At 42.6% G+C, this 90,633-nt stretch carries 71 protein-coding genes and 1 pseudogene; 31 read left to right on the top strand and 41 right to left on the bottom strand.

Annotated elements, in window-relative coordinates; all coding sequences use genetic code 11:
• The 8 genes from NBH15_RS13325 to NBH15_RS13360 all read left to right on the top strand — a co-directional run.
• A partial coding sequence (locus NBH15_RS13325; RefSeq protein WP_250822819.1) for a hypothetical protein occupies positions 1-226 on the top strand: 226 nt, incomplete at its 5' end.
• A 3-nt stretch (positions 227-229) separates the two neighbouring features.
• Complete coding sequence (locus NBH15_RS13330) at positions 230-643, top strand: hypothetical protein (protein WP_250822820.1); 414 nt, start codon at positions 230-232, stop codon at positions 641-643.
• 249 nt (positions 644-892) lie between these two features.
• Positions 893-1,291 carry a hypothetical protein gene (locus NBH15_RS13335; RefSeq protein WP_250822821.1) on the top strand — a complete coding sequence of 133 codons (399 nt, stop codon included), beginning with the start codon at positions 893-895 and terminating at the stop codon, positions 1,289-1,291.
• Between the two features lie 56 nt (positions 1,292-1,347).
• Complete coding sequence (locus NBH15_RS13340) at positions 1,348-3,147, top strand: DEAD/DEAH box helicase family protein (protein WP_250822822.1); 1,800 nt, start codon at positions 1,348-1,350, stop codon at positions 3,145-3,147.
• A 903-nt stretch (positions 3,148-4,050) separates the two neighbouring features.
• Positions 4,051-4,509, top strand: coding sequence for a JAB domain-containing protein (locus tag NBH15_RS13345; RefSeq protein WP_250822823.1), 459 nt, complete (start codon positions 4,051-4,053; stop codon positions 4,507-4,509).
• Positions 4,510-4,776: 267 nt separating this feature from the next.
• Positions 4,777-5,346, top strand: coding sequence for a tyrosine-type recombinase/integrase (locus NBH15_RS13350; protein WP_250822824.1), 570 nt, complete (start codon positions 4,777-4,779; stop codon positions 5,344-5,346).
• A 251-nt stretch (positions 5,347-5,597) separates the two neighbouring features.
• On the top strand, positions 5,598-6,335 hold the full coding sequence (locus NBH15_RS13355; RefSeq protein WP_250822825.1) for a hypothetical protein: 738 nt from the start codon (positions 5,598-5,600) through the stop codon (positions 6,333-6,335).
• A 21-nt stretch (positions 6,336-6,356) separates the two neighbouring features.
• The gene (locus NBH15_RS13360; RefSeq protein ID WP_250822826.1) at positions 6,357-7,160 is read left to right on the top strand and encodes a DUF4595 domain-containing protein; all 804 of its coding nucleotides are present in this window, start codon (positions 6,357-6,359) and stop codon (positions 7,158-7,160) included.
• A gap of 365 nt (positions 7,161-7,525) precedes the next feature.
• Here NBH15_RS13360 and NBH15_RS13365 read toward each other — a convergent pair whose 3' ends face one another.
• From NBH15_RS13365 to NBH15_RS13380, 4 genes are all read right to left on the bottom strand, one after another.
• Positions 7,526-8,176, bottom strand: coding sequence for a nucleotidyl transferase AbiEii/AbiGii toxin family protein (locus NBH15_RS13365; protein WP_128134656.1), 651 nt, complete (start codon positions 8,174-8,176; stop codon positions 7,526-7,528).
• Positions 8,166-8,681 (bottom strand): helix-turn-helix transcriptional regulator, encoded by a 516-nt coding sequence (locus NBH15_RS13370; RefSeq protein ID WP_121719534.1) that lies wholly within the window; start codon positions 8,679-8,681, stop codon positions 8,166-8,168. Before NBH15_RS13370 ends, NBH15_RS13365 begins: the two co-directional genes overlap by 11 nt.
• Positions 8,682-8,748: 67 nt before the next feature.
• The gene (locus NBH15_RS13375) at positions 8,749-9,324 is read right to left on the bottom strand and encodes a GNAT family N-acetyltransferase (RefSeq protein WP_128134657.1); all 576 of its coding nucleotides are present in this window, start codon (positions 9,322-9,324) and stop codon (positions 8,749-8,751) included.
• An 895-nt stretch (positions 9,325-10,219) separates the two neighbouring features.
• Positions 10,220-10,621 carry a hypothetical protein gene (locus tag NBH15_RS13380; protein ID WP_250822827.1) on the bottom strand — a complete coding sequence of 134 codons (402 nt, stop codon included), beginning with the start codon at positions 10,619-10,621 and terminating at the stop codon, positions 10,220-10,222.
• A gap of 223 nt (positions 10,622-10,844) precedes the next feature.
• Here NBH15_RS13380 and NBH15_RS13385 point away from each other — a divergent pair, with 223 nt between their 5' ends.
• The 5 genes from NBH15_RS13385 to NBH15_RS13405 all read left to right on the top strand — a co-directional run bounded on the left by NBH15_RS13385 (position 10,845) and on the right by NBH15_RS13405 (position 15,575).
• Positions 10,845-11,738 (top strand): HEPN domain-containing protein, encoded by an 894-nt coding sequence (locus NBH15_RS13385; RefSeq protein WP_250822828.1) that lies wholly within the window; start codon positions 10,845-10,847, stop codon positions 11,736-11,738.
• A 109-nt stretch (positions 11,739-11,847) separates the two neighbouring features.
• On the top strand, positions 11,848-12,183 hold the full coding sequence (locus tag NBH15_RS13390) for a helix-turn-helix domain-containing protein (protein WP_250822829.1): 336 nt from the start codon (positions 11,848-11,850) through the stop codon (positions 12,181-12,183).
• Positions 12,161-13,327: a type II toxin-antitoxin system HipA family toxin gene (locus NBH15_RS13395; RefSeq protein ID WP_250822830.1), complete on the top strand. Its 1,167-nt coding sequence runs from the start codon at positions 12,161-12,163 to the stop codon at positions 13,325-13,327. Before NBH15_RS13390 ends, NBH15_RS13395 begins: the two co-directional genes overlap by 23 nt.
• Positions 13,328-13,384: 57 nt before the next feature.
• Positions 13,385-14,272 carry a HEPN domain-containing protein gene (locus NBH15_RS13400; RefSeq protein ID WP_250822831.1) on the top strand — a complete coding sequence of 296 codons (888 nt, stop codon included), beginning with the start codon at positions 13,385-13,387 and terminating at the stop codon, positions 14,270-14,272.
• Positions 14,273-14,483: 211 nt separating this feature from the next.
• Positions 14,484-15,575 (top strand): tyrosine-protein phosphatase, encoded by a 1,092-nt coding sequence (locus tag NBH15_RS13405; RefSeq protein WP_186959556.1) that lies wholly within the window; start codon positions 14,484-14,486, stop codon positions 15,573-15,575.
• Here the strand turns inward: NBH15_RS13405 and NBH15_RS13410 are convergent, their stop codons facing one another.
• From NBH15_RS13410 to NBH15_RS13430, 5 genes are all read right to left on the bottom strand, one after another.
• Complete coding sequence (locus tag NBH15_RS13410) at positions 15,576-18,164, bottom strand: hypothetical protein (protein WP_250822832.1); 2,589 nt, start codon at positions 18,162-18,164, stop codon at positions 15,576-15,578. It abuts the gene before it with no gap.
• A 137-nt stretch (positions 18,165-18,301) separates the two neighbouring features.
• A complete protein-coding gene (locus tag NBH15_RS13415) occupies positions 18,302-19,183 on the bottom strand; it encodes a BT_3987 domain-containing protein (RefSeq protein WP_250822833.1) in 882 nt (293 codons plus the stop codon).
• 38 nt (positions 19,184-19,221) lie between these two features.
• Positions 19,222-21,243, bottom strand: a complete 2,022-nt coding sequence (locus tag NBH15_RS13420; protein WP_250822834.1) for a RagB/SusD family nutrient uptake outer membrane protein — start codon at positions 21,241-21,243, stop codon at positions 19,222-19,224.
• 11 nt (positions 21,244-21,254) lie between these two features.
• Entirely contained in the window at positions 21,255-24,338 is a 3,084-nt protein-coding gene (locus NBH15_RS13425; protein ID WP_128135405.1) for a SusC/RagA family TonB-linked outer membrane protein, read from the bottom strand.
• Between the two features lie 23 nt (positions 24,339-24,361).
• Positions 24,362-25,735 (bottom strand): IPT/TIG domain-containing protein, encoded by a 1,374-nt coding sequence (locus tag NBH15_RS13430; RefSeq protein ID WP_128135406.1) that lies wholly within the window; start codon positions 25,733-25,735, stop codon positions 24,362-24,364.
• 996 nt (positions 25,736-26,731) lie between these two features.
• Between NBH15_RS13430 and NBH15_RS13435 the strand changes: the two genes are divergently transcribed.
• Complete coding sequence (locus NBH15_RS13435; protein ID WP_128134675.1) at positions 26,732-27,316, top strand: hypothetical protein; 585 nt, start codon at positions 26,732-26,734, stop codon at positions 27,314-27,316.
• A gap of 103 nt (positions 27,317-27,419) precedes the next feature.
• Complete coding sequence (locus NBH15_RS13440; protein ID WP_244050543.1) at positions 27,420-27,968, top strand: hypothetical protein; 549 nt, start codon at positions 27,420-27,422, stop codon at positions 27,966-27,968.
• A 501-nt stretch (positions 27,969-28,469) separates the two neighbouring features.
• Here NBH15_RS13440 and NBH15_RS13445 read toward each other — a convergent pair.
• The gene (locus NBH15_RS13445) at positions 28,470-29,108 is read right to left on the bottom strand and encodes an HAD family hydrolase (protein ID WP_128134676.1); all 639 of its coding nucleotides are present in this window, start codon (positions 29,106-29,108) and stop codon (positions 28,470-28,472) included.
• A gap of 146 nt (positions 29,109-29,254) precedes the next feature.
• On the opposite strand from NBH15_RS13445, the gene NBH15_RS13450 reads away from it, so the two are divergent.
• From NBH15_RS13450 to NBH15_RS13460, 3 genes are all read left to right on the top strand, one after another.
• The gene (locus tag NBH15_RS13450) at positions 29,255-30,031 is read left to right on the top strand and encodes a nitrilase-related carbon-nitrogen hydrolase (protein ID WP_128134677.1); all 777 of its coding nucleotides are present in this window, start codon (positions 29,255-29,257) and stop codon (positions 30,029-30,031) included.
• A 117-nt stretch (positions 30,032-30,148) separates the two neighbouring features.
• Complete coding sequence (locus NBH15_RS13455; RefSeq protein WP_244050544.1) at positions 30,149-30,514, top strand: type II toxin-antitoxin system RelE/ParE family toxin; 366 nt, start codon at positions 30,149-30,151, stop codon at positions 30,512-30,514.
• A complete protein-coding gene (locus NBH15_RS13460) occupies positions 30,511-30,822 on the top strand; it encodes a helix-turn-helix domain-containing protein (RefSeq protein ID WP_009860187.1) in 312 nt (103 codons plus the stop codon). The genes NBH15_RS13455 and NBH15_RS13460 overlap by 4 nt, the downstream gene beginning before the upstream one ends.
• 19 nt (positions 30,823-30,841) lie before the next feature.
• Here NBH15_RS13460 and NBH15_RS13465 read toward each other — a convergent pair whose 3' ends face one another.
• The 5 genes from NBH15_RS13465 to NBH15_RS13485 form a co-directional block, all read right to left on the bottom strand.
• Positions 30,842-31,657, bottom strand: coding sequence for a permease (locus NBH15_RS13465; protein ID WP_250822835.1), 816 nt, complete (start codon positions 31,655-31,657; stop codon positions 30,842-30,844).
• Positions 31,658-31,909: 252 nt separating this feature from the next.
• Positions 31,910-33,499 (bottom strand): S41 family peptidase, encoded by a 1,590-nt coding sequence (locus tag NBH15_RS13470; RefSeq protein WP_046145977.1) that lies wholly within the window; start codon positions 33,497-33,499, stop codon positions 31,910-31,912.
• Positions 33,500-33,522: 23 nt separating this feature from the next.
• Positions 33,523-33,984 carry a pantetheine-phosphate adenylyltransferase gene (gene coaD / locus NBH15_RS13475; protein WP_010801013.1) on the bottom strand — a complete coding sequence of 154 codons (462 nt, stop codon included), beginning with the start codon at positions 33,982-33,984 and terminating at the stop codon, positions 33,523-33,525.
• 23 nt (positions 33,985-34,007) lie between these two features.
• The gene (locus tag NBH15_RS13480; protein ID WP_010801012.1) at positions 34,008-35,873 is read right to left on the bottom strand and encodes a DNA topoisomerase IV subunit B; all 1,866 of its coding nucleotides are present in this window, start codon (positions 35,871-35,873) and stop codon (positions 34,008-34,010) included.
• Between the two features lie 9 nt (positions 35,874-35,882).
• On the bottom strand, positions 35,883-37,013 hold the full coding sequence (locus NBH15_RS13485) for a hypothetical protein (protein WP_250822836.1): 1,131 nt from the start codon (positions 37,011-37,013) through the stop codon (positions 35,883-35,885).
• A gap of 329 nt (positions 37,014-37,342) precedes the next feature.
• Between NBH15_RS13485 and NBH15_RS13490 the strand changes: the two genes are divergently transcribed.
• Positions 37,343-38,278, top strand: coding sequence for an SMP-30/gluconolactonase/LRE family protein (locus NBH15_RS13490; protein WP_128134695.1), 936 nt, complete (start codon positions 37,343-37,345; stop codon positions 38,276-38,278).
• Positions 38,279-38,373: 95 nt separating this feature from the next.
• Positions 38,374-40,554: a ribonuclease R gene (rnr, locus tag NBH15_RS13495; RefSeq protein ID WP_128134683.1), complete on the top strand. Its 2,181-nt coding sequence runs from the start codon at positions 38,374-38,376 to the stop codon at positions 40,552-40,554.
• 92 nt (positions 40,555-40,646) lie between these two features.
• Here rnr and NBH15_RS13500 read toward each other — a convergent pair whose 3' ends face one another.
• The 4 genes from NBH15_RS13500 to porX form a co-directional block, all read right to left on the bottom strand.
• Entirely contained in the window at positions 40,647-41,525 is an 879-nt protein-coding gene (locus NBH15_RS13500) for a hypothetical protein (protein WP_195437387.1), read from the bottom strand.
• 120 nt (positions 41,526-41,645) lie between these two features.
• Positions 41,646-41,858, bottom strand: a complete 213-nt coding sequence (locus NBH15_RS13505; RefSeq protein ID WP_009860178.1) for an immunity 17 family protein — start codon at positions 41,856-41,858, stop codon at positions 41,646-41,648.
• 3 nt (positions 41,859-41,861) lie between these two features.
• The gene (gene tsaE / locus NBH15_RS13510; protein ID WP_046145980.1) at positions 41,862-42,281 is read right to left on the bottom strand and encodes a tRNA (adenosine(37)-N6)-threonylcarbamoyltransferase complex ATPase subunit type 1 TsaE; all 420 of its coding nucleotides are present in this window, start codon (positions 42,279-42,281) and stop codon (positions 41,862-41,864) included.
• Positions 42,282-42,360: 79 nt separating this feature from the next.
• Positions 42,361-43,911, bottom strand: a complete 1,551-nt coding sequence (gene porX / locus NBH15_RS13515; RefSeq protein ID WP_009860176.1) for a T9SS response regulator signal transducer PorX — start codon at positions 43,909-43,911, stop codon at positions 42,361-42,363.
• A gap of 218 nt (positions 43,912-44,129) precedes the next feature.
• Here porX and NBH15_RS13520 point away from each other — a divergent pair, with 218 nt between their 5' ends.
• Positions 44,130-45,347, top strand: coding sequence for a TlpA family protein disulfide reductase (locus NBH15_RS13520; protein ID WP_009860175.1), 1,218 nt, complete (start codon positions 44,130-44,132; stop codon positions 45,345-45,347).
• A gap of 180 nt (positions 45,348-45,527) precedes the next feature.
• Here the strand turns inward: NBH15_RS13520 and NBH15_RS13525 are convergent, their stop codons facing one another.
• The gene (locus NBH15_RS13525; RefSeq protein ID WP_009860174.1) at positions 45,528-47,045 is read right to left on the bottom strand and encodes a potassium/proton antiporter; all 1,518 of its coding nucleotides are present in this window, start codon (positions 47,043-47,045) and stop codon (positions 45,528-45,530) included.
• A 141-nt stretch (positions 47,046-47,186) separates the two neighbouring features.
• Here NBH15_RS13525 and NBH15_RS13530 point away from each other — a divergent pair, with 141 nt between their 5' ends.
• The 4 genes from NBH15_RS13530 (at position 47,187) to NBH15_RS13545 (ending at position 55,135) form a co-directional block, all read left to right on the top strand.
• A complete protein-coding gene (locus tag NBH15_RS13530; RefSeq protein WP_250822837.1) occupies positions 47,187-49,847 on the top strand; it encodes a transglutaminase-like domain-containing protein in 2,661 nt (886 codons plus the stop codon).
• Between the two features lie 69 nt (positions 49,848-49,916).
• On the top strand, positions 49,917-50,126 hold the full coding sequence (locus NBH15_RS13535; protein ID WP_128134688.1) for a hypothetical protein: 210 nt from the start codon (positions 49,917-49,919) through the stop codon (positions 50,124-50,126).
• Positions 50,127-50,621: 495 nt separating this feature from the next.
• On the top strand, positions 50,622-54,524 hold the full coding sequence (locus tag NBH15_RS13540; protein ID WP_250822838.1) for a DUF6383 domain-containing protein: 3,903 nt from the start codon (positions 50,622-50,624) through the stop codon (positions 54,522-54,524).
• A 179-nt stretch (positions 54,525-54,703) separates the two neighbouring features.
• Positions 54,704-55,135 (top strand): hypothetical protein, encoded by a 432-nt coding sequence (locus NBH15_RS13545; protein WP_250822839.1) that lies wholly within the window; start codon positions 54,704-54,706, stop codon positions 55,133-55,135.
• On the opposite strand, the gene NBH15_RS13550 is transcribed toward NBH15_RS13545, so the two are convergent.
• Positions 55,127-56,179, bottom strand: a complete 1,053-nt coding sequence (locus NBH15_RS13550; protein WP_250822840.1) for a hypothetical protein — start codon at positions 56,177-56,179, stop codon at positions 55,127-55,129. The genes NBH15_RS13545 and NBH15_RS13550 overlap by 9 nt on opposite strands.
• A gap of 545 nt (positions 56,180-56,724) precedes the next feature.
• Between NBH15_RS13550 and NBH15_RS13555 the strand changes: the two genes are divergently transcribed.
• The 4 genes from NBH15_RS13555 to NBH15_RS13570 all read left to right on the top strand — a co-directional run bounded on the left by NBH15_RS13555 (position 56,725) and on the right by NBH15_RS13570 (position 64,326).
• The gene (locus NBH15_RS13555; RefSeq protein ID WP_250822841.1) at positions 56,725-60,453 is read left to right on the top strand and encodes a DUF6383 domain-containing protein; all 3,729 of its coding nucleotides are present in this window, start codon (positions 56,725-56,727) and stop codon (positions 60,451-60,453) included.
• 322 nt (positions 60,454-60,775) lie between these two features.
• Complete coding sequence (locus NBH15_RS13560; RefSeq protein ID WP_250822842.1) at positions 60,776-61,084, top strand: hypothetical protein; 309 nt, start codon at positions 60,776-60,778, stop codon at positions 61,082-61,084.
• A gap of 234 nt (positions 61,085-61,318) precedes the next feature.
• Positions 61,319-63,526 carry a DUF3987 domain-containing protein gene (locus NBH15_RS13565; RefSeq protein WP_250822843.1) on the top strand — a complete coding sequence of 736 codons (2,208 nt, stop codon included), beginning with the start codon at positions 61,319-61,321 and terminating at the stop codon, positions 63,524-63,526.
• A gap of 344 nt (positions 63,527-63,870) precedes the next feature.
• A complete protein-coding gene (locus NBH15_RS13570; protein ID WP_128134693.1) occupies positions 63,871-64,326 on the top strand; it encodes an HU family DNA-binding protein in 456 nt (151 codons plus the stop codon).
• A gap of 14 nt (positions 64,327-64,340) precedes the next feature.
• On the opposite strand, the gene NBH15_RS13575 is transcribed toward NBH15_RS13570, so the two are convergent.
• The gene (locus NBH15_RS13575) at positions 64,341-64,595 is read right to left on the bottom strand and encodes a DUF4248 domain-containing protein (protein WP_233567353.1); all 255 of its coding nucleotides are present in this window, start codon (positions 64,593-64,595) and stop codon (positions 64,341-64,343) included.
• A 58-nt stretch (positions 64,596-64,653) separates the two neighbouring features.
• Between NBH15_RS13575 and NBH15_RS13580 the strand changes: the two genes are divergently transcribed.
• Together NBH15_RS13580 and NBH15_RS13585 are read left to right on the top strand one after the other, a co-directional pair.
• A complete protein-coding gene (locus NBH15_RS13580; RefSeq protein ID WP_250822844.1) occupies positions 64,654-65,139 on the top strand; it encodes a glucosaminidase domain-containing protein in 486 nt (161 codons plus the stop codon).
• A gap of 282 nt (positions 65,140-65,421) precedes the next feature.
• Positions 65,422-65,772 carry a hypothetical protein gene (locus tag NBH15_RS13585; RefSeq protein WP_250822845.1) on the top strand — a complete coding sequence of 117 codons (351 nt, stop codon included), beginning with the start codon at positions 65,422-65,424 and terminating at the stop codon, positions 65,770-65,772.
• Positions 65,773-66,100: 328 nt separating this feature from the next.
• On the opposite strand, the gene porN is transcribed toward NBH15_RS13585, so the two are convergent.
• The 19 genes and pseudogenes from porN to NBH15_RS13680 form a co-directional block, all read right to left on the bottom strand.
• A complete protein-coding gene (gene porN, locus NBH15_RS13590) occupies positions 66,101-67,195 on the bottom strand; it encodes a type IX secretion system ring subunit PorN/GldN (RefSeq protein WP_250822846.1) in 1,095 nt (364 codons plus the stop codon).
• A 41-nt stretch (positions 67,196-67,236) separates the two neighbouring features.
• Positions 67,237-68,805, bottom strand: coding sequence for a type IX secretion system motor protein PorM/GldM (gene porM / locus NBH15_RS13595; RefSeq protein ID WP_244050549.1), 1,569 nt, complete (start codon positions 68,803-68,805; stop codon positions 67,237-67,239).
• 23 nt (positions 68,806-68,828) lie between these two features.
• Positions 68,829-69,935 (bottom strand): type IX secretion system motor protein PorL/GldL, encoded by a 1,107-nt coding sequence (gene porL / locus NBH15_RS13600; protein ID WP_233566638.1) that lies wholly within the window; start codon positions 69,933-69,935, stop codon positions 68,829-68,831.
• Positions 69,936-69,955: 20 nt separating this feature from the next.
• Positions 69,956-71,383: a T9SS ring complex lipoprotein PorK/GldK gene (porK, locus tag NBH15_RS13605; RefSeq protein ID WP_128132853.1), complete on the bottom strand. Its 1,428-nt coding sequence runs from the start codon at positions 71,381-71,383 to the stop codon at positions 69,956-69,958.
• A 3-nt stretch (positions 71,384-71,386) separates the two neighbouring features.
• Positions 71,387-72,340 (bottom strand): PorP/SprF family type IX secretion system membrane protein, encoded by a 954-nt coding sequence (locus NBH15_RS13610; protein ID WP_128132852.1) that lies wholly within the window; start codon positions 72,338-72,340, stop codon positions 71,387-71,389.
• A gap of 154 nt (positions 72,341-72,494) precedes the next feature.
• Positions 72,495-72,716 carry a DUF2795 domain-containing protein gene (locus NBH15_RS13615; RefSeq protein ID WP_005633363.1) on the bottom strand — a complete coding sequence of 74 codons (222 nt, stop codon included), beginning with the start codon at positions 72,714-72,716 and terminating at the stop codon, positions 72,495-72,497.
• 73 nt (positions 72,717-72,789) lie between these two features.
• Positions 72,790-73,353: a cob(I)yrinic acid a,c-diamide adenosyltransferase gene (locus tag NBH15_RS13620; protein ID WP_250822847.1), complete on the bottom strand. Its 564-nt coding sequence runs from the start codon at positions 73,351-73,353 to the stop codon at positions 72,790-72,792.
• A gap of 80 nt (positions 73,354-73,433) precedes the next feature.
• On the bottom strand, positions 73,434-74,225 hold the full coding sequence (locus tag NBH15_RS13625) for an O-methyltransferase (RefSeq protein ID WP_046145991.1): 792 nt from the start codon (positions 74,223-74,225) through the stop codon (positions 73,434-73,436).
• Positions 74,226-74,606: 381 nt separating this feature from the next.
• Positions 74,607-75,974 carry a Gfo/Idh/MocA family protein gene (locus NBH15_RS13630; protein ID WP_129698041.1) on the bottom strand — a complete coding sequence of 456 codons (1,368 nt, stop codon included), beginning with the start codon at positions 75,972-75,974 and terminating at the stop codon, positions 74,607-74,609.
• 10 nt (positions 75,975-75,984) lie between these two features.
• A complete protein-coding gene (locus tag NBH15_RS13635; RefSeq protein ID WP_229102424.1) occupies positions 75,985-77,565 on the bottom strand; it encodes a family 20 glycosylhydrolase in 1,581 nt (526 codons plus the stop codon).
• 27 nt (positions 77,566-77,592) lie between these two features.
• On the bottom strand, positions 77,593-79,443 hold the full coding sequence (locus tag NBH15_RS13640) for a RagB/SusD family nutrient uptake outer membrane protein (protein WP_250822848.1): 1,851 nt from the start codon (positions 79,441-79,443) through the stop codon (positions 77,593-77,595).
• A gap of 27 nt (positions 79,444-79,470) precedes the next feature.
• Positions 79,471-82,641: a SusC/RagA family TonB-linked outer membrane protein gene (locus tag NBH15_RS13645; RefSeq protein WP_250822849.1), complete on the bottom strand. Its 3,171-nt coding sequence runs from the start codon at positions 82,639-82,641 to the stop codon at positions 79,471-79,473.
• 29 nt (positions 82,642-82,670) lie between these two features.
• Positions 82,671-83,666, bottom strand: coding sequence for a Gfo/Idh/MocA family protein (locus NBH15_RS13650; RefSeq protein ID WP_046145994.1), 996 nt, complete (start codon positions 83,664-83,666; stop codon positions 82,671-82,673).
• 11 nt (positions 83,667-83,677) lie between these two features.
• Positions 83,678-84,469 (bottom strand): 6-phosphogluconolactonase, encoded by a 792-nt coding sequence (locus tag NBH15_RS13655; RefSeq protein WP_250822850.1) that lies wholly within the window; start codon positions 84,467-84,469, stop codon positions 83,678-83,680.
• Between the two features lie 17 nt (positions 84,470-84,486).
• The gene (locus tag NBH15_RS13660; protein WP_250822851.1) at positions 84,487-85,803 is read right to left on the bottom strand and encodes a sugar MFS transporter; all 1,317 of its coding nucleotides are present in this window, start codon (positions 85,801-85,803) and stop codon (positions 84,487-84,489) included.
• Positions 85,804-85,814: 11 nt separating this feature from the next.
• Positions 85,815-87,155, bottom strand: coding sequence for a Gfo/Idh/MocA family protein (locus tag NBH15_RS13665; protein WP_250822852.1), 1,341 nt, complete (start codon positions 87,153-87,155; stop codon positions 85,815-85,817).
• 93 nt (positions 87,156-87,248) lie between these two features.
• Positions 87,249-88,466, bottom strand: coding sequence for an N-acetylglucosamine-6-phosphate deacetylase (gene nagA / locus NBH15_RS13670; protein ID WP_046145998.1), 1,218 nt, complete (start codon positions 88,464-88,466; stop codon positions 87,249-87,251).
• A 122-nt stretch (positions 88,467-88,588) separates the two neighbouring features.
• Complete coding sequence (locus tag NBH15_RS13675; protein WP_046145999.1) at positions 88,589-89,752, bottom strand: AraC family transcriptional regulator; 1,164 nt, start codon at positions 89,750-89,752, stop codon at positions 88,589-88,591.
• Between the two features lie 12 nt (positions 89,753-89,764).
• Positions 89,765-90,514 (bottom strand): annotated as a pseudogene (locus tag NBH15_RS13680) (TolC family protein); the annotation flags it as partial.
• Between the last annotated feature and the right edge of the window lie 119 nt (positions 90,515-90,633).

A 90,633-nucleotide genomic window follows, 5' to 3' on the forward strand; every position in this document is an offset into this window, starting at 1 on the left:
TTCGCTAGGCATAACCTCCATCACATTAGCGGTTCAGGCAGGGTTTAAAGGCAGAATAGTGTTGGTTGGCGTTAAAGATGGGATATTATTAGATAATTCAGGTGTAATACTAAATGATTTTCCGGTATCCGGTTACAATTATGGTACCTTGGGGTTAACTCAGTGTAATATTGTAAAACTTGGTCAATTTAATGGTGGATGGATTATAACTTATTTATCAAGATAGAATATGAAAATAGCAGTAAGGAATAACGACGGTTATGTTCTAAATGGATTTATGATCTATTGCGAGATACCTCATACCGGAACTTATGAAGAGTACCTCCCTTTGTTTAAGGGAGAGGATTATTCAGAATATGAAATTTCTGAAATCCCCGAACTTGAAACAAGGGATTATATGTTAATAGATTTCTATTATCGAAATGGCATTTTATCAGTTCGATACACACCTAATGTAGTATGTATTAATAAAGAGATCAATCGTTTAAAGAAAGAACTAATCGCTAGTGACTACATTGTGATTAAATCCTACGAGGCAACGATGATCGGACAACCGGTTGAATACAACATGAACGAAATACATATATCCCGACAAAAACTGCGGGATAAGATAAATGAGTTAGAAGAATTGTTAAAAACATAGATTCTGATTCTAAAAAATGGAGTGTGTAAGAGGCTGTTTAAAATCTTTTACACACACTGAATCACAATTGAATGGCTCTTAATCGATAGTTTCAAAAAATTGTACTTTTTTGCCGATTATAGAAAAAGAGACGTTCGAATACTCTTTAAATGAAGTTCGAACGTCTCTTCTTGTACTTTTCGTTTGGGAAATTCGTACTTTTCGTTTTGCCGATTATACAACGGTGCACATGAAGCTGCAAAACTGATTATGAAGAAATATGAAAATCTAAGTGTTAAGTTCAAAACAGATAAAGACAACTATCCTTATGCTTGGCTGGAATCTAAAAGTATGGCAGGCTTTAAACTTCGTTTAAATCAAGCAGAACTAACCTGGATTATGAAATATTTGAAAGAAGGTGAAACAGAAGATTTTGGAACTAAGCCAGAAAACGTTGAAGCTTACAAAGAAGATGATGATAATGATTTTCAACTTCAAATATTCAAACAATTGATTGAAAGCGGCAAAGTACTCCAATTCGTTCCTACATTCCGTGAAACAAATGGTTATATCAGTGCTACTTCTTCTTATATGAAAGGAAAAATCTTTTTCAGACTTGAAAGAACAGATAGCTTGGTTGAATACTTACAGGAAAAAGAATTAATCTAATTATTAACCCATAAAGAGGAAGTGCAAAAGCTTCCTCTTTTAAAACTTATACTATAATGAACACAATAAATATTCAGATAAATAAAAATAAAGAAGGTAAAACTCAATATCTTACAGAAGTCCTTCCACAAATACCAACTAACGTAATCTTATACAAAACACTTACAGGTTTAGGAGCAACTTACGGAGAGTTGAAAGCGAATAGAAATTCTATCATTATCGAACCCAATGTTCCCGTTATCGTTGGTAAGTGTAAAGACGCGAAACATAAAGACGATAATCTGTTTGGTGTTTACGAAGGTGTTTATACAGAGGATATTGTAAAGTATCTGGATGCATCAACAGATAAGAGAATAAAGATACTTACCACTCCCGAAAGTTTCACAAAAGTAAAAGACGCTTTTGAATTAATGGACATGGATGTATATGGTACATGCTTTCTTTTGTTCGACGAATGCCATAAGATCGTTAAAGATGTGGATTATAGATCGGATATAATACTTCCGTTCGATGATTTCTTTCTGTTCAATGAAAAGGCTTTGGTCTCAGCAACTCCTATTTCTTTCAGTGATCCCCGTTTTGAAAGCCAAAAGTTCCAGATCATAAAGATCGAACCGGCCTTTGAGTATAAACACCCGATCAAGCTGATCCATACTAATAATGTATTGGAGCAGTTAAAAAGGGAACTTGGCAAATTGGACACGACAATATGTTTCTTTATCAATTCAACAGATATGATTTATTCATTTATCAAGCAACTGGATATTGAGAATGAATCTACCGTATTTTGCGCAAAGAAGAGTGTGGAGAAATTGAGGAACAATCATTTTAAACACGCATTCGAGCAATGGAGCGAATCCAGAATGAGGAAATACAATTTCTTTACCAGTCGTTTTTATAATGCGTTGGACATTGAATTGGATATAAAACCTACAGTCATTATGATAACCGAGGTTTATTTCTCTGAATATTCGATGATCGACCCTAATACAGACGCTATACAGGCAATAGGAAGATTTCGTAACGGGATTGAACAGGTCTGTCACATTTTTAATACGAACACAAATTTCCCGGTTCGCACAATGGAAGAGATAGACGGATATATAGCAGGTTGCGAGGATGTCTACAAAAAATTGAAAACATTATATGATTGCGCTGCAACGGAAGGTGCAAGGGATTCATTCAGAGCTGCATTGGAAATAGTCCCCTACAATAAAATGCTGGACAAGGAAGGAAGAAAAAATTACTTTGCGATAGACAATTATAAAGATGAAGCCCTGTTAAAATCCTATTACAATAACAGGTTTGGAGTGTTCAAGTGTTACCAAAACAACAAACTTTTTGATGTGTTCCATGTACATTCCCCTTTTCCACTTGGAGATTATGAGCGTTTGAGAAGAGAGAATAAATCAGTCTCACTCAAAGAAAAGCGCAAAGAGATTGTCCGCCAGTTGGAATTATTGAAAGGTGATGATGAAACAGAAATGATTCGGGAATATAAAAATGATTTGAGAGAGGCTGATCCATTTATTTACGAAGCATACGAAGTAATTGGCAGAGAAATGATAGAATCCTTTAGTTATTCTGTAAAACGCATCAATGAGGCTATGATCTTGAAAAGGTTTCGAGAAAAAACAGAAGGTACGGAGTTTATCCAATTAGTTAAAAATTCGTTTCGGGTTGGACAAAGATATACTCTTAAATATATAAAGGAAGAATTAACCCGGATTTATCAACTTATAGACCTTCGACCTCAAAAAGCAGTCACAGGGCAGTCTATTCGGAATTTTTTTGAAGTGAAAGAGTGTAAAATTGGAAAAACAAAAGCATTATTGTTAGTTGAAGTGTTGATATAGGTGATAGTACTTTTTTTCTAAGATAATGGTTTTATATACCCTGTTCAAAAAAAGTACTCTCATTGAACCTGCATTCATAAAATATACCTAAACTCATATTTTAGCGTATCCGGATAAGCCAGTCTGGATACGTTTTTTATGTATATCTGATAAATAAAAAACGGGTACTCCCATCTTTGGGGATACCCGTTTTTGCAAGTATATATTATTATCATGACGAATGAAATCTTTAAATATGGTGTTTTCTTTTCTTAATCAGTTTTTTTCTTTTGTTTTTTTCTGTGGAAAAGAAATTAGCCGGAATACGCCAATGTTCAACAATCTCTATGAGTTCTTTGCGTATCCTTGTATAATCAATCGTTTCTAGGTTATATTGTGACATATTATATTCAGGTTTAGGTGATTATTAAAAAATCGAAGAAGAAGATTTTATCTTTGAAGTATATACAAAGTTACTGATAAACAGGATGATAAAAAAGTGAATAGTCACTAATCTGAAATAATGACTTTACGCATATATACATTTAAAATATACCATCTTAATTTATCCCCCCTCCCTATAAGAGAAGGAAGTCTTTCTCTTCTTAGATGTTATTGGCTGAAAACAAGGCTTACCATATAATATATGTATGCTGTGCATACATGACTCCACTATTCCGAAAGTCCCCATACGGTAGTTAGAGAGAAAGTGAATATTTTGCAAGCTATCGTACTGGATAGGTCAAGCGGGATTTATAATTTATTGGGGTACACTATGAAATCCTTTGTAATAGAGTATATTTAGCAGGTTGAATTTATGGTCATTCTGTGAAATATATTAATCTAATCCTTTACTTGGAAACATTCCTTTCAATCTCATAAATCTGTAATTAACAATCAATCAAATTATTAAACAACTACGTTATGGAAAATGTATTGAAAGTATGTGACGTTAAATTAACGTACAAAACGAAGGTGAAAAGTTCTGAAAGACCTGTTATTCATAATTCAGAGGACATATATAGGCTTTTAGTCGATCATGTGTATAATGAGGGTACGATCCAGTATAAAGAATATTTGAAACTTATATTGCTAAATAACTCCAGTAAGGTTTTAGGGGTAAGTAATATTTCAGAAGGTGGAATAACTGAAACATCTGCTGATATACGAATCATTATGCAAGCTGCAATATTAGGAAATGCAACCAGAATTATTCTAGCACATAATCACCCTAGTGGAAGTTTAAAACCTAGTACGGTTGACAATCTGTTAACTGAAAGGGTGAAGAATGCAGCCAAACTGTTTAATATTACTTTACTGGATCATATAATAGTGACAGATAGCGGATATTACTCTTATTTGGATGAAGGGAGGATATTATGAAAGCAATTCTATTAATTACCTTCTTGATCTTTATGTTTATCTATCCTGAATTATTTTTAGGGCTGATTATTCTTTATATGGCATTATTCCTAATCGTACTTTTTTTCTTTGAAGTGAAAAATAGATTAGGGAAATAACCTGAATCAGAAATATTCACTTCTACTATTAGTGAATGTTCCTCTCATTATCAGCAAGTTACATTTCAGCTATTTTTTCTAATGGCTGAAAACAATCACTTTTATAGACAAACATTTAAAACTGAATATTATGAGTTTAAAGTATAGTACTACTACAGCAGATTATATGAAATGGGATGAAATGACTAACCTGGTAAGGCGATTGGCAAAAGATGGAAATTATAAAATGTCTTTACTTATTGCTATAGCTTGTTTTTGGGGATTGAGGATTAGTGATATTCTAGCTTTACATTGGGATACAATCCTTTATGTGGATGAGTTTACCATAAAGGAAAAGAAAACAGGAAAAATGAGGACTATTCACATTAACCCTCAACTAAAGAGGCATATCTCTGACTGTTACGATAAAATTAAACCTGTTAGCGTTAAATCTCCTATCCTTGTAAGCCAGAAAGGTACAACATTCTCTATACAGCGTATAAATATGCTGTTGAAAGAGATAAAAGTTAAATACAAGTTGAAAGTAAAGAACTTTAGTACTCATTCCTTTAGAAAGACATTTGGCAGACAGGTGTATAATCAAAATTCAGAGAATGCAGAATTGGCATTAGTGAAACTCATGGAGTTGTTTAATCATTCCAGTATTGGGATAACTAAACGATATTTAGGATTGAGACAGGAAGAACTGTTGCAGAATTGATATTATCTTCTGTTATCAAATTCTCGCAAAATTTGTATTAGAGTGAAGATGATAGCAATAGCACCCACCTCAATTGTTATAGACTTACCTGTATGGGTAAACTATATCCTAATGGGTGTGGGTTGCTGTTGCTTTATCCACTCTAATGGCAATGCGAGAAGCCAGATAACAGGATAAAGTAGATACAGTTCCCACACCTTTTTTTATTATTTCACTTTCCGTAGGGAACAGGAAAAGTAAAGAAGTAACAGATGAAAAAGTTATTGTTTCTTTTGTGTGCTTGTTTTATTTGCTTGACAAGCATAAAGGCACAAAGTTTAACAGAGGTTCTCCATTTAAAGAATGGAAGTGTAATCAGAGGCACTATCATTGAGCAAGTTCCAAATGAATCCATTAAAATCCAAACTTTAGATGGAAGTATTTTTGCTTATTCAATGGCGGATGTGTTAAAGATAACCAAAGAACAAGCCATTAATAATTATTCTAACAACAGTGTAACAGGTTTTAAATTTCAGAGAACAGGATTTAGAAATAATTTTGCAGCCCAAAGAGGTTACAAAGGTTTTGTGGAATTTGGTGGAGGATTTGGTGTTGGTGATTGGGCAGGTAACTTTGTAGGATTGACCACATCACATGGTTATCAGTTCAATCCACATATATTTGTTGGTGCTGGTGCTGGATTCAATTACGATTTTGGAAATGAATTGATTTTTATTCCAGTTTTTGCTGATTTCAGATACAATATACTGAATAGAAATATCACTCCTGTATTTGGTACCAAAATAGGTTATTCTGTTTATGACGGTCAAGGTGTATTCTTTAATCCAAGTATCGGTTGTCGTTTTGGACTATCCGAATCCTTTGCATTGAACCTTACTTTCAATTATGGTCTGCAAACAGAAGAAGCAGAATATTATTGGAGTGGATATTACGAATCAGAAACCGTACTTCTACATACAATCGGATTCAAATTAGGTATTGAGTTTTAACAATTAATCAATTAAATAATAATGAAAACAAACAGATTTTTTACAGCCATTCTTTCAATGGCTTTGTGCGTGAACTTCGTTTCTTGTGGTGATGATGACGATAATAATATCATTAATCCAGAGAATGCAGTTAAAAGATTGACCTCTATCAGTTATAGGGATCAATCGGGAACAGGTTTATTCAATATTGAATATTCAGGCGAACAAGTTTCTAAAATAACAGAAACATACAAATGTCCAGGTTATAACCATACATGGGTGTCGAATTATACTTATACAACAAATGGTGTTACAGAAAAAGTTGATATTCAAAACTCTTATGGCGAAGATTTTACCGATATAACCAACTATACATTAAATGATAAAGGATACGTTGAAAAAGGAGAAGTTGATGATGGCGGTATCTGGAGCTATACTTATTCTGGAGATTATATGACTTCTGCCATTTTGATGTTAGACGGACGGAAGTATGTTGATGATAAATATAATTTTAATGATAAAGGATTGATGGTTAGTAACGATTCTTTCGATACAGGAATCGAATACACTGATATACCTAATCTGGGAGGATTGTTCTTGGCTTATACAGATGATGCTTTAGGACTTGATTATTGCAATTTGCAATATGCTTCATTGTTGGGTAAAGCTCCTAAATATTTGCCAAAAGAGTGTATTGAATATGGTACTTCTGATGATGATAACAAGGAGCTAACCTTTCATTACGAATTGGATGAAGATGGTTATGTGAAAAAAGTGGAAGTTAAAAATCTGGATGGATCTGAAACGTGGTGGACAGAGACATATACTTATGAAAGGGTAAAATGAAAGGTTTGTTTCTGAAGTATATACTTTCAGAATAGATTTTTTCTTATTTAAAGTCCTCTCCAGTAGTGAGGATATAAAGAAGATTACCCAAGCGAGCAAAAAGTATTCTTGTTTACTTGGGTGATTTTGTATGTATTTGAATTGAAAATGAGATGATTAACTAATTTAATTATACGGGAGCGTGTAATAAGATTTAATTTATTGGTGCCAAATCGGGGATTTTTCGATTTTGAGAGTATAAGAAAATAGCGTAAGTGACTGATAGATAGCTATACCGGCCGTGGGGGTTCGAGTCCCTTCAGCCGCACAAAATGCAAAATCCTTCTAAGATGTTCTTAGAGGGATTTTTTGTTTTATGCAGGTTGTTAGGTTTGTTTTAGCCAATCAATGAAATCTAATTTTATCAGTTGCCAGTTCTTCTTTTTTAAGCATTTGGGATTGGGGTCGGAATCTGCAATATCAAAATTAGTGAAACCTTGAATAATTTCTTCTTTCGTATGATTGTAAGGAAAACGTTCTACATATAAGTTTAACATTTCAGTTATCGAATACGTATTATGTAATTCGTGAATATCCCAAAAGTCTTTTTTTCGTCCACCATGTCCGATGACATCTAGCTTCATGGCTATAATATCCTCAAAAGACGTTAGACGTATATTATCAATGACTTTTGCAGGACGAATAAAAGGATCTGTATAAAATAGATCGAGTTTGACAGAATCGTCAACAGAGTCACCTATTATATAGGAACATCCGAAACCAACAATTTCACCACAATCTCCGTTACAGTATGCAAACTGAGTTCTTAGCCAGTCTTGAATAACCCTAAAATCAATAGAATCATACTCGTAATCAGTAAATAAATCTATATCATCAGAGATACGGTGTCCTAACTGTAAACTCAATGATGTTCCACCTACAAGCTGGAAGGGGTGAAAAAGGTCATTAGACATTAATTGTGTCAATACCTTTTTTAGTAATGGCGTTACTGTTTGATATTTGAGTTTAGTTGGCATAATTCAGATATTTTTGAATGTTAGATTTTAGATTAACTGCATACTTATTATTTAAGTCCAGCAACGACAGGATTGTGTCTTTACCATAGAAACGAATTGTTTCAAGTATTTCTTTTTCATTTCCCCGTTCAAAAATACGATTAATGATATACCGTTTATTGGTGTTCCAATCTAATTTATCAAAGTCTGTATCCCAAAACAAGATCTTACGATATATAGAAAGATCAGGATGATATGATTGAGCTTCTTTCTTCTTTTCCAATTCAATATCATAATAAACTTGTAAAGTCATTAGTAATCCTTCGTCTAAATGGAGTGATCTCTCGATCTTTAGAGACAAAGGTATGTTCATATTTCTTCGTCCCTTAATGATGGCACTTAACGTTTGAGGATGAACTCCTATGGACTCTGCAAATGCACCACTTCTTAATTGACGATTTCGTAACTCCCTGCTTAAAAATAAGCCAGGGTGAACACCTTTCAATATTTCTAATTGATCTTTCATATCACTACAAAAATAAACAAATTTGTTTAGAAATACAATATGTGGATATTTATTTAGCTCCCCCTACTCAATTACCCCAATCCTTATTGAGCATGGCATAAATTATATCGTCTACCCATTCATCACGAAGGAAATAACTTTCTTTGAAATGAGCTTCTTTTCTGAATCCCAGTCGTTCGATAAGTCGGATAGAGGCGGTGTTTCTTGGATCAATAGATGCTACAATACGATGTTTCTTTAGGGTTGTGAAAAAATAGTTTACCATTGCCGTTAATGCTTCGGTGGCATATCCTTTGCCTTGAAAAGTTTTATTCAACGTACAACCGACCTCTACCTGCATTCTTTCGTGTCCTGTGAAGATTATTCCCAAATCTCCGATCAGACGGTTTTCATTCTTGGTAAGAATGGCAAATTGAAAGCATACGTCGGCTATATCTATAGTCGCCGGCATATTGGTTATATAATTACGAACTTCCTCCACAGATTCGGGGAACCAGCCCTGATATTGGTTTTCAACAGTATCAGAGCGGTAAGCGTATATTTTTTCCGCATCATCCGGGTTTGCTAACCGTATAATCAACCTGTCGGTCAGAATATTGCCGATAGTAGTACCGGCTTTATCGACGTTTTGGGATTCAATCATATGTATTTTCTTTTTATTTGATTTAAGAGTTCATTGTGGCAATTGTATTTCTAAGAATACAATTTTTACTCATCTCCAAAGATAGTAAATATTTGGAAAACATCTGTTTTATCCTTTAATGCAATGTGTTAAAGTGGAATATTGCGTGAAATGATAAGATGACAACACGAACTTTTGAAGTGAATTTATAGAATTTGACAAAATGAGGAAATATTGCTTTTCTTTTGAATAAAAAGATTTTATTATAGCCCTTTTGGTAACTTGTGTGTTCTGTCAAATTAGTGTTATAGAAGATCGTTGAATACAATATTTAACAAACCCCTTTAGGTATATGACTTTTGCAATTCGTTTAAAAGGAATTTACATCTCGTTTAAAACGAGTTTTTTTCGTTTTAAACGAGATGGGGATTTATTTAAAGGGAAATTCTTTGTTAATAAGTGTTGATTGTGGTCCCTTTCGAAGCTATTTTGTAGTATAAAAGCATGTTGAATAACACTTTTTGTGTTCTATAACAAGGTGGATGAGTGTTGTAGGTAGATTGACAATATGTGGTGTATACGATAAATATTTGGTCGATTGTTTTGTTTTATTTGATATGGGCGGCATAATGCTGTTTTGTTTGCTTTAGGCAAGATGATATGTTATTTCTTAAGTTGCTGACAGTGGTGTAAAAGATAGCAGGTGTTGATTCTCTCCCGTACAGCTTTCCCATAGGTGGGTTGAATTGACAGTTTGATATTCGTGAGTTCTTCATAATAATATAATTCAAGTACGGATTACACAGATTTCATTGTTCAGATTAATAAACAATTTGTCAAATCCGTATAATCCGTGCCTGTAAGAAAGTATAAAAAGGCTTTTGCTATAGTCTTCTTATGGTTTAGGAACTACCGGTTAATTATAAAACATCAGGCAAATATCATTGGATAGATGTTCTATTGCCTTCGCTTTTATGTAACAACCTGGTATCGCCCATCTATTCATTAAATAGTCGTAGTTTTGGGTTATCTCCAGATAAGAGATGAATCCCTTTACATACTCATTTTTATCAGGGAATAAATAAACAAACTCACATTTACCTTCGTTGCTGAAAAGACAAGTCAATGTAAACTCTTCCTGGTCAAATCGTATCTCGATCGATTTTTCTTCCACATCTTTTTCGAAATAGTCAATTAAGCAATATGGATAGTTTATATATTTCTGTCTGATTTCTGGTAATGACAGATTTAATAAAGAAGTAATTTGTTGTAGCAGATAGTAATAGCCTTTTATTCCAGCTATATTATTATTGTCCATATGAATACGTTCCTTTTTAAGCCTGATTCGGGGGAATCGAGCCTATATTAATACTATGATATTTTAATTACCTGTATTATATAGACTTATTCATTCTGTAATAACAAACAAAACAAATAAAAACAGGAACGTTGTGCAAATATATGATTTAGAATCAAAAAGCTAAAGGCAATTCTGCTTTTTTTGTACTTTTGTATTTTAACGTTGTACATAATCAAGCATAATGAAAGACTCGATCGCTTATCTGCCTAAAGACAAACAGGAAGAACTGAATTTTCTTGTAACGGAGATACTTCGTCGCTTACCTCAGACGGAGTTTATTATTCTGTATGGAAGTTATGCGAGGGGCAATTATGTTCGCCGTAGCATACGAATTGAAGACGGCGGTATTCCTACCGTTAAAATATCAGATTATGACATCTACGTGATAACGAGCGGAATAAACAGTAAAAAAGCGGAAACCATCCTGGATAACGTAGAAGATATCTTCTTTGCCGGAAAAGATTTTGACCGCGATACCCCTGTTGAGTTTATTAACGATGATATTGCACAGCTTAATAAGTTTATTGAAGAGGGCCGGTATTTCCATACACAAATAAAGCAGGAAGGAGTAATACTTTATAATAGTGGAAAATACAAATTGGCTCGTAGGAGAAAACTCAATTTTGATGAGATAAAGAAGCAGGCACAGGAATATTTTAATGAGAAGTTTGAAAAAGGAAATTTCTTTTTTGATGATGCCATAACAAATAAAGAAAGGGAAAGGTATCAAATGGCATCTTTTTATCTTCATCAATCCTGTGAAAATTATTATTATGCTATCCGTTTAACATTTGCGTTGAGAAATAACAAACAACATAATCTATCCAAATTATCTTCTACCACCAGGCGCTATTCCGATGATCTGAGTACTGTATTCCCTCAAAACACACTTGAAGAGAAACGACTTTTTAAACTATTAAAAGCCGCTTATGTGGATGCTCGGTATAATCCTCACTTCGTCGTGACTAAAGAGGATATTGATGCGTTTATCCCAAAGGTAGAATTGCTTAGGGATATAACAAAGCGGATTTGTGAGGCGAAGATTAAGGAGTACGGGGAGCAGAGTGGTATATAGATACATCGACACTTTCGATAGTTGTCTTTTCTTTGTATTTACTAGAAATAAATATTATCTTTGTAACTAATACAATAATATTGATTAAGCCGTTTATTGCTACTATAGTATGACCTTATTATATACATTCGACGAAGATAAGACAGAAGCCATAATGAAGGTTCTGGCACAAAACTGTCAGAAGAGACGTTTGGAAAAAGGCCTCTCACGGGATGCTTTGGCAGATTTAAGTAAGGTTCCTGCTGCTACAATCGCGAAATTTGAAACGAAACATGTCATCTCTTTGGCTTCTTTTGTTGCATTGGCAAAGGCGTTGGGATATACCAATGATTTGAAACAATTATTGTCAGAACCATTATATAACACAATGGCTGAACTGGATGAGATAAACAGGAATTTAAACAGGAAAAGAGGAAGCCGTAATGTCAGGAAAGAAAAAGAGTGAAACCAGGAAGATAAGATCTTTGGAGAAAATCAGACAGATAAATAAAGTGTCTGTATTCTATGGAGACAAAAAGGTGGGTGAACTTGCTATGACTCCTACTCAAAGGTGTGCTTTTGAATATGATAAAGAATGGCTAAAGTCCGATTTTTCTATTGCTCCAAGGCAATTAGACTTGAAAGAAGGTTTGTTTATTGCCCCCGTAGAACCTTTCTATGGCAATTTTGGAATTTTTGAAGACAGCCTGCCTGACGGGTACGGGCGTTATCTTTTAAACAGAATATTGCAAAAAGAGGGGATAGATGATACCAGCTTGACTCCTGTGCAACGTTTAAGTATTGTTGGCACTTCCGGAATGGGGGCCTTATCGTATGTGCCTGAATTATATATCGGTGAGCCAAAAGGTCTACCGGAATTAGATTATATGCAAAATTTAGCTCTCGAGGTGCTTGCCGAGAAAACGGATAAGGATGTCGATGTTCTTTATTTTAATAGTGGTAATTCAGGTGGCTGTCGCCCAAAATCACTTTATAAAGATGAGGAAGGAGATTGGATATTGAAATTCCGCCATATCAATGATCCAAAAGATATGGGTAAAATGGAATATCAATATAATAAAGCTGCTCGTGCATCAGGTATCAATGTGCCTGACTTTAAACTTATTGAAAATAAATATTTTGCTACAAAACGATTTGATATAGAAGATGGTCAACGTTTACACACCGCAACAGCCGGAGCTTTACTTAACCAATCTATCCATTATCCGGCATTGACTTATGAGAATTTATTGGCTTTAACCGGAGTCATCACGCAAGACCCTGTTCAGGTGGAAGAAATGTTCCGAAGAATGATATTTAATATACTGGCTGAAAACAAAGACGACCATGCTAAAAACTTCAGTTTTTATTATAGGAACGCCCAATGGGAATTGGCACCAGCCTACGATTTGACAAGATGTAGTGGCGGTTATAATGGTGAACATGCCACAACAGCCAATGGAAACGGAAATCCAACTATTGAAGACATGCTTGTTGTTGGTGAAGGTATTCGTATTTCCCGTAAAAAAGGACAAGAGATTATCGGTCAGCTTAAAGAAGTCTGCAAAGAAATTCTTGCCGACAGATTCAAAGAAAGATCCAATAAGTAGTAGTTGTTCACATAATAATGTACTTTTGTATTTTAACGTTGTACATAATCAAGCATAATGAAAGACTCGATCGCCTATCTGCCTAAAGACAAACAGGAAGAACTGAATTTTCTTGTAACGGAGATACTTCGTCGCTTACCTCAGACGGAGTTTATTATTCTGTATGGAAGTTATGCGAGGGGTAATTATGTTCGCCGTAGCATACGAATTGAAGACGGCGGTATTCCTACCGTTAAAATCTCAGATTATGACATCTACGTGATAACGAGCGGAATAAACAGCAAAAAGGCGGAAACCATCCTGGATAACGTAGAAGATATCTTCTTTTCCGGAAAAGATTTTGACCGCGACACTCCGGTCGAGTTTATCAATGATGATATTAAGCAGCTTAATAAGTTCATTGAAGAGGGACGGTATTTCTATACACAAATAAAGCAGGAAGGAATTATTCTTTATGATAGTGGGAGATATAAATTATCTCGTCGTCGGAAATTAAACTTTGAAGAGATCAGAGAGCAGGCACAAGAGTATTTTGATGAAAAGTGTGTGAGAGCAAATAACTTTTTAAAGTATGCAATAATGGCTGACAAAGAGACAGATTATAAAGAGGCATCTTTTTTTCTTCATCAATCCTGTGAAAATTATTACTATGCTATCCGTTTAACACATACACTACGAAACAGTAAACAACATAACCTTTCCAAATTAATATCTTCTGTAAGACGTTATTCCGATGATCTGAATAATGTATTTCCTCAAAACACCTCCGAAGAGAAACGATTTTTTAAACTATTAAAAGCTGCCTATGTGGATGCCCGCTATAATCCTCATTTTGTAGTCACAAAAGAAGATATTGATGCACTTATACCAAAGGTGGAAATGCTTCGAAATATTACAATGCGGATTTGTGAGGAGAAAATTAAGGAATATGGAAATACTGATTGACCAGAAATCAATTGTATTGCAATTTAATGAATGCTTTGAATTGATAAAATAAGATGACAAACGAGGTTACCTTTTTTTATATTCCAAAATAAATAAACGATATTCTAAATTTCATTTATAGGGCTAAAACCGGTTCTGTTTTTGTGTAATTGGTTTTAAACCTGTATCTTGCGCGCCTTTTAAAATATTTGTTAATGAGTAAAAGTGTGTTATGAAGAAGAATTTGTTTAGCTGTTTATTGCTACTATTTTGTGCCTCCGGAGTATTTGTTTCTTGTGGGGACGATGATGAGAAAACGACTGTTGGATATTCGGGTAAGGATATAAGCGGAGACGTGGAGCTTGTTCGTGATCAGGAAACGAAAAAGGCTGTGTTGAAAGTTTCTTCCGATAAAGCCTGGGAATTGTATTCCGGTTCTACGGCCGAAGATATCGATCAGAATACACCTGTGATGAGTGAAGATGGAAAAGGTTCTTTCGATATAAGTGTTGATGCCGGAAAAAGATCCGTATTCTTGTTTAAGACGGCTGAAGGTCAGGCTTTATTAGCAGAAAGATTGTTGCCGGTCACTGCGTATAACTTCAGAGATTTGGGGGGAATAAAAAATAAAGAGGGGAAATTTGTTCGTTGGGGAAAATTATTCCGTACGGACGAAATGAATAAGATGACTGATGCCGACCTGACTTATCTGGCAAGTACGGGACTGAAAACCGTTGTCGATTTTCGTACTGCAACAGAAAAAGAAGGTGGATTTGGTGGTATGATGCCGGCTGCTCCGGATAAATTGCCTTCTACTGTAAAGAATCCTTATAATTTAGAGATCAATGCCGGTAATATATTTTCTGATGAAATTATCGGAAGTATATCTAAGGGGCTTAGTGAGGAAGAAACTGCACAGATCATGATTGACGGGTATATCGAAATGATCAGTTATGATGATTATGTGGCCAAATACAAAGAGTTCTTTAAATATCTTCAGGATGAAAATTCTTTACCGTTAAGTTATCATTGTTCAGCTGGTAAAGATCGTACCGGGGTTGCGACCATGCTTATCCTGTCGGCTCTCGATGTTGATAAGGCGACGATTATGAAGGATTATTTGCTTAGTAAAGAATATATTAAGGGTAAATATGATTCGTATTTGAAATATTATCCTCAGATCGCCCCGTTAGTAACTGTCGATGAAAAATATCTGAATGCCGCCTATGATAAGATAGACGAAAAGTATGGCTCCATGACTAAGTTCCTGACAGAAACGTTAGGAGTCGATATCCAGAAGATGAAACAGTTATACTTGTATTGATTACTTGTAAACCCCGATTATTCCATCTGCTGTAATTGTTTCGGCACTTACCTTGAACTTTCGGCATCTGCTGTTATTGTAGAACCGGATACTGGCTTTGCCTTTTTCATCCGGAGTAACGGATGGATTCCAGTATAAAGTGCGACGGTAATCCGGTTCGGGAGGAAGCACTGAATAATCGGGACTATAAAATTCCTTGACCTGGCTGTAACCTTCCAGCCAGGTTTTTCGTACCCCTTTACCGGCATCTGTCGGAATTTTATCTTCCGGGTATGTTTCAACAAAAACGACACAACCATATATCTTATCTATTTCCAGCGGAGATATTCTTGGGTCTGCATATTTACACATAGTGGAGATATCCTCGTTGATGTAGATAGACTTGATGGCTTCGAGCCGGATCAGTTTGTATTTGTTGTAATCCATTTCAGTAGCCATCGTCGGTTCATAGTTGATTACAAAAAGAGGCATTCTGCCTTTATATTGCAGATATTCATCCTGTCTGGAGAAGGCTTTTCTGAAATTATTATTCATATTTATCATCAGTTCATGGATATCTTTTCCGATGTATTTGCCCTGGTCCGTTATATCATCCCATTCTGACTGAACGTCGTAATAGGCGATAGATTTCGATCGGTTGTTGTAGATATCCTTTTCACGTGATCTCTTTTTGGCGGTTACGGTTACTTCATCCAGGCGGAGGATTTTTTCTTTGTTTCCCGCTTTGGCCAATGAATCTTCGTAAGAAGTCAGCAGGGCGTTGATATCTTCTTCCGGTTCCTGAATATCGGGAACTTCTTCCGGTTCAGTTTTTTCTTCTTTATCTTCTTCCGCTCTATCGGCGATACTCACTTGCATCTCGGCATAGCGGTATCTTTTAGGTTCCGGAGTGAAAAGCCTGTCCAGTATGATCCGGTGGTCTTTCTTTTTCCCTTTTTCGCTTACAGCCAGTATCATATTCCATTTCCCGGTAATATCTGTACGGAAAGCGAAACGTCCCAAGCTGTCTGTAACAAATACATCGAACGCATTGCCGGGCTTTTCCTCTTCGCCCCTTTTGAGCAGGAAGGAAGAGACGGTGACATTCGGTTTGGGTATTTTTCTGACAAATGAAACAACCTGACCGTGCATTTCGATACCTTGTTCCGGTCTGTATTTCAAGTCGAATGGTTCTATACCGGCCATCTGCTTCCAGGAATAACGGTGCCAGCCTTGCACCATCATAAGAAGGTCGAGAGCTGAGCGATGGGTAGAGTCGTCTGCTTCGAAATAGTAAGACGGGTTACGGACGTACCCTTTGATTTCGGACATCAGCAGTAGATCGGTCAGGATAGTATGATTCCATTCAATTTCGTTCATGCCGTCTCTCACCGATAAGGAGAATGGCGTTTGTACGGGATTGGCTTCCCGGTCGGTTAGGGTAAATTCCATATCGACTGCTTCGTAAGGCTCGTATGTCTCTTTCGAGGTTTTTGACTGAATATTTAATTGGTTGTCTTTGTAGTTGAATAGGAGGCGGTCGCAAAGTATTTCTCCATCGGAATTGAATAATATGGCTTGTGCAACACCTGGCGGGAAATTTGTTTTATCTACTTTGAACCGGATTGTTTCATTATGGATGACATTAATAAGGCTGTAGCCATGTAGCTGTCCTCTGCTGATAAAAACCAGGCCCAGTTTCTCGGCGGGAGTATATTTATTTTTCTGTAAGGAGATTTCGATACTGTCTGGATAAGACAGGTTGTCGACATGGAAAGTGAATCCTTGTGGCAATGGTTTGGGCATATCAAACTGGTATTGTTTGCCGTTGTAGTCGACTATTGCTTTTCGTTTGTTTTCGTCAGGTGTATAGTCGAAGAAGCCTCGTCCGTCGTGTACTGTTGAAAAGGTGGAGATATCTTCTTTGTCTTCATTGATGATCTTTCCGGAGGCTTCCAGCGGGTTACCGAATGCATCGGTTATTTCGAATGCAATCCGTGAGGTGATACCGTGGATCAGGTTTCCTCCTTCCGGATAGAGTTTCAAGGTTACTTTCTTGTCCTTTTGAGGCTTTTCCCGTTTATTAGGGTATTTGCCGTATCCGTATTTCAGCATGTTTTTCTCTTCGAAGTTTCCTTCTTCTTTGGGTTTGTTAAATACGGGCAGTAACCGGGAGAAGATAACGTCTTCACCGAAGTTCAACATATATTTCGTATAGGCACGGACTTCATAGAATCCGGAATAGAAGGGAAGCTGGCCTAGCGTGAAATCGCCATGGCACCGGCCGTTTTCTATTTTCAAGACACGCTTGTCCACTATTTCTCCTCCGGGATTGAGTAGTTCGACATACAGGGTTTTGCTTAGTTCGGCTGCCTGGTGCAATTCGGAGGTTACGACGTAGCATGTAAACCAAATGTTATCGCCTTGATAGTAACTGGTGTTGTCAAAATGCAGGTAGACTTTTTCGTGGGGAATATATTGAGAAAACTGATCGGTCGCACGGATAAACTGGGCTAGTTTATTGAGCACACTGTCCGGTTCCTGCCCCGATGCTTTAAGGCAAAATAGTAAGAGATAAATATAACAGATAACTCTGCGATGTGTTTCCATGCGACTTCGTACTTCCCTTATGTGGAAGAATATACGAAGTTACAGATAAATAAAAATGTTGCAAAGGGATACATGCTTTTTTTAGAAAGGGTACATGCTTTTTCGGAATAGCATGTACCCTTTTTCCTAAATCTTCCTTATTCTTCCGCATCGATTACAGGAGCGTCGAGATTTGTTATTTTCTCTTCTATATCGAATGTTTTTCCGTCTGCATCTGTGTAACTGTATCTTAGGTAGAAACTTTGCCTTGTTTTGTCGTAAGTACTTTTACCCAGATCAGTTATTTGGGCATCCAGCCAGGGTTTTATGGTAACAGATGTGCTATCTGCGCCGATAGTGAGAAGCATAAAATTTGTTTTTATGTATCTGGCTTCTCCGGACAATGAATGGATAGGCATCCGTACAGAATTGGAAGACATGGCTTTCAGGGTTGGCTGTACCGAACGGATTGTTTTAGGTAACTCAATAGAACTACCCGCATAATTTCCAGAGAATCCGTTGACCATTTTAACTTCGTAAACCATTGTTTTCAATTCCTCGTTCACATCATAGCCTTCGCTGTTTGAGACGATCGTGAGAGGTAGGGCATACGAGATGTCGGGATCAAGCCCTTGTGGCTTTAGGGGTATATGAAGTACTCCGTATTGAGCGTTTGCCGGAATGGTTACCGATAAATCCGTCGATGTGTAATTTGCTTCCGGTAACAATTTTTTGTCGATATATAAAGGATTCCCCAATGCACTTTTTTTATTGAGCGAGTCGAGTGCATTCGGGTTGATTGCCAGTTGAACCGTCAGGTCGGACTTGATAGGTTCGGAGGAGGCACAATAAACTGAAAATGACATGGAGTTGTTTTCACTTCCGTAAGCATGTTCACCCACGTAGAGCATATCACGGCTGTTTACGATATAGAGTGTTTTTTTATATTGTTCACCAAAATCAGCCGGTTCGCTCGAACAACTCCAAAATATGAAGGCTGACAGGGAAAATAATATGAGCTTTAATTTATCTGGTTTCATAATAAACTGTATTAATGTATTTGTCTAAAAACATATTATTAAAATCCGGGCATCTGGTCGAGATTTGGATTTTTATCCACTTCACTTTTAGGTATGGGGAAGAAAGTCTGTCTGCGGGTAAAGACCTTGTAGATCCAGTCTCTTTCTTTAACCTGGATAATGTTGTAAAATTTATCCTTTTCTGCTTCTGTTGCGCTTACATCACATCCCATAATCGGTGCGTTCTCGTAGATAATTGCTTTTTTAGTACGTCGCAGGTCATGATATCTGCGTCCTTCCCAGGCAAATTCGATCTGACGTTCCCGTGCAATCAACTCCCTCATTCTTTCCACATTGGCAACATCGGCGTCGGTGATGCCCGGTAATCCGGCCCGGTAACGGATCAGGTTGAAACAACGTTTCATTTCGCTAGTGTTGCGTGTCACTGTAACGTCGTTGATGGTGTATGCCTGATCCAGTTCATTCATCGCCTCTACATAATTTAAATATACTTCGGCCATACGGTAGGCCGGACAATATTTGGTTTTCTGCCTTCCGCCGCTGATCCATGAATCTTCGTAATGAATGAATTTCCGGCAGAGATATCCGGTCATCGGATATTCTTCGGCTTCACCTTGGGGACGGTTTAGGGCATAGTCCCGTCCACTTTTTGAGTCGCTGAAATATTTGGCCACTTTGCCGTCCTGCTGGTCTACTTTGTCGGGAGGTGTTGAGGTGGAGGGGAAGTAGGAGTTATTGAAGGCAATCGTTGCATAAAAGCGCATTTCACGATTCGCGTACCATTTATGAGTTCCGCTCAGTAGCGTAAAACCATTACTGTTTTTCTCTCCGGAAAATACCAGATCCGTATTTGTGTAACCTTCCTCATAAGGATAGGCTTCACTTGCATTATTGATGGTACGTCCGTCGGCCATGTAGTAAGCATCGACCAGTGATTGCGGTACGAAGAATACATTCCAGGCATTCAGTACACCCGGGGCGGCATATTTATTCATCTCGTTGATTCCCGTACTTTGGCGGCTAAAGAGTATTTCCCGGTTAGATGATGCTAATACACATTCGCCATTGAACATATCTATATAAGAATGGTAAGGATCGATACCTCCTACGCCATCCGGGAAATTACCTTGTTCGGCTGCCGGTACAGGGAAAGTCGGAGTATTCTCCATTTTGGGAACAGTATAGAGATCGTTGGGTTTGATGTCAACCAATCGTTTAGCATTGGCAGCAGCGATAGCCCATTTTTTTATGTCTTTTACCGGATTGAGATAAGGTATCCCCTCGTTGTTTATAAAATCGCTGAATTCTGAATTTTCACCGTTATAGAGTGGGCTGGCCGTATAAAGCGTCAGGCGTGACAGTACTGCCAGTGCAGAATTCTTTACTGCCTGGCCGATTTCCGAATTATCCCTGACCTGCGTGGGTAATAGTTTGATTGCTTCTTCCAGCAAGGCTGATACATAATCGCTGCATTCATCCCATGTGTTGCGTTCGACCATCATCTGGTCGATAGGAGTGTCGAAGTCGACAGGCGTATCAGGAACAATGGGGACGGGACCATAGGCCAGCATCAGTTCAAAATAGATCATCGCTTTAACGAATGTCGCCTGTCCGATCCATTCCGATCGTTGTAAAGCGCTTACTTCCTGACATTCATTTACTCTTTGAATAAAAGTATTGGCTTTGCGGATCCCTTCATAAAAATAATTCCAATAGTCGAAGTGGTCCAGATCTTCCGCTTTCATTTCATTGTTACAGAAATAATTGTAGTTGTGCTTGTTTCTCTTGTAGCCTGCTACACCTTCATCGCTGATAAGTACCCAAGGTTGCGCATTGTCTGTCCATGCACTTGGCGAACCGTAGTCGATCAGATAACTATATACGTTATTCAGATATTTCTGTGTATATTCTTTTTTTGCAAACACAGTGTCAAGGGTGAACAGATCGGCTACATACGGATCTATATCCAAAAAGTTACACGATTGGAAGGTAATTCCTGCACTGTTGAGGATAACGAATAAGAAGGCAAATAGACTTGTTTTTATTTTTTTGCTTGTCATGATTCGATGAATTAAAATGAGACTTGTAAGACCATTGAATAAGAACGTGTAATAGGATAAACAGCACCATTGTCGCTTGCTTGTTCGGGATCCCATAATTTTACTTTATCCCAGACACATAAATTATCTCCGAGCACAGATATACGTAAATTGCTCATGTTTATTTTCGACAATATTTTTTTAGGGATCGTATATCCTATTTCAAGAGTTTTTAAACGGAGATACCCTGCATCGGCAAGCCAGAAAGAAGAGGGCCGATTGTTGTTTACATTTTCTCCGTAGGTAAGACGGGGAAAACGGGCGTTAGGGTTCTCCGTCGACGGGTCTCCTGAGTAAGAAGCCGGTGTCCAGCGATTTTTCTGATCGTTCACGATGGAAAGAACGTTGCCGGTCACACCTCCGGCAAACGGGTAATATCCGTTTCCTCCCATGAAATAATCAACCTGTGCTGCTCCTCTGAAAAATACACTGATGTCGAAACCTTTCCATTTGGCACTGGTCGCGAATCCGTACTGAACTTTTGGTATGTTGGAATTACCGATAGGAGCAATATCATAATCGTCGATCCGCCCATCTCCGTTTATGTCTTGATATTTTATGTCTCCTGGAAGAACTTTGCCGAATTGGGTAGGACTGTTTTTAACATCCTCTTCATCTTTGAAGAGTCCCAGAGCGATTAAACCACGGGTTACGCCATAACTGGTTCCTTTTTTAGCTAGATAAGGGTAGCGGGGAGGTACCTCGTCGTAATCGATGATCTTATCTCTTGTCAGTGTGAAGTTTCCGCGCAATTCAACGTCTACATTACCAAAACGATGGGTATAAGAGGCTGTACCGTCTGCTCCCCAGCTTTTCATCTTGCCCACGTTTCCCCAGGGTTTTGTTCCTACGCCGATGGTTCCAGGCAGTGTGGCACGTTCCATGAAGATATTATTTCGTTTGTCGATAAAAGCATCTACCGTGATGTCTAGCGCTTCCCAAAGGGTAAGGTCGATACCGAAATTCTGTTTGATCGCTTTTTCCCAAACAAGGCCGGTGGAACCCAATACGGCATCGGTCACTCCACCTCCCGAATTTTGGTACTGGTCGCCGAAGACATATCCGGGTGCACTCATATTTACGGTTGTAAGATAAGGAAAACGGACATCGTTACTGATCTGGTCGTTTCCTACCAAACCGTATGAATAGCGGAGTTTTAGGGTCGTGATGAACGGTAATTTCTTTTTCACCAGCGGATAGTTGGAAATAACATACCCTAAAGCGGCTGAGGGGAAAAATCCGAAGCGTTCTCCTTTCGGGAAATTTTCGGAACCATTATATCCGAAGTTACCTTCTACAAAGTAGATATCATTATAAGAATAAGTAAGGCGTCCGGCTATCCCTTGATTACGATGCGGGATAGATGCCAGTTCACCGTCTGCATCCGTGCGTTGGTAGTCCTTTTGATTGTAGAGGAACAGTCCTCCGATACGGTGCTTTTCGGCAAATAACCGGTTGTATTCTACTTTACCTTCGACATAAATCGTACGGATACCGTACGAAGTACTTTTGAAAGTCATTGGCTCGGCAACAACAGTTTTAAGCGTCATCAGTTCCCCGGTATTCCAGTTGCGGTCGGTAGCTCTATATAAGTCCGGCATTTTAGTACGACTGGTAAGATGATTGTTGTAGTTGTCGAACGATAGAGATGCTGTTGCTTTTAAGCCCTTCGTGATGAAATCGAGTGATTGCTCTATTTTTAGTAAAGATTCAATTGAATTATCGCGGTCGGTAAGGAAGCCTGTTTCGTTTAATAATACGGAAGGGGAGGTTTGATCTCCTTTCCCGTAAGCGGGAAGCTGTCCGTTTGAATAGCGTACCGGAACGGTTAATGGGGTCAAAGAGGCTTGTGCACCCCATATTTGTGAGGTTGTACCCATGCCCGGACGGTTCATATCAACCAATTTGGCGGATAAGAGTAAACTAATCAGTGTACTTTTGGTCAGATCGACATCGATGTTACTTCTGAAAGTATATTGATTACGTCTTACATTCGAGTGATAACGTTCCATGCCGGTTTGTTTGTAAATGGCATCGTTGGTCCGGTAAAAGGCACTCATGTAATAACGGGCCAGTTTGCTACCGCCGGAAATATTGATATTGCCCTGTACACCCAGTGTCCGTTTTTTCAATATCTCGTCCTGCCAGCTAACATCCGGATAGAGGTCCGGATCCATGTTGTATTTTATGATATCAAAAATCTCGGGAGAATAAACCGATTTATCGCCTCTCACTACTTTGGCTTCATTGGCCAGTCTGGCATAGTCGTAAGCTCTGAGATAGTTGGGAAGTCTGGGTAGTGTTTCTATCATCGTTTTAACACTGCCGTTGATCGAAACTTTTCCTTCAATACCGCGTTTGGTATTGATCAGTACCACACCATTCGCACCTTTGGCACCATATACGGCAGTCGCTGTTGCATCTTTCAGAACGGAAAAACTCTCGATATCTTCGGGAGCCAGTTCATTCAGGCTGGAACTTCCGCGGTCTATCCCGTCTATCAGTATTAAGGCACTGCTATTGGCTCCGAATGTACTGATACCCCGGATCCAAAATTCGGATACATCGCTGCCCGGTTCGCCGCTCTGCTGAACGCCGATCAGCCCCGCTACACGTCCGGCTAGCGCATTACTGACTGAAGTTACACCGCCCACATTCAATGTCGTCGGTTTAATACTTGTAATGGCTCCGACTACGCTGACTTTTCGTTGTGTGCTATATCCTACGATACTGACTTCTTCCAGTTGCTGTGCATCGGCATCCAGTACCACATTGATTGTTTGTTCCTTGGCCGTGCCGATTTTGATCTCTTGTGTTTTGAATCCGATATAAGAAAAAACGAGCGTTGTGCCAGGTTTTACCTGAATGGTATATTTGCCGTCTATATCTGTAACGGTTCCATGCGACTGGTCGTTTCGCGGATATATGTTTACACCGATTTGGGTCTCATTATTAGAGTCGGTGACTACTCCCTGAATATTAATTGTTTTTTGCGCTGAGGCAAAAGCCGGCAGCATCGTCAAAAACAAGACGATCAATGCTATATATTTTTTCATTTTTATGTACTTTATATCTATGGTTATTGAATAGCTATACAACGGATCAAATAATTGTAGGTGTCGGCCACATATAGGATACCGTCGGGGGTAGCTGCTACATCATAAGGTTTATTGAAAAGTGCTTCCTGGGGTTTACCGTCTTTATATCCGGATTCTCCCGGAACTCCGGCGAAGATGGTTGCATTGAACTCCTCATCTACTTTCCAGATTACATGGTTGGTGTAGTCTGCCAGATAGACGTTTCCTTCCTGGTCGGCGGCCATTCCTTCGATCTCTCCGAGTTGTGCGGCTTTTCCGTTTCCTTCTTTAGCTGCACCTTTACCTGTTCCAACGATATGTTCTATCTCGTTTTGTGTAATCCATGGAGTAGAATGTCCGGCAGGAGTGTGATAAGGATTCAGGCGATAGAGGCGTCCCCAGGCTTCGGAAGTGATATAGAGATATCCGTTTTTCTTATTATAGGCGATGTGTGCCCATGAATCCATATTCAGATTCTCTCCGATCAGTTCTACCTTTTTTGTTGCAATGTTTACACGGATCAGGCGTTTACCTGAAGAGGATAACAGGAAAACATAGTCATTGTCGGCAGCCAGCCCAAAATAGTCCATGGCTCCGGCGATGTAGTCACCTTTGTCGTTTTTTTGATCATAATAAGCTTCAGCTTCCTGCCAGTTGCTCGATTTATACAATCCGTAGAAAAGAAGCGGGCGCATGGATGTACGTCTTTCCAGTACATAATAATTTGTAAAGTCCAGATTGAATGAACATTGCCAGGGCTCATGCATCCCAGAAAGTACAGTGCTGAGTTTGTTGTCCTGGATGGAAAGCATCCTAACCATTTTGCCTCCATCGTCAGCAATCAATACAGTCCCTTCATCATCGACAGCCAGCATGACGGGACGTCCGAATGAACCTTCCAAAGCTGGGCCGTCTTTAGCCGTTTTCACGTCTAATTGTCCGGCTACAGTAGTAACCGTGGCTTTAATGTTGTATTTAAATAATTTATCTTTAAGCGTTTCTTCCCTGTATTTGGGTGATCCGTCTGAATTTACTCCATCTTCTACTGCTACTTTGATGGTAGAACGTTCTCCAGGTTGTTTGGGGACCATGGCATAGATAGCGTTGTTTTGTACTTTAAGGATCAAGGCTTCTTTTTGATTGAAAAACAATTTTACTTTGGATATATCGTTTCCGAAGTTGGAGCCACTCACCACTACACGAGTTCCTATTCCTCCTTTTTCGGGACCTATGCTTGATACAACCAACGGTTTATCAGGGGAATACGGATTATCTTCAGAAGAACTGTTGTCATCATTACAAGCTGTAAGTCCTCCTATGAAAAGAAATGCGGTAAATAGATAGAATAAGGTTACATTAATTTTTGAGGTTTTCATTGTCTAATGTACTATGTTTAATACTAGGTGCAAAGTATCGTTAGTACAATCAGTAATTATTCATTTGCAACTGAATAATGATGATTGTATGTAAGCAGGCTTTTGCATGGTATAGCAAAAGAGGATCATATTAGATCTAATTTAACAAATAAAGATTACACATTCTCTTGGAGTATGTAATTGAATAATGCGACTAAGGGTATTTCAGGTCATGTTATAATGTTATTTGTGAAAGACTGTAGTCTTTCTGGTTTGTAATTAGTATACGTTAACTTTAATGCTGTAGTCTTCGTAGAACTATGGCATTAGGCGAAGAATTGGGGGGCATAAATGGCAATTTATTTCATTTATTTATGATAAATCGAAATATTGTCCATCATTGTAGTTGTATTGTCCATTTTTATGCCTTTAAAAAGCTTGTTATTTTGTATTATTAATTAAATAATATAAGAAATAGTGCCATAGTTCTACGAAGACTATGGTGTTGTTATCAATAAGAATTATGCTGTATCAAATTAATTTGTCTCAGTTTTTACTTAATTTGAATTGGGTATGAAGAATGATCTGTTCCTTTAAATTTTATTTTGTTGTTTATATAATCCTTGTTATTTAATCGTTTATTCGTAAAATGTATGGTGTGTTGTTTGTATTGTCACTTTTAACTACATACTAAAAGAGAGCCTCAATGCTGTCGTTTCCTATATTTGCTTTCATTTTCTAAGCTATTTGGTTAAAATTAATTAATACACAAAGGCGTTTTACTTATTTGTCTGTAATCTTGTTACATTTGTGCGTGACATACCTTTAATCTATATATCTGCGAAATTTGAGAAGTGCAGAATGATAGGGCCGGCTCCTGTTATTTGTGATTGAAATCAATAATATTCACTAGTAAATTAAACTAAGCCTATAAAAAAACGATCATGTTTGATGGGGACTCATAGAAACCATATGAGGATTGTAATTTCGTATATTTCTCATTAATACTCTAACATCATGAAAACAACAATTTCATTTTTTACATTTTTGTGTATGGTTCTAGGAATGCTTTCTAGTTGCAATAATGAAAGTGATTTATCCGACTGTGAAAGTAATGGGACAGAGGTTGCCTTGTGGGGACAACAATTGGATTCAATCAAGAGTTCTTCTCCAAAGACTATAAGCAAAAGCCTTTTTATAAATGAAAGCAGGTTAACTTTAGTGGATTACAGAATACTTGGCGAAATATCTACAGAAGATGATCTTCTGCGATTGAGAGAGAATCTTTTAGTTGACGATAGCTATTTTCCATTCTATGATGTTACCAATAATAAGATCGAGATAAAAATGTTGAAAGAAATAACTTCTCAAAAAATAGAAGGGATAACTTATTCTCCGGAAGAATTGGAAGCATTTTTGGAAAAGATTCTTGTTTTAGGTATGATAAAAGTTGAATTGGAGTGGATGTGTGATTCACAAATATATAAAACAATTTGTGTTGTTTCTGACAAAAGCGGAATTGTTTATGATAACATTATCACAAATATCTTGTGCTTAGATGAGAAAGAGGATATGGATCTTCAACGGGAGCTACAGGGATGAGTGAATTATCTTCAGCTCATATACCCCGTCCTACCCCTGAAGAGGAAGATGACAGACCAAAGCCTGAACCTCACTAATATTAACAATTAATACTTCAAATATCATGAAAACAAAAGCGATTATTGTCAGTTTCTTTTTCTGCTTGTTCATGGGGGTATCCCTTTTGTGTGGAGCTACGACCCATCTCTCCGGTGACCAACCAGGCGATTCCGTTTTATGGAAACAACAACTGGATACGATAAAGAAAAATACGGCTGAACTTCATCTCGGATATGTCCTTACAGACTATAAATACATCGGCAAGATCTCTACGGAAGAGGATCTGGAGAGAGTAAAGCTTGCAATACTTGATGGTACAGGCTATCCTTTTGTAGAAAATGGAAAAACGATATTGATAAGCTTGAAAGAGTTCTCTTCTATCGACAAGGAAGAGGCAGAAAATATGAGGAAAAAAGTAAAGACGTATTTGGATCAGATGTTGCGGTTGCGCCTTGGACTGGAAGAAGTGGTATTGGAATGGACATGCGATGGCACTATTTATAAGACCGTCTGTGTAGCTTCCGACACACTTGGAATCCTCTACGAGAATGTTTTTATCAATGCCTTAGGGCCTGGTACAACAAAGACTACTGTGCGTTATTCAGAATTCTAATACAAATTAGAACAACTGTTTCCGGGATCAAAAACAATTGTATCTGAAACTAAATACTTAAGTATTTGAAATCAAATACAATTGTTTTTTAGAATTAATACTATATAGCTGAAATCAGTTTGTATGTCCGGGTTGCTCTCTATGTCATTTCAGACTACTGCTTTCAGCTTTCAGTTGTTCGGGATGGCCTGTTTTTTCAATGTTCCCGGCTGAAGGGGTAAAACTGTAAAAAAGTGTATACGGTAATTCAAGGTAAAATAACTTCCGATAAAACATATGACCTTTAACATTTCGAACCACCTATGTTTCACGAGCAGGATAACTACCTGCAGGCAAACGGATAACTATTGATTGGTAAACGGATAACTATCTGTCGGAATCTAAGTCCGGTTATATCACCTTTCAGTCAGACCCTTTATCTTTCAATAGGAGATTGCGACTGACGCCTGAAAGGTGAGCTTTGAAAATTGCATTGTTATAGACCGGATTTTCTGCATGCTATCAATGAGGTAGGATATCTTTCAGATTTCTGATTGCTTTAGACTTGTTCGATAACAGATCGTAGTTATTATGTCCTCCTGAATACAGAATACATTTTATTCCCAATGCCTTTGCCACTTCCGCATCGTGTAATGTGTCTCCTATAATGAGTGCTTTTTCCGGATACAGAGAGTTTTCTTTTATCAGTCTTTGGCCGATCCCGATTTTTCCGGTAGCGCAGATATTATCTGAACCGTATATTCCTTTGAATTTATCCGTCAGGTGGAAACGGTCAAGCATGCGCAATAGATCGTCTGTCCCGGCAGCAGATAGAATATATTGGCTGATGCCTTTTGCATTGATCGCATCCAGGATAAAAGGGACATCAGCATGCAGCTTTATATCTTTCTCGTAGTTTTTATAACGTTCCATATATTCTGCGGATATCTCTTCGATTGACTCTTTTTCGAAGTCGATACCTATCCGGATATGGAACTGTTTGACGGGGAAGCAAAATATCTCTTTATAGGTATTTATATCCAGCAGGGGTAAATTCCTTTTTGAAAGCATTTCGTTGATAACCTTGACGTTTACTTCTACATCGTCTAATAACGTTCCGTTCCAATCCCAGATTAAAGTTTCTGTTTCTGATAAAATCATTTTTTTAGTTTAAGTGTTTTTACTCGTCTTCTTTGGAGAAAGATAGTAGACAAAGATAGGCAGATTTCTTATATAATCTGGCTGTGTCGGTCGTGTTGTGGTACATTATTTTTATATTTGCGCCCGTCTCTTAATTCTGTGAATGTATGAAATATCTGTTGATTGTTCTTATTTTATTGGCTAATATGGCCGTTCAGGCCCAAACGAAAGAAACCTGTCGGGTTGCCTTGGTACAGGCACATCTTGCATGGGGAGATGTTGATGCAAACCTTGAAGCTTTTCAGAAGCGGGTAGAGAAATGCCAGGGATGTGATATGATTGTGTTCCCCGAGTTGTTTGTTTCCGGATGTGAAATGAAAAAGAAGGATAAAAAAATAGCTGTGCAGACGAAAGATGAAATAGCGGGTTATTATCCGGTTGTCATTGAGAAAATGAAGGAATGGGCGGCTAGTAGCGGAGCCTTGATAATCGGCTCTACAATATATAAAGAAGAAGGGAAATTTTATAATCGCTTACTTGCTGTCTTTCCTGATGGGCATTATGAATATTATGACAAACATAACTGTTTTAAGAAAGGAAGTTTTTCTCCCGGAGAAAAGCAGTTGGTTCTGAACTGGAAAGGACACCGTTTGGCTACTTATATCTGTTACGATCTCCGTTTCCCGGATTGGAGTCGGAATGAAGGTCGTTATGATACAGCTATTTATATAGCCAACTGGCCGGAGTCCCGGCGTGATGATTGGAATCGTCTTCTTCGTGAAAGGGCTATAGAGAATCAGGCCAATGTTATCGCAGTCAATTGTGCCGGGACTGATCTGGGAGGTATCATCTATGCAGGCGATTCTTACCTCTTGTCTCCCGAAGGGAAGATTGTCGGGGAATGTGAAGCCTACAAAGATGACATACTGGTTGTAGAGTTGTGATTCATTGTTGGTTGATATCGGATATCTCGTAAGTCTTAAGATAATAATCAGAGTTAAATATTTTCAAGAGTTTATATTATGCTTGTTTAGTTGTATCTAATTAGTTACATTTGCGAGATGAAAGCAACAGGTAAAAAAGATAACGATATACGTGAATTATATTTCTCGGATGAGTTTGTAGAGTTCTATGATATGTTGCAGGATAAAGTGAAGGCTAAGTTTGAGCATACGATGGATGTTATCAGAACTGAATATGTACTGAGTTCGAAGTTTGTAAAACACTTGGAAAATACAGATTTATACGAAATGAGAGTGTCTGTTAGTACTAATGAATATAGGACTATTCTTTTTGCTGTTGATGATGATAATATCATTCTTTCAAAGAAAATACTACTTTTGAATGGATTTCTGAAGAAATCTACGAAAGACTATAATAAGCAAATAAAAATTGCAGAACGGATATTAAAAGACTTTGAGTTATGAGAAAGTTAGATGAAAATAAGTTGAGTAAACTGCATACAGCAGGTGAATTATTGGATAATAAATATGGGGAACTTGGAACCGAATCCCGTACAGCTTTTCATGAGAAATCAATCGCATGGTATTATGGTGAGATACTGCGTGATCGTCGGAAACAGCTAAAGATCACCCAACAAGAGTTGGCGGAAAAGGTTGGTACAGCAAGAAGTTATATTGCCCGCGTAGAAAAAGGGGAAACTGATATTCAGATTTCGAGCTTCTTTCGTATTGCTCGTGCTCTTGGAATAGAGTTTACCCCTACGTTCTTATGATTAACTTCGTTATTTCCGGTCAATATCTTATATCCATTTTCTCTTCTCCATTGTCAACAGCTACCGGATATGCGTTCTTATTATAAGTATATTTGTAATAAGTCGTATGGGTGTTGCCGGTTTTTCCATCTGTCACGGTTTCTTCCGTAAGTGTGTTCCGATAATTGAGGTACTGGCGGGAAGATATTCCTGATGTAAGTGAATGATAACTGAAGAACCATAATGGTAATTCCACTTGGCTCATTGAACCGGGTTGGTCACTGTATTGAAAGCTAGAGGTCGTGATAAGTGTCGAATCTTCGAGGTTGAACTTTTCGAGTTTTAACAGGTTTTTCGTAGATGGCTCGAAAGTAAAGGCATAGTAATATTTTCCATCCCATACTTTCTTATACCCTTCGCTAGTCATTTGAAATGCCCCCAGATCTGTTATTTTTGTAGGAAAGCCGTTCCCGTCCAGTTCAATTTCCTGATTATAGGAAATATCCATGCTTGGTTCTCCACTTTGTTTTACAATGATTTTATTTCCTTCCTTTTCGAAACCTGTATAGCCGTGTCCGTCAGCAATATTGGGATCTGCAGGAGGAGCGTAGGAGATACCGCGAAGTTCATTGCCTTCGTAGTTGAAAGTAGTGGTGAAACCGTCTTGGTTCATCATTTGCAGCAACCGGTTACCGGAATACGATAGGTAGGTTGTTTGATTTTCTGTTTTGAATGCACTGGGGAGACCGTCTCTCCCTGTCGAACCGAAGCCTTCGGTATTCTCATCACAGGAAAACAGACAAAAACTTACAGCAATCAGAGCTGTCGAGACAAGGGTATGGATGAATAGTTTCATAATAATTAGTTGTTTATAGTTTTATAAATATGATGCGATAGTAATTGGGATAGTTGCATCTGTTGGGAAAAATATAAGTATTTACGTGGTGAAGTGGTGAGTGTCAGATAAAGGTCCTATGTTTTGAAATGTAAAGACCTGACTTTTTTGAGGTGTTTCCTGGCTTTTTTTCGGGCTGGTAAAAAATGGAAGAGGTGGTGCAAAGGCTTCAAGCCAATGTACCACCTCTTCTTATATATATTAATGTACGTGTTACCTACCCAATTCTTTATTATAGACTTCTTCATCATTAATAATGCGGAGTGCTTCTTTGAAGCTGGCATTATCATCATTGATTACCTGGAAATATTCTGCCATATCATACAGGTCACGGGCTATCAAAGCCTTTATCTGTAAGGCGATAAGCGGTTTTGAACGGTTGTATTCTTCTTCTTTATATTCGATCTTATCTTCTTTACCCAGATTAATTAACTCCTGAAGAGTTTCTTCGGGGACAACAAAGTCTTTCTTGTACTGGCTGAATTTCGGATATTTCTTGTTCATTGCCGCACGGTTACGGTCCAGGTAACTCATGGAAACACGGTTTACAAGACCGGATGCAACCAGGTTGCGGTGATAATCCGTATAACGGGTTGTGTCTACCGGAATGAAAACGTCCGGCATGATACCGCCACCGCCGTAAACGATACGTTTGGTTTCCAGTGTGTTATATTTCATAGAATCCGGGAAATGGATGCTGTCGGCACTCATTAGCTCGCCGCGATTATAACGGTCGATCAGGTCATGCTGGTAATCTTCCAGTTTACCGTTTTCGTAATGTTTCTGGATACTACGTCCGGTAGGCGTATAATAACGGGCTACTGTCAGACGGATCATAGAACCGTCCGGCATCGGGATCGGTTTCTGAACCAGACCTTTACCGAATGTACGGCGTCCTACTACGACACCACGATCCCAATCCTGTACGGCACCCGAAAGGATTTCGCTGGCAGAGGCAGATGATTCGTCTACCATAACGACCAGGCGTCCTTCCTCAAAATTGCCTTTGGCTGTCGATTTGGCTTCGTCGCGCGGCTGTTTGTTACCTTCGGTATACACGATCAGTTTGTCTTTATCGAGAAACTCGTCTGCCAGTTCGATGGCAATATTTAGATAACCGCCCCCATTACCTTGCAGGTCGAGGATCAGGTTTTTCATACCTTGTTTTTGCAACTTGGCAAGTGCGTCGCGGAACTCATCGGCTGATGAGGCGGCAAAACGGTTCAGTTTGATGTAGCCGGTCTGTTTGTCTGCCATATAAGCGGCGTCCAGGCTGGTTACGGGTATCTTTCCGCGGATGATCTTGAATTCGATCAGTTCCGGATTCTTATTTCGTAATACCTTGATGTTCACTTCAGTTCCTTTCGGACCACGCAGACGTTTCATGATGTCGGTCGTCTTCATTTTTACACCGGCTATCAGGGTGTCGTCGACCATGATGATACGGTCGCCAGCCATCAGGCCGACCTTTTCGGACGGACCGCCGGGAATTACCTGAATGACATATAAGGTATCGGTCAGCATATTGAACTGGATACCGATACCGTCGAAGTTGCCTTGCAAAGGTTCGGTCATCTCTTTTGTCTCTTCCGGATCCATATAGTTTGAATGTGGGTCCAGCTTTTCCAGCATACCGGTGATCGCATCTTCTACCAGCTTGGAATCATCCACCGGATCTACATATAGATTCGAGATGGCATATAAAGCCATGGATAATTTGCGGGCATCCTGATTCGGTTTCTGGGCCACAGCCGTTGTGATGGCAATCATCGCAACAAGCAGGGATACTACGATTCGTTTCATTTTAATTTTTGTTTCGTAAATAGTCAATATAAATTGGTCTCCTTCGGAACGAAGGGAGAAATATCTTTGCCATACCGCAACAATTCACGTACAATACTGGAACTGATGTGTGTATGTTCGGGTTCTGTAAAAAGAATGAATGTTTCAATACCGCTCAACTTCCGGTTGACATCGGCAATACTTTTTTCATACTCGAAATCGTTGACGGTACGGATACCGCGCATAATGAATTCGGCACCGACTTCTTCTGCAAAATCGACAGTCAGTGAGTTATACGACATCACTTTTACCCGTGGTTCGTCTTTATAAAGACACCGGATCGCTTCCAAGCGTTTTTCAAGTGTGAAGTAAGTCTGCTTCTTATCGTTAATACCGATAGAAATGATGATCTCGTCAACCAGGGCTAGCCCACGGCTTACCAACGATTGGTGTCCGATCGTAAAAGGATCGAACGTTCCGGGGAACAAAGCGATACGCTTTTTCATTTTCAATGTTCAATATTTAATTTTCAATTGACAACGTCTTCTTCTACAACCAGATTGTCAATAATAAAGTTCTGTCTTTCCATGGTGTTTTTACCCATATAGAATTCGAGCATATCTTTAACCAAGTCTTCTTTTTTCATCGTTACCGGGTCCAGACGCATGTCCTTGCCGATAAAGTTTCTGAACTCGTCCGGTGAAATTTCTCCCAGACCTTTGAATCGAGTGATCTCCGGATTCTTTCCTACTGCCTGGATTGCAGCCAGACGTTCTTCTTCGGTGTAGCAATAATACGTTTTTTGTTTGTTGCGTACACGGAAAAGCGGGGTTTGCAGGATATAGACATGATTCCGTTTGATTAGGTCGGGGAAGAACTGCAAGAAGAACGTGATCAGCAGTAACCGGATATGCATACCGTCGACGTCGGCATCGGTTGCGATGATAACTTTGTTATATCGTAGACCGTCCAGTCCGTCTTCAATATTGAGGGCGGCTTGCAACAGGTTGAATTCCTCGTTCTCATAAACGATCTTTTTAGTCAGGCCGTAGCTGTTAAGCGGTTTACCGCGTAGACTGAAAACAGCCTGAAAGTTCGGGTCACGGCTTTTGGTGATCGATCCGCTGGCCGAGTCACCCTCGGTGATGAAGATACAACTTTCTTCTGTCCGGTCGCCTTTGGCATCGTTGAGGTGGATGCGGCAGTCACGGAGTTTCTTGTTATGCAGGTTCGCCTTCTTAGCTCGTTCACGGGCCAGTTTCGTTACACCGGCAATCGCTTTACGTTCCTTTTCCGATTCAAGGATCTTGCGAAGCAGGGCTTCCGAAGTATCTGTGTTCTTATGCAGGTAGTTGTCGAGTTCTTTCTTGATAAAGTCGCCGACGAATTTTGCCACGGTAGGACCTTCGGGACCGACATCTTTCGAACCCAGCTTGGTTTTTGTCTGGCTCTCGAACACAGGCTCTTCCACCTTAATACTGATGGCGGCAACGATACCGGCACGGATGTCCGAATATTCGAAGTTTTTATTATAATATTCTTTGATGACACGTCCCAGCGTTTCGCGGAAAGCGGAAAGATGCGTTCCGCCCTGAGTCGTGTATTGTCCGTTTACGAACGAATAATATTCTTCACCGTATTGGTTACTGTGTGTGATAACCACTTCGATATCTTCTCCGTTCAGATGAATGATCGGATATAAGGGCTCGGTGGTCATATTTTCGTTCAACAGGTCGACCAGTCCATTGCGTGAATGGAATTTCTTGCCGTTGAACATAATGGTCAGACCCGAATTCAGAAAGACATAATTCTTCAAAAGGCTTTCTATGAATTCGTCTTTGTATTGATATTCTTTGAAGATTTCCTTGTCCGGAATGAAATAGATAAGTGTTCCGTTTGCTTCGTCAGTCGGTTGGATTCCAGACTCCTCTGTAATGATGGCTTTGCTGTATTCGACCCGTTTACACTCTCCTTCGCGGAAGCTGGTAATCAGGAAATAACTGCTCAGGGCATTCACAGCCTTGATACCGACACCGTTCAGTCCGACAGACTTTTTAAATGCCTTGCTGTCGTACTTGGCACCTGTGTTCATTTTACTGGATACGTCGACCACCTTTCCCAGCGGAACGCCACGACCATAGTCCCTGACGGAAACAGTTCCTTCTTCGACGGTCACTTCTATAGTTTTGCCATACCCCATCATGTATTCGTCGATGGAGTTATCGAGTACTTCTTTCAGCAATACATAGATCCCATCATCCGCATAGCTACCATCTCCCAGTTTACCAATATACATACCAGGGCGCCGGCGGATATGTTCCATCCAGTCCAGCGTCTTGATATCGTCGTCATTATACGCTGTCGGTTGTTGCATTGTTGAATTCAGTTCTTCCATAGAAAATCCTTATTTTAATTTTTTGATAAATGCTCTTCTTGTTTTGTGATGTTCACGTTTGAAATAGTCCCATTGGGCCTGTACGGCATTGTTGCTTGCCAATTCCGGATTACTTTCGGCATATTCGACTCCCAGACCGATATATACGGGAATAAGGTCGTTGAACAGCAGTGCGTTTACCCCTTTGTTCTGATATTCAGGTAATACTCCCGTCAGATACAAGTCGATTACTTTGGGCTTTGTTTTCAATGCTTTTAGCAGATGTATCCAGCCGAAAGGGAATAAATGTCCTTTTGCCTTTTGCATGGCATGTGAAAGGCTGGGTAATGAGATTCCGAAACCGACTACGGTGTCATCTTCTTCCCTGATAATAAGAGTCACCAGATCCAGACGGATCATCGGGATATACATTTTTACATAATAGTCGATCTGCTTCTGGGTCAGCGGAGCAAAACCGTATAATGGTGCATAAGCTTCGTTCAGTGTTTCAAAAATCTTTTGTGCATACGGCCATATCTCTTTCGTCTTTTTGAACTTCATCGTTTTAAGGCCATATTTCTTTTTTACTATTTCACCGATGCGCAGGTGTTTATCAGGTACACCTTCCGGGATATATATTTTAAATTCATGCCAATCCTGATCTTTTTCGTATCCCATACGTTCCAGATGCTGCGGGTAATAAGGGTAGTTATAGATGGCGGCCATGGTTCCGAGTTGGTCGAATCCTTCGATCAGCATACCTTCATGATCCATATCTGTAAATCCCATCGGCCCATGAATCTCTTTCATTCCTTGTTCTTTAGCCCATTTTTCAACAGCGTTGAACAAAGCGTCTACGACTTCTGCGTCATCGATGAAATCCAGAAAACCGAAGCGGGCGCGTTGTTGGTCCCACACTTCGTTACTACGGCGGTTAATCATTCCGGCAATACGGCCGGCTATTTTACCGTCTTTGTAGGCAAGAAAATAGACGGCATCGCAAACTTCGAATGCCGGATTCTTCTTCTTGTCCAGTGTAACCATCTCCTCCTCGATCAATCCCGGTATATGGTAGGGGTTGTCTTTATATAAATCAATATTGAACTTAACGAATTTCTTCAGTTCTTTTTTGCTGGTAACTTCTTTAATTACTACGCCCATTGGTTATTTTTATTAGAACGGCAAATTTACATAATTAATTCGTTACATCATTCGTTTACAGTTAAGATTAGGACTTTTAACATGAATAATACCGTCCTGATCCGTATAGTATGGGACGTTTTTTGTTTTCGACGTCCTCATAAATGTTTTCGACGTCCTCAAAAATAAAACAGTTCCTAATAAGAGTCGGTATTCATCGTGAAAAATCCGTTTTCTACTAATATTAATGGGATTCGATCATCCGGGTGTTCGTAAAATATGTTATATTTGCACTTAGTAATGAGCAGCGAAATTGATTATTTACCATGAAAAATTTAATAGTGACCCTTATGTTAACAGTCCCTTTTCTTTCAGGAGCATCATGTTCCTCAGCTCCTAAAATGATCCAGTCGGATCTGGCATTTAAAGCAGAAGCAACAACTGGTGAAGGTTCTATCTGGCATCCGGACAGAAATACTCTGTTCTGGGTTGATATCGAAGGAAAGACCTTGTATGAATATTATCCGGACAAGCAGGACTGTAAAACGTGGGAGTTCGACCGTATGGTTTCGACGGTGGTGCCGGAGACGGACAGCACAGTGGTTGTCTCTCTTCAGGATGAGATTGTACGGGTGAACTTGAATGACGGGAGTTTGTCTTCTGTGGCGCCTATTCCTGATTATGAAGGAAAAGTAAGATGTAATGACGGAAAATGTGATCCGGCAGGTCGTTTATGGATCGGAACGATGGGATTCGGGGCACCTAAAGGTGCCGGAACATTATATATGGTTGTGCCTGACGGAACGGTGGAGACCAAGTTGAAGAAAGTTACCATCTCCAACGGGATTGTCTGGTCGGCCAATAAGAAATACATGTATTACAATGATACTCCGACCGGTAGGGTGGCTCGTTACCGGTATGATGAAAAGACAGGCGAAATCTTGTTTGATGGCGTTGCTGTCACCTTGCCTCCCGGTTCAGGGGCTCCTGACGGGATGACGATCGATAGCAACGATAATTTATGGGTAGCTCAGTGGGGCGGTTTCGGTGTGTACTGCTACAATCCTTATACGGGTGAGTTACTGGGAAAAGTAGAAGTTCCGGCTCCCAATGTGGCCTCCTGTGCATTCGGCGGCAAGGATATGGATACACTCTACATTACAACGGCACGGGCCGGACTTTCGGAACAACAACTGGAAGAATATCCCCTTAGCGGTAGTCTTTTTGTTTGTAAACCCGGAGCAAGCGGGCCGGAGCCTTACAAATTTAAACAACCGGCAAAGTGAACAATATAATTTAACCTGTTTGTAAACAGTATATCAATTATATTTGTTTATTTTGTGAGAGAGATGATTAATCTCTCATTTAATTACAAAAATATATGACGAAAAACAAATCCGGGAAGAAGGATAATAGAGAAAACAAACCGAAGAAGAACAAGGCTAAACGTATGAAGAAAGAAGCCATGCTCCATTCCGTTATGTCCGTTTTTCAATCCTCTCCCAAGGAACCATTTAACTATAAACAGATTAGCAAACTGATTGGCGTAGAGAGCCAGGTGCAGAAGCTACAGGTTGTAGACCTGCTGTATGATCTCTCTGCCGAAAATTTTATTACAGAAATAGACCGCGGACGTTATCGGTATAACGGTCTGGGTACCACTGCGATCGGTACATTCGGACGCCGGAGCAACGGGAAAAATTCGTTTATTCCGGAAGATGGTGGTGCGCCGGTTTTCGTGGCGGAACGGAATTCCGGACATGCGATGGACGGTGATAAAGTGAAGGTGCAGTTGTTTGCCAAACGCAAGGGCGCTGAACCGGAAGCCGAAGTGATTGAAGTACTGGAAAGCCAGAAAAAGACATTTGTCGGTAAATTGCAGGTAACGAAAGGCTTTGCCTTCCTCATCACCGAGAACAAGACGCTGGCAAACGATATATTTATCCCGAAAGAAAAACTGAAAGGCGGTAAGAATGGCGATAAAGCCATTGTCCGTATCGTTGAATGGCCGGATGAAGCCAAGAACCCGCTGGGTGAAGTGGTCGACATTCTGGGTGTGGCCGGTCAGAATACAGCGGAAATGCATGCGATACTGGCCGAATTCGGTCTACCGTATACGTATCCGGAAAATGTGGAAAAGGCGGCAAATAAGATATCGGAGATTATTCCGGAAGAAGAAATTGCCAAGCGTGAGGATTTCCGTAAGGTCCTGACCTTTACCATCGACCCGAAAGATGCCAAGGACTTTGACGATGCCCTTTCGGTTCGCCAGCTGGATAATGGAAACTGGGAAGTGGGCGTACATATTGCCGACGTAACTCACTATGTAAAACCTGAAAGTCTGATCGACCGTGAAGCGGAAAGCCGTGCGACTTCCGTCTATTTAGTGGATCGTACGATTCCGATGTTGCCCGAACGGTTATGCAACCAGATATGTTCCTTGCGTCCGGACGAAGAGAAGTTATGCTTCTCCGTTATTTTTGAACTGGACGAAGAGGCCAACGTGAAGAAATCGCGTATCGGACGTACCGTGATCAAGAGCGACCGCCGCTTCACTTACGAAGAGGCGCAGTTGGTGATCGAAACAGGCGAAGGTGATTATAAAGACGAAATACTGATCCTGGACGCATTAGCAAAGAAGTTGCGTGAGAAACGTTTTAAGAACGGAGCCGTTAACTTCGACCGCTTTGAAGTAAGGTTTGAAATTGACGAAACCGGAAAACCGATCAGTACTTATATCAAGGAATCGAAAGATGCCAACAAACTGATTGAAGAATTTATGTTGCTGGCGAACCGTACAGTAGCTGAGTTTGTAGGTAAAGTGCCTAAAGGAAAGACAAAGAAAACGTTTGTCTACCGTATCCACGATCTGCCCGATCCTGATAAACTGGAGAATTTTGCCGCCTTTATCCGCCGCTTCGGTTATAAGATGAAAACGGAGGGTAGCAGTAAGATCGATATCTCCCGTAATCTGAACCGTTTGTTGGACGAAGTACATGATAAGCCGGAAGAGAATCTGATTGAAACATTGGCAATCCGCTCGATGCAGAAAGCACGTTATACGACAGAGAATATCGGCCATTATGGTCTGGCTTTTGAATATTACACTCATTTTACTTCTCCTATCCGTCGTTATCCGGATATGATGGTGCACCGTTTGTTGGAACGTTATCTTGAAGGCGGACGCAGCGTGGTAAAGGCAAAATATGAAGAAAAATGTGACCATTGTTCTACGATGGAGCAGGTTGCGGCAAATGCTGAACGTGCGTCTATCAAGTATAAACAGGTTGAGTTTATGCAGGATAAGTTAGGCATGGTGTTCGACGGTGTGATCTCCGGTGTTACCGAATGGGGATTGTATGTTGAGTTGAATGAAAACAAGTGCGAAGGCCTTGTTCCTATCCGTGACTTAGGAGATGATTTCTACGATATGGATGAAGAGACATACAGCCTGATCGGCCGTCGTAAGAAACGCCGCTTCCGTCTGGGTGATCCTGTAACGGTGAAGATCGCAAATGCCAATCTGGAACGTAAGCAGCTTGACTTTATGTTGATGGAATAAAGAAGATATTATTGGATAAAATAAAAGAGACAACCGGTCATTAATGCATCAGTTGTCTCTTTTTGTTTTATATAGAAAGTGATAAAGTCGTATTATTCTTCAACAGGCTGGAGGTTTTCGCCGATAGTGTATCCTAATTCGTCATCCCGTTTTTTATCCTGGAAAAGATATGAGTTTCCTTCTTCAGATTCGATATAGTAAAGGTTTGTATAGATAAAGTCCGGGTTGTCATGTTTTAATACTTTGGCAACATTGTCCGGGATAGGAGTATCCATGCTTAATTCGTACACTGTCCTTCTCCAGAAACCTCTGTCTGTTGCTATTTCCCCATGAAAGAAAACATGTTTAATTGTATCATTGTGAAGGATGAAGTATTCATGCTCTCCGTCATTCATGTATCCTCTTATCTCTGCCCCTTTATATTTTTCGTGTATAAAATTAAAATGGTCTTCGGGCAGATTTACAAACCAGCGTGTATCGTTTGGAGTACATCTAAGGGTTCTCAAGTAAAGTCCGTCGTCATTGATATAAATATAATGTTGCATGTTGTCGGATTTTTTCCAGGGATACGTGAAATGTAATGTGTAAAGGGGCCTTGTTATCCCTGCTCGTTCTGTTTTAAATATCTCAATGTCCTGTACGCCAATATATCCGGCTTGCAGGAAAGAAGTCTGAACTTCAATGGGGAGTTGTTGGATATCGCTGATCTCTGTATAGGTCATTTTCCAGCTATCATTGACATACGAGATCAATGCCTCATTTTGTTCCGGATCTTTAAATTTTATTTGGTCGATGCCATCCGAATAATTCATGAAAGAAGTGATCTCTGCAGATGGATATCTTTTGGAGAAGTCGCTTTTGATTGCTGCGGGAATCTCATCTTCTATTGTTGAGTTCTCTTTATCACAGGCAGTAATACACATAAGTAGCATACATGCTACGATGTAATGGATACAATTAATTCGCTTCATAAGTTTTTTATTTAGACAGGTAAATACAATAGCAATACTAGTTGGGTACAAAGGTAAGAAAAACAAGGAATAGAAATCCTAAGACAGACTTCTGTTCCTTGTTTATGATGCATTATTTTTTTACCAGTAAATCAAACCGAGTGTGCCGCAGCCAATTAGCGCTAATCCTAATAAAGCATAAAATATACGTGCTCCTTTTCTTCCGAATTTGTTTACGAAAGTTGTTGCTCCGCTGGTTTCGAAATACCAGTCGAAGTTAAAGATGGCAGCGACCAGGGAAAATGCTCCCAGGGCAATGAAGATGGCTAGTATGAAATAATCGGTAGGTTCCATCGGTTATTTCACTTCTACGGTTCGTGATCCGTCGGGATTTTCGCTGATCGTAACGTTTACCACGTCTCCCGGCAGCAACTCTTCGATCTTTTCCGGCCATTCGATAAAGCAGAGGGCACCGCTGTAAAAATAATCTTCGGTTCCTATCTGTTCTGCTTCACTGATCTTATTGATGCGGTAAAAGTCAAAGTGATAGATCAACTCGCCGGTCGTATCGCTGCGATATTCGTTGATAATGGCGAATGTCGGGCTGTTGATCACATCTTCTACGCCCAGCTCTTCGCAGATCGCTTTGATAAATGTTGTTTTTCCGGCTCCCATGTTTCCGTAGAAGGCAAAGACGGTACGGTCATCCATTCCGGCAATGAATTCTTTGGCTGCCTGGCGGATGGTATCTAAATTTTCAATCTTGATAATACTCATGATGTCTATTGATTATTGATCATTTGTAATCTACCCGCAAAGGTATATTAATTTTCAATTTTCAATTCTCAATTTTCAATTATTTTGGTATCATGGTAATAAACGGCACCATCATTTCCTCCATCGAGATACCTCCGTGCTGGAATGTATTCTTGTAATAAGAAACATAATAATTGTAGTTGTTCGGATAAGCGAAGAAGTCATCGTTCATCGCAAATATATATTTGCTGCTCAGGTTAGGAGAGGGCAGGCCTATCTTTTCCGGATCGCGTATCTCCAATACTTCTTTGGGGTTGTAATTCAAATTTTTACCAACTTTGTAACGGAGGTTGGTATTGGTATTCCTGTCTCCTATCACTTTGATCGGGTTATTGACGCGGATTGTTCCGTGGTCGGTCGTAACGATCACTTTATACCCTTTATCGGAGATGCGTCTGAACAACTCCAGGGTGGTCGAGTGTTGGAACCAGGAACGGGTCAGGCTGCGGTAGGCAGCTTCGCTTTGTGCCAGTTCACGGATCATCTTCATTTCTGTCCGGGCATGCGATAACATATCCACAAAGTTCAGGACAACGACATTCAGCTGGTTGTGCGTCAGTGAAGAGATCATATTCAACAGCTTTTCACCGTATTGTGAGTCGTGTACTTTGTTATAAGAGAAGGTGTACTTCTTGCGGAAACGGTCGATCTGTGTCCGGATCAAAGGCTCTTCGTTCAGGTTTTTTCCTTCTTCACTCTCTTCATCCACCCATAAGTCCGGAAACATCTTTTCTATCTGTAAAGGCATCAGGCCCGAAAAAATAGAGTTGCGGGCATACTGTGTGGCGGTAGGAAGAATACTGTAATATAATCCTTCATCGAAAGTGAAATATTCAGCCAGCAGGTCTTTTACCACGCGCCACTGGTCCAGGCGGAAGTTGTCGATCAGGATGAAAAAAACCTTTTCATTGTTATCCAGCAACGGGAATACTTTTTTCTTGAACAGATCCGGGCTCATCAGAGGGCGTTCCGCAGGGTTCTGTATCCAGTTTACGTAATTCTTCTTTACAAATTTACCGAAAGCGTTATTAGCCTCTTCTTTTTGCATCCGGAGCATATCGGTCATTTGTACCTGGCTGCTTTCCAGTTCCAGTTCCCAGTAAACCAGTTTCTTGTATAACTCCATCCAATCGTCGGTGGTCAGCGAATCGTTGATCTGCATGCCGATACGGTTGAATTCCTGCTGGTAGCCTACTGTTGTTGTTTCCGATATGATGACGTTTTTATGTACGTTCTTCTTAATGGAGAGGAGTAGCTGGTTCGGGTTGACCGGCTTGATCAGGTAGTCGGCAATCTTGTTCCCGATTGCCTGGTTCATAATGCTTTCCTCTTCGCTTTTAGTAACCATGACGACCGGTACGTTAGGGTTGATTTCCTTAATGTGGGCAAGCGTTTCCAGACCGGTCAGGCCCGGCATGTTCTCGTCCAGGAAAATAATATCGAACGATTGTTCCCTGCAACAGTCGATTGCATCCTGCCCGCTGATTACCGGAACCACTTCATACCCTTTATCCTGCAAAAACAAAATGTGAGGTTTCAACAAATCGATCTCATCATCTGCCCAAAGTACTCTGTCTTTCTTTACTGCCATATTTGTTACCTTATTATTCTTACAAATTTAATCGGAATAGTTATATAATAACGCTACTTGCTATGGTTTTGTATATAAATCCTTGCTTTTTTACGAACTTTTAAGCCTGGGTGTACTGTTTAATATAATTTAATTGTTTATTTATCATGTAAATACGATGTTGTCGTATATTTGCGTACATATCGTAGTAGAGAACATATAGTATTAATAATTATACCATGAGAACAAAATTGTTATTTATCGTTCTCTTTTTGTCAGCAGTAATGACGGGGAACGGAACGGAGGACAGGAGTGAATACTTAAGAAAAGTATTAGATAATTTGGAGAAGATAAAAACGGCTACTTACCGTTTGCAGAGTGAAGCTTGGGAACCGGGCGACACAATACCGGGCTATTCTGTCTATACATTTGTAGAAGAATATGATAATCCGGCAGACACTGCGGTAGGTGCCAGTTATACGGACTATTCGGATGCTGAGAAAAAGCAAATAAGTTCCTGTTATGATGGGTATGTACGTCTATCCTTTTACCATGACAAACACGGAGTTATGGTTGATGATTTTACTCGCAGAAACCTGCCTTTCAGACTGGTAGGCGTAGGAACTCCTTATTTCAACTATGCGAAGAATATTATTAAATATGTGCTGACAACCCAGGACAGTATCTCCGTGGACATGAAAGATTGCGGAGATGAATATCTGCTTAGTTTGGTTATTAACGAAGATGTACAAGTTGAATTTTTCGGACGACCTTACCATCTTCCCAAGCCACCGTTCTACCAAGACCCGACTTCCATATATGAGGTACACATCCGTAAATCGGATAATTTACCCTACAAGGTCAGAAGAGAAATGTCACATAACATAACTGAATATACTTATATAGAAGGCCAGTTTAATACACTGAGCGCTAAAGGAATTACTGCCTCCGACTACATCCCGGCAGATTACGAGGTCAGAGAATATGGCAAGAAATATGACACCAAGCCAGAGGTAAATATTACTGGTCAAAAAGCTCCCGATTGGACTTTGACGGATACCAAAGATCTGCAAGTCTCATTGTTTGACCTGAGTAGCAAAGTCATTGTAATGGAATTTACCGGAATCGGTTGCGGCCCTTGCGCAGCTTCTATCCCTTTCCTGAATAAATTGAAAGAGACATACAGCGCAGAACAACTGACGGTTCTTGCCGTTGAAATCTGGAATCGGAAAATGCCGTCACTTCAGAATTATGCAAATAGGCAACATATAAACTACTTGTTTCTTGCCGGTAACGATGAAATAGTGAATACTTATCTGAATGGCGACCGAGGCGTTCCTTTTTTCTTCATACTGGATGAGAACAGAGTTATAAAACGAATCATAAAAGGTTATAATCTGGAACATACCGGGAAAGAAATAACCCAAGCAATAGATGAGCTATTAAAATCGAACTAGTGTCATTGAAAAAGTACTCGAGAACGAGAAAACGTTTTCAGGAAGTTGTTCAATTCCTCTCCAGGTGTTTCACCTATTTTCTCCAGGTGAAACAAAAGTTTCTTTGGCGGGAAACAAAAGTTTCTCCCGCAAGAAACAAGGGTTTCCTCGGGAGAAACGAAGATTCAGATTATAGTAATATTAATTCTTTGTCAGCGTATAATCCGTAATCCCCAGTGCCTCATAAGCCTGGAGCAACGCTTCGTCGTTATCGGAGATCATCAGTAACTTATCGTTTTCCATAAGAACCGTATTCCCTTTAGGGATGAAATAACGTCCGTCGCGCATCACCATAACCGCCAGTGTATGGTCGGGCAGGGTAAGCTCCATCAGTTTATTCCCATGCGTAAGCACTTCCGGAGTGATGTCGATTTCACTCATCGCGCTCTTGATGCCTTCCGGCAGTTCGATACCGAATACATCTTTTCGTTCCGGTTCGTCGATCATATCCAGCCATTTGGCAGCCTGTGTTACGGTAGTGCCTTGTATCAGCAACGAAAGGATGGTGATAAAGAATACCACATTGAATATCAGTCCGGCGTGTTCTATTCCCGCAATCATCGGATAAGTGGCGAAGATGATCGGTACGGCACCGCGCAGCCCTACCCATGATATATACAACTTCCCTTTAAAGGAGAAGTTTTTATAAGGAATCAGGCAAAGGAACACGCTGATCGGACGGGCGAAGATAATCATGAAGATACCGATCGTTAACCCGATGGGGGCCACCGGCAGCAGTTCGTGCGGGTTGACAAGCAATCCGAGCGTAAGGAACATCACGATCTGCCATAACCAGGCAAAACCGTCGAAGAACGTACCGATACTCTTTTTATGTACAATCTTGGCATTTCCTACCACCAAGCCGGCTATATATACGGCCAGGTAGCCGTTTCCTTTACATAGTGTAGTGGCGGCAAAAGTAAAGAATGCAGTAGCCAACAGCAGGATCGGATACAACGATTCGTTGTCGATATCTATCTTGTTAATGATAAATACAGCTATCTTTCCTAACAGGAAACCGGCAATAGCACCCACCGACAACTGGATAACCAGCGATAAAGCAGCATCAGCCAGGTTCATCCCTGCCGTCTGTATATAAGCGATCAGTAACAAAGTCAGCATATACGCCATCGGGTCGTTACTACCACTTTCTAACTCCAATGTCGGACGAAGCCGTTCTTTCAGGTACACCCCTTTGCTTCGCAGGATAGAGAATACGGAAGCCGAATCGGTTGACGACATGACGGCCGCCATCAACAGCGACTCCGGAAGAGTCAGCGTCTCGTAGCCGGTGACCAGTTTGGACAAGTAATAGATGAAACCACCCGTTATAAAGGTGGTAGCCAATACCCCGATCGTCGCAAGGATAACCCCTTGTGGAGCAATCGGTTTTACTTCTGATATCTTCGTGTCCATACCACCTGAGAACAGGATGATACTCAAAGCCAGCATACCGATAAACTGTGCCGCATTGGGATTACTGAACTGGATACCAAGTCCGTCACTGCCGAACAACATACCGACTCCCAGGAATAATAACAAGGCGGGGAGTCCGAAACGATAACCTGCCTTACCGGCGAAAATACTGAAAAAAAGAATGACGGAAGCAATCAACAAGATTCCCTCCGCATTATGTAAAATGTCTAAGTCGTGGAACATAAGCGGAAACGGTTTACTCTAAATTATCTTTCAAAATAACGAAAAAAAACTGAAACTACAATGGTTTGAATGCCGAAAAAACAAGCTTATATACTGATTAATGAATATATTACGTATATTTGTCGGCGTAAAATAAACACTATGCATAAAACACATTTATTTGTATTATTGTTCGCTCTCCTGATAGGGACGGCGTGTAACAAAGAGAAGCACTTCATCTCTGACAATGCATTCAGAGCCGAAGTAGAGAAAGATTTCCAGGCCAAACAGGCAGCCCTGCCTGACGGAGATCTGTTTGCAGTTTTCAATCAACAAATGACGCCGGAAGAAAAAGAGGCGCTTACATTCCTGTATGCCTATATGCCGATCGGCGACATTACCGACTATGATGGAAAACTTTACCTGGATAATATCCGCAGTTCTTTCCAGGCAAAGCAGGAAATGCCGTGGGGCGACAGTATCCCTGAAGACATCTTCCGTCATTTTGTTCTTCCTATCCGTGTAAACAACGAGAACCTGGACGAAAGCCGTATGGTCTTCTTCGACGAACTGAAAGACCGTGTGAAAGGTATGTCCTTATACGATGCCGTGCTGGAAGTAAACCACTGGTGTCATGAAAAGGTGATTTATACGCCCTCCGATGCCCGTACCAGCTCTCCGCTGGCTTCTGTAAAGACAGCTTATGGCCGTTGCGGTGAGGAGTCTACCTTTACGGTGGCTGCGCTTCGTTCGGTAGGTATCCCTGCACGTCAGGTATATACCCCGCGTTGGGCACATACCGACGACAATCATGCCTGGGTAGAAGCCTGGGTGAACGGCAAATGGTATTTCCTGGGTGCCTGCGAACCGGAACCGGTTCTGAATCTGGGATGGTTTAACGGTCCGGCTTACCGGGGTATGCTGATGCATACGAAGGTATTCGGCAAATATAACGGTCCGGAAGAAGTGATGCTTGAAACAGACGGTTACACAGAAATCAATGTGATCGACAACTACGCACCGACAGGCAAAGCCATCGTGACCGTAGTCGATACCGACGGTAACCCTGTCCCCGATGCAAACGTGGAATTTAAAATCTACAACTATGCAGAGTTCTATACCGTAGCCAATAAGAAAACCGATGCTGAAGGAAAGACTTTCCTGACCGCCGGTAAAGGTGATATGTTCGTATGGGCAACCAAAGACGGTAAATTCGGTTTCGATAAAGTATCTTTTGGAAAAGGTGACGCGACGATCAAGCTGGATAAGAAACCGGGTGATGCATTAGGAGCAGTTACTCTTGACATTATTCCTCCGGTAGAAGGTTCTATCCCTGCCGAAGTAACTCCGGAACAGAAAGAGGCTAACGCTAAACGCCTGTTGGAAGAAGATGCTATCCGTAACAAATATGTAGCAACTTTCTATACCGAAGAAAAAGCCGAAGCCTTGGCTAAAGAACTCGGCATCGACCCGCTGAAGACTTCCGACTTTCTGATCGGCAGCCGCGGTAACTGGATGGAAATCGGAAAGTTCCTGCGTGAAACCCCGGCTGATAAACGTCCGGTTGCTATGGCGTTACTGGATGTGATTTCGGCTAAAGACCTTCGTGATACGCCGGCTTCCGTTCTGGCAGATCACCTGAATAATGCGGAAGAAGTGAAGAGTGAACAGTTCAATAATTATATATTGAACCCGCGCATAGCTAACGAGTTCCTTACTCCGTATCGCAGCTATTTCCAGGCAAATGTAGATGCTGCACTGGCGAAACAGGCAAAAGAGGACCCGCAGGCTTTGGTTGAGTGGGTGAAAAAGAATATCACAATCAATGATGATCTGAATCCGCAGCGTATCCCGGTTATGCCGATGGGTGTGTTCAAGGCCCGCATAGCCGATAAGGGTTCACGCAATATCTTCTTTGTGGCTGCTGCCCGTAGCCTGGGTATCCCGGCACGTATCGAACCGGTAGCCCGTAAGGTACAGTATATGAAGGATGGCAACTGGATGGACGTTGACTTCGAAGCAGCCGTTCAGACTACAGCCAAACAAGGTAAGGTGGTCGCTTCCTACAGCCCGATCAAGGCTTTGCAGGATCCGAAATATTACAGCCACTTCACGATTGCCAAGATTCTTCCGGATGCGAAGTTGCAGACATTGAACTTCGAACGTACCGGCAATGTAGATATGGGTGTTGGCGATACCTGGAGCAGCATGCTGAAGAAACCGTTGTCGATGGACGAAGGTAACTATATGATGGTAACCGGAACCCGTATGGCAAACGGCAGCGTCCTGGCCGAAGTATCTTTCTTCAATGTAGAACCGGACAAGACAACAGATACTAAACTGGAAATGCGTGAGAACACCGACGAAGTACAGGTGATCGGTAACTTCAATTCGGAAAACAAGTTCAAACGTGCCGATAACGGTGAAGAAACCAGCGTACTGGCAACAACGGGCCGCGGTTATTATGTGGTAGCTATCCTGGGAGCCCGTCAGGAACCGACCAACCACGCTATGCGCGATATCGCAGCCGTGAAGAAAGATCTGGAAGGATGGGGCCGTAGCATGGTGCTTCTGTTTCCGGATGAAAAAGGTTACAAAAACTTCGATCCGAAAGAGTTCGGCGACCTGCCGGGCACAATCACATACGGTATCGATGCCGACAACCATATCCGGAAAGAGATTGCATCGGCCATGAAGTTACAGAATGCCAGCCAGCTTCCGATTTTCATCATCGCCGATACCTTCAACCGTGTCGTATTCGTATCCCAGGGATACACCATCGGCCTGGGCGAACAGTTGATGAAGGTGATACATAAGTTGTAAAATACAATTCGCATAAATAATCAGCCCTGTATTCGGTAGTAAAGAAACTTCCGGATACAGGGTTTTTCTATGGAAGGACTAGCGTTCGATGGAGAGCGCAGTATTGTCGATCTAACTTTCCTGAATGTGGAATTGCCTTCTGAGACGATAGAAGGGCGTATCGGAGGACTTCGCTTTATGGCTGCAAATTTGAAAAGACAAGGGTGGATATTAAAGCTATTTCAATTGCTTCGGGTCTTTCCGAAGAAGAAATTAATAGCTTGTAAGTCCTTTTTATAGGATTGATGAGTCAGGGCTATCGTTTTTAACGATGGCCTTTTTTGTGCCTGAAATAATCCTTTTAACATTTGCATGTCAAATTTCCACAAAGAGGTATACTGTGTATCAGCATATTAATATATGTACGCGTGTTTAAATCCATACATATAATTATAATGTGAAATGATAGATAATATATTGTTTTGTAGTATAATTACGAATGAATAGTAATGACTAAAAGAAACGTTCCTTTTTTCTCGCCAGCAAAGTTACCACATTCTTTTAATCCTCCAACCATTTTCAAAATATTTTTTTCTTTCCTATATCCTTTCTTATCAACAGAATAGCGAAATAAGTACGAAAACCGCCCTTTTGAACACAAAGATAAAATGAGCAAGAAATAATGGCGAGAAAAAAGGAACGTTTTTTCTAGTCATTTGCTTTGGGGTGCGTTCCTGGATCTATGGTTAAAAGGCTTTTTAAGTAACACTATTATTAATATTAAATTAAAGATTTATGAACAAAAAGTTTTCTACGCTTATGGCGCTTGCGCTGATGACAGGTAGTGCTTCTGCTCAGTTTACGGAAACAAACTGGAAGTATACTAACCCTTCAGCTCCGCAGGCTGCCTATCGTACATTTGAGACGAATTCGGCGGGTTGGGATAACGCATTGGTTTCTGACGATGAAGGACAACTCTATTACAACAACGGTAAATTTACTAAAGACGTGAACGTTGTTGAAGATGGTTTGTGGTATCAGTTGGAAGTTTTCAATGGCGGGACTGATGTTGCCGATGTCCTGATTCAGGAACGTGATTACCTAACAGGTAAAATTTACCTGCGTACAGTGGCAAAAGCCGATGCTCCGTTGAATGCATCCCTTTGGAAACTTACGTATGGTAAAAAAGATGAAGCTACCGGTGGACATTGGACATTGGTTAACAAAGAAACCGGATTGGAATTGACTTTCGACCATTCTGTTATTAAGAATGACGAAGTTTCTGAAATGAGAGACGGTACGAAAGTTTGGGCTTGGTATGATTTCAATAGAGATGAAAAGAAAGATTATACTAAGATGTATGCTTCTTTGCATAACCAGAAATATGAAGAAGTAATGTATCTGGCTTATGAAGAGGATACTGATAATGGTGAAGCTTTGCGTAATAGGTTGGAGGTAGTTGGCTTTGAATTTGACGCAGATCAAGAGAATAGCAAATTGGTTAAAGCTAAAGTTGTCAAAATGTCAAGCAATGATATTAGCAGCGTTGATGATGCTTTGGCAATCAAACCTGTTGTGGCTTATCCGTTCCATATGACAGCTGAGCAGTTCAATACTCGTATGGATGCTGATGATAAAGGTAACGACCAGTCGTTCTTCTTCAATTTGTTCAAAGACATGCAAGGTGCAGAAAACTTCTTAGGTTATTTGAACGATGCTAAAGCTGGAAATGAATTGGAATTTACAGCGGAAACAGATGCTGCAGGTTTGGGAAGAGCTGATCTGAATAAAATAAAACGTGCAAGCGTTGATGGTAATAGTTTTGAAGATGGTGCATACGACGGAGGACATGTTGTTACCGATTCTTTGTTTAACTTGAACTTTAAAGTGGTCAACAGTAAAGTTGCAGATGATAAAGGTAAATATCTGTTGGCCGATACTGCCATTTATTACAAATCAAATCAGAGCTTGAGTTCACCGGCAGTTAAGTTTGCATTGAAAAATTGGAAGGAGGATGATGACGACTACATGAAAGCCCGTTATTATTTCCGTGCTACTTACTTCCCGACAAACGATAGCATCGTGTTGGAACCGCTGAACGCTGCTGTACAGGCTCCGTTTGAAGATGGCAAAAACTGGAAAGATTCTGAATGTACGAAGTCTTTTGCTACTATGCAGTATTCAAAGGCTAATACATTGGTTAATGACTTCTATAACCCGAATACAGGTTCAAGAACAGTTGCTTTGGCTATCGACGACGTTTCAGGTAAGGATGTATTGACAGTGGTTTATGACAATACAAACACACAATTTGTTAAACTGACTATCAACCGTCCGTTTGCATATCTGACTCGTACAACTGTTCCCGACGGATTGTATTATATCAATCTGGCCAATAAGGATGCTGATGAGAGAAACCGTAGCAAAGGTATGAGCATCGTACACAACATGGCCTCTAAGTTGATGTATGACACTGAAGCTAAGAACCAGGATTACTCTTTGATGCCGGCTACAATGTGGGTAGTTAAGCAGCTGGGTTGTCCGGAAGAAGGTTTGGCTAACTATGTACAGATCCAGAACCGTGAATATCCGGGTGTTGTGTTCGAAGGACAGCTTTACAAAGTAGAAGGACAGGATGCAAAAGGTAACAAGATCGAGGCTTACCGCTTCATTGATCGTACTACTAAATATAGTGCAGGATATGAATCAAATATCGGTTGGTTTAAAGAAGACTTATTGCGCGTAGTTGATATTATGGACATTCAGAAAGTGGAAGAAGAAATCGCTTATACTGAAACTCACGGTTACAAATGGTTTACTAAAGACGAATTGAACGACGGTGTTGAAAACAACTACCAGATCAACTGGAACAACGGTTATGTGGATGCTGTTTTGAAACATGTCAAAGGTAACAACATCGCAGTAGAAGAAGGTGATGCAACAATCTTCGAAATTGCCGAAGCTACTTTGGCTACTAACCAAGGTGCTAAAGAATATCAATTCGGAGCTGAATTGAAAGAAATCGTAGATTGCAAAGCTGGTAATGAAGTGGAAGAAAAGGCTGTTTTGAATCAACTGAAACGTAAAGCCTACCTGATCAAGGTGAAAGACAATAACCTGATCGACAACGACGAATTGTTCTTGGCTTCTGTTCGTGATAACGATGGACGTTACTATTACAAAGCTATGAAGCTTTCTGAAATGGATAACTACTACAAGAAGTTAGGTGTATTCTATCTGAAAGCCGATCAGATCAACTTGGAAGGTGGAAATCCGGTTGATACTTGCTATGTGATGGTTGACATCAATGCTCCTAAGACATTGAGTGCAGATAATATCTTAGACTTGACTGGTAATGTATATGACTTGAAGTCTGATAACGGTTGGATGAAAGCTGCTGTAGAAGCCGGTTCTGAAATGCGTGTATTGCGCGACAACAACCTGGAAGATCAGCCGAATGACGTATCTGATGCATTCTACTTCAGCGGTAATCCGGTTAACCAGTATATCAACATCGCAGCCGATTATAAGGTTGATCTGAACAGCAACATCAAGTTCTTCCAGCAGTTGGCAGAAAAGAACTATCTGTTTGAAGATGGCAACGATGCAAACAAGGTAAGTTTGATCCAGGATATCAATCCTGACTTCCATTATTTGGGTGTTGAAAGCAAAGGTCTGACAACTAAACCTGCATTGTATGTGGACGAAGTTGTTAAAGACAATCCTAACATGCAGCGTTATTTGTTCGGTGTACGTGTAGACTCAATTCGTGACGGATACATTTGCGACCATTCTTCTAGAATCCACGGTTACTGGGAATTGGAAAAAGATGCAGAAGATGATGGTGAAGTTCACTTCGAAGCATACAACGGTTATACAGCCGGTTGGTTCTTGGTAAATCTGGAAGACTCTATTTCTCAGAATAACAACATGATGCATGATGCTGACTTGTATAAGTTCAACAGCTACACTCGTCTGGGCTTCGTAGAAGGTATCCACCAGGTAGAAGGTGATAAAGAATACTTCTATGTTGTAAATCATGGTTATAAACTGAAAGACTTGATGACTGTGAAGGATAACGGTGTTGAACCTCAGGCAACTTATGTGGCTAAAGGCAAGGTGCTGGATCCTAAATATTTGGTAATCGAAAGCGGTAAGACTGCTAACAAATGGGTAACTCGTCACTCAATCGCCGGAGATGTAAATACAAACCATACATTCTCTTTGCGTAAGACAAAATCAGACAATGAAGGTACAGTTGAACTGAGCGAACCGTTCTTGTTGGAATCTTATCTGGAGGATGTTTCAAAGATTGGTTCTTTCGAAGGTGCATGGGTTAAGACTGAAAACGGTGTTCCTGTATTGGCTAAATTAGGAACAGATGCAGGTGACCATGAATGGGGTACTAGTAATATTGCTGAAAGAATTGGTCAGTCTGGTGTATTCTACTTCGAAACAACAGACGAAGATGCTACTGCCAACGACGACATTACAACATCTTCAATCAGCGTTATCGCTGGTAACGGTGTAGTAACTGTTAAGGGTGCAGCCGGTAAGAACGTAGTAATCACTAACGTACTTGGTCAGACTGTTGCCAACACAGTAGTTGCATCCGACGAAGCTCAGATCTCTACTCCTGCTGGTGTAGTAGTCGTAGCAGTCGAAGGTGAAGCTGCTGTTAAAGCAATCGTAAAATAAGAAATTATTTATAATCAATAGATTCTGACTGCGCGGTAGAGACGGATTGATACGTCTGTCTCTACTAATTAACCTGTGAGAGGTGAAAAAGTGGTCGATATTAATACTAAAGTAATGAAATAAAGTTCTTTCTGCCGTCTCTCTGCGAAGAACGGCGGCAGACAAAAAACAAAGCCCCGGTGGATTTATTTCTGCCGGGGCTTTCGTTATTTAATATCAGTAAACAGCATGAAAAAAAAGAAATCCCAACGGCATCGCTGACCCTGGATGCTCTTTGCGATGAGATTGATCGTCTGCGCAGCATGAACGAATCGTGCGGCACACTGTCGCGTAGTAATAAACGGCAACTGGCCAAGTATAAATCCATCCTGTCTGAACGCCTCGGAGCGACGGTCATCTATCCCGAAGACCGGCAGGTAATTCCCAAAGGCAGCCATGCCGATGTACTGAAAGAATTGAAACGTATCGACCGTTTCTTGAAAAAACATTCGGGAGCTGAACGCGACGGTTGTTTCTTCCACTTGATGTGCAGTTGTTTCGACTTCGGGGTTTCTCTAGGTACCGTCCAGCGTAACTACTATATCTCGGAAGAGGAACAGGAATTATTGTAGAATTTCTTCGATCTCTTTGATAGAAAGTGATAATCTGTTAGAGATTTCTTCTAGAGAAATGCCCGTTTGTGACAGTATTCGAACCAGTTCTCTCATAGTTCGTTTCTGTTGCTCAAGTTGTTGTTCCTTTTGTTCGATCACCTGCTCTTTCTGTTCGATCACCTGCTCTTTCTGTTCGATCACCTGCTCTTTCTGTTCGATCACCTGCTCTTTCTGTTCGATCACCTGCTCTTTCTGTTCGATGACTAGCTTTTTTTGTGTTATTTCTTGTTCTTTTTCTGCTATTACCTGTTCTTTGAGCATGATGGTGGTGTCTCGGGCTTCTATTTCGGAGAGGATTTCGTCTTCTACTTGCATGGCACGGCGAACGTCGGGAGTAGTACCGGCACGAAGCAGGCGGTTGACCAACAATTGTTCATCTTTCTCGTGGAACTGTGTTTCGTCAATCTCCAGATAATGGTCGTCGTCTTTGTGACGGCGATCCTGATCGAAAAGATTCAGTAGACGTTCCAGGCGGTTGCGCGTGCGGCCTTGTAGGTAAGGGATTTGGACGATGATGCTGTCGTGTGTCAGGCTTTCGATAAATTTGTCTTTCTGTTCGAGTACATTATCATCGTAGTCGAGGTAACGACGACGTACGTAAATGACAGGTTCTTTCAAATCACCCAAGATATGCCCTAGGATGTAGATCGAGATGATTGGTAGTCCGTAATTGCTGTCCTTATCGCTTTTTATGTTCTCTTTGTTGAGATACTGCGTACCAAGGTATTGGCGGAAACGAAGTGTTTCTGTGGCCAACCAGGTTTTTTGCAGTTCGATTAACACGAGGTGTTCTTCTCCATTATTGTCGCGTATTTTGGCGGCAAAGTCCATGCGGAACAGGGAGATGCGTGTTTGCTGCATGGCGGTGTATTCCTGTTTGCGCATTTCAAGTTCGAGGATCTCTTTTTTCAATAGTGCCGAGAGTAGGATCTTGGCTACGCGCTCGTCTTCCATTAAATATTTGAAGACCACGTCGTAAATGGGATTGGCTATAAGTGTCATATCATTTTATTTTTTATATTGACAAAAGTACGATTTCTTTTTATATGATTCCTTGGAGATTGGTATGTTAGTTGACACATTTTTATGCCTGAAATGATCTGAAATAACTCTTTTAACATTTGTATGCTAAATTCCTATAAATAGGTATGCTGTGTATCAATATATTAAGATGCACGCGCGTACTTTAATATATATCTGTAAATAGAGTGAAAAATACTATTGAATATATTGTAATATAATGTATTACGAATTATTAGTAATGACTAAAAGAAATGTTCCTTTTTTCTCGCCAGCAAAGTTACCACATTCTTTTAATCCTCCAACCATTTTCAAAATATTTTTTTCTTTCCTATATCCTTTCTTATCAACAGAATAGCAAAGTAAGTACGAAAATCGTCCTTTTGAACACAAAGATAAAATGAGCAAGAAATAATGACTAGAAAAAAGGAACGTTTTTTCTAGTCATTCGCTTTTGGATACGTTCCTGGATCTATGGTTAAAAGGCTTTTTAAGTAACACTATTATTAATATTAAATTAAAGATTTATGAACAAAAAGTTTTCTACGCTTGTAGCAACGTTACTGCTTAGTGGTGCGTTGTTTACTTTGAATGCTGCACCGACTTCTTTGGCTGAATTTGATGCTTTAGCAGGTGTTGAACTTGCAGCAGACGGAAACAGTTTGAAGTTGACGGATAACGTTGTCTTTACAGATCAGAAGAATTACTTACTGATTGATAAGAACGGCTTCATCTTGGATGGTAACGGCAAAGAGTTAACTGCTCATATTGTCATTACAGGTAAAAATGTGACTGTTAAGAATTTGACGATCAATTACAAGAATGTTTTTGCAGAAGGCGAAGACGGAACAATTGCGGTTAACAAAACTGCTATTACCGTGATTGCTGATGGAGTAACATTGGATGGTAATACTATTAATGGTTCTACAGACCATTTTTTGGTAAACGGTATCACTGTTTTCCCGACAGGAAACAAAGGAAAGATCGTTGTTAAGAACAACACAATTAAGAAAGCCAATGGTGTTGTAGGTGATACATTCTCTTCCGGTTTCCAAATTGCAGGAGATTACACTTTGTCTGGAACAGGTTGTTCATCTGTTACTGGTACAGATAAAACTGTGGCTGATTTGTCTACATTACAATTGACAGTTTCTGGTAATAAGTATGAAGAGTGTACGACTGATTTGAGTTACACAACGGGTTGGAGTGAGACTGAATTATCTAAACAAGGTGTAGTGATCGCTTCTCAGGTTACACCTATTGTTGATAAAAATACGAATAAAATTACAAATGCAAATGCTATTAAAGTTGCTGTAGAAAAAGCCGTAGAAGGTGCTTCTATCGTTTTCAACGGTACTGCTGAACAGTTGGCTGAAGCATTGAAAGACTTGGAAGAAGTTGAACCTGTTGCTATCGAAACCAAAGACGGCGCTGTTGTATCTGGTGCGAAACAATTGGACAAAACGGTTAACGGTTTCACTTTGGTAGAGAATCCTAAGAGTGACTATTATCTGTTCGTAGTGAAAGGGGATGATGGTAAATCTTACGCTATTTCAGCAGACGAGACAGGTAAACCGACTTGTTATACAGGAACAGAAGCTTGGTCTACATTAGCTGAGAAAGAAGACTATTTGTGGACAATGACTCAAACTAAGGATGCCGATGGTGAATATACATTTGTTTTCAAAAACAAAGCAGGTGTTACATTGAAGGTAAATGACCAATTGTTTGTTCAATCTGTAGCTAAAACTCCATACAATAAGAATGGTGTTGCATTCAATTTGAATGGAATTAACTTGGATGACAAGGACGCTACAGCTCACTACTTCGGTCTGTATCGCCTCTCTTCTCACAACGTTCCAGCAACAGATCTGAACAACCTGCAGAACGGTGCTTTCTATGTAAGCTTCTCGGGTGTTGAAGGAACAGATGCTTTTGCAGGCTTGTTGACAGCCGTTCCTAACAGCTCAACTATAGAGTTCAAATTGAAAAATGCGGACGGCAAGTATATCAAGGCTGATGCAAAGAATGTGCAAGGTCAGAATGTAAACCAGTATGTATATGCTTTCGAGCTGACTAGTGATGCAGATAAAGCAAACAACTTCAAGTTCTTCCATACTCCGTCTGCTGCTATCGAAGATCATTTGATGATCGATAAGATCGACAGCATCCAGGTTCAGGTTCCGACTGCAACAGCTAATGTAAAAGGTTGGGCTACTTTGGGTACTTATAAGTTGACAACTGAAGGAACAAAAACTCTGGGCGCTTCTATCGAAACGGAATTGGATGCGGTTTCAATCAGCTTGAACAACAATGTGGTTGAACCTACTAAGTTCTTGAAGAAAGGTTATGCAGTCATCAAACAGTTGAACAAAGAAGGTGCTGAAGACGATCTGCTCGTTGTAGCAACAGGTTGTGGCGACAATAAGATCACATTGGCTGAATCAGTTGCAAACGGTTTGGAAAAACAGTGGGCTATCTCTTACGACGTAGAAAAGAAAGCCTACAAGATGGTGAACCGTGAAAACACGGATGCTATGGTAGAAGATATCGCTTGGACGGAACTTCGTGAAAATCCGGAAGATGGCGAAGACTATGAGGAAGACAATATCTATGTATATGAAGGCGAGAAGTACGAAATCACATTCGTGCCTGTTGACGAAAGCAGTGACTATTATAAATATCTGAGCAGTACAGCAGATGAACTGAAAGACCTGACATTCGTGATGTCTTACTGGTCAACTGTATTTGACGGTTATGCAAACGTGTCTATTAACAAAGACGGCGTGGCTGTCATCGGTACAAATGCTGCACAGGCAGAGTTCAAAGCAGAAGCTGCCGACTCGGTAATGGCTAAGACAACTGTGTCTTACTTCGAGGGCGGTAAATGGAACCATCCTGAATATACATTGAAAGCTCCGATCTACAAATTCACGGCAATAAGTGATGATGATGACTCTTTCGGTTTGCAGGGAGGTAAGTATGGTATCAACGCAGAAGATGCTGATCCGATCGTTATCCGTATGGCTGACGAACACTTCAATCTGATCACTGTGGATGAAAAAGCATTGGAAGGTAAGATCTACGCTGGTAACAACGATTCTTACATGTATAAAGCAAACTGCATGTACGACGAAAACAAGAATACAATGTTCTTGGTTGATGAAAAAGGCCGTCCTGAATACCGTCGCTTCGGTAAGACTATCGAAGATGGTTTCAATGACATAGAAGGCGACTTGAACAAATTGAAGTTCTTCCGTACAAACGACGAAAATACATTCTTGTATGAAAATAGTGCAAACAAAAATGCTAACAACGGTAACGGTATTGCTAAGGATAGTCTGAACTTCTTGGGCGAAACCAATTTGGCTGACAAATCTGCTAGTGCTCAGCTGCCGTTCTTGGTAGATACTGCTTACATCCGCAACAACACTCGCAAACCGTTGTATATGCTGGCTGTACGTGCAGGTGAATGGGAAAAATCAATCAAAGTGGTTGCTCCTTGTGGTGATCCTGACGGACCTCACTATGATGCAGACAATAAGGAAACTAATGATCCTTGGAAGTGTCAGCACGCTACTAAGAAAGAAGTATGGTCTCGTACAGGTGAATATCTAGTAACTTTGGCTGACTCAGCTTATGTAAATGGAATTAGTGGTGAAATTTACAACTCACAGGCATTGTATCAGGGTAATGTTCGTCTGGCCTTCGTACCGGCAACTCACTTCGAAAACGATACATTGGTAATCGAAAGCTCTCGTTTCCGTGGAACAAAAGAAGCTGCTAATGATACATTGTGTTTCGTAGATAAAAATGGCAAACAGCAGATGAACGAAGCAACCTTCGCATTCCGCTTGGTTGATCCGACAACCGTAGACGACAACAAGGCTGAATTCTACATCGAAGCTATGCCAAACGACAAAGGTGAAGCACAGTACGTACGTATCCACAACTCTGTACCTGTATTGGTAACTGATTTGGATCAAGCAGCCGTATTCGATGTACAGGGTGCTGAAGAAGGCGAAGACGCTACAGCCAACGAAGGTATCGAAACAGCAAGTGTGAAAGTTATCGCAGGTAACGGTATAGTGACAGTGAAGGGTGCAGCCGGTAAGAATGTAGTAATCACTAACGTACTTGGCCAGACTGTTGCTAACACAGTTGTTGCATCCGACGAAGCTACAATCGCTGCTCCTGCAGGTGTAGTAATCGTAGCCGTTGAAGGCGAAGACGCTGTAAAAGCAATCGTGAAATAAGGAATAGTATAGTAAAACTATTTATAATCAATAAATTAATTGTTAATTGACCGCGTGTCGTCGGGGCGGTTCGCGAATCGCCCCGACACAAGTAGTCTGAGAAGATGAACAAGCAGTCAAGTATTAATACTAAAGTAATGAAATAAAGTTCTTCTGTCCCTACCCCAGTGAAGGGTGAAGGCAGGCCAAACAAAGCCCCGGTGGATTTATTTCTGCCGGGGCTTTCGTTATTTAATATCAGTAAACAGTATGAAAAAAAGAAATCCTAACGGCATCGCTGACCCTGGATGCTCTTTGCGATGAGATTGATCGCCTGCGCAGCATGAACGGATCGTGCGGCACACTGTCGCGTAGTAACAAACGGCAACTGACCAAGTATAAATCCATCCTGTCTGAACGCCTCGGAGCGACGGTCATCTATCCCGAAGACCGGCAGGTAATTCCCAAAGGCAGCCATGCCGATGTATTGAAAGAATTGAAACGCATCGACCGTTTCTTGAAAAAACATTCGGGAGCTGAACGCGACGGTTGTTTCTTCCACTTGATGTGCAGTTGTTTCGACTTCGGGGTTTCTCTAGGTACCGTCCAGCGTAACTACTATATCTCGGAAGAGGAACAGGAATTATTGTAGGGAAACCGGTAACGTTCTATGGGGTAAAAAAATAAATTTCTTCCCCTTTCCCCTATTAAACGACCGCTTTTTGCTGTTAAAAGGGTGATTTCTCTCTGATATTGCTATTAAATCATTGATAATCAAGATTGGTAAATAGAAGTAGCCGGTCGTTTTATAGGCTTGTTTTCTCAGGAAGAAGCCTGTATCTTTGGCTATTATTAATCGGCTTTGCGGCCTTAAAATCTAAAGCATATGAATGCAATACCTACTCTTTCCTTTTTCGAGAAATTGTATCTGCCGGGCTCTGTCCCCTGCACATTGGAAGAAATCATCATCCTGATCCGCACCCGTCGTTGGGAGGCTGTCATCACAGCCTATCGTGCCTCCCTGGCAGCGGGCGATAAGGAGGGAGCCCGTAAACAAAAAGGGCAACTCCCCGGTTTCACCCCTTCGGGTGTGTTCCGGGGTGGGCACCGTGCCAGCCGGTTGGAGCGGTATAGCGGCATCGTGGGGCTTGATTTCGATCATGTGGCCAACCCGAAAGGGTTGGCTGCCCAGTTCCGCCTGCAAGCTTGTACACTGGCCCTCTTCGTCAGTCCCGGTGGGGAGGGATTGAAGGTGTTTGTCCGTGTTGATACCCCCCGTGAAGCACATGCCGCCGCCTTTGCCGCGGTGGCAGCCCGCTACGAACAGTTGGCGGGGATCTTCTGCGACCGGGCTTGCAAAGATATCAGCCGCTGCTGCTACGTGAGCAACGATCCGGAAGCGTACTACAATCCGGAGGCAGAGGTGTTCACCCCCGCTTCTGTCTTGCCTGCGCAACTCTTCGTGCACGACTGGCTGCGTGCCCATCCGACGATGGAGGGCAACCGCAACCAGACCGTCTATCGCCTCGGCTGTGAGGCTAACCGCAGAGGGTTCGGTTGCGATGAAACAGCTGCTTTCTGCATCCCCCTGATGCACGCCCCCGACTTCTCCGACGAAGAGATTCGTCTGGCGTTATCTTCTGCCTATCAGGGCAATAAGGTGGAGTATGCCACCCGCCCGAAAGGGCAAAAGGACAAAACGGCCAATTTGGCCACCGACACAATTTCGGGCGAGGAGCTGCGCGAACGCACTCCGCTACTGCCTCCGGAGATCCTAACTGACCTGCCTCCGCTGTTTGAAAAAGCCATCTGTTTCTATACCGATCCGCGTGAGCGCGACATGGCTCTTTTGGCAGCTTGCACGGTGCTCAGCGCCTGCCTGCCGGGGGTATGGGGTGTTTACAACCGAAAGAAGGTATATCCGCACCTGTTCACTGTCGAAGTGGCACCGGCGGGCAACGGGAAAGGCTGCATCAACGACATGCGGCGGTTGGCAGACCGCTATGCCCTGTTGATTGAGGCTGAAACGAAACGCAAGGAAGAGGCATACCGCCAGGAGCTGGAAGAATGGGAAGTGAAGAAAGCGGCTGCCCGCCAGAAGAAACAGGCGGTTCGTGTGGCAGATGTCCCGGTGAAGGCATCGACCTGTTACTTCTTCATCCCCACGCAGATCACCAAGGCCAAGCTGCTGGTACACCTGGCAGACAATGGCGAGATAGGTGGGTTGATGGCCGATAGCGAGATCGACACGCTGATCAGCGCCGGACGGCAGGACTACGGGCAGTTCGACGATCTGTTGCGCAAGGCGTTCCACCATGAGCCGGTCGCTTCGTCGCGCAAGACTGACAACGAGATGATCCGTATCCCGCGTCCGCGCCTGGCGGTCTTACTGGCGGGTACGCCGGGGCAGTTCTCCCGTTTGATACCCGATGCCGAGAATGGGTTGGCGAGCCGTCTGTTGCTCTATACCTGCCGTAGCGCGGCGGTCTGGCAGGATGTATCGTCGTCAGGCGAGGCCGACCGTTACGAGCAATATCTCGATGCCTTGTCGGAGCAGGTGATGGAGATGGCGGTATTGTTGCGTAAACGGCCTTTGCGGGTACGGCTGACCGGTGAGCAGTGGCGTGAGTTGAACAGCCATTTCGGCCGGCTGTTACGTGAAACCTACCTGTTCGGTAGCGAGTCTTTTCTCGGTGCGGTGAAGCGCCACGGTCTGATGGCCTACCGCCTTTGCATGATCTTTACTGCCTTGGAGGCGGCCAAGCTCGATTACGGGGTGGACGAGCTTTTTTGCAGCGATGCCCACTTTCATGCCGCCCTCGCCATCATCGATGTCTGCTTGGCGCATAGCCGCCTGTTGATGACGCAGCTGGCTGCTTCTGCCGATATACCGGAGCTGACCTGTCCCGATTATTTCCGCCGCCTTTTCGAGCAGTTGCCGGAAGAGTTCACCCTGTCGGAGTTATACACGCAAGGCGAATCCGTCGGCATCAAAGAACGTAGTATCCGCCGTCATTTGAAACGGCTTGACCCGCACTATGTCACCCGTATCGCTCCCGGCGTTTACCGTAAGAACACCCCTCCGGCTGCTTGACCTACCTCCCTGCATGTCCAAATTGTGGCGGTGGCCAAATTGGCCGTTTTGTCCTTTTGAAAATATTCCCCTTTGAAAAACAACATTTTCCCCTATACCCTGTCGTGCAATGGGGTATAGGGAGAGGAGGGACGGGGTATAGGGGGTGGGGATGTACATTATAGGGTAGAGAAAATATAGTCGGTTATTAGGGTATGCTTATTTTAGGTGTTTTCTTTCCCCTTTCTTCCTTTTCTTTCCATTTTTTCCCCCTCCTTCCTCGGCTTTCCGTTCGTCCGGGTCGGGCGGTTGTATCTTTGTTATGTGATTATAAACAAGGTGTTTAATTAAAAACAAAGAAGATTATGCCAGCAAAGTACACATTGGTATTACGAAAGGACTTGCGTAAAGATGCAGTGGAAGGGAGTAAGTTGTATTATGCCAACGCAAAGGCGACGGGAACGTGCGACATGTATGAGTTGTGCGACCTGATTTCGCTCTCGTCTACCGCTTCGCCGGGGGATGTGCGGCTAATCCTCGATTCGTTGATCGAGGTGATGAAGCGCAGCTTGGGAAAAGGCGAGGTGGTACAGGTGGGCGAACTGGGGAATTTCCAGTTGCAGTTCGGCAGTAGCGGGACGGCTACGAAAAAGGAATTCAACCAGTCGCTGATCAAAAGTAAACGGATCGTTTTCCGTCCCGGCAAGGTGTTACGTGAAGCGGTGGCCAATTTCAGTTTCGAAAAGATTCCTGATCCGTCGGATAAGGAGGAAGGAAAAGGGGAGGAAGGCGGTGGTGGAGACCGCCCGGAGATTGAATAGCCTGCCGGCCGTTTTTACGGCTCACCCAGGTGTCGGACGATATAGTCCTTCTGTCTGGGCGTGAGGTATTTCTTGCCGGGATGCCAGCCTGATTTTTCCAGCTGGTCGACGAGCTCCCTGCTTACGCGGACCCATTTCAACAATTGCATCGTGGCACTTTTCTGTGAAATATTGGGAAAGTATTGCAGGGCAAGCTCGCCCCATCCCCATACTCTGTTTTGATTGAATGAATTTTCCATACGGTATGTATTTGAAGGTTTATATATCAATAAATATACGAATTATTATGCACATATTCAAATAAAGTACTAACTAATATCATATAAAATGGATAAACAGATACAGTATTTACAGACTTGTCTGCCGGCAGCCGAGAAGGCGGGTTGGACATATGACATGAACCCGGTGGTGATCCTGGCGCAGGGGGCACTTGAAAGCGGGTGGGGTACTTCGGATTTGGCCAGGGAACATCATAACTATTTCGGTATCATGGGGTACGGGGCATCCAACGGCTATTGGCATGGGGAGAGAGCGAAGATAGAAGGGGGCAGCGGGGTACATTATTTCCGTCATTATGCCGGTGTAGAGTTCTCATTCCTGGATTTTGCCCGTCTGATCCGTACCGGCTACCACCGTGCCTGGAGTTTCAGCCGCCAGCCCGAAGCCTATGCGAAAGAGATAGCCTACAGCCCCTATATCAGCGAGCAGAACGGCGATAACCGCGAACAGTACCGTCATAACCTGGTCGCTATAACCGAAAAGATCATCACATTGAAGGATATGTATGATTGGATGCGGGGCAGGGCGGCGTAAAGATAGAAAGAATTGAACTATCCAACTGTCAAAGTGACTCATCTGTTACAGGTTCATTTGCCGTCTGCTTTAGCTGACGGTTTATAAGCTGGTTCTTTTTTGGGCTTTAGCCACATTTCTCTCAGATAGAAAGCTTTAAGAAATGGGACTAAAGTCCAAAGAGATAGATTCTTTACTAGTCCGTCAGCTAAAGCAGACGGCAAATAGACCTGTAATAGTCAAGTGAGGTTGATGACAGGATAGTTCAATTCTGATAATAACTGAACATAAACATTTACGACAATGAATAAATTAAGACAAATCCTGCAATTTATCAGAGCCCTGCTGGGCTTTTTGTTGAACCTGAAAAAGAAGGAGAGAGATGAGAAGAAAGAGAAAGTGGTTACGCCGGGTAATCAGCCGGAAGTGGCTCGTGTGTTACCTGGTGATACTGGGGATGACGGCTTTGTGGGCGGACCGTACAGAAATCGTCCTGGCCTCGATCGGGGCCCTGTTGACACTCTCGGGGTACGAAAACGGCTCCAAGGAGAGCTGGCGCAACGATTCCGGAAAGAATCCGGATTGTCATTAACCGTTCTTGCCGGATATGCGTTGATGGTGTATGCGGCAGGGAGAATAATATGCCAATTATAGAAAAAATTGAACTATCTACGGTGTCTTTTAACGAGGCGAGCCTCGTGCCGCAGGCTCTCTTTTGCCGTTGGTTTCAACCAACGGTTCTAAATACAGGAGGCAAAGCCTCTTCCTCTGTGGGATTTATCCCCTTTCATTATACATATCAGGAAAAGGGGTTGAAACCCACAGAGGAATCCGGTAAAACCGGAAGGTTTATCTATCCGTCAGTTGAAACTGACGGCAAAAGAGAGCCTGCGGCATGGGGCAAAGCCCCATTAAAGAAAATAGCTCAATTCTGATAAATACTGAACTTGTCGCCATCTCCATTGGCACATTGTCACATTATTTACCGTCTGCGGCGTACGCTGCGAACTGGAGATGATTTCTCGGCTTTCGGAGCTTTTGTCTTTACTGTCTTTTCTTTGGTTTCTTTGACTGCCTTTTCGGTAGTGGCTCCGTTTTGTCCGCGGGCAGAGGCTTTTTTAGCCTTTTTAGCTGTTTTCGGATCTTCTGCCTGGGTTGTGTCAGGCTGGAACCAGAGAGACTTCTCAAAGGCAACCAACTGGCCTTCGATGCGCTCCTGTTCCTTCTTGATGGAATCGGGAGTCGGGCAGTAAGCCATCAACGGCTGGTTCATCAGGTTCTGTGTCTTGTAGATCTCGCCTTCGAACATACGGCGGCGGAAATAGTCGTCGAGCGTGAAGGTCATGGCATTGTTGATGTTCGATGTCATGATAAATGCCGTATTGATATACGGGCGGATACTTTCGTAAGGAATCCAGAACATGGGCATGGTTAACTCGCCGACATCACCTGAAGTGGTCATGATCGGGCAGATGGCCAGTGTCTTTACATCGAATACGGAGTTATTTTGGTCGAAATACCAGGCTTCCTTTACATAATAGGAGCGGACGGTTTCGGATGGAATATCGCTTTCGTTGATTACGAAAGTGGTTCCCTGGTTACCCTGTCCGGGTACTTCCTCATAATAGATGCCAAAGCGGTCGAGCATGTCTTTCAGGTTGATCTTGCTGTTGTCGCTGAAATCTTCGTAACCGTCTTCATACTGGTATGCGTCTATTTTACCTTCGCTGATCAGACTGAAGATGATGGAGAAAAGGTTCATCTGTCCGTTCATCGGGGTGACCGGATAATACAGAGGAGCATTCTTCTCTTTCATCAGGTCTATCTGTCGGTACATGACACGCATCCAGCGGGCGTTGCCCACTTCCTGTGTCATACGCTCGTTCATATCCTGTGCCCGCACGGTCAGTTCGGGTATACCGGTGTCTTTCTTATCATTAGCCCGTTCTCCGCGGGTGGCCTGCGGGCTTCTTCTTGCCCGTTGCTGGGTGTTTCCTGTTTCTTCCTGTGCCTGTATGGAGGTAGCTGTGAAGAACAGGGCGCTTGCAATTGCCAGTATGTAATAAAAACGTTTCATATTTTATATTTGTTATGAGGACGGTTCGCGAACCGCCCCTACTAATTTACAATGACTTCGATCGGGGTGAGAGTACGTTCCAGGCCGTCAGGTCCTTTGGCTACTACACCTCTGATGAAAAAGCGTTTTCCTCTTGTCAGACGACGTATCCTGTCTTTCTGGTTGTCCGAGAACCGGGGACCCTGAGAAACTTCAGGTATTGCATTTCCCATGGAGTCAAAGAACAACAGTTCGAAACGTAGTACGTCAAACTTTATATTCAATATTTCATCGTCGATAGCTGCCTGGAGCACTTCCGTTTCGATCAGATTCCGTTTGGTCATGTTTCCGCCGCGGAACTTGCGCATATTGCCGTTCTGGTCCTTATACTCGATGTAAGGCATCGGGTCGGGCAGGGCACGTACGCGGAAGGTATTCTTTGCCATTTCCACGCTGCGGCCGTCGGCCATGCGGGCATTTACGGATATAACAGCATCGGTACCTACCTTCGACGGACGGGCCTCCCAGATATCGCCTTTGCGTGTCAGGGTTCCGTTTGTCATGGTGGCCGTTACGTTCCCGCTCGGTACGCCCGGTACGGCGATACGCATCTCGTTGGCGATTCCGGCATATAATACGTTCATCAGTAACGGGGCTACGGTTGCACTCGGTTCTGTTACGAAGTATTCGCTTTCGAAGTTCTGACGCATGGTGGTGCCGTCGTTATTGGGCATCTCGATGTACCCTTTAATCGGGTAAGTACCCGGGGCACCGGCTATGGCGGTGAACTGTCCGTGGCTGTCTTCCGGCAACTGCTTGCCGTTTACAAATACGGCCGGACGTTTGGTTGAATCGACGGCAGACAGGACGATGTTCGCCTTGTACTGGCTTCCGCGCATGACGATCTGGCTCTCCGGTATGACCTGTGCGGTCATCTGATTCACGCGATAGTCGCCTACGTCGACACTGTTCAACAGGTTGTTCAGCACTTCGCCTTCTGCGTAGCGGATATCGCTTTGCAGTTTCGTCAGTAATGTTACGGCTGCGGCAACCGGCATATTTTCAAACAACGCTTCTTCCCAGGTGCGGGTATTGATCCCAGCCTTGTGAGGCGGTGTAGTGCTCAGGCTTGCTTCCAGGATGCGGGTCTTGGCACTGTCCTGTACCATTTCGCCCATCATCACGCGGTAAGCGTCGATGGCTTCGCGCAACTTCTTTCCTTCTCCGGTAACCGGGCCCAGCATGATGCGTGAAGCGGCTTCGAGGTCGTCTTTATGCTCTATCTTGTTTACGTTGGCATCTTTTCCGTCGGCAATTACCGCGATACGTTGCTTCAGGTCCTGCACGTAGTTGTACAGGCTGTCGGAAGCGGACTTTACCTGTTTACCCTTGTCGTACCATTCCTTCACCTTTTCGGGGTTGGATTGGTAGTAGGTATCCAGTTCGCCTGCCACGATCTCGTTTCGGTGAGCCGAGTTGCTGATGGAGGTGCGTAAACTGTCTTCCACTAGCTCGAAACCGTCGAGAACCTCCGATGACACATTCAATGCCATCATTGCGATGAACACCAGATACATCAGGTTGATCATCTTCTGACGGGGCGAGTTGGGATTATTTGCTATTCCGGACATCTTCTTTCAGTTTCGTTTGTTTATTATCTGCCGGATTGCTGTCCGGGATTGTTTGTATACGGAGCCTGCTGCTGGTAGCCGTACGGTTGTTGCTGGTAGGACTGCTGATAGTTAGGCTGCTGTTGCTGGTAATTGGGCTGTTGCGGCTGGGGGGCAGGCTGCTGGTAAGCGGTTGCCGGACCCATATTGACCGTCATTGCCTGTAGCAAACGGCTGTATACCTGGTTCAGTTCGGCCAGCTGGCGGGTCATCTTTTCCGTTTCGTTGCGGAAGACCGAGCTGTCGGTTACCGAACCGTCGTACATCTCGCGGATGCGGTTCAGGCCGCCGTTGATATGTTCGATCGATTCGATCTGCGAACTGATACTCTTTAACTGTATTTCGTAGATAGTATTCAAACCGGAGATGTTGCGGTTCAACATTTCCATCTGCTGCACGTAGCCGCGTGAGTTCTGGTTGATACCGTCCGAGTTGTCTGTGATGCTCTTATAAGAGTTAAGCAATGTGTCGGATACGTTGGTCAGCGAGTTGGTGACGTGGCTGAAACGTTCCATATTTTCGGACATGCCGGATAGCTGTTCCAGGTATTTCTGGGTAGCTTCGGTCAGTTCCGCCATCTTGGAGATCTGTTCGGCAGCGCCGCTCAGTTTCTTGATGCTTTCCGACAGGTTCTTTGTATCTTCTTCGCTGACATCGAGGTTGCTCAGTACGGAGGTTCCGCCCAGGTTGTTTGCGACATTTGCTTTTCTGCCGTTGCCTACATTGATGTTTATGCCGCCTGAGGTATTGTCGTCATCCATATTATCCGATGAGTTGATCAGGTTGGACATACCTGTGCCGGCAAAGTCGGGACGGTCCATCGGGTTCTTCGATTTCAGTACGGGGAATACTTCTTCCCAATGGTATTCGTTTGAAGGGTGCTCAAAAGCGGAGATAAAGAATACCAACGCTTCCACCGTCATGGCGATAAACAGGATCTGGTTACCATACGGCAGGTGAAGCAACTTGAACATGGCACCTATGATTACGATAGATGCTCCCCAGCTGTAACAGAAGTTCAGTACTCTCTTTCCCATGTCGCTGGAAAGGAACATTTCAATTCTGTTTTTATATCTTCTATATTTTCCCATAATGTTGTATGTTTCTTATATTATTTTTTACCTTTTGAACGGGAGAAACCGATCTGTGTACGTGCGCAACGGAAACCGATATAGGAACGGGTTTCGTTCTGGTATTCGAAGGTGCGCATATCCGAACGGATAAATTGTGCCACGTCTTTCCATGAACCGCCGCGTACGACTTTCTTCTTCATCGCATACGGGTCTTCCTTGGCTGCATTGTAACGCAGGTCGGGGTTCATATCGCTCATCTGGCTCGGGCCCGATTCGGAATACATGGTAGAAGTCCATTCTGCCACGTTACCCGCCATGTCATATAAACCGAACTGGTTCGGGGCGAAAGAGCCTACGCGGGATGGAATCAGGTGACCGTCTTCGGTATAATTTCCTTTTCCGGGTTTGAAGTTTGCCATGAAGCAACCTTTGGCGTTCTGAAGTTCGTCGGACGACCAGGGGTATTTGTTTTCGTTCTTTCCGGAGCGGGCGGCATATTCCCATTCGCCTTCTGTCGGCAGGCGGAACGGCTCGATGGCTTGTCCGGCCGGGAAGTTCAACGATTGTTTGAACATATCGGTACGCCATACGCAGAATGCGGTAGCCTGTTCCCAGGAGACACCTACGACAGGATAATCGTCATATCCCGGGTGCTGGAAGTACATACGCATGTATGGCTCATTGTAAGCATTATTAAAGTCGTTCACCCAGCAGGTTTCATCCGGATAAACGTTTACGATGCGGGTATGAAGGAAATCCCACGGACCGCTGAGCGGACGGGTGAGGGTTTCGTTGATGATGTTGCCGTCGTCGTCGATATAGGCGGTGTCCTTGGAGATCATAACGACCTCGTTCATATCGACCTGCATGTCGGTGTTACGTACGCGTTCGCCCGGATCCAGGCGGTTCTTGCGAAGGGCGGCACCGGTGTAGTCGTACCATTCGTATTTGTAGACCATCTGCTTTTCGTCCAGACGTTTTTCGCCGGTGATGGGGTGTACGTAATAAACGCTTTCGATGGCACGCAACTCATCTTCGTTCGCCCGTTTCCAGGGAATCGGACGGCTCCAGTCCAGATGCGGGGTGACGGGTTCGCCGTAACGGTCTTCCGTGATCTTAAACAGGTCGTTGCCACCGTAAGCCGGGTCGGCCAGGCGTTCGCGGATAATGGAGTCGCGCACCCAGTAGACGAACTGGCGGTATTTGGCGTTGGTTATTTCCGTTTCGTCCATCCAGAACGCATCAAACGAAACTCCCTTTGTTTCAGGGTTGATTCCCCATAAGGAGTCTTTGTCTGCAGGTCCCATTTCGAACGAACCTCTTTTGATCAGAACCATGCCGTAGGGCGACGGTTCGTTAAAAGCCACAGATCTTACCCCGGTAACTTCTCCTCCCGCTCCGGAAAGGGATTTACCACATGAGGTAAGCAAGGCTACTGCCATAAGTACTAATAATACTTTTTTCATATACTATAATATACGTACACTTTTGTGTCTGTTCTTTCCTGTTTTTGTCTTCTTCAACTTCAACTGGTAGCGCACCAACACTTCGTGGCTACCGGAACTCCCTTTTAACATGGCCGTGGTAGGGAAATCGTAAGCATATCCAACCTGAAATCTGCCGAATGTGGCTCCCAATAATACTACTACCGACTCGTTTATACGCCAGGAAAGACCTCCGTTAAACATTTTATTATATACCATTCGGGCGGTAATGTCCGCCTGGAAACTCTGCATGTCTGTTTTCAGGAATACAGAGGGCTGTAATTCATACAACGGGTTCCTGAGCTGAATATTGTATCCGCCTACTAAATTTAATCCCATAGGGATATAATAATTAGTCGTTTCACCCAATGCCATTTCGGGCGCTGTCAGGTGGGTAGCTCCGAAACCGGCATAGAAATGTTTGTGGGAATAATAAATACCTGCATTCAGGTCGATCGCCATTGCCTGCACAGCTGTTGTGGGTAAAGCGGGATCTGACTCTGCGGGTGTGTGATATTCATTATCTGCCGGGATATATATTTTTGTTCCGTCAAAGCCGACATTGAATATACCTGCCTGTAACCCGATACTTAATGTCCCTCCGAATAATTTCTGCTTATAGGCATACTGGGCCCCTACTTTTGTATACTGGAATAATCCGATACTTTCCGTGTTTACAACCAGTCCGACTCCATTGTTCGTACTGCCTAATTTGAAGGGCATATCGGCGATAACAAAGAAAGAGGTACTGGCTCCGGGCATGCCGATCCACTGTTGGCGGAACAACCCGAGCATATTCAGATCTCCCGTCGTTCCGGCATAGGCGGGGTTGTAATACCCCAGTCCCAGGAAGTATTGGCTTAACTGCATATCAATCTGCCCCCGCATGCTCATCGTGCAGGTAATCAATGCGATAATAAACAGGAAGACTCTCTTCATCTAAACTATAACTAACGGGGTGAAAGATGTTTCACCCCCTACAATAACGCGGCAAACAGGTATAAATTGTATGGACCGCAAAAAACAAACGAGGCAGGGGACTTCTGCAAGCCCACTACCTCGCCTTTATTTCAATACTTTATTTTAAAGCACATCAATATTCCTCTTCGTTGAAGAAGAAGTCTTCTTTACTTGGATAGTCAGGCCAGATATCTTCCATGCATTCATAAATCTCACCTTCATCTTCCATTTCCTGCAAATTCTCAATTACTTCTAACGGCGCACCAGAACGTTGTGCATAGTCAATCAATTCATCCTTGGTTGCAGGCCAGGGCGCGTCTTCCAGCTTCGAAGCTAATTCTAATGTCCAATACATAGTCATCTAGTATTAACAACCACCCGAGGGCAGTCAGGTTCTCAAATTTTCCGCAAAAATAAAACAATATTTCTTAGATGCAAGTATAATCCCAAATAATTTCTTTACCATTATTCCTAATACACTCCTTACGGGCCAAAACAAACAGATAATCTGACAATCTGTTGACGAAAATAAGTACAGGCTCTTCGACGGGATTTGTTTCGGCCAAACGGTATATCTGGCGTTCTGCACGGCGGCAGACGGTACGGCAGACATGCGCCAGCGAAGCGGAACGGGTACCGCCGGGCAGGATGAAGTTTTTCATCTGCGGCAGCTCACCGTCCAGGCGGTCGATCTCCCGTTCGATATGTGCGATGCTTTCGGGGGTTACCTTGCTCTCGATCTTCAGTTCGGTTGTTTCCTGGTCGGTTGCCAGATAAGAACCGATGGTGAACAGTTTATGCTGTATGAAAGAGAGGAAATCGATGTCGGCCTGATCGTCCAGGGCTGTGATAAGCAACCCGATGAATGAATTCAGTTCATCGATGGTTCCGTAACTCTCGATGCGCTGGTGCGCTTTCGATACCCGTTGGCCTCCTACAAGGGAGGTCTTTCCCTTGTCGCCGCCACCGGTATAAATAAGGCTTTTCTTCATATACTTCTTTTTTTATTCAATATTCTTAATATAGTGTCGTTGGTAGGGGCGGTTCGCGAACCACCCTTACAGCATCACCGTCAGAAGTAGACTATATAGTCGCGTTTATGTAATTTCTTATTAAAGAATACGATCCCCATCGAATAGAGGTCGACCGTAACCGTCACCTCGGGATGGGCGCATACCTCTTTCCAGAACTCCCTCATCTTACGGCTTGCTTTGATTCCCTCAAAAACAAAGACTGAACCGTCGTGAACATGTTTACTGCATTCATTAAACAACCAAACGTTGTTCTGTTGTTCATAGATTGTATTAAAAAATACAAAATCGACTTTCCCCATGTCTTCGAGTGCGCGGGGAAGCAGCTCTTTATAGTTTCCCGTGCGCAGGTCGATCGGGTTATGTGCCGCATTCTCGAAGGCGATCCGGGCGATGGACGCGAACTCCGGGATATTCTCGAGGGCAATACACCTCAATCCGGGGGCGTAGGAGGTCAGATAGAGGGTGGATAACCCCATCGACGGCCCCAGCTGAAGGATGTTTTGCGACTTGAAATAGTTCGTCAGGCGGAAAAGCAAGGCTCCGTGCTTGGGCTTGATTGCCTCGCGTTCCACAATCTCCCCGATCGTACGGTGGCGGAGCTTCCTTTTCTGTTGTCTGTCCGGATAGGTTATGCTATCGTCGCGGAAAAGCAGTTGTTTCCGGATCAGTTCTATATCATAAAAGCTATAATAGGAACAGCGTTCTTCTATTACCTTTGTTATCAGGTTGAAGACGAACGGAGAATGAACACCGTATCCTTTACGATAACGGATGCCCCGGTATAAAAGTACACTTTTCCGTAGGGTATTAGCTTTGGGTATAATCTGCATTTCTCTTTTGTATTTGTCACACAAAAGTAAGATATTCTTGTTTATTGGCAATATTTAGTATCTACAGATTCATGTCAGAAACAAAATATCTATATATCCGTCACCGGATTTAGGTTTATATGGTGTATTGCACGGATACGGCCGGGAACGAGTCGTATGTAGCGAGAAACATTGTGCTGAGTAAAGGCGGGAGGCTGGAGAGTATTAATAGTTTCTTTGTTTTTTCAGGCAGGTAATTTGTTATCGACAGTGTCGGCAATTTTGCTGACACTGTCGAAAGCTTTGACGACGCTGTCGATAATTTTGCCGACACTGTCGGCAACAACTTTTCCCGGCAACCAGACAAGAGTATGTCAGGTGTTCTATGCTTATGATGACCAGTCAATCATCCGCAATGAACGCGGTGCCGGGGAGAGGTACGCCGAATTGTTTCAAGTCTACGTTGACCAATGCCATTTGTTCCGGTAACATGTTCAGGGGAGACGATGAAATTTGCTGCCATGTGTATCTTTTTCCTGTATAGGCCGATTCCCGTGCCATGACGGCGGTTAAGGCAGATGTGGCAGCCGTTTCGGCTATATTCAGCACTGTCCCTTTCCGGATATGATCGACCAGCATGATGTGTTCAAGGGTATACATGTCGTGTACTTTGAATTTCGACTTGGCAGCTTCCGGATCGTATTTCCAGATTGTTTCCCCGTTTCTGTTACGGATGGAAAAGTCGCTGCTATGCCACGATCCTTTTTCCCCCTGAATGACAATCCCGGCACCATTGTCACAACCGTCTATCCTTCGGACCATTCCTTCCAGCATTACTCCGTTTTCATATTCGAAGTGCATGCTGAAATTGTCGTATACATTGCCTATATTCTTACGAATCCTGGAACCATAGGCAATGACATTAACCGGTTTGAGTTGCGTGAACCAGTTGAAAACATCTATCCAGTGGATCAGCATGTTACTGATCTGGTCGCCGTTCACCCAGTTCCAGTTGAAATGTCCGCGGATCATATATTCCATATCGGTCCATTCCGGACGACGAACGATATATTGGTCACGTCCTGTATGATAATAGGCGTATCCCGATATAATAGAACCGATAAGTCCTTCCTGTACCTTTTGGTAAGAGGCGACAAACGGCCGGTCGAAATGGTATTGCGTACCGGGCAGGATGTTGATACCTGTGTTCGCCGCTTGTCTTGCCGCGGCTACGAACGTACGGTAACCTGCCGGATCGATGGCTGCCGGTTTTTCAACGAATACGTGTTTTCCCTTTTCAATCGCATATTTCATGTGCCCGGGATGGAAGCAGTTGGGGGATGCGATCAGCACAAGGTCTATCGGTAGTTCACACACTTTTCGATAGGCATCGAAACCGGTAAAGCACATCTCATCCGGGATACGGACGTTTTTCCCATCCTTCAGCCGTTGTCTCCCGGCTTCCAGTTTATCCGGAAAGAGATCGGCCAGTGCAACGATAGACAGGTTGTTTCCTGCATCGAGAAAGTTGAAAGCTGCTCCTATGCCTCTTCCGCCGCATCCGATCAAAGCTGCCTTGATTGGTTTCCCGTCGATCGCTTTGTCCGGTAGTTCGGGTATATAGAGTTCTTCGACAGGGTGTAACGGCACCTGCTTCCCCTTTTCTGAGCAAGAGGTAAATAGCAGACCGGAACCGAGCGTACTACTTAAACCGATAGTGGCTACGCCGGATAAAAAGTTGCGTCTGGTCAGTTTCTCTTCTGGTTCCATAAGAAAGGATTTAATGGGTCATTTTAATCAGCGTCTCGTACATCGTGTTCAGTTTATTGTTGCGTGTACGGTTTATCTCGGCAATTTCTTCATCATGGAGAAAGCCTTTGTTCAGGGTAAGGAAACGTTTATCCAGTTTTCGGGCCTCGATGATAAGAGGTTCGAGCTCTTTGATAAATGTTTCCGCCTGGTTCCGTTCAAACCGACTGGATTCGTATCTGTTTTCTATCTCTTTGAATGTCAGGTATTGTACGCGCAGGTCGAACATTAAGCGCAGATGTTCAAACTCTGGTATGTTATTCTTCGGTTTTAGGGAAGCCAGTTGTTTTTGTAGGGCGATGGTTTCTGCTTTTACCTCTTTCACGGATGTACCTTTCGGGTCTTTTCCTCTGACGATCGTTTCCTGCGGACTTTTTAATATCTGCCACATTCGTTTACTTTCTTCCGGAGTGAAGCCAAAACGTTCCTGTCCATATTTCACGACGAAGGCTTGCGGGTCGATCGGTTCTTCATTTTTGAGGGACTCTCCATAGGCGGCAACTAATATGCGGAAGCCCGAAAGCGGATATACATATCTGACAGGAAACATCCCGATGACTTCCCAATTGGTGTCGTAGCTGAATCCGTAAGTGCCCGATGTGGACCAGGATGTCATAACCACTCCCTGATAATCAGCTTTACGGGCGTAAGGAATGAATGTCTTTTGGTTATTGAAATGCTTTTCCCACTGGGTCAGATAGATGTTGTCGGGATGGCTGCGTATGGAAGGTGCTCCCCAAAAGGTGACTCCGGCATTGAACAGGTTATCCATATTTCCGAAATGATCGCGATCCCATCCATAATTCCAATCCACATAGATGATATCTTTGGGCAATTCATGCAATGCTTCCGGATATTTCAGGATAATATCCGCCCATAAGACGGGTTGTTTACCCATCGATTCAACGATCTCGCACATGGCTTTCACGTAATCGACGAATAATTTCGATTTACCTTCTTTCCTGACTTTCTCTGCACAGGCTTTACAACTGCCCAGTAGATAAGTTTCATCTCCTCCGATATGGAAATAACGGGAGGGATGCAACTCTGCCATTTCTTTGAAGACTTCTGTGAATACTTCTTTGCATTCGTCTATCTTCATGGGACAAACCTGGGAAACTTCTTTCCTGTCCTCTTTCAAATGAGCATACCGGTCGTGGCGGAGAATGTATTCGGCATGTCCGAAGCAATTCTGCAGGGGAATGACATCAATGCCGAGCGTTGAACAATAAGAGACGAATGACCGGACCTCTTCGCGGGAATAGGCATATTTGTTGGAGATGGTGGCATGCTTATCATAAGGATAAGAACCTTCCCATTCCATAATGATCGTATTGATTCCGAATTCAGCCAGTTCCTTCGCGAAGTTCTTGAGGGCGGGCATTGTCATTACCTCGCAACGGAGGTCAATGTGAAATCCTTTGATGGCAAAATCATGTTTATTCATCGCCTTTGGCGATGAATAAACAGACGGACATAGCAGGAAGAATGCCAGGAAGAGTATACCTATGGTCTTCAAGCTGCGTATAGACTTAATGAATGTATTTTTCATATTTATATTTATTTGTTAGTCATGTGTTTACATGGTAGATAAACCGGATTCGGGAACTTCTGCCAATGGAGTTATGTTTAGTTCGGCACCTGTATATCCGGGATTTTGGTTGATACGTCCGGATGAGTTTCCGTCGATATCATTCTGTGGTACCGGCCACCAGATATGATAAGGGCTCATTTTAAATTCAGCGCCATTCAGTGCCTTCACTCCTTTATTGTAGAAATTACCTCTGTCCATGATCCGGTCGTAAAAATAGTTATTTTGTGACAATGTAGACATACTATAGCTCCGACCTTTGTAATCTGATTTGCCGGTTCTTGCATACAACAGTGCAATACGGGTCAGTTCTATTTTCCTGTTTTCCTCATATAAAAGTTCACGTGTGCGTTCGTCCAGTAAGGTTTCCATATTTACTTCTCCCGGACTTAGCGGTGCTGCACCGGCACGGGCACGAACGATATTGATGTCACGCGCTGCTGAAGCCGGATCGTCTTTCCAGAGGTAGGCTTCGGCACGTAATAGATAAGTCTCTGCCAGGCGCATGATATACATGTCCGAATAGCCACCGTTGTACTGGGCTGCTGTGGCGGCATCGGGATCCTCGATGTAGAGTTTGTAATGTGCCCATTCTCCCCAGTTCCTCAAGGTGTCGATACATAATAATTGTCCGTCGTCGCTCCACAAGCGTATTGGCTGATGGTAGTACGGTGTACCTTTCAGGTCCGGATTGTTATAGACAAGATCTGTCATTTTCATCCAGTTTCCGGGGAGATGCCGCAGGTCGTTGCTGTCGTCCCAGACGGCATTGGAGCTGTACCATGTCAGGCGGCAACGTCCGATACCTCGTCCGTAAATACCATTATAATCCAGTTCCGGCTCTTTCAGGCGTTTGTCGGACATACCCGGTTTGCCGTCGGGAGTTTGGATACGATTGGTCGTGTTGGCCCAGAACGGGAGAAAGTTACGCATAGCCAGTGTCTTTTGGGATGATTTTGCTGTCTGGTATTCATACCGGTCCAGTGTTGCCAGTAGGACTTCTTTGTTCTCTGTGCTGTTTTTATTCAGCGGACGGTGCAGATCCCAAAGTACATTTTTGGTGTTGTCGGTAACGTCAACGCCGAAACGATTAGTCATTAAACTGTAACGTCCTCCGTCGATAACGGCATTGGTTGCTTTTATGGCTTCATCAAAATCTCCCAGGGTCAGGCAGATTTTGGCTAGCAGATGATAGCAGGCTCCTTTGGAGATGCGTCCTCTGCTATTATCTTCCGCAACCCATTGAACTGCAAATTCCATATCCGATTTGATCTTCTTCAGGATACCATCGCGCTCCACCGAACATAAGTTGGTAACGGGAGTTTCCACCTCCGTGAAGACGGCGGGAATATCATTGAATAACATACAAAGCCGGTAGTAGCGGAAGGCTCTGTGCCATAATGCCATACCCAGGATATTGTTTCGTTCGCTTTCGGATTCGTATGTCGCATCGTCTATTCGGGTTATTACAGTATTGGCGTAACGTATGCCGAGATAATCGTTGGTCCAGTACCAGTACATACGGTTTGTCTGGTCCCAGTTATTATTTGCTGTCGGCAGGATCTTTTCATTCAGGTTCTGGGCGGGACCGGAGATATCAGTCGTTCCCAAAACGCATTGCTCTGAAAAGATCATAGCGGTCAGTATGGGAGAATGTTGTCCTACGAACTCTTCCCTAAGTAAACGGTCGCATGCCGTAACGGAACTCAACATTCCTTCTTTATCGATCAAGGTATTTCCCGGAGAGTAGAAAGATAATGGATCCGGATCTAACCAGGATTCGCTACAACCTGTTGCCAGAAGCATTGTTGTCAGAATAGCATATATTATTTTTTTCATGACTGAATAGTATTATTTAGTTAGACATTAGAATGTTACATTGACACCCAGTGTATAGGTGCGATTGGTACTGCTTACGGTATTGGGGCTGTCGGCGTTGTATGCTTCCGGGTCATAATATTCCCAGTCCGGAGCCCAGCAACCTACATTCTTGATCGTTCCGTAGATGTTCATTCCCTCTATTTTGAATTTGTTCAGGAATGATTTAGGTACGGTATAGCCTATGGATATATTATCCAGACGGATGAATGACAGGGAACGATAGAAGTTCGCTCCGATATTCTTGTCATCCGAATATAAGCGGGCATACTCGTTGGTCGGATTTTCCGCAGTCCAGTAAGGGATCTTGAAATAGTTGGTCTTTGTCAATGTACCGGCTTCGAAATGCTTTGCACGCTGGTAAGGCGCTTTATGTCCCCAATAAGAATAAAGCATAAAGGACAGGTTCCAGTTTTTAAACAAGGTGAATTCGTTGCGAAGGGTCCAGCGGAAACGCGGTGTTTTGTATCCGATAAACTCCTTATCGTTGTTATCATAGATTTTATTGCCGTCCACATCCTTGATCTTCATATCTCCTGGGCGAAGACCATATTCAGCAGCCTGTTCGGCTTCATTTTCCTGCCATACACCGATAACGTTGTATGTCCAGATGGAACTGATATCCTTTCCGATGAACCATTCGTTCTTGATATCGTCCATCTCTTTCCGTCCGATGACATTTCCGTTGTCGTCCAGTACATTTTCATAATCGCCGTATAGATGGTTTACTTTGTTACGGTTTAAAGAGAAATTAAATGTGGTATTCCACTGGAAGTTCTTTGCATCGATATTCAAGGTCCTCAGGGAAAGTTCAAAACCTGTATTCTGAACTTCACCCAGGTTGGCCATAACTTCACCGAAACCGATTGTTTCCGTGAGGCTGCGGTTGATCAACAGGTCGGAAGTAACCATTTTGTACACGTCGATATTACCGGAAATGCGGCTGTCGAGGAATCCGAAATCAAGACCGAAGTTAAAGGAACTGGTTGTTTCCCATTTCAGGTCTTTGTTTGCCATTGTGCTTACGTATACGGAGTTGGAGAGGTCTATATTACCATTCAGGGTCTGATAAATGTACTGGTCCGTTTTCATTTCAGCTAAAGCTGCGTACATACCGATATCCCTGTTTCCATTTTGTCCCCAGGATACACGCAGTTTACCGAAGTCCATTGCGGGGAATTTGAAGAACGGTTCTTCTGAAAATACCCATCCGAGAGCAACAGAAGGAAAAGTCGCATGCGGATTGGATACGCCGAATGCCGAATAACCGTCCCGTCTGACGGATGCTGTAAGCATATATTTTTTGTCGAATGAGTAGAACAAGCGTCCCATCAGAGCATCGCCGGTATTTCTGGTGTCGTTGCTGGAGATTGCCGGAACCGTACCTGCCTGCATTCTGTGATAACCCAGTATGTCGCTGGGGGCAAATTGCTGAGTAGTCTGTATTTCCTGCCAGGATTGGTTTTCTTCAGCATTCTGTAACAAGGTCACTTCTACCTGGTGTTTTTGGGCAAATGTATGTTCCCAACGGATCAGGTTATCCACCTGCCAGTTGTAGGACATTTCACTTCTTCGCTCCGCATCTCCGCCGAATGATTTCCATACAGGATGTTGTGAAGAGCGGTGGTTCCTGTAGTTGTACAGCAACAGGCGGGGAGAGAAATTTACCTGATAAGAAATACCGAACGGCAGTTTTATTTTGGCATACATGCTTCCGGTGAAGGAATTGCGTATCGCCGAACGGTCTATGAATGAATCGTTATAAGCCGAGTTAATGGAACTGGCATTGTCTATACCTGTCGGATACAGCATCGGGTTACCGTCCAGATCTGTCGGAGTGGAATAGGGAGTATTTGCCCATATCTGGTTCACACTGCGTGGGATAGCTCCCTGGTCGCGATAAGAATATTGTACATTGACACCGGCTGACAGCCAAGAGGTTACATCGAAGTCCAGTTTCAGTCGGCTTCTATAAGATTTGTATTTATCACCGATAACAATACCTTCATTGTTCAGGTAACCCAATGACCAGTAATAACTGACTTTATCTTTCTTTCCTGAAATGTTGACATTATAATCTTGTCGGAATGCTTTCTGATATGTTTCATCATACCAGTCGAATGTTCTTCCGGCAAAATAGTTGTCAAGCTCCGGTTCGAACAGTCCCAGGCGGACGAGCCAGTCATAGGTGTAGTTGCCGGTAGTGGGACGATAAGAGATCCAGTCTTCCAGGGTTACACCTGCCGGAAGGTTGTTGGGGTCTGAAAATTCTCCCGGTTTATGATCTTCGAAGATACTTTCCTGCACATCTTCGCGCCATGCAAGGTATTCCTGTGGGTTGTAAACATCCATCTTATTCGCCAGGGTGGAGATGCCGACGCTGGCATTGAATTGGACGGTAGGTTTTTCAGCCGATCCTTTTTTCGTTGTGATCAGCACGACTCCGGCTGCAGATTTGGCACCATAAACGGCTGCCGAGCTGGCATCTTTCAATACGTCGATCTGGGCGATATCGTTCGGATTGATTTCATCGAGGCTTCCGTAGTAAATAATACCGTCTACCACCAATAAGGGTTCGTTGCTGGCTTTGATCGAACGTTTTCCGCGAATCTCCATGCTACCGCCGCCTTTCGCTGAGTTATTGAGTCCGATATTCAAGCCGGCAACGTTTGCCCTAAGGATATCCTGAACGGTAGCGGGACGTTCTTTTTCCAGTGAAGTCGCTTTTACCTGGGTCACGGCACCTGTCAGGTCTCTTTTCTTTTGTACACCGTATCCAACCACGACAACCTCTTCCAGATTCAGGATCTCTTCTGCCAGGCTGATGTTGAGTGTCTTTTGCCTTTTTACAGGGACTTCCTTCGTTACGTACCCGATAAAGGAGAATGCCAATACTGCATTTTCATTTGTAACGGTTATGGTGTAATGACCGTTAACGTCCGTTATAACTCCGTTGGTAGTCCCTTTTTCCATTACATTTACACCGGGTATCACTTCTCCTTTGTTGTCGGTGACGATACCTGTGACTGCTTGTTTTTGTTGAGTGGCAGAAGGAATGTTATTTGTCTCTGCTGCAAAAACTGGTACTATGGTCATAAGCAGGAAGGCATAAGTAATAGATCGAATGCCAGTCTTTCTCCATTGTTGATTTTTTTTCATACATCGTACTTTTAAGATTAATAAACTTCCTAATTTTTCACCAGGGATAATGCTTTATTATAAATATCTTTTGTATTTACCGGTTTGCCGCCTTGCCGTATACTTTCATTGGCTGTTTCCATGAATGTGTATATCTCTATCGTTTCTGACGGGCTGACGGGGGCTTTGCCTGTCCGGAAGAATGTGAGGATCGATTTTAATAGTCCTTCATACCCTTCGTATCCTCCGGCAGGAACAACTTTCTTTTCACAAATGACCGTACCGCCATAGGAATGAGAACTGTTCCTTAGTCCTCGAAAAGTCCCTATGCGACCATCTTCCCAAACACCTACAGCGACATCGGAACCTTCATTGGAAGTACATGTGACGGATTGACATCCTGCTCCCATCAGGGTGTATAATATTTCTACTCCATGGATCCCGTACCAAAAGAATCCCGCATGTGAAGGTTCGTTTGTACAGGGTGAATAGCAGTCTGCTCCGACAACCTTTCCTTCCGGGCCGTTTCCGTTTCTCAGTTCTGAATTTCGTGGAGAGAAACGTAGTGCCGAAGAGGAGAATATGGGCACTTGTTTCTCTTCCGCCAGTTTGTAGATTGCCAGAACATCGGAAAGACGGGCGGCTACAGGCTTGTCTATGAACAACGATTTACCGCTTTTTATGACTTCTGTTGCCTGTTCGGGATGTAAGGTCCCGTCGTTTGTTTCCAGTAAGACACAGTCTACCTGTTTTAGTAGTTCTGCTATGGATGAGGTTATTTGTATTCCATGACTTTTAGCTGTCTCCGTATATTTAGGTATGCGGTTGTAGCTGGATTCGATCGTTTGCGATCCGTAGGGATAAGCGGCTACTATCTTAAAACCGACGTAATCGGGTGCCTGGTTCTCTCCGTTGATCAACTTAATAAAAGCCTCGGAGTGGGAGGTGTCTAACCCGATAATGCCCAGCCTGATAGTCTCCTGTGCCTGGAGTCCGAAAGCTGTGAGTAATTGGAAAACAAGTAGTAATAATACATTTCGTTTCATAGGATTATCTTTTAGGAGTTATTATTTATTATCCTGTATTTCTCTGGTAAAAGGGATGCGCTGTCCATATCCAGATATAGCCGGGCATTTTCTTTATTGCGTAGAATCGTAGATGGATATTTTTCACTTACCGGAGCGTACAGTGTGTTGTAGATAGCCTGTGCCTTTGTTGTAGCCGGGACTATGCAAAAAGTATATGTAGCCGACATCAGGACAGGGATGGTGAGCGTGAATGCCTGATGAGGAACTTCGTTAAGTGATGGAAAACAGCCGTCGTGCACTTGTTGTAGCCTGCATTGAGGAGCAAGGTCGACCACTTTCATCCAGGCTTTGTCGTTGAAATCGGCTACATGGGGATCGTTGAAAGCGATATGTCCGTTCTCGCCTATTCCCATGCAGATAATATCGATTGTTCTTTCGGAAAGTAACCGGGTATAGCGCTCGCATTCCTGTTCGAAATGGTCTTTTGTCATTTGTATGTAGTAGACCTGTTTGAAGTCAACTTTTCTGAATATATGTTCTCCCAGGAAATTTCCGAATCCTTGCGGGGCATCCGGCTCCAGGCCGATATATTCATCCATATGAAAGGCATTGATCCGGTTCCATTCGATCGTGCTGTCGGCAATAAATTCTGCCAGGAAATCATTTTGGGAAGGAGCGGCTGCAAAGATCATATTGATTTCGTCTTTGTTTCGTAATAACTCACGAATCGTTTGTGCGACATCCGATGCAGCGTTCGTTCCCATAGATTGCCTGTCAGTGAATACCTGTACAGTAAGCTTGTTGTTTTTAAAGTGTATCATTTTACTTTTGTTTTTATTTATTTCTTTAATGACCAGTTCATAATGCGGTATCCGAAGACGGCGTACCAGATCAGATATATATAGCAAGGTATTAATACCCAGTAGCCGGTTTGCAGGGATGTTATATCTGCCAGTTTGCCATAGACAAGCGGAAGGATCGCATTCCCGCAGAGGGCCATGACCAGCATGGATGAACCAATTTTGGTGAAACGTCCCAGATTACGTATAGCATGAGGCCATATACCTGCATAAATCAGTGAGTTGGGGAGTCCAAGGGAAGCCAGGAACCAAATGGATAGACCGGCATTATGACCTAACAAGGAAATGTTCGTATGAGCGAAAATGACTCCGAAAGAGAGGATCAATCCCAATACAGTGCAGACTATCAATGCATTTTTTTGTGAAATATATCTGGGGATCAATACTATTCCCAACAGGTAACCCAGTATAGTTGCTCCGAGTGTGTAGGATGGGAAGAACTTGGCATCCAGCAGGCCGACTCCCATGGAACCTGCATAGCTGATGATCGTATCTATGGCTACGACTTGTGTTCCGACATGTAGGAATAATGCCAATACTCCAAGTATTAGATAAGGAAACTGGAAAACAGAGGTCTTATTGCAGTTGGCGGTCGCCAACTCTTCATTCTCTTCTTCCGGGTTGATATCGGGTAGTTTCGATTTATAGATGAATAGACCGATAAACAGGAGTAAGAGACTGAGTATGCTGTAGGGAAGTATGACTCCACGTATCAGTTCATTGAGGGCTGCCTCCTTGGCTATCCCGCTCAACAGTCCTGATTCTACGGATTCCAGGATATCCTGGCTTTTGCCTAGTACGACTGCTGCAAATATGATAGGAGAGACTATACCGGCGAATTTGTTACATACCCCCATTATGCTGATACGACGGGCAGCTGTTTCAATGGGACCTATAATAGTGATATAAGGATTGGCTGCCGCCTGAAGGACCGACAATCCGGTTCCCATAGTAAACAGACCGGTTAGAAAAATCCAGTAAGTCCTGTTCAATGCTGCCGGAATAAAAAGCAATGCGCCTGCTGCCAGGCAGAAGAATCCGTACATCATTCCTTTTTTATAACCGGTTTTTTTCAGGAAATAGGCTACTGGGACCGACATGACCAGATAGGCTATATAGAAGGCGAACGTAACAAAATACGATTGGTAGTTCGTTAATTCACAAGCTATCCTGAAATAAGGAATCAATATAGAATTGACCCATGATACAAAGCCGATAATAAAGAATACGACACCGATGATGGCGATTCCGATTATGACATTTCGCTTTTCTGTTGTGTGATTGTTCTCTGACATATAAACTGTATTTATAATTTCATTTTCCAGCCTTCCTGATAGTTTCTCGACCAGTATTTATCTGCTATCAGCTTGTTTTTGATATGCCCGTTTTCAGGATCGGTTTCCAGTCTTTCTCCTGAGCGTTGGGCGATGTTTCCCAGTTGTACGAGAAGCGTGCTTATATGTCCGGATTCTATCCCGGCATTAAGTTGCTCTCCTTTTTTGATCGCATTAAAAAAGTTCTGGATATGGATGGCATCCAGTTGCTGTGCCGGATCCATTCGGTTACGCGGGTCAGTCTGTATTTTACTTTCTACTTCGCGGAGAACCTGGTTTTTATGATCCATGATTTTATAATGGTTTCCGCCTCCTATCAATAGATTGGCTTTTTCCCCGTAGAAAAGTGCACCGACTGAGTTCCCCTCTATTTTGAAAGAATTACAGGAATGCCCCTCCCATATCATTGATTTCTTTCCGCCAAAGTCCAGGTTGATAACCTGTGTATCGGGTGCTTCCCAGTCATCCTGGTAATAGTAACGTCCTCCGGTCGATTGTACGTTAGTCGGATAATCGAGTTCCATGCCCCACCGTAACAGATCGATCATGTGTGTGCCGTTATTCAGGGCTTCTCCGGTCCCCCATTGCCAAAACCAGTGCCAGTTATAATGGATGATATTATCTCTGTAAGCGGTACGTGGAGCAGGTCCTTGCCATAGCTCCCAGTCAAGCCAGTCAGGGACGGGGGCTTTTTCCCCGGTTCCGATGGGTGCCCGGTTGTTAGTGTACCATGATTTTCCGAAAAAGACATTTCCTATGGTTCCTGCTTTAATCTCATTGATAGCTTCCACAACATTAGGCCATGAACGGCGCTGGTTTCCCATCTGGACTACCTTATTGTATTTTTGTGCTGCACGAACCAGTATTTCGCCTTCTTCCGGTGAATGGCTACATGGTTTTTCAAGATAAACGTGCTTGTCTGCCTTCATCGCCAGTAAGGCTGCCGGAGCATGCCAGTGATCGGGAGTGGCTATCACTACTGCATCCAGATCTTTCTTTTCAAGCAACAGACGTAAATCCTTATATCCTTTCGGAGTCGTATTGCTGATTTTGGAAACTTCTGCAATACATTTGTTTAAAGCTCTGGAGTCGACATCGCAAATGTGTTTTATGATGCAGTTCTCCTGTTTGGCAAAATTCCTTGCCAAAGCGGCTCCACGGGAATTCACTCCTATACATCCTATCTGAATCCGGTCGTTCGCTCCTACTATGTTCGCATAGCTTTTCGCACTGAATTCCGGTAACACGCCACCGAATGATAGCATAGCTGTTCCGGCTACTGCTCTTTTTATGAAATTGCGTCTTGTTATCATATTACTTAATTTTAGTAAATCTCAATATGACAAATTTAGGGAGATGAATTATTCATTTTTACCCACTTGTCGAAACAGAATCCTCAAAATACGTCAAATTTGATAAACTGTATTTCCGTTTATGAGAGTGCGTGTTATCTTTATCTGATCGTCGAACAACAGGATATCTGCCTCTTTTCCTGTCTCAAGGGAACCCATTCTGTCATCCATATGCAGGATACGGGCGGGTGTGGCTGTCATCATTTTTACAGCATCCGTTAAGGGGATTCCGGCAAGCTGCACCATCGTCCGGATAAGGCGGTCGGCTGTTGCTACACTACCCGCAAAAGCACTTCTGTCAAGCAGTTTGGCAACGCCGTCTTCTACTATTACGGTTTGTCCTTCTTTCAGGCTTCCCAGCTTGTATTGACCTTCTGGCATTCCTGCTCCGCGCATGGAATCAGTTATCAGGGCGATCCTGTCGGTTCCTTTGAATTTGTAAATGAGTTGAAGCAGGCTTTTAGGAAGGTGGATACCGTCTGCAATGATCTCGACATCCATGTCGTCTATCAGGAATGCGGCTTCTACGGCTCCTGCATAGCGGAGGGCGTTACGACGAGTAACGGTTTGCATTCCTGAATAAAGATGGGTCATCAGGGAATACCCGGATTTATGAGCTTCCATCACTTCCTCACAGATTGCGTCTGTATGCCCGATGGAAGGAATTATTTGTTTTTCACAGAGTAATTGACCTAATTCCATAGCACCGTCCAGTTCCGGAGCTATGCTCCAGCGTACAATGTCGTCTGTGGCATTCAATATCTTGGTATAATGTTCCGGTGTTGGAGTTTTTAGGTTTGCCGGATCTTGTGCTCCCCGCTGGTTATAAGAAAAATAAGGTCCTTCCAGATGGAGACCCAGGAACTTTGCTCCGGTTTTATTCTGTTTCTTTGCTTTACGGAAGACTTCAAATGTATGAAAAAGTTCTTCATCGGGGCAAGTCAGTGTAGTGGGTAATAAAGCGGTTGTACCGTAACGTGCATGTGTGTTAGCCACAGTCAGATAAGCTTCTACTGTTCCGTCCATAAAGTCAGCACCTCCGGCTCCGTGGGTGTGCAGATCGATAAAACCGGGGGAAACATACTGTTGTTTGGCATCGATGACTTCACTAGCCTCGTTATATGGAGGTTGACCTTGCCCTATATCGGTTATTTTACCGTTTTCGATAATGATATAACCATTATCGAGGATTCCGCTCGAAAGGATCAATTTCCCGTTAGTGATGATTGTCTTAACCTCTTTTCTACTGTTTGATGATGATATTGCATTCATAATAGTGCTGTTTTAATGTTCAAACAACACAAAGTAAGCATAAAAAATAAGCTCACATGGTACCGATTGCGAAATAAAAACCTTAAAAAACGAACACCTCTTCATAAAGGGTCGACTTTGTTTTATTTGTTTTTAGGGGTGAATCGTTTCCGATATTGGAGAGGAGTCATTTCTTTTGCTTTGGTAAAGATACGGGAAATATTTTTGTAGTCAGTGAAGCCTGACCGGGTTGCAGCCTCGATCAGCGGCAGGTCGGTAGTGATCAGCAGGTCGGCGAATTTCTCTATGCGGAGATCCAGAAGGTATTGGTATACGGACGTTCCGGTTTCTCGTTTAAATTTCTTTTCCAACACTCGTCTTGAGAAAGGTACTATTTGAGTCAGTTCATCGACTGATAAAGGATTCTGATAATTATTGTCGATGTATTGCAGTAGTTGTTCTATATGTCTGTCGGATACGGCAAAACGTTCCGTAGAGGCACGGGGGACGATCCGTACAGGTTTTATTATAATATCGACTGGTGCAATGATCTTCTTTTCTATAAACTGATGAAGTAGTTTTCCTGCTTCATAACCGCCATTTTCTATATCCAGTTCAATGGACGATAGTTGAGGATCGGAGATATTACATAATAATTTATCATTGTCTACACCCAACACTGCGATTTCTTCGGGAATGCTGATATCATACATCTTGCAGACTTCGGTGATTTGTAAGGCATAATAGTCGTCACAGGCAAAAAGGGCTATCGGCTTAGGTAGGCTTAGTAACCATCTGCTTACTTGTTCGACATCAAAACACCATTTTTCACTGGGTACCCGTTTCCGGTTATTAAATTCATAAACCTCATACCCCTTGTTGCTGACGATCTTTTTGAAGCCTTCGCCACGTTCACGTCCCCACACTGTATCTGTCAGACCATAGTAAGCAAATGATTTATAGCCTTTATGCAGGAAAAAATTAGCAGCGATGACACCTGTCCCGAAATAGTCACCCGTCAGATTGGAAATACCGGAGCTTCGTTCTTTGTAATTTTGAACGATGATCGGTATATTTAACTGGTTTAAAACAGATAGGTCTATATCCGAGAACTGGGCGATGATTGCGTCCGCTCCCCATTTTTTCGCCCATTCCACAACTCCTTCGTCGCCATAAAGTTCCCGGAAATACAAGGGCATTCGGTAAAAGGCCCATGGACCGACTTCCCTTGCATATCTAACGACATTTTCCAGAAGCGACCGGCTGTAGCCACTGGAAAAATCGGTTAACAGAAGTATTTTTATCATATTGTGGTGTTTTTAAAAACTAGCTTTCTCCGGCTCCGGTGCCACATACGTTAATATCTGGCCGCTCAGTTGGAGGAGGGAGATTTCGCAGAGTTTGGTTGAATATTCGGCGATGGATTGCCGTTCTTCGGCTTCCAGCAAGCTGATCTGGGCTTCACGCAATTCGATGCCGGATAATTCACCCAGTTTGTAACGGTCTATTGCGATGCGATGGTTTTCGAGGGCGACAATTACGTTTTCCTTTTCCAGACTCCATAGGTCGAGGTTGTTCCGGTAAGCCATCCACAGATTACTCATGTCGGCACGGAGGCCCAGTTCCAGTTCCTGCTTTTTCAGCTGGCTGTTTTCTATCTGGATGCGGGCGTTGCGGCGTTCGCGGCGGCGGTTCAGTCCGTCGAACAGGTTTAATCCGACAGTCAGTCCGTAATTTAATCCTAAACGCTGTTGCAGATCGGTTGCTCCCACTTCGTACCAGTTGGCTGTGTAGCCATAGCCGGCATTCAGCTTCACATACGGGTAATCGCGGCTTTTTACTTTCTTGTAATCCAGTTCGGAGAGTGTCTGATTCTTCTGGGCGATCAGCAGGGAGGCGTTCGAAGCCAGCGTGCTTTGCCAGAGATCTATTTCGTCCAGGAATATGTTCGGGCGTATCACCGAATCTTTTAAAGCGATCTGTTCGTCGATATTATCCAATGCCATCAGCTCGTTCAAGCGGATGCGGGAAGTATGTACGACCTCCAACTGGTTCAGCACGTTTGAACTCAATGTCATCAATTTAAGGTTCATAGTGCTCTTTTGTAATTAGTTAGAGTATAGTTTTTACAATTGGGCCTTCCTTTCCTTGCTCGTGGAAACTTTCTTCCCGGTCTGATGGGCACCAA

Source organism: Parabacteroides caeci, assembly GCF_023656795.1.
Classification (GTDB): Bacteria; Bacteroidota; Bacteroidia; order Bacteroidales; family Tannerellaceae; genus Parabacteroides; species Parabacteroides segnis.

Bases quoted from the DNA above. Each gene is read 5' to 3' on its own strand.
- porK (WP_128132853.1), bottom strand. From the start codon at position 71,383: ATGAAAAAAGTATTATTAGTACTTATGGCAGTAGCCTTGCTTACCTCA.
- NBH15_RS13555 (WP_250822841.1), top strand. From the start codon at position 56,725: ATGAACAAAAAGTTTTCTACGCTTGTAGCAACGTTACTGCTTAGTGGT.
- NBH15_RS13420 (WP_250822834.1), bottom strand. From the start codon at position 21,243: ATGACAAGCAAAAAAATAAAAACAAGTCTATTTGCCTTCTTATTCGTT.
- NBH15_RS13675 (WP_046145999.1), bottom strand. From the start codon at position 89,752: ATGATAAAAATACTTCTGTTAACCGATTTTTCCAGTGGCTACAGCCGG.
- NBH15_RS13525 (WP_009860174.1), bottom strand. From the start codon at position 47,045: ATGTTCCACGACTTAGACATTTTACATAATGCGGAGGGAATCTTGTTG.
- coaD (WP_010801013.1), bottom strand. From the start codon at position 33,984: ATGAAAAAGCGTATCGCTTTGTTCCCCGGAACGTTCGATCCTTTTACG.
- NBH15_RS13405 (WP_186959556.1), top strand. From the start codon at position 14,484: ATGAAGAAGAATTTGTTTAGCTGTTTATTGCTACTATTTTGTGCCTCC.
- NBH15_RS13345 (WP_250822823.1), top strand. From the start codon at position 4,051: ATGGAAAATGTATTGAAAGTATGTGACGTTAAATTAACGTACAAAACG.
- NBH15_RS13430 (WP_128135406.1), bottom strand. From the start codon at position 25,735: ATGAAAACCTCAAAAATTAATGTAACCTTATTCTATCTATTTACCGCA.
- NBH15_RS13415 (WP_250822833.1), bottom strand. From the start codon at position 19,183: ATGAAACCAGATAAATTAAAGCTCATATTATTTTCCCTGTCAGCCTTC.
- porM (WP_244050549.1), bottom strand. From the start codon at position 68,805: ATGTCCGGAATAGCAAATAATCCCAACTCGCCCCGTCAGAAGATGATC.
- NBH15_RS13330 (WP_250822820.1), top strand. From the start codon at position 230: ATGAAAATAGCAGTAAGGAATAACGACGGTTATGTTCTAAATGGATTT.
- NBH15_RS13360 (WP_250822826.1), top strand. From the start codon at position 6,357: ATGAAAACAAACAGATTTTTTACAGCCATTCTTTCAATGGCTTTGTGC.
- NBH15_RS13655 (WP_250822850.1), bottom strand. From the start codon at position 84,469: ATGATACACTTTAAAAACAACAAGCTTACTGTACAGGTATTCACTGAC.
- porL (WP_233566638.1), bottom strand. From the start codon at position 69,935: ATGGGAAAATATAGAAGATATAAAAACAGAATTGAAATGTTCCTTTCC.
- NBH15_RS13470 (WP_046145977.1), bottom strand. From the start codon at position 33,499: ATGAAACGAATCGTAGTATCCCTGCTTGTTGCGATGATTGCCATCACA.
- NBH15_RS13615 (WP_005633363.1), bottom strand. From the start codon at position 72,716: ATGTATTGGACATTAGAATTAGCTTCGAAGCTGGAAGACGCGCCCTGG.
- NBH15_RS13375 (WP_128134657.1), bottom strand. From the start codon at position 9,324: ATGATTGAATCCCAAAACGTCGATAAAGCCGGTACTACTATCGGCAAT.
- NBH15_RS13505 (WP_009860178.1), bottom strand. From the start codon at position 41,858: ATGGAACCTACCGATTATTTCATACTAGCCATCTTCATTGCCCTGGGA.
- NBH15_RS13410 (WP_250822832.1), bottom strand. From the start codon at position 18,164: ATGGAAACACATCGCAGAGTTATCTGTTATATTTATCTCTTACTATTT.
- NBH15_RS13340 (WP_250822822.1), top strand. From the start codon at position 1,348: ATGAACACAATAAATATTCAGATAAATAAAAATAAAGAAGGTAAAACT.
- NBH15_RS13585 (WP_250822845.1), top strand. From the start codon at position 65,422: ATGAATAAATTAAGACAAATCCTGCAATTTATCAGAGCCCTGCTGGGC.
- NBH15_RS13450 (WP_128134677.1), top strand. From the start codon at position 29,255: ATGAAATATCTGTTGATTGTTCTTATTTTATTGGCTAATATGGCCGTT.
- nagA (WP_046145998.1), bottom strand. From the start codon at position 88,466: ATGAATGCAATATCATCATCAAACAGTAGAAAAGAGGTTAAGACAATC.
- NBH15_RS13445 (WP_128134676.1), bottom strand. From the start codon at position 29,108: ATGATTTTATCAGAAACAGAAACTTTAATCTGGGATTGGAACGGAACG.
- NBH15_RS13630 (WP_129698041.1), bottom strand. From the start codon at position 75,974: ATGGAACCAGAAGAGAAACTGACCAGACGCAACTTTTTATCCGGCGTA.
- NBH15_RS13530 (WP_250822837.1), top strand. From the start codon at position 47,187: ATGCATAAAACACATTTATTTGTATTATTGTTCGCTCTCCTGATAGGG.
- NBH15_RS13460 (WP_009860187.1), top strand. From the start codon at position 30,511: ATGAGAAAGTTAGATGAAAATAAGTTGAGTAAACTGCATACAGCAGGT.
- NBH15_RS13370 (WP_121719534.1), bottom strand. From the start codon at position 8,681: ATGAAAGATCAATTAGAAATATTGAAAGGTGTTCACCCTGGCTTATTT.
- NBH15_RS13425 (WP_128135405.1), bottom strand. From the start codon at position 24,338: ATGAAAAAATATATAGCATTGATCGTCTTGTTTTTGACGATGCTGCCG.
- NBH15_RS13540 (WP_250822838.1), top strand. From the start codon at position 50,622: ATGAACAAAAAGTTTTCTACGCTTATGGCGCTTGCGCTGATGACAGGT.
- NBH15_RS13565 (WP_250822843.1), top strand. From the start codon at position 61,319: ATGAATGCAATACCTACTCTTTCCTTTTTCGAGAAATTGTATCTGCCG.
- NBH15_RS13385 (WP_250822828.1), top strand. From the start codon at position 10,845: ATGAAAGACTCGATCGCTTATCTGCCTAAAGACAAACAGGAAGAACTG.
- NBH15_RS13435 (WP_128134675.1), top strand. From the start codon at position 26,732: ATGAAAACAACAATTTCATTTTTTACATTTTTGTGTATGGTTCTAGGA.
- NBH15_RS13500 (WP_195437387.1), bottom strand. From the start codon at position 41,525: ATGAAGCGAATTAATTGTATCCATTACATCGTAGCATGTATGCTACTT.
- NBH15_RS13350 (WP_250822824.1), top strand. From the start codon at position 4,777: ATGAGTTTAAAGTATAGTACTACTACAGCAGATTATATGAAATGGGAT.
- NBH15_RS13455 (WP_244050544.1), top strand. From the start codon at position 30,149: ATGAAAGCAACAGGTAAAAAAGATAACGATATACGTGAATTATATTTC.
- NBH15_RS13465 (WP_250822835.1), bottom strand. From the start codon at position 31,657: ATGAAACTATTCATCCATACCCTTGTCTCGACAGCTCTGATTGCTGTA.
- NBH15_RS13440 (WP_244050543.1), top strand. From the start codon at position 27,420: ATGAAAACAAAAGCGATTATTGTCAGTTTCTTTTTCTGCTTGTTCATG.
- NBH15_RS13560 (WP_250822842.1), top strand. From the start codon at position 60,776: ATGAACGGATCGTGCGGCACACTGTCGCGTAGTAACAAACGGCAACTG.
- NBH15_RS13580 (WP_250822844.1), top strand. From the start codon at position 64,654: ATGGATAAACAGATACAGTATTTACAGACTTGTCTGCCGGCAGCCGAG.
- NBH15_RS13620 (WP_250822847.1), bottom strand. From the start codon at position 73,353: ATGAAGAAAAGCCTTATTTATACCGGTGGCGGCGACAAGGGAAAGACC.
- NBH15_RS13520 (WP_009860175.1), top strand. From the start codon at position 44,130: ATGAGAACAAAATTGTTATTTATCGTTCTCTTTTTGTCAGCAGTAATG.
- NBH15_RS13380 (WP_250822827.1), bottom strand. From the start codon at position 10,621: ATGGACAATAATAATATAGCTGGAATAAAAGGCTATTACTATCTGCTA.
- NBH15_RS13610 (WP_128132852.1), bottom strand. From the start codon at position 72,340: ATGAAGAGAGTCTTCCTGTTTATTATCGCATTGATTACCTGCACGATG.
- NBH15_RS13640 (WP_250822848.1), bottom strand. From the start codon at position 79,443: ATGAAAAAAATAATATATGCTATTCTGACAACAATGCTTCTGGCAACA.
- NBH15_RS13490 (WP_128134695.1), top strand. From the start codon at position 37,343: ATGTTAACAGTCCCTTTTCTTTCAGGAGCATCATGTTCCTCAGCTCCT.
- NBH15_RS13660 (WP_250822851.1), bottom strand. From the start codon at position 85,803: ATGTCAGAGAACAATCACACAACAGAAAAGCGAAATGTCATAATCGGA.
- NBH15_RS13625 (WP_046145991.1), bottom strand. From the start codon at position 74,225: ATGCAGATTATACCCAAAGCTAATACCCTACGGAAAAGTGTACTTTTA.
- porX (WP_009860176.1), bottom strand. From the start codon at position 43,911: ATGGCAGTAAAGAAAGACAGAGTACTTTGGGCAGATGATGAGATCGAT.
- NBH15_RS13570 (WP_128134693.1), top strand. From the start codon at position 63,871: ATGCCAGCAAAGTACACATTGGTATTACGAAAGGACTTGCGTAAAGAT.
- NBH15_RS13535 (WP_128134688.1), top strand. From the start codon at position 49,917: ATGGAAGGACTAGCGTTCGATGGAGAGCGCAGTATTGTCGATCTAACT.
- rnr (WP_128134683.1), top strand. From the start codon at position 38,374: ATGACGAAAAACAAATCCGGGAAGAAGGATAATAGAGAAAACAAACCG.
- NBH15_RS13650 (WP_046145994.1), bottom strand. From the start codon at position 83,666: ATGAAACGAAATGTATTATTACTACTTGTTTTCCAATTACTCACAGCT.
- NBH15_RS13485 (WP_250822836.1), bottom strand. From the start codon at position 37,013: ATGGGCGTAGTAATTAAAGAAGTTACCAGCAAAAAAGAACTGAAGAAA.
- tsaE (WP_046145980.1), bottom strand. From the start codon at position 42,281: ATGAGTATTATCAAGATTGAAAATTTAGATACCATCCGCCAGGCAGCC.
- NBH15_RS13390 (WP_250822829.1), top strand. From the start codon at position 11,848: ATGACCTTATTATATACATTCGACGAAGATAAGACAGAAGCCATAATG.
- NBH15_RS13665 (WP_250822852.1), bottom strand. From the start codon at position 87,155: ATGATAACAAGACGCAATTTCATAAAAAGAGCAGTAGCCGGAACAGCT.
- NBH15_RS13395 (WP_250822830.1), top strand. From the start codon at position 12,161: ATGTCAGGAAAGAAAAAGAGTGAAACCAGGAAGATAAGATCTTTGGAG.
- NBH15_RS13365 (WP_128134656.1), bottom strand. From the start codon at position 8,176: ATGCCAACTAAACTCAAATATCAAACAGTAACGCCATTACTAAAAAAG.
- NBH15_RS13400 (WP_250822831.1), top strand. From the start codon at position 13,385: ATGAAAGACTCGATCGCCTATCTGCCTAAAGACAAACAGGAAGAACTG.
- NBH15_RS13355 (WP_250822825.1), top strand. From the start codon at position 5,598: ATGAAAAAGTTATTGTTTCTTTTGTGTGCTTGTTTTATTTGCTTGACA.
- NBH15_RS13635 (WP_229102424.1), bottom strand. From the start codon at position 77,565: ATGAAAAATACATTCATTAAGTCTATACGCAGCTTGAAGACCATAGGT.
- porN (WP_250822846.1), bottom strand. From the start codon at position 67,195: ATGAAACGTTTTTATTACATACTGGCAATTGCAAGCGCCCTGTTCTTC.
- NBH15_RS13550 (WP_250822840.1), bottom strand. From the start codon at position 56,179: ATGACACTTATAGCCAATCCCATTTACGACGTGGTCTTCAAATATTTA.
- NBH15_RS13645 (WP_250822849.1), bottom strand. From the start codon at position 82,641: ATGAAAAAAAATCAACAATGGAGAAAGACTGGCATTCGATCTATTACT.
- NBH15_RS13480 (WP_010801012.1), bottom strand. From the start codon at position 35,873: ATGGAAGAACTGAATTCAACAATGCAACAACCGACAGCGTATAATGAC.
- NBH15_RS13335 (WP_250822821.1), top strand. From the start codon at position 893: ATGAAGAAATATGAAAATCTAAGTGTTAAGTTCAAAACAGATAAAGAC.